Genomic DNA, 110,640 nt, shown 5'->3' with positions numbered 1-110,640 from the left:
AAGGGCAAATACACGATCTTCGTCTCCGGCGCGCGCGAGGGACAGGTCGTCGAGGCCTACATCGACAGCATCAGCGGGACGCTGGCGTTCGGCCGCGTCGCCTGAACCCAGTCGTTCGTCGCGCCCGATAGCTGTTTATTCTGTCACGTCTACTCCCCGACATGGCATCGAACAGCGACGCGCGAGCGCTATCTCTGCTCGCCGTCCTCGCCTGCGTGCTCGGCATGGTCCACGCGGCCTCCGGCGTCATCGCGCTCCTCTCCGCTCTCGGCGTCGGCGCGCTCGTCCTCGGGGGCAGTCAACTCGTCCTCGGCCTGTTGCTCGTTCCCGCGGGCGTCGGCATCGGCTACCGGAAGTCGCGGGGCAGATGGCTCGGGATCGTCTGCTTTGCCGGAATCGCCATCGTGCAGGTACTCCCGTTGCTCTCTGGGAGCGAGCTCGCCGTTCCGCTCGCCGGTGTCCTCCTGTCGGTCGGTAGTTCGCTCTACTTACTGCTGGCCGGCGAGGCCTTCGAGAGCGGTGACGGTGACTCCCGCGTGCTCACGGAGGACACCGACCCGCACGAGTTCGTCCGCTAAGCCGGGCTTATACGCGGAAGCGCACGCTGCGAGCGACGCTACACCTGCACTTCGTCGACGATTTCAGGCGAGTCGTTGCTCGGGCTGTTGACCGCCGTCGAGACGGGGTAGGTCCGCATCGGGCCGTCGTACGGGTCGAGTAGATCAGCCACCTCGTTCGTCTCGCCCGAGAGCCACGTCTCTTCCTCGTCGGGCGCGAGCACGACGGCCATCCGGTGATGGAGGTCCCGCACCGCGTCGTTCGGGTCGGTCGTCACGATGGTGAACGTCTCCACGACGTCGTCTTCGCCGCCCTCGTCGTCCGCCGTATTCGCCCCGTACTCGCCCAGTCCCGACTGCCGCTGCGGCGGTTTCCACCGCTCGTAGAGGCCGGCCATGGCGAACAGGTCGTCTTCGGGCAGACAGACGCGGTAGGGCTGTTTGCCGCCGTCACTGTCTCGCGGCTTCGCCGCTCGACTATCCGCGGAACTCCGTTCCGCGCTCTCCTGCCACTCGTAGAACCCGTCCGCGGGCACCAGACATCTCCGGGATTCGTAGGCGTCGGCGAACGACCGCTTCTCGGCGAGCGTCTCGGCGCGGGCGTTGATGTAGGCGTGGTCCGAGCGGTTCTCGGCCCACGTCGGGACGAGGCCCCACTCCATCCGCTGGATGGTGTCGGGTTCCTCGCTTGCGATGACTGGCAGCGACTGACTCGGCGCGGCGTTGTAGCGCGGCTGGAACTCGAAGTCGAAGGCGGCGTCGAAGCGCTCCTCGATCTCCGCGGGCGGCGCGAACAGGCTATAGCGGCCACACATACCCGAAGGGAGGGTGGCGACGAGGAAAAGTCCTCGCCGCGGGTCGCCTAACAGTTTTGCGCGTCCGGCCCGACCCCCGGATATGGAGACTCGACCGCTCGGCACGACAGGCCACGACAGCACGGTGGCGACGTTCGGGACGATCGCGCTCAACTGGCTCGAACAGGAGGGCGCGAACCAGATGGTCGAACACGTCCTCGACCACGGGGTCAACCACTTCGACGTCGCGCCGACCTACGGCGACGCCGAACTCAAACTCGGCCCGAAGCTCCGTCAGCATCGGGGCGAAATCTTCCTCGGCTGTAAGACCCAGGAGCGGGACTACGACGGCGCGGCCGACAAGATCGACCGCTCGCTCGACAGACTGGGAATCGACACGATCGACCTCTACCAGATTCACGGGCTGGAGTACGAGTCCGAACTGGAGGAGATCACCGGCGACGGAGCGTTAGCGGCGGTTCGGGACGCGATGGACGACGGGAAGATAGACCACCTCGGGCTGACGAGCCACGGCGACCCCGACCTCATTCTCTCGGCCATCGACCGCATCGACGACCTCGAAACCGTGATGTTCCCGCTGAACCCGGTCGTCGTCGCGAAAGACGACAGCGAACACGACTACGAAGCCGTCCTGGAGCGGGCCGAGGAGGAGGACGTCGGCACGCTCGGCATCAAGGCCTTCGCGAAGGGGTCGTGGCCGCCGACCGACGAACTGCCGGAAGCGGACCGGCCGTACGCGAACTGGTACGAACCGGTCGACACGCCCGAGACCGTCCGCGACCGCTTCGATTTCGCGGCCGAACAGGGATTGACGACGGTCGTCTCGCCGGGCGACCCGAAGCTCGTGACGATGGTCATGGACGCCGCCTCGCGCTACGACGGGATGGACGAGGCCGCACAGCGCTCGCTCGTCGAGGAAGCGCGGCACGACGACAGCCCGGTGCCCGAACAGCTCCACCACTGAACCGTGGCGAGCGGGAACGGCGGTACCGGAGAGAACGACAGAGGCGATAGGAGCGGTAGCGCGGGCGTTCCGCGGACTGTCGAGGCGGCGCTGGCCGACAGACCGGTCGCGGGCCGCGTCTGTCTGGAGGCCGGAGCCGGCGTCGGCAACACTACTGCGGGACTGCTTGCGGCGGGTGCGAAGCGCGTCTACGCCGTCACCGACGACGCGGCCCACGCCAGAACGGTGCGCGAGCGGTGCGGAGCGGCGGCCGACCGGCTGGTCGTCGTCCGGGCCGACCTTCGAGAGACGCCGCTTCAGACGGACTCCGTGGACCTCGTCACCGCTCACGGCCTCTGTAACGTCCTCGCGCCCGCGGAACTGGAGTCGGTCGCGGCCGAACTCACCCGCGTCGCGTCGCCGGGCGCGCACCTCGTTCTCGACGACTACGCGCCGCTCCCCGACGCCGCCGCCGTTCGAGAGCTCTTCGCCGTCGAGAACGCCGCCGCGGAACTCGCCGACGGCCGGCCGGCGCTCTCCTTCTACCCGGCGCGGTTCCTCCGCCGCCTGTTCGCCGGTCACGGCTGGGCCTTCGAGCGCGAAGAGACGTTGCTCGACCCGGTGCCGTGGACGGCGAGCCACCTCTCGGCGCACGCCGCGGCGGCCCGCGACGCCGCCGCACGACTCCCGTCGGAACTGGGCGGCCCGCTCGCGAAACGGGCCGACGACCTCGAAGCGGCGATCGGGTCGGAGTCGGTCGGCCGGATGTACAGCCTCGCGCTGACGCTGTCGGAAGGTTCCGAACCGGCATAGTCCGCCCGCGACTTTAAACGGGATGGGGACCTAACGTGTCACCAAGCCGCATGACGACCGAGCCGTCGTTCTCGATTCCCGCCCACCCGAAACGCCGCTACCCCTACGACGAGGGGGTCGAGTACGAGGGCGGCACGGAGTTCGAACTCGTCCCCGGCGAGGAGCGAGCGACGCCGGAACTCGCCGCGACGGTGCGTGACCTCCTCGCCGACGGGCCGTACCGCTACGGCGACTTTCACGATCTCCCGATGCCGCTGTGGCTGGTCCGCGACGAGGAGACGGCCGACGTGTTCCGCGTGGCCGTCCGCGACGGGACCGTCCGCCTGCACGTCCTCCCCACGACCGAATCATCTGGTCTGCGGCGGTTCTACGACCGACTGCGGGCGGTCGACGCCGACTGTCAGTGGACCGTCGAGCGCCGAGTCGACGCGGCGTAGCGCGTCGAGGGATATCGCGGACCCAAAACCGTCTTACCCGATTGCCCCCATTTCCCGCCCATGACCGTCTCTCGTGAGGTGGAGCTGTCGGGCCACATCATCGACTCCGGGATGATGCAGACCTGTTTCGGCATCGTGATGGACATGGGCGGGTCGTTCTCCGTCGAGGAGTTCGACATCGGCCGCCACAAGGAAGACGAGTCCTACGCCCGGCTCCTCGTCGAGGCCGACGACCCCGAACACCTCCAGTCCATCATCCACGAACTGCACCAGAACGGCGCGAACCCCGCCGACCCAAAAGACGCGACGCTCGAACCCGCGCCCGCCGACCAGGTCGTCCCCCACGGGTTCTACTCGACGACGAACCACCCGACGTACGTCCGCTACGACGGCGAGTGGGTCGGCGTGGAGAACATCGAGATGGACTGTGCAGTGGTCGTGGAAGACGGTGCGGAACCGAGAGCGTATACCAAGGTCCTCAACGCCGTCGAGGAGGGCGACCGCATCGTCACCGGCGACACCGGCATCAAGGTCGAACCGCCCGAACGCCCCCGAGACTCCGGCGGCGCGTTCGGCTTCATGCAGGGCGGCGTCTCCTCTGAGCGCCCCTCCGAGTCCACCATCGAGAAGATAGCGAACGCCATCGAGGAGACGAAGAAGGAGGGCGGGAAGGTACTGGCCGTCTGCGGCCCCGCGCTCATCCACTCGGGGGCGCGCGAGGAACTCGCCCGATTGGTCCGCGAGGGGTACGTCGACATGCTCTCGGCCGGCAACGGCTTCGCCGTCCACGACATCGAGCGCGACCTCTACGGCACGTCGCTCGGCGTCGACACCGAGACGCTCGACCACGCCCGCCACGGCCACAAACACCACATCTACACCATCAGCGAAGTCATCCGCGAGGGCTCCATCCCCGAGGCCGTCGAGTCGGGGACCATCGAGTCCGGCGTCATGTACGAGTGCGTCGAGAACGACCGCCCGTTCGTGCTGGCGGGGTCGATCCGGGACGACGGCCCGCTCCCGGACACCATCACCGACGCCGTCGAGGCCCAGAACGCCATCCGCGAACAGGCCCACGAGGCCGACATGGTGCTGATGCTCTCGACGCTCTTGCACTCGGTCGCCGTCGGCAACTGCCTCCCCTCGACCACGCGGGTCGTCTGCGTCGACATCAACCCCGCGACGGTCACGCAACTGCTGGACCGCGGTTCGGCGCAGGCCGTCGGGATGGTCACCGACATCGGCACGTTCGTCCCGATGCTGGCCGAGAAACTGGTCGCTGAAGAAGAGTAACACACCGACCGCGAGCGACGAACGGTTCGGAGCACCGTGAGTCAGCGAGCGGCCTTTTTCGCCCACGTTTTTCGAGTCGAGCGGGACCGAAGGTCCCGCTGACCATGCGAACGGGCGCGAAGCGCCCGTGAGCAGAGAGCGGGTCGCGGGCTGAAGGCACGAAGCGCACCCGAGGACGAAAAAGGTGGATCGCGCAGGTTCGTCCCGATGCTGGCCGAGAAACTGGTCGAGACGGCAGAATAGTCGCAGATCGGACCGCGTCGCCTCAGACGCCTTCGAGGTCCGAGCGGTACTCGTTGATCTTCTCGTCGGCGTCGTCGAGCGTCTCCGAAACGTCTTCGCCGTCCCCGCTGGCGATCTCGTCGAGCGACGACTGGATGCGGGCGAGACGGCCGTGGTCGGGACCGCGGTCGGCCGTCGAGAGGTGTTCCAGCTGGTCGGCGAGCTCCGAGAGACGGTCGCCGGCGTCGTCGCTGTCGGTCTCCTCCGCCGCCGATTCGAGCAGGTCGCTGGCTGTCGCGAGTTCTTCGCGCGTCATAGTCGGCGGTTCTCCCAAGAGGGATAAAACGGTTCGCGTCCGGGATAACGCTGCGCCTGTCCCAGACGGCGAGCGCGGCGACCAGCGGTGATGGCGGCTCGGCCTCACGACCGTACTCGTCGTTTGATACGCTCTCGTCGCGGTCCGCGGCGTCTCGAAGCGGGTGTCCCGCCGCCGCTCACAGAGCGCGTGTGACTCAGCTACCGGCAAAACAGCGAGCTACCGCTCGACGCCGGACGGGAAGTCACACTCAAGTCCTCGCTGCGTGAAACGAAGCTATGGACTCGAAGCGCTTCCTCTTCGTCTCGGCCGACGCCGCGCTGATAACCGACCTCGCGTGGCAGGTTCACCGCGAGGGCCACGACGTGAAGTACTACATCGAAGCCGAATCGGACAAAGAAATCGGCGACGGATTCGTGCCCAAGACGGACGACTGGGAGGCAGAGGTCGAGTGGGCCGACGTGATCGTCTTCGACGACATCTGGGTCGGCTCGGACATCGGTACCGGTGCGCTCGCACAGGAACTCCGCGAGCGAGGGAAAGCGGTCGTCGGCGGCACGCCCAGCACCGACCGGCTCGAAGAGGACCGGGAGTACGCGATGGAGGTCCTCGAAGACCACGGCGTGAACACCGTCGAACACCACGTCTTCGAGGATTTCGACGCCGGCATCCAGCACGTCCGAGAGAACCCCGCCCCGTACGTGATCAAGCCGCTGGGCGAGGTCCAGAACGTCAAACGCCTGCTCTACGTCGGCGACGAGGACGACGGCAGCGACGTGGTGGACGTCCTTCGCGCCTACAAGAAGGCGTGGGGCCACCGCATGAAGGGGTTCCAACTCCAGCGGAAGGTCGAGGGCGTGGAGATCGCCATCTGCGGGTTCTTCGACGGCGAGGAGTTCGTCGACCAGGTCAACTTCAACTTCGAGCACAAGAAATTGTTCCCGGGGAACATCGGGCCGTCGACGGGTGAGATGGGGACATCGATGTTCTGGGGCGGGCGGAATATGCTGTTCGAGGAGACGTTCGGGAAGCTCGAAGGCTGGCTCGCCGAGGAGGGCTACGTCGGCAGCATCGACATCAACTGTATCGTGAACGAGACCGGCATCTACCCGCTGGAGTTCACCCCGCGGTTCGGCTATCCGACGATCGCGCTCCAAGAGGAGTCCTTCGAATCGCCGACCGGCCAGTTCTTCTACGACCTGGCTCACGGAAACGGCCCCGAGCTCGACGTACACAACGGTTACCAGATCGGCGTCCGCGTCGTCCTGCCACCCTTCCCGTTCGACGACGGGAAGACCTACGACGAGAGTTCGCGCAACGCCGCCGTCGTCTTCCGGACCGAGAGCCGCGAGGGGATTCACTTAGAGGACGCGAAGAACGTCGACGGTCAGTGGCGCGCCGCCGGGGAGAACGGGATGCCACTCGTCGTGACGGGGAAAGGCGAGACGATGCAGGCCGCGCGGGAACAGGCCTACGGTCGGATCGACGACATCGTGATGCCGAACATGTACTACCGCGACGACATCGGCGAGCGCTGGCTCGACGGCGACGGCGACCGGTTACTGGCGTGGGGCTACCTCGGCCCGCAGACGTAGGGCATCGACGGCAGACGGTGTCATCGACGACGACGGCCGGGGCGGCCGAACCGCCGACGCTCCGCCTCGACTGCTCAGGGGCTCGGCGCGTAGAGCGCGTAGAGGATGGATATCATCCCCAGCGCGGCGACCACCGCGGCGACGAATCCCGACTCGAAGATGGTGACGCGAAACACCTCGAACAGTACGCCCTCCAGGAGGCCGCTGAGGCCGATCAGTCCGAACCCGAGGCCGACGTAGCGCAGCAACTGCGCTCCGTTTCGCCGGTAGCCGCGGTACGCCTGATACGCGATGACCAGCGCCAGCGCGGTCGTGAACAACTTCGCGATGACGAACAGCGTGTGCTCCATTATCAGTCGCTCCGCATGTCCTGGAAGATAGACGTGAGTCGGTCGGCGGGGTCGGGTCGTCGGTCGATCCGGACGTCGAACCCCTCCGCTCGGAGGAGCACTTCGACGCGTTCGAGGCGTGCCTCGTACTCCCGGTAGTGGCGGCCTCCGGGGTCGACGTGGGTGTACTCTTCGAGAAGTCCCTGTTCGACGAGGGCGTTGACGCGCCGGGAGACCGTCGGCCGGGACATCTCGCACTCCTCGCTGAGTTCCTTCGCGGACAGTCGCTCCGCCTTCGTCGCCACGAGGATATCGCGGGCGTAGTCGTCGTCGAGCGTCGCGAAGAGGTCCGGTGGGCTCGGCTCCGCAGTCACACGCCGCTAGTCCGGGGGGAGGGCCAAATAGCCACCCGATTTTCCGACTCGGAACACCGGCTCACGGTTATATGCTGTCTGTTCCCCTCTATTCAGTCGAAGGTGAACTGAATATGTCTACTATCAACACCGGCGTCAACCAACTCGAGAGCAAGGTCGGCGGACTCACCGTCGGCGGCCGCGTCCACAGCCTCAGCGCGTGGTTCGTCCTCGCGCTCAGACTCATGATGGGCTACGCGTTCGCGTACTCCGGCTTCACGAAGATCGCGGCCGCAGAGCCGTTCTCGGCCGGCGGCTACCTGGCGAACGTCGCGGCGACCAACGGCAACCCGCTGGCCGGCCTGTTCGCGTGGATGGGTTCGACGCCGTGGTTCGTCGAGTTCGCCAACGTCGCCGTCCCGTGGGGTGAACTCCTCATCGGTCTCGGGCTCCTCGTCGGCGCTGTCGTCCGCCTCGCGGCGTTCTTCGGCGCGCTGATGATGCTCATGTTCTACTTCGGGAACTGGGACATCGCCCACGGCCTCATCAACGGCGACTTCGCATACATGCTCGTGTTCCTCGCGGTCGCGGCGTTCGGTGCCGGCCGCATCCTCGGGCTCGACGCGTACATCGAACAGTACGAGATCGGCGGTGCGGCGCTCGTCGAGCGCTTCCCCGTCCTCGAATACGTCCTCGGCTGACCACGCCGATTTGCACACGGAGACGAACCATGCAAAATCCACTTCGAACTCGCGGAACCCGTTCTCTGGCGCTCGTCGTCCTCGGAGCGCTCGCGCTGGCGATCACCGCCGGAAGTTGTCCTAACGCGGGCGACCGTGCCCCCTTCGGAGATACTCTGGCCGGCGCTCGTCGTCGGGCTTTCCATCGCCGTGCTGTACCGGCTGTTCGCCGGTTCACAGGTCGAGAGACCGACCGAGGACGGCGCGCTCGCCGCCCTCCGCGAGCAGTACGCACGCGGCGAGATCGACGACGAGGAGTTCGAACGCCGACGCGCTCGTCTCGCCTCGAACCGGTGACCCGTCTCACCACTCGAAGACCTGTTTTTCGCCGGTATTACGGGGGTCTGAACCGGCGGTCGCCTCCGACTTTGGCACATGCCAGCCGTCCACCTATCCGTGTGTAGCACCTACACACGGTCGCCCGATGAACACTACCTCAGACGCCGACGAACTACACGTCTCGCGTTCCGAACACGGAGACCAGTGGACGGTCGCGGTCGACTTCGGTCCCGCGGCGAGCGACGCCGTGACCGTCGAGATAGTCGGCGACACGGCGATCGTCGCCGTCGACGCCCCCGGGCGGCGGACGGAGTTCGACGTGCCGCTTCCCGACGACGACGGGGACGTCACGGTGAACAACGGCGTCCTCACCGTCGAGAGCGCGGCCTGACGGGGCCGGGACGTCGAGACGGCCAGTCGCCGACAAGCGCGTTTCTCTCCGACTCGGTGGACTCCACAAGGGCTTTCACCGCGTTGGCGGTACGAGGGGACAATGACGACCGCCGACCAGACGACCGAGGAGCTGCCGACGCTCCGTGGTTCCGTCCCCCCGCTGCGCGAGTGGGCCCGCACGTTCCTCATCGGCATCTGCATGGGCAGCGCCGACGCCGTCCCGGGCGTCTCCGGCGGGACCATCGCCCTCATCGCGGGCATCTACGGCCGGCTCATCGCCATGATCACGGCCATCACGCCCGAGCGAATCGTCGACTTCCTCGCGGCCCTGCTGCCGGTCGACGGCGGCGTCTCCGTCCGCAGGGCGCTGGCCATCTGGGAGGAGATCGACGGCTGGTTCGGCCTCGCGCTGGCCGTCGGCGTCTTCACCGCCGTCATCCTCGTCACGCGTATCGTCCACATCGCCAGCGAATCGGTCCCGACGCTGCTGTTCGGCTTCTTCTTCGGCCTCATCGCCATCTCCGCGGTCATCCTGCTGCGCGAGCTCTCGCTCGAAAGCGCCTTTCAGGCCGTCTCGGGCGTCGTCGGCGTCGTCCTCGCCTTCCTACTGGCCGGTCCCGTCGAGTTCCTGGAGGGTGGCGGCCTGCTCCTGATCTTCGTCGCCGGCGCGATCGGCGTCAGCGCGATGATCCTCCCCGGCATCTCCGGGTCGCTCCTGCTGGTCATTCTGGGCCAGTACACCCGGATGTCCGACACGCTCAGCGCCTTTATCGACTCGCTGCTCGCTACGGTCACCGGCGGTCCGCTCGCGCCGGTGATCGAGAACGGGACCGTCGTCGGGACGTTCATGGTCGGCGGCCTCGTCGGCCTGTTCACGATCTCGCGTGTGGTCCGCCGGGCACTCGACCGCAACCGCCGCGCGACGATGGCCTTCCTCGTCGGCCTCGTCGTCGGCGCGCTCCGAGCCCCCGTACAGGAAGTGAGCGCGGAGGTCGGCTTCACGACGGACGTGGCGCTGGCCTTCGCCGGTGCCGCCGTCGTCGGTGCGGCCTTCCTCCTGGTACTGGACTGGTACGCTGTCGACCTCGACCTCGACTCTATCTGAGCCGTTTGAGCTGTTGGTTTTTCGATGGTCGATTTCGAACGCGAACAGCCAGAAAGCCCCGACTGGCTGAACTCGGGGGGCTCGCTGTGCCCTTCACTCACTACGTACGTTCCAGTGCTTGCGTCGCCCGCCTTCGTCCAGCTAGCCGCCCCTTTCAGTCCCACCCTGTGGCTGGCCGGATAGCCGACACGGGAGGGACTGAAAGGGGCCGCCCGAGCGCGTTTACGTGGTCGTCTGCGTGACCTCTATTCGAGCGAGCGACGCGAGCGAGAATATGTCACGCAGCGACCGCGCTCGGGCGGGGGCTTTCTGGCTCTCCACGGTTCCTCTCGCTCGACGACTTACGACTCGTACGAGCCCAAGAACGACAACCCGCGCTAGAAGGCGCGGTGGTACTGGATCGGGGGCTCGACCTCAGCGCCCAACTCGTCGGCGGCGTGGAGCGCGAAGTACGGGTCGCGCAGGTGCTCGCGGCCGACGACGGTGAGGTCGGCTCGGTCGTTGCCGACGATGGCCTCGGCCTGCTGGGCGGTCGTGATGCCGCCGACGGTGCCGACGCCGATGTCGGAATCGGTCTCCTCGCGGATCTGCTCGGCGTATTCGAGCTGGTAGTTCGGGCCGGCGTAGGGCGGCGTGGAGTCGGGGGTGATGGCCCCGCCGCTGACGTCGATGAGGTCCGCGCCGACCTCGTGGAGGTCGTCGGCCAGTCGAACCGAGTCCTCGACGGTCCACGACTCGCGGTCGGGGAGCCAGTCCGTCGCGGAGATGCGGACGAATACCGGCTTATCGTCGGGCCACACGTCCCGGATGGCGGCGGTGACCTCGCGGGCGAGGCGGGTCCGGCCCTCGAAGTCGCCGCCGTAGTCGTCCTCGCGGTGGTTGGTCACGGGCGAGCAGAACTCGTGGAGGAGGTAGCCGTGGGCGGCGTGGACCTCCGCGACCTCGAAACCGGCGTCGAGGGCGCGTTCGGCGGCCGCGCGGAACGAGTCGATCACCGACTCGATACCGTCTTGGTCGAGTTTCTCCGTCGTCGGGGCCTCGCCGCCCTCGTAGGGCCAGGGGTCGTCGCTGGGGGCGACGACGTCCCAGCCGCCCTCGTCGGGGCCGAGCGGGTCGTGGCCCTCCCACGGACGGCTCGTCGAGGCCTTTCGGCCGGCGTGAGCCAGTTGGATGGCGGGCACGGAGCCCTGCTCGCGGACGAACTCGGCGATGGGTTCGAGCGCCGCCGCGTGCTCGTCGCTCCAGATGCCGAGGTCCTCCGGGGTGATTCGGCCCCGCGGTTCGACGGCGGTGGCTTCGGCCATCACGAGACCCGCGCCGCCGACGGCCCGCGACCCGAGGTGGGTGCGGTGCCACGCCGTGGCGAGGCCGTCGCGGTCCTCACAGGAGTACTGGCACATCGGCGAGACCATGATCCGATTCGGTATCGTCGTCTCTCGGAGGTCGAGCGGAGAGAACAGCGCTGTCATCGGCGGCGGTTAGCGGCCGAGTCGGATAACCGCAGGGACGGCAGTGGCTCCTGCCGGAGAATCGCGTCGTTTCGAGTCGTCTTCGAGGCGCCGGTCCAGCAAACGGCGACCGTCACTGGACGGCTCCACCGGAACCGCGACCGGGTCGGTCCGAGAAGACGTCGCAGAGGTCCCGGAGCCACTCCTCGGCGTTTTCGTGGCCGTGATACCGGATTTCGTCCGTCCGATAGTCGTGGTCCAGCCAGCCCGCGTGATCCAGTTTCGGGAGGTGCGTGTGGACGAGTCCTACCGCGAGCTCCTCCTTTCCCTTTTCGGGCATTCGACTCTCGATATGCGAGACGAGTTCGTCGAAAGAGACGGTCCGCGAGTCGGCGTAGTTCTCGAAGAAGTGGACGATTTCACGGCGGATACTGTCGCTCAAGACGTCCAGTAGTTGGCTCACTCGTGGTGCCTTATCCGGGTAGCAGGACTGAGACGACACGGACGTAAACATTGGTACCCATTCACATAAAACATTGCTCCGGTTCACTGTGGACGATACGCCGCTCTCACGGCGAGACTGCCGCGATACTCACCGCCAGACGGCCCGCCCCACGCGCGTCTCCGAGAGGTCGAAGTCGAAGCGGTCGGTCCACAGCAGGCCCGCGCCCAGCAGCGCCGCCAACCCGACCGGCACCCAGTTCGCGTAGAAGAGATTGATGCCGCCCCAGAGGACGACGAAGCTCACCAGATCGTCGAGCATGAACTCGCAGGTTTCGAGGCGGCGACGGAGGCCGCCCCGGTCGAAGCCCCAGTCGAACAGCAGGACGGCGACGGTCCCCGAGAGCACCCACCCCTCGTAGTTCGACCACGGGACGCCGTAGAACTGCCCGACGTCGTACTCCCAGAAGCCGATGGCGACCGCCCCGGGGTCCAGCACGAGGTCCACCAGCAGGACAACGGCGAGCGTCGCCAGCAGCCGCGGGAGCGCGGATTCGGCCCGCCGACCGAGCAGGAGGAGGACGAGCAGATAGGCGTTCAACACCAGCGGGAAGAAGAACACCGGCAGGCCCAGCGGCACCTCGCCGAACAGCATCGGTCCCAGTTCGACGCCGTAGCTGAACTCGCCGTAGGGCCAGCCGGTCCTGACGCCGACCAGTTCGATGCCGTAGGAGTACGCCGTCAGCGCGACCAGCGCAGCCGTTGCACGGCGGTCGAGCAGCGGGAAGACGCCGGCGGCCAGCGGCAGGCGCATCACCATCGTCCCGAAGAGGACGAAGAGCGGGTTGTACGCGAACGGCGGCGGGAGCACCCCCTCGGAACTGGCCAGCAGCGTCAGCGCTCCGACCAGCGGAAAGACGACGGCGATGGTGAATCGGTGTTCCCGGACGAGCGCGTCGAGCCGCGCGGTCGCGGTCTGTCGGTCGGCCGACGAGACCCACGTCGTCCACCGCTCGCACCACTCAGCCATACAGCATCACCCACAGGCCGAGGAGCGTGAACGCCATCCCGACGAGCGTGTTGACCGCCGGATACCACCAGTACGCCGCCTCGACGTCGACGCCGGCGGCGAGGACGCCGAAGACGAGCACCGGGTAGACGAGTAAGAGCGCGCCGAAGGCCCAGTGCGTGAGCGCGAACGCCGCGGCGGCCGCGAGCCAGCACGCCGCGCAGTAGTAGTAGGTCCTCGACGCGCCCAGATACGTCGCCGTCGTCCGGATGCCCGCCTCGCGGTCGGGTTCGATGTCGGGGATCGCCGAGAACGTGTGCATCCCCATCGTCCAGAGCCACGCCCCGGCGACGGCGCTCACCGGGGGCGCGACGCCCGCGACGGCGGCGTAGGCGACGACCCCGGGGAGGATGTAGAGGCCGTTCGAGAGCGAGTCCAGAAACGGCGTCGTCTTGAACCGCAGCGGCGGCGCGGAGTACTCGACGGAGAGGAACGCCCACGCGAGCAGCGCGAGGACGCCGAGCGTCGGGAGCCACGGGAGGAACGCGGCCGCGAGCAGCCCCGAGCCGACGATCGTCCCGAGGACCACCGAGTCGCCCCGATAGCTGACCTCGCGGCCCTCGTCTTTCTTCGGGTTGTGCTCGTCCACGTCCCGGTCGAAGACGTCGTTGACGCCGTAGAGGAAGACGTTCGCCGGGAGCGTGAAGTAGAGGAACAGCGCGACGGCCAGCGGCGAGAACAGTTCGCCGGGACCGGCGGCGGCGTAGGTCACGGCGACGACGACGGGACCGCCCTGATAGAGCCAGAACCGCGGCCGCGAGAGGCGCAGGAGGTAGCCCAGACGCGTCTCGGCGGAGGGGGCGATCGCGGCGAGACGGTCGGTGGCGAGTGTCATTCGTGGTCGCTGATGAGCCGCTCGGCCGTGTTCTGGCCGCTGATGAGACACATCGGCATCCCGATGCCGGGCGTCGTGAAGGAGCCCGTGAAGTAGAGGCCGTCAACGGCCGACGAGCGGTTGTTCGGGCGCAGCAGCGCGGTCTGCCGGAGCGTGTGGGCGAGTCCCAGCGCGGTCCCCTCGGTGGCGTTGTACCGCTCGCCGAAGTCGGAGACGGCGAACTGCTTCTCGTAGACGATGCGGTCCCGGAGGTCCACACCGGTGTTCTCGGCGATGTCGGCGAGGATCTTCTCGCGGTACTCCTCCCGGACGGCGTCGCCGTCGTGGAGGCCGGGTGCGACGGGGACGAGGACGAAGAGATTCGAGTGGCCCTCGGGTGCGACGCTGTCGTCAGTCTTCGAAGGGACACAGAGGTAGTACGCCGGGTCGTCGGGCCAGTCGGCCTCCTCGAAGATGTCGTCGAAGTGCGGTTCCCAGTCGGTCGGCAGGACGAGCGTGTGGTGAGCGAGCGGCTCTACGTCGCCCTCGACGCCCATGTACATGAGGAAGGCGGAGGGCGCGTAGGTCCGGTCGTCCCAGTAGCCGTCGTCGTACTGACGCTCGTGGTCGGGCAGCAGTTCGCGCTCGGCGTGGGCGTAGTCGGCGTTGACGACCACCTCGTCGGGGTTGCGCGTCTCGCCGTGGACCGTCTCGACCAGAAAGCCCTCCTTTCGGCGCGAGATCTCTTCGACTTCTGCGTCCGTCTCGTAGGTGACGCCCAGTCCCTCGCCGAGTTCGACGAGCGCCTCGACCACCGAATTGATCCCGTCCTCCGGGTAGTACACGCCGAGGTTGAAGTCGACGTGACTCATCATGTTGTACAGCGCCGGCGTGTTCTTCGGCGACCCACCGAGGAAGACGAGCGTGTACTGCATGATCTGCTGGAGCTTCGGGTGTTCGAAGTAGTCCTCGACGTGGCCCTGCATCGACCCCAGCAGTTGCAGGCCGATGGGGGCAGCGGTCAGCACGTCCAGGTCGATCCAGTCCCGCAGGCGCGAGCGGTCCTCGTAGACGAACTTCTTCATCGCCGTCTCGTAGTGGCGTTCGCTGGTGGCGAGGTAGTCGTCGAACGCCTCGGCCGCGCCGGGTTCGTACGCCTCGAACTTCCGGCGCATCTCGGCGTTGTTCCCGGTCACGTCCAGTCGGTCGCCGTCCTTGAAGAAGACCCGGTAGTGGGGGTCTAAGCGTTCGAGGTCGTAGAAGTCGCTCGGCTCCCGCCCGAAGTACGCGAAAAAGCGCTCGAACACGTCGGGCATCAGGTACCACGACGGTCCCATGTCGAACTCGAAGCCGTCCGCCTCCAGCCGGGAGGCCCGGCCGCCCAACTGCTCGTTTTTCTCCAGGACTCGTACGTCCGCACCGGCGTCAGCGAGATAACAGGCCGCCGAGAGGCCGCCGAACCCGCCGCCGACGACGACTATCTCCTCACCAGACAGGTCACTCATTACGTACATCTGGAGGCCGGGCCGGCAATAAACCCGCGGCCAAACAGATTGGGTGACAGCGCAGCAGGGGTGACAAACGTCGAGGGGAACGAGGTTCGAGCGGTCCCGGTGCAAACTGAGATGAAGGCGGCCTCCCAAGGCGAAGCCATGAACGACGCGACGGTGGTCGTGACCGGAGCGAGTCGCGGAATCGGGAGAGCGGTCGCACGCGCGGTCGCGGCCGCGGGCGGCCACGCCGTCGTCTGTGCCCGCGACGCCGACGAACTGGACGCGGTGGCCGACGATATCGACGCCGACGGCGGGCAGGTGACCGCGATGCGGGCCGACGTGCGAGACGAGTTCGACGTCGAGCGACTGGTAGAACGGGCGGCGCGAGTCGGCGGGGGAATCGACGGCGTGGTCGCCAACGCGGCCGTCTATCACGGTGACGCGGGGGAGACGCCGCTCCCCGAGGAGTCGTACGCGGCCTTCGACGACCACCTGCGGACGAACGCGCGCGGCGTGTTCGCGACGATACGCGAGGCGGTTCCGCATCTCGCGCCCGACGCGCGCGTCGTCGTGCCGACCGGTGCCGTCGCCGGACGGGGAATGTCCGGCTACGGGTCCTACGCCGTCTCGAAGGCCGCGGCGGAGGCCGTCGCTCGCGGTTTCGCGGCCGACCTCGACACGGTGGTGGGCGCGCTCGACCCCGGCCAGGTGGCGACCGAGCTCTCGGGAGGTAGCGGCCGCGACCCCGCCGCCGTCGCCGAGATGGTCCTGTGGGCGCTCACCGACGCCGCCGAATCGGCCCTCGACGGCGCCGTCATCGACTGGGGCGACTATCGAGACGCGACGCGGTGAGTCGGATCGAGGGTTTTATTAGCAACACTACGTTGTTATCCAGTAATGCCTATTAACGAAGGCGGGAGTTTTAATAATAGTGGTCGCCCCTCGATACTCGGCGTTCTCGGCGTTCTCGGCCTGCTCGTGCTGTCGGCCGTGGCAGTCACCGGCGGGGCGCAGAAGGTGCTCGTCATCTCGTGGGTCGCGTTCGTGGCGATGGCCCTCGGCGCGTGGTTGGGGACCCGCGCCACACAGACGAGTCCCCACCGCCTCGTCTGGGGCTACGGGTTGGCGAGCGGCGCGATGGTCACCTCGGCGGCGATGTTCCTCGTCCCGCAGGCGATGGGACTCGGGACGGCCGCGGGGACGCCGCGCATCGGCGGCATCGGCATCGCGCTCGGCATCGTCGCCGGTTACGGCGCCCATACGATCGGTCACCGGTTGACGCACCTCGACACCGCCTTCGACACGACGACGGCCGCCATCGCCGCGCACGCGCTCTCGGCCGGCCTCGTCATCGGCCTCGTCTACGCCTCGATGCCGACGCTCGGCTTGCTGCTGGGTCTGGCCATCGTCTCGCACAAGGGACCGGCCGGGTACGCCGCCGCGCGCCGGCTCCGCCGCGACGGCAAATCGGCGACGGCGCTGTTGCTCCCGGCGGCCGGCGTCGGACTCACGGCCATCCCGTCGGCCCTGTTGACGCTCCCGGAGACGCCGGTCGTCAGGGCCGTCGTCTTCGGCTTCGCCGCCGGCATCTTCCTCCACGTCGCGATGGACTTCCTCCCCAACTGCGAGGCCGGCAGCGAGATCGACGAGGTCTGCTCGCTCCACGAACGCTCCCACGACCTCCTAGACGAACTCCGCAGCCACGCCGTCGGGTCGACGGTGGCCGGCGCGGCGCTGGTCGTCCTCGCGTGGATCGCGGTCGCGCCGTGAGAACGTCGCTCGTCCGATAGGGCTCGGCGCGCGGACGACGCTCAGACGTGTTCGGAGAAACCTTCCTTTTCGAGTAGCTCTTCGGCCCGCGAGAGGTCACGACGGAGGGCGTCTAGCTCGTCGGTCAGTTCGCTGTATCGGGTCGACTGCCGTAGCGTCGACTCGTCGACGCTCTGCTCGACGTCGCGCTTTTTCGTCACTATCGCTACCAACCGACGCTCCTCGGGGTCGTACGTCGCGCGCCGCTGTAACGTCTCGAAGAGCTCGTGTAACTCCTCGGGACTCGTCAGCGGTTTCATCCGGTACGTGTCGTAGTAGACGTCGAGCAGCTCCTCGTCGGGTTCGAGCGCCGACAGCATGGCGATGCGACAGTCGATGTCTTTCTGCCGAATCGTCTTGGCCACCTCGTCGCCGGAACAACCCGGCATCTGGCGGTCCAGCAGGGCGAGGTCGACTGACTCGTCGAGCAACTCCACCGCTTCTTTGCCGTCATAGGCGACGCGAGTCGAGCACGTATCGCGAATCCACCGCTCGTAGGCGTCGGCGAGCGGCTGTTCGTCGTCGACGACCAGCACCGTCGGTTCGGAGCCTCCGTCCTGTCTCGCGCGGTCTCGAATACAGGATCCACCGTCGGCCACGACTCGACTCATGCCTCCGCTCGTCCGGAGAGGAGATCGACCGTCGTTCGTTTCGGACTCTCGAACACCAGCGGAGAGTGTGTCATCGATAGCTCTCTCAGAGACCGACGTAATAAAAGACTGTAGTCGCTCCCGTCGGTTTCACGCTCCAGAACCCGTCGTCTCGACCGCTACCCCGCATATCCGGCGAAATAGCGCCAACGGAATCCGTCATCTCGTTCGACCGTTGCACCGAGACCAGTCCGTGGAAACGGTCCATTTATACGCCGCATGGACCGTATAACGGGACCGAAACCGTTCGACGCCGGACGCCAGTTCGTTCGGCGCGCTGGGCCACCGGTCCTTGGCTTTCGGGCGCTCTCGTCTGTCCGTGACGCCATCCCAGTCTCGATTCCGGTCACCGATAGCCTCCGCGGCCGGTCGGATCGTCGGCCGCTCGCTCGCGGTTCGATCCGCCGGTCGTCGGCTCGACGAGGGTTTAGGACGTGAATAAGCGAACCGATCGTCGGATAACACTGCGCGACGAGCGCCGGGGTCTTCGCGGCGACGGACGCGTAGACGGCGTAGAAATGCGACAACGGACGCGCTGGTCGCGTGGCCGAGACGACCGCCCCGCGCGACGGCGTCCGTGACCGCTGGTCCGAAGCGGTCGCTGGCTTCTTCTGTTCGCGTCCGGCGTCGACGGTAGTGTCTACGCCGGTACCGCCGAACAGGGACGCGTCTACGCGAATCACGGATTCCGGAGAGCGACAGAAAAACGTCGGCGCGGCCTACACGCTGTCGTCGTTGAGACCGTCGTTCGGGAAGCACTCCCCGAGGTCGTGAATCATGTCGATGGTCTCGGTCATCGTCTCGGCTTCGATGCCTTCGAGGGTCTCGATCTCGTCGAGCGCGCGCCGGAGGAGCGGCAGACTCAGGCGCTGGTCGAGGTGGCAGACGGGGAGGTACAGGTCGTCGAAGTCCTCGGGCGGGATGCCCGACGTCGAGAGGAGGAAGTAGTCGTCGAGGTCGGCGATGTCGTCCGTCGCGAAGTCGGCTTCCTCGTACGGAATGCGAGGTTCCGCCTTCGTCGTCCCACGGATCGTCGGCTCGTGCAGCGTGAATTCTGGCATTACGCTTCGAAGGACGCGACAGAGCCCGATAGAACTGTACCCGGCAAATGAAAGCCGTGGGATCAGCTGTACTCCCGCCAGCGGTGGCCGCACTCCTGGCACTTGAAGAAGCGCGTCGGCGGTTCGTCGGCCGACCCGGTCTGTTTGATGGTGTACCACGCCTCCCCGTGGCCGCACTCGTCGCAGGTCACGTCCCCGGCGGTGGGTTTCCCCTCGAAGTTCGCCCCTTCCTCGGTCTCGATGACGTCGTCGTCGCTCTGTTCGTCCGTGGTGACGAAGTCGGCGGCACGGTCCTCGTCCTTGGCGACGCGCGCGCCGCAGGACTGACAGACCATCTCGCCGCCGTCCGCGTGCATCATCGAACCGCAGTCGTCGCAGAACTGCATAGCCGCTACTGGGCGGTCCCCGCAAAAAGACGTTACTCCTCGTTGCCGAGCCGGCGCTGTTCGGCGACGACCGGGCAGTTCAGCAACCGCACCGTCTCCATGTCGAGAAACTCCACGATCTCGGTGTCCCCGCGCGTACACCGGACTTCCGGCGGGCCGGAGAAGTGCTCGCACCGCTCGCAGTAGCGGTGTTTCGAGACGTCGGCGTGGCGAGTGACGCCGGCGGTCGGTCGCTCGTCGCCGTCCTCGGCGAGCGACGCCCACACCTCGTCGGCGTCGACGGAGCCGACGTCGACCGCCTCGAAGACGCTCTCGCCGGCGCCGAAGGGGTCGCCGCCGCGGTCGGTCATCCCCGAGAACGGGTCGGCTTCCCCCGCCGAGAGCGGGCCGTCGTCCGTGACCGCCTCGAACTCCCCGTCGGGAGCGGGTTCCTCGGCGACGGTAGCATCGTCAGCCGTCCCGATCGACGATTCGTCGGCTTCGTCGGGCGCGTCGAGATGCGCGAACGGGTCGCCGTCGCGGTCCGCCTGCGCGTCGAACTCCTCGAACGGGTCGTCGCGGTCGTCACTCATCGTCCGAACTGGCCTCCAGTTGCGCGGCGGTGACGAGCCGCGCCTTCGTGCGGAAGATACCCCCCTCCGGTCGCACGTCGGAGACGGCCGTCCCGCAGTGGGGACACTGCGGATCGGTCAACAGGGCGATCTCGACCGACTCGCCGCAGTTCTCACAGGTCGCCGTCGAGACGCCCTCCTGCGCCGCGGCGCGCTTGATACGGTCGACGGCCCGCTGGTGACTGTCGCGGCCGCCCCGGTCCTCCCGGAGGTCGCTGACGACCCACGCGACGCGCTTGAGCTTGTCCTCGACGTCGTCGAGCCGGTCCTCGACGGCGGTCGACTCCGCTTCGAGGTCGTCGATGCGGCCCGACTGGTCGGCGACGCGCTCCTCGACGCGTTCTGTATGGTCGACGAGTTCGCGTCGCAGTTCCGTCACCTCGCTCTCGAGTTCGGCGAGCGCGTCGAACTCGGCGTGGTCGTGGTCGGCCGGGGCCTTCCCGTCGGCCTCCCGCTTGACCTGAACGACCCGTTCGCGCACGTCCTCGATCTTGGCTCGGAAGTCGGCTTCGACGGCGTCGACCCGGTCGTCCAGTCGCCCCTCGACGGCGTCGGCGATCGCCGGGAGGTGGTCGCCGACGGCCGACTCCGCCGTCGTCTCGACCTGTCCGTCCAGCGCGTCGGCGACGGCGGCGCTGACCGCGGCATCGAGCTGGTCCTGCATCGCGTCCTCGACGGCCGCCTCGACGTCGACGAGCCCCGATAGCGACCCGTCCTCGAAATCGGCCGCGGCCTGATACGACGCCAGCACCTGTCTGACGACCTCTTCGCGGGGGACGCCGAGCGTCGCCGCTCGCTCGTCGAGCCACTCGTCGAGCCCCGGCGACAACTCGACGGTGACGGCCCCCTCCTCCGTCGACTCACTGGCCATGGAGTACGGTTTGACGAACCTGCTAGTTAAGCGTTTGCCGCCCATTTCAGCGTCCGAGACTGGGACCAGAACGCCCGAGAGGCCCGTTTCAGCGGATCTTGCGCACGTCGCTGATGTCGAAGCCGGCGTCGCCGATCTCGGTCTCGAACTGGACGATGTTCTCCGCCTCTATCTGGGAGAGGACGCCGCGGAACTGCTTGACGACGAGCGTCCGGGCGCGGGTGGACCCCCCCGATTCCCAGGAGAACTCCATCGTCCCGTGGGCGGCGTCGCTCAACTGCCCCTCGCGCACGTCCGAGAGCGTCTCGCTGTTGAGGTGTAAGAGGATGAGCCCGCCCCACTCGTGGGCCGCTCTCTGGAGGCCGGAGACGAGGTACGTGATGTCCGTCCAGTCGATGTCCCGACCGAGTCCGTTGATGAGGTCCGACAGCGAGTCGATGAGGACCAGATTGCCGGGCGCGACGTCGCCGAGCTTCTCGCCCAGCGCCCCCAACAGGTCGTCGCGTTCGTGGCGCGCCCGCAGGTCCTTGATCGTCGGCGTCTCCTCGGCGTACCACTCTCTGGGTACCGGGCTCACGTGGAAGTACCGCTCGGAGAGGTCGTGAAACTCCACTCCCGCGAGGCCGGCCTCCAGCAGCTCCTCGTCCATCGCCAGCCGCATCTCGGCTTCGAGTTGCCCGCCGCTCGCGGTGAAGGAGACGTAGTGGACGGACTCCGGGAGGACGGCATCGGCCGACAGCGACCCGTAGTGGAGGTCGAAGAGGTCGCCGTCTTCCTCGGCCAATCCGTTGATGACCGCGCTCGTGTGCATGAACTCCCGCGTGCCGGCTCCGCCCTCCCCCGAGAGCAAGACGACGCTGCCGGCCGGCGCGCCGCCGTTGACGACGGCGTCCAGTTGCCTGATGCCGAACGGGATTCGCTTCATGAACTCCAGTGGCCCGTGCGGTCGCTTAAACGCTTGGCTCACGCTACCACGATTGGTAACGGGGCGGTGGACTACTCCCCCTCGGCCAACTTCGCGCCCGTGTTCCGCGGGGCGACCAGGTACACGTCACCGTCGACGCCGGCGGCGTCAAGTGCGTCCGCACCGGCCTCTCGCGCCGCCGCCGCGCCGTCGGCGTCCGTCAGTCCCCAGACGGTCGGCCCCCACGAGGACTGGCCCGCGCCGGTCACCGTCGGGGCGTCAGAGAGGGACTCGACGATGGTGCCCGCTGGCGGACGATAGACGCCGCCCTGTTCGTCGGCGTACCACGCGCCGTTAAGTCGGCCGAGTCGAGCGGCGGCCGCGCCGAACCGGCGGCGGTCCCGCGTGGCGATGGCCGGGAGGAGCCGGCGGGTGAGCAGGGTCGAGATCTCGTCGGCGATGCCGGGGTCGGCCCGCTCGATGGCCTGTCGCATGCTCCGGTCCTCCTCGCTCCCGCTCTGTCCGGGGTCGGTGTCCGGGACGACGACGAGGAACCGCCAGTGAGCCGGCACGTCGTGACGGGCCAATATCGGCGGCACGTCCCAGTCGCCCTCGGCTGGCGGTTGGGCGGTAAAGCGCTCGGTCGGGTGGCCGCCGTCGACGACGAACCCGCCGTTTTCGAACGTGGCGACGCCGATCCCGCTGCGCCCGCCCCGTCCGAGTCGCGGTGCGACGGTCCGCGCGTCCGCGGTCAGGTCGTGCGCTCGCGCCACGGCGACGAGGACCGCGAGCGCCAACTGGGTCCCGCTCCCGAGCCCGACGTGGCGGGGAAATCGCTCCTCGACGGCGACCCGCGCCCCGGGCACGTCCAGCGCCTCGACGACGCGGCGGGCGTAGGGTTCGACGGCCGCGTCGTCGCACGCTATCACCTCGGCCGCCTCGGCGGTGACGACGAGCCGCGGCTCGTCGAGTGCGAGCCCGACACCGCCGTAGAGGCGGTCGTGGGCGAGCGAGAGGTTCTGAAAGCCGAAGTGGAGTCGCGCCGCGGTCGTGACCGTCGCCATTGGACGGGGTTCGGGGCGAGCGGGAAAGAAGCTACTGTCAGCGGTGGGATTCGCCACGGACGAGAGTGCGGGACGGTACCACGATTACAGGGCGTTTAAGGCGACCCGGGGTCTGGGTTCGAACATGAGTCAGCAGGAACGCCGCGAGCGTCCGGAGAAGGACCCGGACCTCCGGAGCAACGAAGTCACCGAGGGCGTCGAGAAGGCCCCCCACCGCGCGATGTTCCGCGCGATGGGCTACGACGACGAGGACCTCGCCTCGCCGATGGTCGGCGTCGCAAACCCGGCGGCCGACATCACGCCGTGTAACGTCCACCTGGACGACGTGGCCGACGCCGCCTACGAGGGCATCGACGACGCCGGCGGGATGCCGATCGAGTTCGGCACCATCACCATCTCCGACGCCATCTCGATGGGGACCGAGGGGATGAAAGCCTCGCTTATCTCCCGGGAGGTCATCGCCGACTCCGTCGAACTCGTCTCCTTCGGCGAGCGCATGGACGGGCTGGTCACCATCGGCGGCTGCGACAAGAACATGCCCGGGATGATGATGGCCTCCATCCGCACCGACCTCCCGAGCGTCTTCCTCTACGGCGGGTCCATCATGCCCGGCGAGCACGACGGCCGCGAGATCACCATCCAGAACGTCTTCGAGGGCGTCGGGGCCGTCGCCGACGGCGAGATGAGCGAGGAGGAACTCGACGAGATGGAGCGCCACGCCTGCCCCGGCGCGGGCTCCTGCGGCGGGATGTTCACCGCCAACACGATGGCCTCCATCTCCGAGGCGCTCGGGTTCGCACCCCTCGGAAGCGCCTCCCCGCCCGCGGAACACGAGTCGCGCTACGACGTGGCTCGCGACAGCGGCGAACTCGTCCTGGACGTGGTCGAGAACGACCGCAAACCCTCCGACTTCCTCACGCTGGAGAGCTTCGAGAACGCCATCGCGCTGCAGGTCGCCGTCGGCGGGTCGACCAACGCCGTCCTCCACCTGCTCGCGCTGGCCGCCGAGGCCGGCGTCGACCTCGACATCGAGCAGTTCAACGAGATCAGCGCCCGGACGCCCAAGATCGCCGACCTCCAGCCCGGCGGCAGCCGCGTGATGAACGACCTCCACGAGGTCGGCGGCGTCCCAGTCGTCCTGAAGGCCCTCGCCGACGCCGGTCTGCTCCACGGCGACGCGCTGACGGTGACGGGCAACACCGTCTCCGAGGAACTCGAAGCGCTCGACCCGCCGGCCATCGAGGACCTCGACGCGGACTTCCTGAACACGGTCGAGGACCCCATCCACGAGCGCGGGGCCATCCGCATCCTCTCGGGCAACCTCGCGCCCGACGGCGCGGTCATCAAGATCACCGGCGAGGACCACCTCCACCACGAGGGGCCGGTCCGCGTCTTCGAGGAGGAGTCCGGCGCGATGGAGTACGTCCAGGAGGGCAACGTCGAGAGCGGCGACGCCATCGTCATCCGCAACGAGGGGCCCCGCGGCGGTCCCGGCATGCGCGAGATGCTCGGCGTCACGAGCGCCGTCGCCGGCCAGGGCCACTCCGAGGACGTGGCGCTGCTCACCGACGGCCGCTTCTCCGGTGCGACCCGCGGCTTCTCGATCGGCCACATCGCCCCCGAGGCCTACGTCGGCGGCCCCGTCGCCGCGCTGGAGGACGGCGACACCATCACCATCGACATCGACGACCTCGAACTCTCGGTGGACCTCACCGACGAGGAACTCGAAGAACGACTGGCCGACCGGGACACCCCGGAACCGAACTACGCGAACGGCGTGCTGGCGAAGTACCACCGCGACTTCGGATCGGCGGCCAACGGCGCGGTGACGAACCCCGGCGCGAAGTGGGAGTGACGGGCCGCGCCGGCGGCGGTATCGCGGCCGACGTGTAGCTCGTTCTGAATTTCGTATCGGAAAATCGCCGACGGACGGCGCAACGCCCGAGTAGGAGGAGCCCCAAACGGGGGGTGTGACCGAAACGTACGTCTGTGCCAACTGCGGTGCGACCGCCACGCGCTCCTTCGGCGTCCGGTCGATCATCCGTACCTGTGACGACTGCGGGGAGAACGGTCGGTTTCTCCACCGCTCGCTGGTCGACTCGCTCTCTTCGCTCCCCGACGACGAACTCCCGGAGAACTGGGAGTCGATGGCGCTGGACGATCGCTTCGAAGAAGCGCTGAAACGCGGTCTGATAGAGATAACGCGGAGCTAAACCGTCGTATCTCGGCAGAATATCAACTAGTGTGCACGACGTCTATGTCCGCGAGTTCGAGTAGGGGCGCTTTGTCGAAGTCTCGCTCGTTGTGGGTAACGAACGTCCCGCCTTCCTCGTAGGCCGTCGCCAGATTCAGCAGATCTACGGGATCGAGTGAGACACTCTGCGAAGTGAGGCGTTCGTCGAGATAGGCTGCTTCCAGTGCTGTGTCGTCGGAGAAATCAATGATTCGGTCGAAATCCGACTGCAAGCGCGTCTGTGCCTGCCTCATCTCTTGTCGAGAGTCTTGAGCCTTGTACGATTCCCAAGCAACTAGTGACGGGATAGTCCACTCCTCGGTGCGATACTGTTTCAGGTGTCGAATCACCTCTTGATTCGATTCGACGAGCTTGACGAGTATATCCCGGTCAAGAACAATCATTCTCTACGTCGCTCCAGCGACTCGTTCAGCTCCTCGTGTGCCTCTTTCGTCCGCTCACCGAAGTTCTCCTCACCGAGTTCGCTAAGTGATTCTGCTATCTGTTCGACGTCCTTCTCACTTCGACTGAGGCGGTCCAGTAGGTCGTTAAAACTCTCGTCGTCCCGTTTCAGGTCCCGTAGCCGCTCTTTTACGTCGTCGGTGACTCGTATCGTGCTCATGTGTGTACGTTGTGTACGTCGAATTGGTATCTCTTTCGGCGCTCCGCGCCGTTCCGGGCTATGAACTAATAGGCTCGAATCTCGCCGCTCATCGTCGATTCACGCGGCGCTCGGAGTCGAGCGCCGCGAAAGTAGAATGGGACCGCCGAGGTGGTTCCGTCGCAGTCTGTGTATTTCCATGTAAATCTACTCGAAACTATTGGTGACATCATTGGTTATGAATCGTCGTCTGAATCGGTCGCCGCGCTGTCCAGCTTGTCGAGATGGGATCGCCGAGAAGCGCCTCGAACCAGCTGTTCAGGCTGGTCATAGACGCCCTCAATCAACTCCTCACTCGTATTCGCCTTCTCCGCCAAATCCGGCACCGGCCAGCCCTGGTCTCGATGATGCGTAATCGAACCCGTCCGAATCTTGTGCGGGCTCCGAGAACTCGGACACGTCGAACCATGTCCATGCACGCGGGCCTCGCACTCCTCCGGATCGCGATCGTGCGGACACTCCCCACCGAACTCGCACGGCTGAGTGAAGATGTAAATCCAGTTCCGTATCGCCGAATCCGAGAGCCGACCACTGCCCTTCTGTGAAGACAACAGTGGCTCGCGGCCGTACTCGTCAGTAACATCATCCCGGTTCACACGAATGAAGTCCCGAAGGACGTCCGCGACCCACTCCGCGATGTTGATGATCCGCTCGCCACCCTCCTGATTCTTCAGTGGCGTCTCACTCTCTGGTCGGTGACGCAGATACAAGAACGGAAGCGAAGCTTCAGCGAGGATGCTCTCGATGACATGGTTCGCGTATCCACCCGACTCCAGTTCCTCTCGAAGCCGCTCGCGGTCCGCCTCATCAAGATACACGTCCTCTAAATCCAGCGACCGAATCGTGCCGATACGCGCGGTCGTACGCCAGAGAAGTAGCGTCAGTACGTGGTCACGCGAAGCGTACCGATAGCGGTCCAGATTCTCGATAATCTCCTGCGCTCGGTCGGTGATGAGCTTCTCCGTGTTGACACGCTGTTCCTTCGAAAGGTCGGGAACATCCAGCGCCGTCACAACGTCATCCGAAACCGCGTTCAAATCTCGACAGTAGGTCAGGAACTGCCGGAGCGTCCCGAACTGATTATTCAGCGTGTTGCGCTGAAGGTCCGAATCCCATCGACGGGCCTCGAACTCCTTGATATCCCGCGTCGTCACCTCGTTCAGGTCGTCGATCTCCTTCTCTTCACAGAACTGAAGGAACGGCCGAACGCGGTAGCGATACGACTGAAGAGTCGATTCGGCGGCATCCTGTTGCTGCTGCATCCAGAGATCGAACGCCTTCCGCGGTGCCGTGGAATCGAGATCTGCTTCGTCGTCCAGCATCTCTCGCAGCTCGTCAAGGACATCATCAGCGTCGCGGTCGTCCTCACTCATCGCGTCCTCCCTTCCACTCCACCAGGCGCGACGCCGATATCTTCTGTTGTCTGTGCCAGCGTCGCCTCGAAGTTCCGGTTTGGCTCTCGACGGGCCGAGTCCGTCCGCTCAAAGCCAGCAGGCCAGTCGATTGCCGTCACGCCTGTTCACCTCCAAACCGATCCCCACAGCAACGAAGTGCCGCCGACCGAGAACGGTACCGAGCGCCGCAGACACAGTGGTGCCACTCCTCGATCTCGCGGCCGCCGTCCATAGCGATCGCCACGGGCAAGTCACACAGCTCTGCTAGCTGACGCGCTCGGCGCTGGAGCATACTGACGCCCTCGCCAGTCAGCGTGTAGCTGTTCGTCCGGTCGTCCAGCTCCGTCTTCTCGACCAGTTCCGCCTCGACGAGCGTGTCGAGGTTCGGGTAAATCCGGCCGTGGTTCACGCGGTCGTATCCGAGTTCTTCCAGCTCGGCGCGGAGACCCAGGCCGTAGGGCTCGGAATCGTCGTCGCGTGTCTCGATACGGTTGATAGCCACCAGCAGGTCGCGCTGAAAGCCAGTCAGGTCGGTCCAGTCGGTACTCTCCTCTATCGAAGTGTTGTCGTCGTTACTCATGGGTATCTCCAGTAATCAGCGTCAGCGTCCGCTCAGACACGGAGTGTCCGCACGGACGGACAGTCGTGCGCCGGTCAGCGTCGAGTCCGTCGATGGCCTCGCCGCAGGTCGGGCACGTCCCCTTGTGACACTCGTAAATGCCGTTAGGGGGTTGTTTCTCGGTCGATTCGCTGTCGAACCATAGGGAGGTTTCAAGTCCCCGAATCTCGTGTGCGTGCATGCGGTCCTGCATAGACCGACGCGACGCCCGTGCTGGCACACGGCGTCGCACCCCTTTCTTCGAGGCGCAACATCCCGAGGGAGCATCGCGTCGACCTGTATCACATGGATTAATGAGGCTGTGGTATAAACATTTGCATGAATTCATGAGATATTCCACACCAATTCATTATTCAAATCTGATATGTGTCCGGAGTCTGAACACCAAATATTGTGGCTTCGACTCGGGACCCGAAGGAGTGGATGCAGTTGCCCATTGACGACAGAATTCTGGAGATTTTGTCGGAATCCAGCCTTATACTGTCGCCTGCAGTGATTGCTATTAACATCGACAAATCGCGGGATGAAGTGAATCGAAGACTCTCTGTATTGACAAAGAACGATTATGTCGAGCGTGTGAAACGCGGGTACTACAGGATTAGCTCCGACGGAGAGGGGTATCTTCACGGAGATGGATAGCGAAATTTTATAAAGGAACCCGCAAGATTCCCTCGTAGGTCACTGGCCGACGTCTCTCCCCCCACCTCCGTCGGCCGGCGGCCGGTTTTCGACAGCGCTCATGCGTCGGTCTCCGCGATACCCACGCCGAACAGCACGGTCTCGGCCCACGGTGGTACCTTGGGGAGTACGACCACGTCGTCGGCCTCGATTGTCTTGATGAGGCTCGCCGAACCGTCCTCGACGCCGAAGGTCCAGCGCTCAGCATCATCGTTATGCTGAGCGAATATCGGAGCGTCGTGGTCCGACGCGTCAAGATTGACGTGTTCCTTCGCTTCGTTCTGCGGCCCGAGTACCCCACTCACCGTCCGGCAGTTGCGCAATGCCATAATCCGGCCGACGTGAACGGGTCTAAAAGCGCTGGGGCGTGTGCGTGGGACGAAGTGAAATTACAGCCCGTAACGACGAGAGAATTAGCGATTCAACCCCTTCAAACGCCGACAGACCGTCATGGAACGAAGGTGGGACGAATAGGACGAAGTACCGGTGTCTGGTGGTTTGTAGTGGGATGTAGTTGGGAGATACGTGGGACGGAGTGAATCGCAGCCTCTTATGGGATTACAAACGAATAGGTCTGTTGAAACCCTCCGTAGGTGATAAGTTTCAGCGATCGTGCTGCATACAGAGCGCGTATCGGTCACCGATACATCAGAGAACACGCACTGTTTGTGGTGATGTTTGGTCTCGGGTGGGGGGCAAGCACGATTTGGAACCTCGACGCGAGACTTTGCCTGGTGAATTCCAAACCCGAAAATATTTCAACTTTTTATTATACTATAAAAATAGATTTTTATAAGCATTATCGGCCAGAAGATGTTGGTATGACCGACGAAGTGATAGAGGATTTGACGACCCTGACAACAAAACAACAAGCGATGCTGAAGGTGCTGGCAGATGCCGATGGTGAGGCTCTCTGGGGTGTTGAAATAAGAAAACGACTAAAACAAGACTATAACATCGATCTTACAAGAAATGGTATGAATGGCGTCTTCCGTAGCAATTCAAGATACCCAAAATATATGACTGAAATCAAATGGGTGGACGAGGACGAAATCGATAGCAACACCAAGCACGTATCACACCGACTTAAATCAAAATATATTGACAAGGTTCGAAAGCAACTACAGTAGTTCCATTAGTGTTTGTAGGAACATGCCCACAGCCATCCGCTGGTCGTGAGAACCACCGTCCCAAACGGAATCCGTCCATCAACGACGGGGAGGTCTTCCGTACTCCCCATAGCCCAGTCAGTTCGTTACCGATATCTCCTATTCGAAATCAGTCCCTGAACTCGTGAAATCAAGTTATGTCTGGCGATTCGCCACGACCGTCTGGGTTTAATTTATCAGCAACGGTGGGTCTCAACAGGACCTTTTATTTCCGACCACTCTGATGTATTGTTGTGCCATCCCCAATTGGAGAGAAAATCATCAAGTTCACAGGGAGCGCAAGTGGCGAAAACCAGATTCCTGTTCACGCCCTTGTCAATAATATTACTGATCGAGCGATTACGATCGAGAAAAAAACTCTCAATGCCTTCTTCGAGCGGAACTTCCGGATTCCAGATTACCAGCGAGGTTATCAGTGGGAAGAAGAGCAGTGGGAGGAATTATGGGAAGAAATAGACAAACTATACACAGCGAACGGTAGCTCGGCAGAGCCAACAATTACCGATATTTTCTTCGGTTCGATGTTTTTCGCGGAGCAAGACATCGATAGCATAGAGGAAGATGATATCGAAGAGCTATACGACATCATTGACGGCCAACAGCGGATCACGACCCTCACGGTGCTCTTCAAAATCATCGCAGATCACATGCACCACCATCTAAATGAGGGAGATCTTTATGCAGATCTGGGAGGCGAAGTCACGAATGTCGAAGAATTGGTCTACCGGGATACCGGTGTTGGAACAGAGAAAAACGTCTCACTTATCCCGAATCGCCATCATGAGTCGTTCTTTACTGCAATGTTGACTGGTAAGGAGGAATTGCTAAAATATCTCGTCAAATGTGACCGGGTTCATGGGAACACGAAATATGACGCAATCAGAGTTAGTGAATTCCTGGATGCATTTGATATTGACGCGGAAACGTATCTTCGTGCTGTTGATAATGATGAATTCTACCCTGATGGGGAAACTGGTCGCCCAAATCTAACGAATGCGCAAGCAGGAAGCGTCAATGATAATGGACTGCTCGTAGAGGAAGGCCAAGAAAGTAACGTCGATGAAACGGAAGACGAATCTGGGTCTGAAGCAGACGAGCCACCTGAAATTAATGTAAATGGCGACCTCGCTCGAGAGTTGCTACAGAACAAAGTCGAATTATCCGACGAAAATCAAAACTTTATCGAGTGCTATCTGTACTTTGATAACAAAATTGCTAATCGGCTTGCTGAATACGACAGCGATAAAGAAAAAATATATTCTCTGATTAATGTTACGAACTACATTCTCCACTCTTTCCGCGTCGGATACTTCGAAGTCCAGAATAATCAGCCCCGACTTCTAATGAGGATATTCGAGATTCTAAATGATCGGGGTATGGAACTTAAGAAAGCAGATGTTATGCGTACCCGAATTGTTGCGTGCTTCCGAGGTGATCCTGAACGAGATGCCTACGTAGACAAGTGGGAAAATATTGTCGACGAGTTCGGGAACGACCGTATCATCAAATTCCTCCGTACGTACTTCGTTACAAAGGGTGAGGCTAACTCGCGGGGAGAATTGAGAGACCACCTTCTTGAGGCATTCGTTCAGAATCCCAGCGAGAGTTCTGACGCGAGGCTTGAAAGTCACCTCACGTCAACGCGTGATGCCAAGGACTTTCTTGATGAGTTGAGCCGATATTCGAAGTATTACAACGACATCACAGACATCAATAATGAAGGCATAGACCTAGGTGACAGCGGAAATGAGGCGATCGAGTATGAGGCTGATCGGATCATTGCTAGACTTCAGAAAGCCGATACCAGCATCTGGGAACCATTGGTACTCGGGTTCTATCACGATATCGTTGAAAATGATATTACCGAGCAGCAGCGATTGAAGGACCTTCTTCGGGCCATTGAGTCGATGGCGATACGAAAATTTGCCTCGATGGATACCCACACCAGAGACCGTGCTTACTCATCAGCTATTACGGAGTATCATAAGAGAGGAATTAATGGCGACGTAATCGAGTCACTTACCGATATCGAAACGGATGACCCGAGCGCTGTCGGCGAGTCGCTTGTTGAAGCACTTTACCAGTCCAAATGGCGAAAACAGTGGGGTAAGCAAATACTCCGGAAAATCGTCTCTGAGAATTTCTCCGGGAGTGACTCTGACATGGTCCTGCGTCGATTGAATTTAAACGAAGATATCGTCCACCTCGAACATATCTTCCCACAATCGCCGATACGATCTGGCGCAGACGACGAGTACGTGTGGTTCAAGAAATTCTTCAAAACACATGAAGGCACAGAAGTTGGAGACATGGTCGAGTCGTTCATAGACGATGAGGCTGACGACACGCTGGAAGAAATCGCTGAACATTACCAGAACGATATTGGAAACCTGACACTATTACATTATACTGGGAATCTGAGCATAGGAAACAAACTCTTCGACGAGAAAGCCCGTACCTACAAAGCTACGACCGATTTCTGTGAGATGACCACGAGTACTTACATCTGTGAGAATCTTTTCTTCCCGTATACTGGTTCACTCGAGAACTACCTTCAGTTAGAAGCAGGGCGTAACGAACTGGACGCGCTTAATGAAGCCGATGGAGATGAGCAAGAGGAAGCGGTAGACTGGACAAATATTCGGGATCGCTTTGATAGTGAGGCCGACTCGGCCGACGAACTCTGCGAAGAGATTAATGACAAGTTGGCGGAGCAGAGAAAGGAGATGAGTGACCTAGCAGATGAGTGGACATACGATACTGTCACGAAGAATAGAGCTCACCTCGTCGAAGAGCTATGTGCTCTGATCGCATTCGATGACGATGAGTTCGCGGATGTTGACTTTGAGGATCTGTCCGAGGAGATAACCAAAACTGAAAACGACATCATCACTGCCAACTTCCGAAGACGGATGAGCTGATACCGAGACGCTGTATTTAGCCTACCGCTGCGGATATCGACGATATTTGATAAAAGCACAAATAGTCAGTCCGCACATCTCCGGTATAGTTGAATCCCTAGAAATAGTATATAAGAAAGAAGAAATCCGATATGGAATACAGCGGAGTGTCGCAGCTTACTTGCGGAGTGCATGGTACGTCGAACCACGGCCATCGCCATCAATCTCAACGAGGTCTCGGTACTGAAGATCATTCAGATATCTGTGCCGTGTAGAGCGGCTTTTCGGGTCCTGAGCGCTATCATCGTAGCGGGCGTGAAGCGTTCCGGCGTCAATACTGCCCGCGTTTTCGATGAGACGGAGTAGTAGGCGGTGATGTGATCCAAGCGAGCGGACGTTCCTATCTCGGAGCTCGCCGTCAACGTCGTCCGAGATCGCCTCGACCACGCTGACGTCCAACTGCTCGGTATGACCATCCCCAACATGGACAGCGGCATGACGTAGGGTCGCTATCGCTTTTCGGGCGTTCCCAGCGGCGAGGTCCGCTATGTACTCGACCGCCTCGCTATCAACCCGAGAGGTCCTGAGACCGTGTGAAACGCGGCTATTGAGGATATCGACCAGTTCGTGATGATGGTACTTTTCCAGTCGTACCGTTGCTGCACACTGCATCCGCGACTTCGCCTGTGCGCTGAGCGCCGTGAACCACTCGTCCTGGTCAATCGTGATAGCGACCAGCGAGACATTCGGCACCGTTTCGAGCGCCAGCACAGCACGCTCCTCGACGGAGTAGACCTCGTCAAGCACCGCGACAATCTGGCCGTCGAACTGTTTGAGTCGATCAAGCATCCTTGATGTCGAAACACCTTCGCGGAGGTCGGCCCCGAGTCCGAGATCACGGACGAGTTTGTAAATCGCGCTCGCGGCCGTGTTGTCGGCCATACAGTTGACGTAGCCCCAGCGAATATCCAATATCTCTCGTTCAAGTTCGCGCAGGACGTACTTCGCTATCGTCGTTTTCCCAGCCCCAGAAGGGCCGAAGATACAGACGTCCTCTGCCCATTCAAAGCTCGAGGGGTCGAGTATCGAGGAGATGTGGTCAATCTGTCCATCTCGATGGTACAAATCCTGCGGAACAGCCCCGTGACGGAGAGCTGTAGCATCTTTTATCATCGCTTAGCGGACTGGTTATCAGTCGGAACTATAAATGCAAAGAAACCTGAGTGAAAGTGAAAATAAGAATAGTTCAGATTAGATGGCCATGAAGATCTCTCAATTATTCCTCTACCAGAAATCTGAGTCAGCGTAGAAGGTACGAGTTAGACTGCCCTCCTTAGGAAACCCTATCCCAGAAGATTATAGAAGTGGTGTAGCTTATCTCTGTAAGGGTTTGTGTGAATCGCGATTGCTTAATCCCTCAAAACATGACAAAATAAGGACTGTGCTTGTACGTAAGAAGTGGATAAAAAAGATTAGCTAACGAATCATAATACTAGATATTTTTCACCTCTCGTAGTTTCCCTATCTATTATACACCAATGTCTGGTCGTCCCGAAGAAATAAAATCGTGACTGGTTAAACCGGCTGAGATTGCTGGTCAAGTAGCGTACTTAGCGTGTATGATTCCCTGTGAAACGACTTCTCACTTCTCACCGACCTGAGTTGAGAGCCCGACTTCTATGTTGACACTTGCAGCGCGATCAAACCGTGTAGCGATCTCTTCGCGTTGGTTGTGAGTAAGGTCTGACCGACCGAGTACGTCTTCAATAGCGTCGAGTAACCGAACGGCATCATCACAAGCACAGGCGACGGCGTCACTTCGGTTCCTGTCATAACGACCGGCGGCTCGATCGATGGCGTCAAGGCGATACTCGTTCCCTTCGCCGGTTCGGATTCGGACTGACTGTGGCGCGTTGTCGGCCATGCTCGTGAACACGAGGCAGAAATCCTAGGATTTTGCGGTCACTCAAACCGACGCAGTATATAAACTACCGGAAAATCGGGTATCTCGCTGCGGAGTGAGCGGCGTCGAGGCGACTGCGATGGGTCGTTGGTGAACACACGTAGTATGCGCTCGTGTTCATATTCGGGATTCGGTTCTTGTCGACGTGTGACCGGGGGGAGTCGTGGACAACCTCTCTATGAAGGTCTTCAGGAGGTTCTAGTTAGAATGACTTTGTCCGAACTCTTTCTTCGCGTCATCCACTAACTCAGCCAGCAACCGTATATAATACTCGAGGTCATCTTCAGCGTCAATTCTTTCTTTCGTCTCGCTATCTTTTCGGGTATATACTCCAAAATCCACATACTCGTTATCAAAGTCAACATAATATTTTTCGTTTGGAGTGTCTGAATGCTCAATAGTATATCCACTACCACCATACTGGTCTGCGATAAAAATCCCATCAGCCCATGATGGTTTATTTCTGCCTAGCTCTCCAAGTATCTGACTTCCAGTACCATTTGCCTTTACATAGTTCGTGACACCTTCGTCACCTTCTTTCTCAATTTTATTACGAAGTTCGACCATCCTTTGACAGGCAGGATCTTCTTTCAGGACATCAACTCGTTTGTCGTACCACTCATCAAAACTATCTTCAGTTGAGCTTAGATTTTGGAGGACAAAAGTAACAGACCTACCCATTGTTACGGCGTTTCGAAATCCAATGAATTTCGCTTCTCCATTATTATTTTTAAACGTTTCTAACCCAGCGTATGAGGCTCGTAGTGTTCTTTCTGCACGCTCTAGAATCTCGGAAGTCTCAGACATATTGGCTATCAACTTGTATGTGTTCACTAAGTATAAGATTCCGCATTGTACGGTGTGGATAATGTAGCTGATTGAAAAATCTACTTGAGTGTTTCTTCGTATATTATCGGCCAAATAGAGAAGAACTTACTACTTTTTTCTCAGTCTGAGGTTGTCTTCTTCGAGAATCCGTTCGGCGGCAATACGTCGAATCGTGTCACAGTCGGCTAATTCGGGAATATTTCCATCACACATCCGCACTACGTACACTCGCTCGTCGAGTCGTTCAACTGCGATGTGAGTATCGCTGACCGGATTGCCGCCTTCGTCGAGTAGTCCATCCCGTTCGAGGTCGTTTTTCGGAATCGTCACTACACCTGACCCATCGTGATTTTGCAATTTCTGCATCGTCACACGCTCCGCCCACGGCTTGTGTATTAAACTTTTCTCACGGTGACATATCGTGTACATAGTGTGTTTCTCAGCGGAGAGTATAAAATAAAGGCCATAGACGGGGTTCTAACCCGCGGAAACACCGCGGGCAGCACCCCTACCCATGGACCACGAACTGTCCGGTGAGGAAGAACGTACGGACAGCGCGGACGAGACCGCGCATCGGAACTGGCGAATCGACTACAGAAACATGGACGAGCGCCGCCGCGCGTGCTACCGCCGAGAAGCGGGCGGAGCGAGCCGCGACCTGAGCGCCTCGTTGCTGGCCGGAGGTGGCGCGTGACCGAGCGAGATCGCTTCGTGCATCTCGCCGGCTACACGTCCATCACGGCCGTCCTCGCAACGGCCAACTGGGCTGGCCTGTCGGCTGTCCTGCTGGCGGCTCCGCTCGTGCTCGGCACGCTCTACATCGGCGGCCAGATGCTCGTCTCTCGACTCGTCGAGCGAGCACGTGAGGACGCCGATCTGTCTACGCAGCCCAGCATGACGAACACCGGGAGCGAGGGAGCGGCTCGAACTGACGGCGGCCAGGAGGTCGATGTGTGACTCGAGGTCCTCGAGGATTGGTCGTCAGTAAGGCGTTCGCCCAGTATCTCAAGCAATTTCGGGAGACATGTCCGGTCGAGGAGAGCGAGGAGAACAGCACGGAAATCACGGGTAGCGATCCGGAACCGCTGACATCCTAAGATGATAAACAGACAGACAATTCTATCGTTCGCGCTGGTGGCGCTGGTCCTCGGAGGAGGACTGACGGACGTCGTCAGTGCATCGAACAGCACTATCAACTACGAGGAAGGTCCGGACGCGTACATCTACGAGGAGCGCGTCGACGTCGCCGCTCACAACATGACGGCGATGGACTCGCCCCTGCAGTACTACGGCGATAACGGCGAGCTCCGCTCGCTGAACGCCACTCAGAACAGTTCGCTCAACGAGACGGTGATGGTCCGGTACGACAAGATCGACGACGAGGACCTCCGGAAGTTCCCGCGCTCGGCTGAGAACGGCTCGGCGCTCGACGCGGGCAACTGGACGACCTCGAGCGCGTCGGTCAGCTCGACCAGCACGTCGCTGACCGTCTCGACCTCGGGGATTGCCTCGGGCTCGAGCGGAACGGCGACGTACGACCGAGTCTCGATCGACTCGGACCCGAGCAAGCGAGTTCTGTTCACTGTCTTCAACGTCGACCAGCTCGACAGCGCGGCGGACGTGACGATTCGCGCGGTCGACTCGGACGGCGACTACAAGGCGGCGGAGATCAACAGCTCGGCGTCGACGGACTCGACGCACGTCGCGGCGACTGGACAGGGCAACGGCTACGTCTTCCAGCAGAAGCTTGTTGACCTCCCGACCGAGGGGTCCGGAGACGGCACCTTCGACAACATCGAGAGCGTGGAAATAGTCGTCTCGGACGCTGACGCGTCGGTGACGCTGACCGGACTCGACGTCGAGCGCAAGTCGACGATCGAACTCGGCGAGACATACGAGAACGGCGAGGCGACGAGCTTCACCGAGGTCGACAGTCCCGGCGAGGTCGGACTGACGAGTCTCGACACGCTCCCGTCGATGTTCGACGACGCGACGATCGAGGACCTCGGCGTTCTCGGAATCGAGTACCGAGCGAGCGACCAACCGGCGAGCGACATCTCGGCGAACTACACCAGTGCGGACAACTACGCTGGCTACCCGAGCAAGCTCGACCTCTACCAGCGGATCACGGTGCCGACGGCGATCGACATCTCGCATCACAACCTCGAGCTCCGGACCGAACAGAAGTTCATCAGCGAGCGCTACAAGGTCGCGCGCATGGCTGAGGGGACCGGAGACACGGACTTCGAGAACATCTCGAGCTGGTCGGACCTCTCGTCGACGTACAACGAGAACGGCGCGACGCATGTTCTGGACGCGTCGATTCAGCCGGGTCAGTCCTACGTCGTGAACACGCTCCTCGTTCTGCAAGACGACGAGGTTCGGATGCTTCAGGACACGTCCCCGGCGGGCGGTGCCGCGCCGGTCAGTGACGGCGGTATCTTCGGTTCCATCTGGACGTGGATCACGGGCGCCATAGCGACTCTGTCGCTCGGCTACGTGAAGCTCCGCGGTGGTGAATAATGGCAGACAACAAGTGGATCAACAAACTGAACGATATCGCGTCGACAGAGGGCTCGTCGCTGACGAACGTGGTTCCGAAGGCGATGCTACTGCCGGTGATCGCGTTCTTCACGTCGGCGGCGAACGCGATCGGGGCGGCGTTCAACGTCCCGATAGCGACGTTCGACGGGTTCTCGGCGGGCGTCGGCGAGCTGACCTCCGGACTCCTCGAGGGACCGGGTCAGATTCTCTCAGCCGGTGCAACGGAGTCCGCACAGTCGCTGTCGCAAGGCGTGTGGGCTCAGTTCGGTCCGCTGACGTTCCCGATCGCCGTCGGTGTCGTCGTGCTGGCGGCGATCGTGGTCGCTCGAGCACGGGAGAACCCGGCGACGGGGAACTTCCTGCCGGGCGTCCCGTTCGACGTCCCGTTTATCGGCACCGAGGAGGAGGGCGACTGAGGATGTCGGGCAACGGGAGCGGCCGTCGGCCGTCCGTTGCTCGGAGAGCGCCCGCTGTCGGCGTCGTGGGGGTCGAGTGCGTGTCTCCGGGGGTAACTACATGAGCGGAGACTCGACGCTGTACGACTCGCTGACGACGTCGAACGGGACCGGGATCAACGTCGGTTCGGTGCTGGCGGTAATGGCGGGCATCGTCTCGACGGCGTTCGGGACGGAGTACGCGGAGTTCATCTCCGCTGTGTGGTCGTCTCTGGTAATCGAGCCGTTGTCGCAGTACGTCGAGTTCCTGCGCACGGTGACGGGCATCTACACGCTCCCGGGCTTTTTCTGGTCGGAGGCGTGGGGCGAGACAGCGGAGTTCGTCGAAGCGTTCGACGTGATCGCGTTCCCCGTTGCAACGATCGTGGTCGTGCTCCTCGCGTACGGCGTCGTCAAAGGGTGGTCGCTGTATGGCTGAGGACTGGATTAGCAAGCTCAAACCGCTCGCTAAGGAGGGGCCGGAGACGTTCGTGATGCGCCGAATCGTCCAGTTCGTGATCGGCGCGGCGGTCGGAGTGGCGTTCTCCGTCGCCGACGGGATCGCGTGGATCACCGACCAGTTCCAGGTAGCGATCACGTTCTCGGCGGGACAGTTCGGGGCGGCGCTCCTCCCGGACACCGTCTCACAGTTCCAGCGCCAGCGCGGTCTATCGCTGGCGACCTACGGGGACGCGGTTATCAACTGGATGCGATCGATGATCGCGGCGCTCGTCGAGATACTCGGACCGGCGGCCGGTCCGGTGCTGGTGATCGTGACGGTGGTCCTCCTCGCGCTCGGTGTTCGTGTGGTCCGGGCGCTGGCGGACTCGGTTCCGGTCATATCGGGGATACAAACGCTGTTGGAGGGCAAATGACGCTCTCGGAGTCCCTTCGACATCCGGCGTCGCTGGCGACCGCGGTCGTCGGGGCGGGGATGTCGATCGTGAAGTTCCCGTTGCTCCTCGAGCTCGGGCACTGGCTGGCGACGTCGTCGGGCTCGCTGTTCACAGTGGCGAGCATCTTCGGGTTCACGATCGCGCCGGAGGTTGACGCGATCCCGGCGGAGCTGTTGAAACCCGTCGCGCTGGCGCTCGGCGCGATTTACGCGGCGTCGAAGTTGTATCGCGCGCTCAAGAACCTGTCAGAAACGGTAGACTCATGATAGAACACACTCAGACGGACGAATCGAGAGGTAACGAACGGAGGGGACAGCGGTGTTAGACCTCCTCCTCGAGAACTGGAAGTACATCACGGGATTCCTCGCGCTGTTCCTCGTCGCGTACTGGACGTTCGACGAACGGGACCAGTCGAAGACGGTCGGGGACACGATCGAGTCGGTCGGCGAGCGCGCTCAGTCGGCGACGGGCGGCGTCGTCGGAGCGGGTGGCTCACTGGCGCTGGCAGTAATCGCGGTGATGTCGACGATTGGGCAAGAACTGGTGTTCTCGCTGATGCAAATCGCGGGAATAGCGGGTTCTGACCCGGTGCTCGCGGGCGGTGTCGTGACGGGACTCGTCGGAACTGCCGGGCTCTCGGGAGCGCTCCCGGTGAAAGCGTGGCAGTTCGGGCTGATCGCGGTGTCTATCCTGGCGATCGGCGTCGTGTGGAGGGCAAACGGTGCCGCTAATTAGAGACGATCACGACGTCGACGAGGTCGAGCGACGGCTGTCGTTCCTCGAGGGCTCGCGGTCGTTCGTCGAGACGGTGCGCGAGGACCGCTCGCTACTCGTCTGGTGTCTCGGGAACCTCGGGGCGCTCGGGGTCGGCGGCTGGATCACATACGGCGCGACGGAGTTCGCGCTCGAGGCGTCGTCGATGTCGGCGGTCGACATCGTCGGGACGCTGGTGATCGCGGCGATCGGGATCGGGACGGCGCTATGCGACCAGCGCTCGACGAGCTCGACAGTCGGCAAGAGGAGGCGATCACTCAGCTCGTCGCCGGGCTCGAGGACTCGTCGGCGATCATCGACTGGGGAGAGACGGTCGAGCTGGCGACGCACGGGGAGGTGAACTCGGTCGACAAGCCCGAGTGGGTGTCGGGGACGTCCGAGGGGGACCTTATCACACGCGCCCACACGGAGCCTCAGACGCGGCGTTTGTTGACATCGACGTCTCGAGAGATGCGACCAGCGCGGGAGCTGTTCGCGGCGGTACATCTGGTGCCAGCGATGAATCGGGGAGTGAGAGATATGGCGGGGAGAGCGGGTGAGCTCCCCGACGCGGAACAGACGCGAAGTTCGCCCACAACGCTATGAGCACGATTCAGGATCGACTACGCTCGGTAAGAGGGGAAACGTCGCAAGAACAGCGCGAGGAGGCGCTCTCGAGCTTCCACGCGCCGGTACGGAACACTCAGCAAGCGACCGGGGACACGCGTCGGCATACGGACGCTGACAGCATCCGACGAGAGTTCGGTATCCCGGCGTGGGACCGCTCGAAGTTCGCCTTCGACAAGGTGATCCCGAACTACGTCGAACGGCACTGGCAACCGCCAACGGGCGAGAGCGTCGGCGGGACGGACTTCTTAGCGACCGGGAAACCGGGCTCGGGGAAGTCGACGCTAGGGTGTTACTTCGCCACTCGCGATATCGAGGTCAACAACTCGATGCACGTGTGGCGCGGGACCTCCTCGAGGAGCGAGTGGCTACCGCTCGCTCCGTGGGTGACGCTGTGTCTCCCGAAAGGTGCCGACGTCTCGGTCCGGCTCGAGAGCAAGCTCCCGAGTGAGCCGTCGGTGACGCTCGACGTCGACGACCTCGATCGCATCGTTCGGGAGGTCGTGTACTACGAGGACCCGGTGCATCTGTGTCACGACATCCTCGAGCGGGGCTCGATCCACGTGGTCTATCCCGACCCGACGCTCCGGGGCTGTCAAGCGGTGTACGAGGAGTCTGACGAGAAACAGTACGACGCGCCGTCTCGCGGTCAGCTGTTCCACGAGGAGGACCCGGCAACGCACTGGTGGTTCGGTTTCATCCTGGCTCGCGTCGAGCACGGACCGCTCGACTGGACGACTATCACGCTCGACGAGATCGGCGACATCGTCCCTCAGTCAGTTCAAAAGGACCAGTTCGGTTCGTACCAGAAAGCGGAGATGCTCAAAGATTCGTGGGTAGACGCGCGGAAAACGGGACTGACGCTCAATCTGTACGGACACGACGAGGTCGACATTTGGGACGGCGTTCGTCGAAAGATTCGCTGGCGGATTCAGATGCCAGGGAGAGCGAACCCGACGACAGCGGGCAACCTCGTCGGGTTCGAGAGCGTCCCAATGCACACGGACCAGACGTCGATGATGGACGTCGGTCAGGCGCTGATGTATACGGAGACGAATTTCGAGGCGTTCGCGTGGTCGGACATCCCGACGCCCCACTCTTACAAACTCAAAATCACGGTGAATTAGTCATGTTTTCGATAAAAAACCCCCCTCAGCGAGAAAAAATCGAGCGGACCCGGTCGGCCGCGATCGGCGCGAATTTGCCGACTACGCACGCGCGCGTGTCGGATAAGATCGGTGGGGTCCCCCGGGGGCGCGCGCATCTTGGAGGTGCGCGCAGATGAGCGAACAGACGCGCGGGGTTGCACTTGCCGCGTTGCTGATAGTTTCGGCGCTGGTCGGCGTCGTTCCAGCTGGCGCGATTGGGACAGCGTCGGCACAGTCGGGACTGGTGACGATCCCGAACAGCAACGTGGCTGACCTCACGAACGGCACGGCACCAGTCGGGAAAGACGACCTCGAGGGCTCGGTCATGACGAGCTCTCACGCGGAGACGCTCGAGGTGTCGATCACGACCGGGGATCGCTCGACGGGACCGAACGCGACGCGACTCGGCTCGGGTGAGGATCTAGTACTGGTGTTCGCTGACGACGTCCACTCGGAGGGCCGGACCGTGGCGGTCCCGGCGACAGCGGTGCGCGAGGCGCTCGGCTACCGTCCGGCGGTCGTGTACGGATACAACAGTGACGGCTCGGAGTGGCAAAGTCGGGTCGAGCGACAGGGCGACCTCTATATCTTCGACATCCCGCACTTCTCGAGCAACACTGTCGAGTTCGGCGGGGAGGTCGTCGTGACCGGCGATCCGGCGGCCGACGGGTCGACGTACTCGTACGATATCAACAACGTCGACGCGGTCGACAACTATCGAATCAATCTGACGGGCTCGACGACGTACGAGACGGAGAGTCAGTCGGGCACGGTCGGTTCGGGCGGCTCGGTGCCGGTGTCGATTGCGGGCACCAGTGACCCGCTCGGACCGAACGGTGCGGCCGATCCCGAGCTCGAGGTGACTGGTGTCGAGACGACGACGGCCTGGTCGACGAGCGGGACCGCCAGCGACGGCGGGTCGATCGGAGTGACGCTGTCGGGGAACCAACCGGCACAGAACCCGACGGTGACGTTCACGGGCCGGGAGTCGACGTCGCCGCGGACAGTCTCGGGAACGGGACTCAGCAACGGGGACACGACGTCGTACACGGTCGGCGGGAACGCACCAGCGACGGATGTCTCGGTGACGTTCACGGGTCGGGAGACGACGGCGGCGGGCTCGGGAAGTGGGACCGGGAGCGGCTCGGTCAGCGTCGGCGGGAACCTCGAGCCGACGAGCGAGAGCGTCTCGATCACTGGCCGGGAGTCGTCGTCTTCGGAGACGGCGAGCGGGTCCGTCACGGGATCGGCCTCGGAGACGGTTAGCTATCAGGGCAATATCGGCGCGTCGGGCGGGACCATGACCGTCACGCCTCAGTTCACGACCTCGACGGAGGAAACCTCCGGGTATATCCGTCGCTTAGTGGACAATGGTCAGAATCAGAATCACACATGGACGATAGAGGGACCGCCTCGGGAAGTCCAATCGATCTATACGGAAACCTCGACCTCGGACGGCGATGGGGTGGCAATAGAGGATATGTCAGCGACCGTCGACATATACATGGTCGCGGGGACTGGGGACCCATTCAGCGGGACTAAGGTCGCTTCTGGTGTCTCGTTCAACGAGAATTCGCACCCCGACGATTATCAGACGACGGATATATCTAACTTCGACACGGGTGGCGCGAGTGCGGTTACGGTCGGATTTCACGTCAAATCTATTGATACAACATATGACTCGCCTCGACTTGCGTTTGAAGATTACTCGGACGAGGGTATCCGCTTAGAGCAAAGTTCCGCGACGGTCGATATAACGGACGAGAGTTCGACGAAGACCGTCTCGGCGTTATCGTCCGGGTCGTCGGGATCGACGAGCGTCTCGCTCTCGGGGTCGTCGACGACCTATGATTTCTCGGGGACCTATGAGTCGCTCGATTACTCGCTCGACTACTCGGCTAACTACGCGACAGAAAACCCGAGCGTCGATGTCGACGGGGACGGAACTGATGAAGCGAGCTGGTCGGGTGTCTACCGCTCGGGAGAGACGTCGTCGGGGAAGGCTGTCGACGGGCTCTCGCTCGGGAGTAACAGCGTCTCGACGACGACCTCGCTCGGACCGCAACCGGACTGGTCGATGAGCTGGACGGAGCGAACCGGGACCGAGAACCCGTCGATCGACATCGACAACGACGGGAGCACTGACGCGAGCTACTCGGGCGTGCTGTCCTCGGGCAAGACGGCCTCGGACAGCGCGGGGAGTCTGATGCTGTCCTCGGGGAGTCAGTACGCGAGCGTGTCGACGGCGGCCTCGAGCACAGATGTCGATATCTCGTTTACCGAGCACACGGCGACGGAGTCTCCGTCGATCGACGTCGACGGGGACGGGACCGCTGAGGCGAGTTACTCGGGCGTGATCCGTGGCGGCTCAAGCGTGACCGAGCCGATCGCGGCGGGCTCGCTCTCGTCGGGCTCGTCGACGATCGCGTTCTCGGAGTCCTCGGGTGAGGGCGTCGACTATCTCCTCGAGGCGACAGCCGTCGCGCATACCGAAGACCCGTTTATCGACGTCGACTCGGATGGGACGTACGAGGTCAAACGGTCGGGTATCATCTCGCCGGGGACGACCGAGACGTTCTCCGTCTCCGAGCTGGTGCTGTCCTCGTCGAGTCTCGACGTCCAAACCGATAGCGGGTCGAGCGTCCAGCTCAACACGACGTACCGCGAGCGGACGGAGACGCGGGACGTGACGGTGACGGTGAACGGAAACACGACGTCGTACGGCGGGACGCTCTCGGACGGCGAGACCGCGGCGCTGACGACTGACCCGAGCTGGGTCCGCGAGGGAACAAACGACATCACGGTGTCCGTCGGCGGCGACCTCGCGGCGGACGCGCCGAGCCCGGCGGTCGGGCTCGAGTACCGTCACGACGCGCTCGACGAACAGTCGGTCGATTTCTCGAGCGAGACGTGGTCGGAGCGGTACAACGTCTCGCGGACCTACGCGGACGGTGTGACGAACGCGACGCTGTCGATCCCGTTCTCGGGGAACGTCGTCGACGTGCGCGGGATCGAGACGCGAGTGAACGGCGGAACGTGGTCGTCGGTGCCGGAGTCTGACCGACAGTTCGACGGGACGCGTCTCGTCGCCGAGCTCGGCGATGTCCAGGCTGGCGACACGGTCGAAGTGCGGGCGAACGGGTCGAAGGTGAACGTCGGGAACGGCGAGATTCGCATCGACGAGCCGACGGTGGCGGGGAACTCTCTCGATACGCGCTTTACCGTGGTCGAACAGCGACCGGGGTTCTATATCGAGGTGAGCGAGACGGACGGCGGCTCGTACGTGCATCGAACGGTCAACGAGAGCTGGACCAGCGAGAACGACTATGTCGAGCTGACGGCGTCGGGAGAGCAATACCTGTTTCTCCCGAACGCGGCGAACGGATCGACGGCGCTGGTGAAGACGATCCCCCTCGAGGTCGGGATCGAGTCCGGTGACGTACACGTTCGCGTCGAAGAAGGCGGGGCGTCGCCGACACTCGCCGTCTCGCCGGGCTCGACGCCGAACGACGAGGTGTCGTACGTATGGGGTCAGACGGTCAGCGGGCGCGAGTACGAGCTGTTCTCGGAGTCTGCGGGACTGGTCCGCGACACGGCGACCGCGGAGTCTCCGGTAACGCTGGTCGACGACGACTCCTCGGAGACGCTGGTGATCCGGGAAGTGAACGACTCAACGACGTCGGGCGGGACCGCTGGCGGCGGGATCGGTCCGTCGTCGGTCGGGCCGGTCGACACGCAAGACGGACCGCTCTCGAGTCCGGTCGTGCTGGTAGCGATCGGCGTGCTGTCTGTCGGCGCTGTCGCGTTGCTCCTCCGACGGTTCGTCGATGATCGGATGTTCGTGCTCGGCGGGACGGCGGCCGCGGCGGGCGTCGTGGTCGTTGGGATCGGCGAGTCGTACCAGCCGGGAATCGTGCTCGGACCGCTCGGGGAGAACCTCGCTCAGATAGCGCCAGCGGTCGTGATAACGCTGGTCGGGTTCGGAGTGTACTACGCGTACAAGCGGTTCGTGGTCGGCCAAAAGACGATAATCGAAGTCGACGGAGAGCGGATCAGCCCATGATCGGTGAGCTGTTGCACGCGCTGGGTGTCTCGGGCTCGATAGTGACAGTCGTCTCGGCGGCGGTGATGTTCTATCACGGCCGGGAGGTGCTGTCGGTGCTGACTCGCGTCGGCGCGTGGGTACGTATCGGCGCTGTGTTCGCGTTCGTGGCCGTTGCGTTGAGCTCGGGCTTAGTGCCAGGCGTCGATGTCTCGCTCAACCTCGAAACGCTTTGGTCGTGGCTCTCAGGAGTTGCGTCATCGATTCCAATAAGAGAGATATGGCTCCCTGAAACCCACGGTCATTGATAGTTTATTGAGACTGTGATGAATACAAGGCACATCTCTTACAAATGGGCCTCCCTCGAAATTCGGGTCTATCCTTCAATGTAATAGTTAATCACCTGAGGGAACCATAATGGCAATCGTGAGGAGAAGGGCCGCTTAGAAGACGCATAGCGGAGGAGAGATCGATATACCGAATGAAAAGAGAATCTGGACGATGAAACCTAAGATGAGTAAACTAATCCCAAAAACTCCATCTACAGAACTTTCTACAAGATTATTTTCTATCTGCTGAGAGGAACCCGTGCCTCGACTGCCAACAATGGTGTAAGGGCCCTTCAATAGACTTCTACCTAAGACGACGGATCCAAAGACACTAATCAAAAGTCCGAATATTTGGTTCGGTAAAATCCCACACAAAACGGCATCAATTACTGCCGTAGTACCAATAATAAGTACAAGAATTATAATGTAGGTTAGCAAACGGTCTGCAAACGTATCAAGATACTTGTTCCTGACTCGACTCACACCCGATGGTTCATCAGATTCCTGCGATTCTGTGGGGTAATGTTCTTTTAGATGCTCCTTGACCTCCTTTGACTGGATTTTTCGCTGAATCCATGTTCCGATGCGATCTATGAGAGAGCGAAAATTCATCGGACACTCCTTGATACCTATGTGATTTAACAGAAGTACCATAAGCTTTCATCTGTTGTGTTCGCTCTACTGTATGGATTCGCTATTTTAGCATACTATTCCTCTCAAAATCTGAGTATTTCTAGAGAGTTCAAAATCCTGTTGCATCGTCCATAGATTATCTACCTGAGGAACAAGCATCTCTCTAACCCCCCCACACCGGGGGGTCACATCTCGATTTCAGACGAACTCTCGTTTTGCACACGCTACCGAATTGGTCAGTGTGCAATTTGCGGTCGTCGGGACCGGCGTGGTGACGGTCGTCATCGGTTCGTCGCGGGGACGGCGGAGAATATCACCGCTAATCAGGCGTCGAAGTAGGCGAAAAAACTAGACTTCCGGGGTACGTGTGCAATTCTATGCGACTGCGAATGACCGATCATCGAGAGCGGATGTTCGAGGCACTACTCGGCGCGACCGGCGAGAAAACCAAGAGCAAGGCTATCGACCAAGCGGTCAATCACTACTGTCTTTGTGCTGGGGAGAACGCCGCACATCCGAACGGGACGTACGAGAAACTCATGGAACGAGCTATTGAGCAGGGAAGCGTGACTCCCGAAGAGATCGCGGAGGTGCTGGGGACAGAGGAGTTGCCAGTAGACTACGAGCGAAAGTGGCAGGTGGGATGTCGATAAGTCCTACACATACAGGAGATGAATCAGTAGGAGAGAAGTGTTCGTAAGATTGGAAAACGACATATTTGGTTAGTCGCGGGATAGTTTGAATAGAGATAAGCAATTGAATACTGTCATGACGTCTGAAGAGGGCGAATCGGATGGAACTTGTCCCGATTGTGGAAAGGAGCGTGAGCCACAATGGATTCAGTATTCTGAGGAACCAGACAAAGACGAGCGTATAAAATTCGTATGTGGGGCTTGTAATCTCAGTTGGTTTCCGAAGTGGGGTAATGTGAGGGACGAATTAGAATACCCATATTGGTGATTTAGCTAATTTTAGATTAGATATGAGTGGAGAAGAAACGCCAGACCCTGACGAATTAGTAGTTCGAGCCAGCTATCGACTGCCAATTAATCCTGAAGAAGAGGATCTCTCAGGTATACAGGAGTATCTTCGGTTCTGTCTACAGCAAGATGGATTCATTCATGCTGATATTGACCTTGAGATCTGGGAGCCAGCGCCTCGTTCAATGACTTTCCATGCTGATCTTCCAAATCCAAACCCATCAATATTTGACAAATTGAAGCAAAAGTTCAGTTTATCGAGTGAAAGAGAGTTCAATAACAAATCGCACCTAACAAAACTCAGTAACAGAAGACCAGATTTGCCATATTCGATAATATTTCATTTTGTTCCAGTCCATCTCGAAGATGGACAAGAATTCGAATTGCAAATTGAATCGGAACCCACTGCACTGCAACAATATCGACAAGGCGTATTATCTGAATCGCGAGATTACGATGAGAAAAACGTCGCTCATACCAACAAACGCCAGGTAAGGCAAATCAGCAGCCGCCTTGGATTACAAGCTCTTCGACAACCATATATCGTAGCTGAATTCTTGGAACCTACAATCGCTCCACAGCAGCGTGATGTACTTGAGAAATCAGAATATGGGGCAACTGCCACTCAATATATCGATGAAGCAGACAAGTGTTTCCAGCGACGTGATTTCCGAGCGGCGCTGAACTGCTATATTCTCGCCATTGAATGGCTTATAATATCATATTTTGAAAATGAGGTGGACCGCGATCTGCTTGAGGAAGAAGAACAGCGTCAAGATATACACGGCGGATTCCAGTTATATCATCTTGTAGATTACTTAGACGACGAAAATATTGTCTCAACGACGACTATTGATAAATTGGAATCTTGGGCAGAAACAGAGCGTCATTGGATGGCTCATCACAAATTTGGAGAGATGCCAAGAGAAGATATTTACCCTATCAAAAAGCGAACGGAGGTTCTTTCAAAGGGCCTCTTCCCAGAAATAAAGTCTAGTCAATAGCTCAGAAGGCCTTAGTTGAGACGAACCCTCCACTTCAAGTGCATCGGGTGGAATCGCGGCGCGGAGTGGTGTGTGTTTTTGCGCCCAGCAGGGGGCGTGGCCTTAGCCACGACGATTAATCACATCTGTAACAATTATGGAAATCAGAAAATATTCTGGATGGTGTATACGAGCAGGGAAATCAGAACAAATAGAGATAGAATCATACCCCGGATTAACCATCTTGATGCACTTCTAGTTTGAAGGAAATCAGTCGGCTTTGTCTCAGACCAATAGGCAGTCTTGGTCTCTGGGGTTGTTTTCCTCTGAATCGATGGTGAGTTGAAGTGTTTTTCAATTTCGCGAATAGTCTCAGATTCAACAATCATAAAGTAACGATGCTTGATAAGAGCAACCGTCAATGAACTCGTGAGAAATATCGCCATAAGTAGAAGTGCCGATCGGATCTCCGGTTGATCAACAAGCTGAAATGCAATATACAGAATTCCACTGTTAACAGCAGCAGCCACTGAAGGGGTTTGCCATATTAAGTCATCATGCGTTTGCAGATAGTCGAAAGCTTGCTCATATTGTAGTTTTATAAAATCATCATCTACCTTCTCCGCACTTTGAGAGTCGGGGTCGCTCATTACTCTATGTGACATCCCAATCAACGAAAAGAGTCAGGGTGGGTTCAAGGGGGACGTTGGCTGTGCGGTGGCGGTAGTATTGCGGTTTTGCGGTGCGGTCCAGCCCGACCGAAGGGAGGGGTGGGTATTTAGATTGAGTACCCTTCGGTACACTACCTAAGGGGGCCTTGCCCAACTGGTGCGAAAGCGCCCGCGAAGCCACCGGCTGACGAGTCGAGCGACAGACAAAATTACACGGCTGAGGGGGTTGGAAGGCGATTGGTATATAAACGAAACCGGCCGCTGGATAGTGATGCCTCTCTGCTGGAGCCGCTTACCAGATGGGCCGGTCCACGTTGTGCTTACCGAGGAACCGTTCGTTGTTCACGACGCGACGGTCCTTTCGAACGTCGCCGTCCAGGCCGGTCCAGTCGATGAGCGCGTTCTCGAAGCGGTCCGTCGTGAGCGGTGAGGCTTCGGCAGCTTCGAGCCCCGAGCGGAGTATCTTCAGTATCTCCTGGAGGCTCACCGGCCGCTTCAGTTCCATCTTCAGCGGGTCTGTCGTCGAGTGGACCACGATGCCGTGGCGATTCGCCCAGCGCTCCAGGGCGCTCGGCTCGCCGTCTTCTCGGCGCGAGAACGGCGACGCTCGGTCGGCCACGCGCTTCAGCGAGTCCATGGTCGTATCTTTCGTCGCCTGCCAGCGCTCGGCGATCTCTTCGATTTGATCGCGGACAACGCCGTCGCGGAACCGAACCATGCCGTTGTCGACTTCGATGATATCGGCGAAGCGCTCGGCGGCGCGATAGACCGTCGACGCCGATTTCCCGGCCTCATCGGCGACCTCCTGGTAGTGCCGACCGCCGCCATCGGTCATCGCAACGAGCACGTCCCAGGCACCTTCGCTCGTCTCCGGACCAGCGAGCTGGTCGGCTGCGTCGGCGCGGGTTTGCTGTTCGAGGTCGGGCATCGGGTTCGGTCGCACGTCGATCGCGTCGTCAGCCTGCCCTGGCTCGAAGTACGGATCTTCAATCCAGACGTCCGAGTCGGGCGAGAAATCGACGCCAGCCCAGTGGAGCGCGTTCACGACGGTCTCGCGGAACTCCGCGACGGCCGTATCGTAACCAGTCCACTGAATCGGCGTCTCGCCGCTGGGGTAGTAATCGGCCCAGTACTGACACTCGATTTTGTGGTGGTACAGCGGGTCGTCGCTTGACGTCTTCGAACGGACCCACTTCGGTTGATAGCACTTCAGACCCTTCGCAAGCGTCTGATCGGGCAGTAGTCGTTTCCAGTTGTCGGGAGACAACGCCACAGCCTCGTAGTGTGCCTTGATTTCCTCGTGGTCCCAGTGGTGTTCACCGCGACCGCGCCCGTTCGAGAACTGAGAGAGGTGTTCGAGGACGCCGCCCTTCCCGGCGACCTTCCCTGTCGCAGTATCGCGCTCGATGCGCCCGTACAGTTCTAACGCGTAGATGCGCGACCACTCGTGAGCCTCGACGAAGTAGCCGGCGTCGATAGAGAGGTACGACGCAAGCGACTGGAGTAGTCCGAGCACTTCGAACTGCGAGAGGTTCGTTGACTCCACCTGAACACGGACAGACTCGGGACACTCAGTCGGCATGCCGCTGATGAGGTCGCCGGTCTCGACGTGGCATGCCTTGGGAAAACCGGGTCTGAAGGTAAAGTCAGCGCCCAGTTCGTTGTGTGGGTCGTCAGAAGCGTACACACCGAGCTTGTACTCGTTCATCGCCCCGTCGAACGTCGCCGATGGTGGGGATTCGATTTTCCCCTCCCAGTGATTCGACCGGGTGATTTCGTACTCGACGCCGTCGAAGGTGAACGTCTCCTCTCGCTCGTCGAGGTCCGGCTCGTACTGACTCACCATCGCCCAATACGGAGAAAGACCAGCCTCGTCGAAGATGGTGTGCGCGCCGATACGGTGGGGCTGGAGGTCGATGACGTCCTCGATGCTGGTGACGACACCCGTCACTGCGGCTCACCTCCGTCAGTCGCGTACTGACCGAGCGTCGCGGTCTCGGTTTCCGGTGAGGTCTCGCTCGTGTCGACGCTGTCAGGCGTGTAGCCAGCACTCACCTTCGCACGTTCTTCTTCGTCGCGCTCGCGCAATTCAGCGGCCGTCGGGCCGTCCTCGTTGGCGCAACAGTCACACGGCCGTCGTGGGCCGTGCGGGAGGCGTTCGGGGCGCTCGCCATGGAGGTCGAGCCACTCCTCGCGCTGGTCGAGGCGCTGCATGACCTTCGTCCGCGGCTCACGCTCGTGGCGGGCGGCCAGTCGGCGCTCGGCAGCTCGCCACGCGCGAACTCGCTCGACGCTGTCCATCCCGTCGATGAGCGTCAACACCATCTCCCGACGGAACTCGTGCGACAGCAGATCCCAGTCGAGCCATCGCGCCGGGTCTTCACCGATACGCTTCCGGATACCCTCGCAGTGCAACCGCTCGCGGCGGTCTCCCGCCTGTGACGTCGAGGGCATTAGTCATCTGCCTCCCCGCTGTCTGGACGTGCTCGACCAGCACGGTTTGCGGCCGCCCTGACACGGTTGGCCTGCTGAGGCTGAATCTCGCAGAAGTGACGCCAGATTATCATCCAGCGCCGCTCGCAGGGGACGCACATCTTGCGGGTGACACCGTCGGGCCAGCGAACCTCCGTGGTCCGATCGACGGCACCACAGGACTCACAGACGTCGTTGTGCGAGACCATCTACGCCACCTCCTCGCTGTCCTGCTGACGATCCCACTCGAACTCGTAGTCGGGCTCGAACTCGGGGTCTTCGAGCTTCGCGGCCAGCCCGTTATCACCACTGTTCGGACCGAACATCGAGAAGTCGGTTTCGCCGTCGTAGTCGACGCTTCGGTGGAGCTTCGAGCCGTTCCGGTAGCTGTAGAGGAACGTCTCGATCTCCTCGGTGACGTCGTCCCAGCCGTTCGGGAAGCACTGCTGGCAGAGGTCGAAATTCTCGACGCGACCGGAGTCGACAGCAGTGCGCTGCCAGCAGGTATCTGCGAGACACGGCGTCTCCAGCGTCACGTCGGTCGTCACGTGTCATCACCTCCGTCGGTGGCGATAGACTGTCCTCTCTCGTCGCTCCGAACGGCGTACGCTGAGGAAACGCCAGCAGCGTCGCGCTGGCGGGTCGCCGGGTTCGTACAGTCGGGACAGGCGCGGAGTTTGCCGTCGTTACCCGCTCGAACGCGGTGGTAGTCCGCGGAGACGTGCGCTCCGCAGTTGTCGCAGGACGGCATTAGGGATAGCACCTCCCGTCGTCGAGGGCCGGGCAGCGCTGTTGCGCGTCGGTAATCGGGAACCCGCAGAACTCGCAGACGAGTGGGGTTACCTCCGTCTCGGAGGTGTCGGAACTCACGCCGACCACCTCGCACTTAAAGACGGGTGTTTACTGCACTTGGCAGTAATCAGGAATTTGGTTGCAGTAGCTCTGTGCGTCGCGTAATTTCCATCCGGGTAGAAATTGAGTGGGACCGCCGAGATTCGAACTCAGGTCCGACGCACCCCATGCGCCGAGGATACCGCTACCCCACGGTCCCGCACTCGGGAGGAGGGGGGTGTTTTAATTAAGGGCTTCGCTTCGCCGGCGCCGTGGGCCGGTGTGTCGGGGTCAGACCAGCACGCGTTCGAGGGCGACGACGGTGCCGCTGTCGGCGTCGGGGTCGCCGACCAGCGTGCCGAGACAGACGGCCGCCCCGTCCGGGGTGTAGCAGGCGACGAGCGACTCTCGTTCGAGAGCGGCGTCGCCGATCTCGGCCGGGGACGCGTCGATGACGCCGGGGGCGAACACCGACGCGCCGTCGGCGACTTCGCGGGCGGCGCTGGGGGCGATAGTCACCCGCGGCAGGTGGACGAGCGCGCGTTCGGCGGGCTGGATGGCCTCGCGAAGCGGGGCCGTGTCGCCGTCTTCCTCGGCGAAGGCCAGCGCGTCCACGAGGTCGTGCATCGTCACGAGGTTGCTATCGTCGAAGGTGCCCGTGGCGGTGCGGCGGAGGTCGCCCATGTGCGCGCCGGTGCCGAGCGCCAGCCCGATGTCGTGACAGAGCTTCCGGACGTAGGTGCCCGACGCACAGCGGACGCGCAGGAGCGCGCGGCGGTCCTCCCGTTCGAGGACGTCGAGGGCGTGAATGGTGCGAGTGCGTAGCTGTCGTTTGACGGCGCTCTTCCGGGGCGGTTTCTGGTAGATCTCGCCCTCGAACTCGGCGACGACCGTCTCGAAGTCCGCCGGGGCGTCGCCGTGGAGTTCGAGGACGGCGACGTACTCCTTGACGGCGTCGTCGAAGACGCGGGCCGCCCGCGCGGCGTCGCCCAGCAGGATCGGGAGGCAGCCGGTGACCTTCGGGTCGAGCGTGCCGCCGTGGGCCACGCGGTCCTGTCCGGTGGCGTCGCGGACCCACGCGGCGACCTGGTGGGCGGACGGTCCGGGCGGTTTATCGAGGTTGACGACGCCGAACGACTGGAGGGAATCGGGCTCTCGCTCTCCGGGTGGGCCACGGAGGGGCATGGTCAGAACTCGTACCGGATGTTCTCGATGGGGGCTTTCCCCTCGTCGCCGTCGGCGCGGTAGGAGTCGATGGCGTGGAGCGTCACGCTCAGGACGCCCTGCGGGTCCCAGCGGGCGGTGTTGACCGAGAGGTCGTAGATAGAGAGGTCGTCGAAGTTGATGTCGTAGTAGTCGTTGTACCGTTGGGCCTCGCTCTGGCCGCGCTCTTGGGTCTCGGCGCGGGCCTGTTCGAATGGCTTGTTCTCCCGCTGGGCGATGCGGTCGGCGCGGACGTCTAACGGCGCGGTGAGCCAGAGTTTGATGTCGGCGTACTCACCGGCCATCCAGCCCGCGAGCCGCGATTCGAGCACGAGGTCGTCGCGCTCGGCGGCGATATCACGCAGGCGGCAGTCCAGGTCGCGGTCGATCTGGTCGTCCTCTTCTGCGGCCTTGTTCAGTTCCAGCGGCGTCATCCCCCGCTCCTCGGCCAGCGAGCGGAAGATGTCCCCGCCGCTGACGTGGTCGTAGGAGAGCGCGTCGGCCAGGCTCTTGGCGAGCGTGCTCTTGCCGCTCCCAGCCGGGCCGGAGACGGTGATCAACATGGTCGTTCTCCGAGGGAGGCGATAAAAGGAGTTGTGTCTTCACGCGGCCACGGGCGGTCGCGAAAGCGGCGATTGACCCGGTCGCGGGTTAGCTCGCGGTCGGGCTGGTCTCGACGTTGAGCGCCTTTCGGATGATCTGGGTGAACGAGATGGAACAGAGGAAGTACCAGACGATCCACGCCTGCATCGGTCCGGCGACGCCCTCCTGCCAACTCTGGACTTCGCCGAGAATGGGGAACGTCATGACCGGTGCCTCGACGGTCATCCCGGTGCCGAACACCATCCAGTAGATCCAGAGGAAGACGGGGATGTTGATGAGCATGATCCAGACCATCGGGCGGAACATGGCGAACATCGACCCCATCTGCTCGGTCATTGCCTCCATCTGCTCCTGCTCGATGCGCTCGACGGCCTCGTCGTCGCCGCGTTCCTTGGCGTCTTCGAGGCGGTTCTGGATGTCTTTGATCTGTTCTTGACTGTCCTGCATCCCGTCCATGTCCATCAGCTGGTCCTGCAGAATCGAGGACGTGGTGCCGGTGAAGACCGCCAGGACGAGAATGACGACGTAGAACGGGAGGATTTCGGCGAGTGGTCCCAGTCCGATGTCGATGACGCCGCCGATGGCGTCGCGGACCGAAGTCAGCGAGTAGCCGGCGAACAGGCCGAGCGTCGCGAGCCCGGCGAGTTTGTCCCACGTGCTCCAGCCCCCGTCGTCGTCGTCCTCGGCCGGTTCGGGGTCCGACTCCTCGAGCGCCTCGCGGACGCCCTCGGGGTCGTCGACGACGAACCCCTCGCCGTCGGCGTCGATGAGCAGGCCGGATTCGATGAGTCGGCCCCACTCGCCGCTCGTGAGGTCGTCGCTGACGTCACTCCACGTGACGGTGCCCTTCTCCTCGGCGACCGAGAGGACCGTCGCGAGCGCGTCGGTCATCGCTTCGCCTTCGTCGGCGAGTCGGTCTACCTTCGGCGCGGTGCGTGCCATTGTACTGTGTTCAGCGATGACGGCTTATCAACGTTTATTCTACGCGGGCGTCGACCGCGGTCTCGATGTCGTCCCAGACCTCATCGGGGGGCTGCTCGCCGTCGATGATGACGAAGGACTCGTTGTTCTCGTAGTGGTCGATGACGGGCGCGGTGTTCTCCTCGAAGACGTCCAGTCGGTTGCGCACCGACTCCTCGTTGTCGTCGTCGCGCTGGATGAGCTCGCCGCCGCACTCGTCGCAGACGCCCTCCTCCTCGGGCGGGTTGAACTCGACGTGGTAGTTCGCACCGCAGTCGTCACAGACCCGGCGGCCGGTCAGGCGCTCGACGAGTTCCTCGCGGGGGACTTCCAGCGAGAGAATCACGTCGAGGTCGGTCATCCCTTCGAGTTCCTCGGCCTGATCGAGATTGCGCGGGTAGCCGTCGAGGACGAACCCGTCAGCCTCTGAAAGGGCTTCCTCGACGATGGCGTTGACCACGTCGTCGGGCACCAGGTCGCCGGCTTCCATGTACTCGCGGGGCGTGTCGTACTCCGTGTCCATGTCGCTGATGTCCATGTCCTTGTTGTTCCGGAGCGCGTCGCCGGTCGTGACGTGTTCCACGTCGTACTCCTCGGCGAGGTTCGCGCTCTGGGTCCCCTTACCGGCTCCCGGCGGCCCGAGAATCAGGATTCGTGGGTTCGGCATGCTCGCGAGTTCTGCGGCGCGCGTTAAATGGTTGTCCAAACGCGATTCGGCGGGGCGGTTTCGGTCTCCGGGACCCAAACCGGTAAACTCGACGCGACCCACGCTAGGGCATGCTCGACGCAGGGGACTCGGCTCCCGAAATCAGCGCACAGAATCAGCACGGTGAGACGGTCAGCCCCGACTTCTCGGCCCCGACGGTCGTCTACTTCTACCCGGAGGACTTCACCGGCGGGTGTACCATCCAGGCCCGCGACTTCCAGGAGGTCCTCCCGGAGTTCCGCGAGGGCGGCATCACCGTCTACGGCGTCTCGATGGACGACGTGCCGACCCACGAGGAGTTCGCCGAGGAGGAGGGACTGCTGTTCGACTTGCTCGCGGACCCCGAGGGCACCGTCGCCGAGGCGTTCGGACTGGACACGAGCGAGGGCCGCACCGACCGGCGGACGTTCGTCCTCGCCGACGGCGAGGTGAAGGCGGTGTACGACCCCGAGCTCTCCGACCCGTCGGGACACGCCGAGGAAGTGCTCAACGACGCGCGCAACGAGTACGTCCAGGGCGGCTAGGCGACCGGCTCGACCGACGCTGTCGAGGCCCTCAGAGCCACGGCGTCTCGGGGTCGACCGGGTTCGACGGGGACTCCCCGCGGAGGACGGCCGCGACGTCGCTGGCGACGCCCCGGGAGAGGTCCGAGCGGCTCTCCTCGGAGTACCAGCCGACGTGTGGCGTGAGAACCACGTCCTCTCGGTCGAACAGCGGGTTGTCCGGGGACGGCGGCTCGCTGTCGAGCACGTCGAGCCCCGCTTTCGCTATCTCGCCGTCGTCGAGCGCCGCGACCAGCGCGTCCTCGTCGATGACGGGTCCGCGCGACGTGTTGACGACGACGGCGTCGTCGCGCATGCGTTCGAACTCCTCGGTCGAGAACAGATGGCGGGTCTCCTCGAACAGCGGCGTGTGGACCGAGAGGAAGTCCGAGCGGTCGAGGAGTCCGCCGAAGTCGACCTTCTCGACGCCGTAGTCCTCCATCGTCGCCGCGTCGACGTTCGGGTCCTGCGCGACGACGTCGAGTCGGTACGCGCGGAGCTTCGACGCGAGGCGGCGAGCGATGCGTCCGAACCCGGCGAGACCGAGCGTGCGACCCGACATCCGATGGAGCGGCTGGCCGGTCGACCAGTCCCACGTCCCGCCCTTGACCTCCCGGTCGTAGTGCGGGACCGCTCGGACGCAGGCGAGCAGCAGCGAGAGCGCGTGGGTCGACACCTCGTCGAGGCAGTAGTCGGGGACGTTCACGACGGTAATCCCGTGTTCGGCGGCCGCGTCCACGTCGATGTTGTCGACGCCGATACCCGCCCGTCCGACGACCCGGAGCGTCTCGGTCCCCGCGAGGACCGCTTCGGTGACGGGCGTGCCCGCGTCGACGATGATCCCGTCCGCGCCCCGGACGGCGTCGGCGACCGTCGACTCGGTCTTCTCGTCGAGGAGTTCGATCGTCGCGCCCGCGGCCTCCAGGATCTCCGACTGCGTCGTCGGGTCGACCGTCTTGTTATCGGAGAGAACGACCGTGTAGTCCATGCCGATGCTCCGAGGGGGTACTACAAAGAGCCTGCCCCGACGTGGCCCGTCGAACGGGGGCGGTGCTCGGCAGACGAGCCGAGCGTCGGCAAAACGTGACCGTTCGACTGGTCGGCCATAAGACATATTCCCCCGACTGAGAGAGGAGGGACAATGCGACTCAACTTTCTCCGCCGGCTCAGAGCGGCGTTCTCACGGGATGACCCCGCGTCCGGTCAGTCGTCGAACTCGCCGGACTGGGCGACGACGGCGCTTCGGACCTGCCCGGACTGCGAGAAGACGTTCATCGTCGACGAGATGGACGCGTGTCCGGACTGCGGGACGGCCGTCGAGGTGACGCCGACCGAGCGGGACCTGGGACTGCGATAGCCGGTTCGCCGGACGGTCGGCCGGCGATTCGAATCAGAAAACCCGCGCGCCGCGGCCGATACGGGTCTGGTAGACGCGGGCGTCGATACCGCGGTCGCCGAAGGTGTCGAGCATCGTGCTGGCGATGGCTCGCTGGCGCGTTTCCTCGCAGGCGGCGATGACCGTCGGCCCGGCCCCGGAGATGGTGACGCCGGTCGCGCCGGCCGAGAGCGCCGCCTCTCTGACCTCCTCGTAGCCGTCGATGAGTTTCGCCCGCGAGGGCGTGACCACCGTGTCGTGCATCCCCTCGCCGACGAGTTCGGGGTCGTCGCGGTGCATCCCGGTCGTGAGCGTGGCGGCGTTGCCGACGGTCTCGACCAGCTGCTCGACCCGGGCCGTCTCGGGGACGACCCGGCGGGCGTCCCGCGTCGACACGACGATGTCGGGGAGACAGGCCACCAATGGGATGGACGCGTCGACCTGCCGGACGCCCGCTTCGGTGGCGATGGTGAACCCGCCCATGATCGAGGGGGCGACGTTGTCGTCGTGGGCGTCCCCCGAGACGACGGCCTCGCCCTTCGCGGCGATGGGCACCAGCTCCTCGCGGGAGTGTCCCCGGTCGTACAGTTCGTTGAGGCCGACGGCCGCGGCGGCGGCGCTCGCCGCCGACGAGCCGAGTCCCGACGCCGGCCGGACGCCCTTGTCGATCTCGATGTGCGCGGGCGCGTCGAGCGCGTCGGCGACCGCGCCGACGGTGTTCTTCTCCGGGTCTTCGGGGATGAACTGGCTCCCGGCTCCCGTCACCTCGATGGTCGTCCGGTCGGCCCTCGAGAGGCGGACGACGTCCGCCGGGCGCTCCAGCGCGACGCCGAAGACGTCGAAGCCACTCCCGAGGTTCGCACTGGTGGCCGGCGCCCGGACGGTCAGCATGCCTGCGATTTTCCCCAGTATCATCAAAAAGGTAGCGAACCGCCCCAGCGGCCCGCGAAACAGTCTCAGGATTGAGAACGCCGCCCAAAGCGCTAAGACGCGGAGCGGTGTCCGACAGGCAAAGAGAGCCATGGACGGTAACGTCGCGACGCTGGTCGTCGTCGGGAGCCTCGTCGGTGGCGTCTGTAGCCTCGGTCTCGCCGCCGTCGCGTGGCGGAACCGGTCGGTCTCGGGCGCGGTCCCCTTCGGTTGGCTCATCGTCGCCGCCGGCGGCTGGTGCCTTCTCAATGCCGCCTGGCTACTCACGGCCAACCAGCAGGTTGCGGCCACGCTGTTCTTGCTCATCAGGATCACCTCCGGGGCGATGGTCGGTCTCTGGGTCGTCTTCGCGCTCACGTACACCGGCCGACGGGAGTGGCTTACGCCGGTCCGCGTGGGCGTCCTGTTGCTGCTCCCGTCCGGCTACGCCCTGCTGGTGCTGACCAACTCGCTACACGGGCTCGTCGTCGCCGACGTCACGCTGGTGACGCGGAACGGGCTGTCGCTGTTCGTCGGCCGGACGGGGACGGCGTACGCGATACAGACGGCGGTCTCGTTCGGGCTCATCGGGGCCGGCTACGCCCTGCTCGGCGAGTTCCTGTTGCGCTCTCGGAACCTCTATCGGAAGCAGACCTTCGCGGTGCTCACCGGTGGGGTACTCACCGCCGGCGCACACGCGCTGTTCGTCCTCGGCGCGACGCCGCACCCGGGGATCAATCCCGCGCCGCTCACCTTCGCGCTCAACGGCCTGCTCGTCGGCGTCGCGCTGTTCCGCTACGACTTCCTCACCGTCGCACCGCTCGCCGGCGACCTCCTCGTCGACGAACTGCCCGACCCCGTGCTGGTGCTCGACACCGAGGGGACGGTCATCGACTACAACGCGGCCGCGACCGCCGAACTGGGGGACGACCTCAACGGCGCGCACCTCCCCGACGAGGACCCTCGATTGCTGGCACAGATCGAGCGCGGCGAGTCGTTCGCCGCGCCCGGAACGCAGCGGTACTACGTCCCGCAGACGAGCGAGATAACCGACCAGCACGGGACCGCCCGCGGCCGATTGGTCGTCCTTCGGGACGTGACCGGACAACGCCGCCGACAGGACCGGCTCGAAGCGCTGCAGGCGGCTACCCGCGAGTTCATCGAGGCCGACCAGCGAGAGACGGTCGCGGAGCTGACCGTGGCGTTCGCGACGAGCACGCTCGACCAGAACGCCGCCGGCGTGTTCCTGTGTAACGAGCGTGGACATCTCGAACCGGCGGCTCTCAGCGACGCCGTCGAGGCGCAGGTCGACGACGACCTGCTCTACGTCGACCCGGCGGAGACGCCGGACCGCCACCTCTGGCGGACCTACGAGAGCGGCGAGCGCCGCGTCGCGTCGTTCGTCGACGAAAGCGTCGGCCCCTTAGAGACGTCGCTCATGCTGCCCCTCGGTGACCACGGCGTCGTCGCCGTGGGCTCCGAGGGCGAGACGTACGCCCCGGAGGACCAGCAGTACGCGGAGATCCTCGCGCGGACGACGCAGGTCGCCCTCGAACAGGTCGAACGCGAGCGCGAACTTCGCGAGAGCCGGGCCTCCGTCGAGCGCCGAAACGAGCAGATCGAGTTCTTCAACGGCGTGTTGCGTCACTCGCTCCGAAACGCCATGCTGGTCGTGGGTGGGCGCGCAGAACACCTCCGCGAGCACGTCCCGCCGGACCAGCGCCGTCACGTCGACAGCATCGAGCAGTGGTGCGAGAAGCTCACGGCGATGAGCGAGACCATCCGCGACATCAACGAGACGGTGGCCGCGAGCGAGGGGAAGCGACTCGAGACGGTCGACCTCTCGGCGGCGGTCCGGCGCGTGGTCGAGACGACCGGTGCCGACTACCCGGACGCGACGATCACGCTCGACGTGGGCGAGACGCGGGTGCTGGCGAACGGCCTCGCCGAGGCGGTGCTGGCGAGCGTCGTCGAGAACGCCCTCGAACACAACGCGGGCGACCCGCACGTCGAGATCACCACGCGGGACGCCGGCGACTGGGTACAGGTCCACGTCGCCGACGACGGGCGCGGTATCAGCGACGAGCTGAAGGCGACGGTGTTCCGGCGCTCGCTCACGCCCAACCAGACCGCCGGCGGGTTCGGCCTCTACTTCGTCACCGTGATGATGGACCTCTACGGCGGCAACGTCTGGTTCGAGGACAACCACCCGACCGGGACCGTCGCCGTCCTGGAATTCCAGCGGGCGGGAGACGGCGATTCGGCCGCCGAGTCGTCGGCGGTCGACGGTTCAGCGGCCGACGACTCGGCGGCCGCGACCGAGGAGACGGCGACTGCAGACGTTGGGGTCGAAGCGCAAGGTAAATCTCCGGACGACTGGTAGGGCGGGTATGATTGGTGTCGTCGGCGGCGGTATCGCCGGCCTCTCCGCGGCGTACCGGCTACAGCAGCAGGGCCACGAGGTCCGCGTCTTCGAAGCGAGCGACGACCTCGGCGGGCTGGCCGCGGTGTACGAGACCGCCGGCGACCCCATCGAGAAGTTCTACCACCACCTCTCGAAGTCGGAGGAGACCATCGTCGAACTCGCCGAGGAACTCGGCCTCGGACGAGACGTCGAGTGGCGCATCGGCAAGAACGCCTACTACGTCGACGGCGTCGTCCACCCGATGGACAAGCCCTGGGAGATCCTCGCCTACCCCCACCTCTCGCTGTACGACACGTTCCGGCTGGGGATGCTCGTCCTCGACGTCGATATGCGGGGCGGCGTCCCCTCCTTCGACAGCTACGAGCGACTGGAGGACTACGAGGACGTGCCCATCGAGCAGTTCGTCGTCGAGCACACGACCCGAGGCGTCTACGAGAACTTCTTCGAGCCGCTGCTGGACGCGAAGTTCGGCGACCGGAAGGACGACGTGAGCGCCGCGTGGCTGCTGGGCCGCGTGAAGTTCCGCGGCGAGCGCGACATCCTCAACGGGGAGATTCTCGGCTACCTCGACGGCGGCTTCGGTCGCCTGCTGGACGCGCTCGTCGAGGCCGTCGGCCGCGAGAACATCGAGACGGGCACGCGCGTGACCGGACTCGATACGTCCGGCCGCGAGGTCGCGTCGCTGACCGCCACCGACGGCGAGGCGACGACGACCCACGACGTCGACAGCGTCGTCGTGGCGACGATGCCGGACGTGCTCGAAGACCTCACCGGCTACGCCTGCGAGATCGACTTCCAGGGGACGGTCTGTTCGGTGATCAGCATGGAGGAGTCGCTGTTCGACACCTACTGGCTCAACATCGCCGACGAGGCTCCCTTCGGCGCGCTCATCGAGCACACGAACTTCGTCCCCGCCGAGCGCTACGGCGGCGAACACCTGCTGTACGTCGCCCGGTACGTCCAGTCGCCCGAGGAAGACATCTGGCAACAGGACGACGAGGAAGTCAGAGAGACGTGGCTCTCGGGCATCGAGGACCTCTTTCCGGAGTTCGACCGCGACGCCGTCAACTGGGTCAAAACGGCGCGCAACCCGCGGACCGCGCCCGTGTACGAGCGGGGCTATCTCGACATGGTGATCCCCTACGACCTCGCTGACGAGGTGGCCGAGGGCGTCTACTACGCCGGGATGGCTTCGAAGGCACAGTACCCCGAGCGATCGCTCAACGGCGGTGTGGTGGCTGGATACGAGTGTGCGGATAGAGTTGCTCAACGAGCAACTAAACGAGCGGGGAGCGCAGCGACCCGCGAGTAGGGAGACTCCGAGTGAAACGAGGAGTCTCCGACGACGAGCGGCGTAGCCGCGAGTAGGGTGGCCCGAAGGGCCACCGAGATGTGAGCGGCGTAGCCGCGAGCAGAGTTGCTCAACGAGCAACTAAACGAGCGGGGAGCGCAGCGACCCGCGAGTAGGGAGACTCCGAGTGAAACGAGGAGTCTCCGACGACGAGCGGCGTAGCCGCGAGTAGGGTAGCCCGAAGGGCCACCGAGATGTGAGCGGCGTAGCCGCGAACAGCGCTGCTCGCAGAGCGACGAAACGCGCCGTCACCGAGGTCGGACTTTTACGGGCGGAGACCGAACGGCGAGTCGATGCACCGACGGACGCTTCTCGCCGGGTTCGCGGGGCTCTTCGGTGGCTGTGCGGGACTCGGAGCGAACGCCGGGAGTGCCGCCGACTCGGTGACGCCGGCTCCGGTGCCGTCGGCGACAGAGACGGCGAGACGGGGCCGGGAACGGGATCCGTTCGACGGCCGGACCTGTCCCACGTTCGACGTTCGGACCGACCAGACGGTCTGTTCGCACACGCAGTCGGAGACCGCTCCCCTCGCTCTCACGCCGAGCCGCCCCGTGGTCGCGCTCGCCGACGGCGTCCCCGCGAGCCCGCTCTGGATCACGCTCCAGTGGCGCGGCGCGGGGGACCTCTCGGTGTTCGCCGAGAGCTGGTACCTCCGGCGGCGGACAGGCGACGAGTGGACGCCGGCCGCCGTCACGCCCTCGTCGTCGCGGCTGGTCACCCTCGACCCCGGCGAGCAGTTCGCGTGGGTTCTCGGCGGCGACTCGACGACGCGGGCGGTCACCGTCGACGCGACGCTCGAACCCGGTAGCTACGCGTTCGCGGTACAGACCGTCGGGGCGGAGAGCCGGCTGCACTCCGAGTGTCTCGCGCTGTTCGATGCCGTCGAAGAGCGGGGCTGACCGGTGCGAATCAGTCGCTTCGCGCGCTCTCGTCGTCCGCGCCGGGGGCGTCGGAGACGGAGACGTCGCCGGGCTCGTCCTGTCCGCCGACGATCACCTCGCCGTCGTCGGTCTCGACGTAGACGTCGTCGGCGAACCCGCCCTCGGCGTGGGGGTGTTCGGGGTCGTCGAGTTTCTCCGGCGTCGAGGGGGCCTCTCGGATGCCGTCGCCCGGCCGGAACGCGCCGAGCGGGTCCGCGATGGTGATGCCGTGTCGCTCGAAGAAGCCGGCGTAGCGGTCGTAGTGCTCCTGCAGTTCGTCGCTCGGGAACTCCATCATCTCCGTCCAGCCGTGGTTGTAGAAGTCGAAGTTGGCCTGGACGTGGGTTATCTCGCGGGCCTCGGCCTCCGGGTAGCCGGCGTCGAGCGCCGCGACGTAGGTGTCCATCGTCGCGTCGAAGAAGTCCGCCAGGTGCGGTCGGCGTTCCGTCGCCCGCCCGTCGGCGGACTTCTCGGCGAAGTAGTCCGCGTGGAAGTCGACCAGCCGGTCGTTGACCTTCTGGCCGACCACCGGGAGCGTCAGCGCCTGCTTGGCCGCGAAGTGCTTGACGTTCTGACGGAGTTTCATGGTGTCCGAATTGAGGGCGCGAGCGCCTTCAATGCCCCGATACCGCACCTCTCGCCGGCTCGGTCCGATGCTATCGCAAACGATACGGAGATAGCAATCCACTTTAAGCCCGATTTCCTATCCACCGTACATGAGCACGTCGCACGTGATTATCGGAGACGGCATCGCGGGTGCCTCCGCGGCCGAAACAATTCGGGAGGACGACCCGGACGCAGACGTCACCATCATCACCGACGAGGGCGAGGCCCTCTACAACCGCATCCTGATCAAGGAGTTCGCCAAGGGGAAGCTCCCCGAAGCCCCGATCTCGATCCACGAGCCCGAGTGGTACGAGGAACGCGACATCGACCTCGAACTCAACACGCACGTCACGGACATCGACCCCGACGCTCACGAGGTCAACACCCATAGCGGGACCACCTACCACTACGACAAGCTCCTCCTCGCCACCGGCGGGACACCGGCGCAGCTCCCCGTCGAGAACAGCGACGCGGACGGCGTCCACCACTTCTGGACGTTCCAGGACGCCCGCGGCATCCGGGAGCACGCCGACGAGTCCGACACCGGCATCATCGTCGGGGCCGGCCTGCTCGGCATCGACCTCGCGGCCGTCTGTGCCGCCCAGGAGATCGACGCCAAGTTCCTCATGCGCGGGAACCGCTGGTGGCGCTACGCGCTCTCGGAGGACGGCGCGGAGATCATCCACGACGCCCTGCGCGAGAACGGCGTCGAACCGGTCTTCGAGTCCGGCGTCGACAGGTTCGAAGTCGACGACGACGGCCACGTCACGGGCGCCGTCGACCCCGACGGCAACCACTACGACGGCGAGTGGGCCGGCGTCGCCATCGGCCTCGACTTCAACACGGAGTTCCTCGCCGGCTCCGGGCTCGAACTCGACGACGGCGTCGTCGTCGACGAGTACATGCAGACGAACGTCGAGGACGTCTATGCCGCCGGCGACCTCACGAAGTTCTACGACACCATCCTCGACGCGCAGGCGCAGAACGGCGCGTGGGGGTCGGCCAAGGAACAGGGCTCCGTCGCAGGGTCGAACATGGTCGCCGACGACGAGGCCGAGGCCTTCCGCTGGGTCTCCTCGTACTCCATCACCCACTTCGACTTCCCGTTCCTCTCCTTCGGACACCCGACCCGCGGCGACGACGAGATCGAGCAGAAGTACTCCGACACCGAGTGGCGGCGGCTCGCCTTCGAGAACGGGCAGTTGGTCGGCGGCGTGCTCATCGGCGACCTCTCCCAGCAGTCGAAGTTCAAACAGCTCATCCGCGAGGAGCGACAGGTCGCGGACAAGAAGGAGCTCCTCGTCGAGAAGGAAGTCGACTTGGAGGAAGTGAAGGCTCAGACCGCAGCGCCCGCGGAATAGCCGTCTCCGTCGCGACGTTCTACGCTCCCATCACGACGGCCGCGTGATCGGCACACGCTTTTTTGCTTCCCGCGACCGTCTATTCGAGTATGTTCCGAGCGCTCGCCCGGCGACTCGTCGCGCTCCTGACTCGCGGTGGCGACGCGGGCGACGACGCCGACGAGAGCGAGACCGGTGGATTCGCGGGCTCTCGGCTGGACGCCTCGGTGAACGAGAGCCACGGCGAGAGCGGGCGCGAAGCGGCCCGCGAGATGGCGGACGTGCAACGCCAGGCCGAACTGCTGGGCGCGCAAGACCGCCACCGACGATAGGGAAAACGACGCCCTTTTTTCCGCGGGAAGCGGAGTCACGCGCATGGACGGCGGCAGCGGCGACATGACGCTCGCCTTCGACTTAGACGCGCTGCGGGAACTGGCCTACCCGGACAGCGTGTTCAACGACGCGCGCCAGTGGTCCGAGTACGTCGGCGTGATCTCCGACCAACCCACGTACGTCGTGACGAACTTCACGCGCAAGCATCGCATCCGACAGGACTTCTTCTCCGGTCCGCGCGGCCGCGAGGAGAGCCTCGAAAACGTCAGAGAGCAGTTCGATACCGACCGGCACGTCTTCGTCGGCACCGAGGACGCCGACGCCGACCTGGCCGAGGCCGCCGGCTGGGAATACCTCCCCGTCGAACAGGCCGCCGAGGCCGCCGACTGGGAACTGGGCGAACCCGACGCCCCCGCGGCGACGACCAACGAGGACGACGAGCGCGACGACTGGCCGTAGGCGACGAGTACGTCTCGTCTCGGCGATGGTTTTCGAGCGGGAGCAGTTGGTTTTATTACGAAGTCCGCCGGGAATCCATTTATGTCCCTCAGCATCGGTGCGGCCCTCCGAAACGGTTTCGACGACTTCGCGTCCGAGAAGGGCGCGCTCTTCACCGCGGTGTTCGTCCTCCTCGGCATCGCCAACGCGGTGTTCTCCCAGACGTTCTCGGTGGCGCTGTACGAGCGACTGTTCGATTTCATCCCGACCACGCCGGAGAACCAGGCGCAGCTGGAACAGGCGCGACAGGCAGTCGTGGAGCAAGCGCCGCTGTCGCTCGGGACCTCCCTCGCCGTTGCGCTGTTGGGTCTCTTCGTCCTGTTCCTGATCGCCGAGGTGCTCCGAATCGTCGCCATCCGTGCCTTCGCCGACGACGCGGGCAGTCCGCTCCCCGACGACGCCACGCGAGCGCTCGGCTCGACGGCACTGACCGCGATACTCGCGGCCATCGTGACGGGTATCGTCGTCGCGATCGGGACGGCCCTCTTCGTCATCCCCGGTATCGTCGCCGTCATCCTGTTCGCCTTCGTCCGACAGGAGATCGCGCTGAACGACAGCGGCGTCGTCGAATCCATCCGCAACAGCGTCGGCCTCGTCACCGACGACGCCCTCGCGGTGACGGGACTGCTCGTCGTCCTCGTCCTCCTGGGAATCGTCGTCGGGGTCCCGCTCTCGCTCGTTCCGATTCCGCTCTCGCCGGTCGTGACGCTCGCGGTCAACACGATCGTCGGGCAGTTGGTCGCCGTCTACGGCATCGCCGTCCTCACGGACGCCTACCAGCAGGTCACGACGGAATCCGTCACCGAAGACGAGTTCGCGGTGTAGCGTCGATCGGCGACGATAATCGGACGACGCCGTATCGCGGCCTTTAATCCCGCGACCCGCCTAGACGCGTCAATGGCAGAACCGCGCGTACCCGGCGGACGCGAGTCCGAACTCGAACTCGCCTGTGGCGAGGTCATCGACACGCACGACGACCTCCACATGGGGATTCGGGCGCTCGACTGCGCCTGCGGCGAGACTCACGCCGTCGTCCTCGGCGCGCACCCCCTCTCGCGTTTCGTCCCCGAGTTCCTGGTCGAGATCCTCACCGAGACGGTCGAACCGGCCGACGACCACGACGAGTTCACGACGGCGCACCTGATGGGCGTCGTCATGGAGGAGTTCCCCGAGGAGGTCGCCGTCGCCGACGCCGCCGACGACGGCGCGGTCGGCTTCTCGATGGCGTGGGTCACCGACTTCGACTCCCGCCGGCTCCACGAGATCGTCGTGGAGCTCATCGTCGAACTGATGGAACACGCCGTCAGCCACAGCGAGGACGACGACGTGATGTCGGAGTTCGAGGCGCAGATGCTGGAGTTCGACGTCGAGGCGTTCGTCGACCAGTACCGCGCCGAGCGGAACTTCGACGACCGACACGACTCGGCGGTCTGAGTCGCGTCCGAGGAGACGTTTCCCGGAAGTCCCGCGAGCGAAGCGAGGTCGCTATGCTAACTCGAATGTCGAGCGGGTGACCGCGAGACGAAGCGAGGGCGCTACGCGACCGTCTCCCCACCGCGGCTATTTCTATCTCGCAGTCCAACCGTCGGCAATGCGCCTGCGCCCGGTCGCTCTCGCGGCCCTGTTCGTGCTGGCCGGCTGTAGCGGGTTCGCCGCCAGCGACCGGACGGAAGCGGTGACGCCGGCGCCGGTCCCCGACGCGGAGCCGGGAGCCACCGGCGTTCCGGGGTTGACGAACGACAGCGTGAATCCCGCGATCCTCGCACAAGCCCATCGGAACGCGCTCGATGACCAGTCGTACACGCTGACGGTCCACTGGGACGCGAGCGGCCGGGAGTGGGAGACGCGGCTCGGCGTCGAGGACGAGCGTCGCTATCGCTATCTGAGCACGCAGACGACGGGCGCGTACAGCGATCGGCTCTTCGTCGAGGGCGACGTTCGCTACAGCCGCCACCGGCGGCCGCTGGGCATCCAGTACCGTCGGAATCGGTCGGTCCCCGCGAGCGAGCGTTTCGGCCATCACACTGGGCGACTCGTCGAGACGTATCTCCCGACCGGTCCCGTGGCCGTGCGACAGCTGGGGGGCGGGTATCTGGTCGTCGCCGACCGCGCGCCCGCGACCTTCGACCGCGTGCGCAACTACACCGTCCGCGCTACCGTCGCGTCGAGCGGGTGGGTGCGGACGTTCTCGGTCCGCTATTTCGACCCGTATCAAGACGTCTCCGTGCGCTATCGCTTCGAGTACAGCGCCATCGGCGAGACGACCGTCGAACGGCCGGCGTGGGTCGAAGAGCGCTGGCCCGACGATTTCGGCCGTGAGACGGCGACGCCCGCGATGTCTGACGACGGGTGACGGGCTCGGCCGCTCGCCATCCGGTGATTTGCGCTAAAACGCGGTCTGACGGCTGTCTGACGGTGATATATGGTGTTCGGGGTGTTGTAGTACTACATGGCCATACGCCGTGGCGAGTTCGAGCGCATCCGGTCGGTGCTCGACGAGGCCGACGCCGACGGGCCGTTCACGGCCCGGGAGATTCTGGACCTGTTGGCCGAGCACGACGAGGACTTCGACAGCGCGCACCGCGTCGCGACGGTGCTCGGACGGCGCGCAGGGACGGACGAGGTCGAGGTCATCGAGGGCCGACCGTACCGCTATCGGGTCAGCGAACTCGGCAACTGAGCGGCCCCGCGGCCGCCCGGGCGCGTGAGTGTCTCCCGTGTGACTCTCTCGCATTACGATATTCGAAATCCGGCTTCGAGACTCGTACATTTTCGCCGGGTTTATTACGATGTGTCGGCTCGGGTCGGGTAATGACAGACGAGGAAGACCGCACTATCCTGCTCATCGGGAGTGGCCCGATAAAGATCGGACAGGCCGCCGAGTTCGACTACTCCGGTGCACAGGCCTGCCGGGCGCTCCAGGAAGAGGGCGCGCGCGTGGTCCTGGTCAACTCCAACCCGGCGACCATCATGACCGACCCGGAGATGGCCGATAAGGTGTACCTCGAACCCATCAACACCGAGGCCATCACCGAGATCATCCGCAAGGAGAACCCCGACGGCGTCATCGCCGGGCTGGGCGGCCAGACCGGCCTGAACGTCACGGCCGAACTCGCCGAGGAAGGCGTCTTAGAGGAGTACGACGTGGACGTGATGGGCACGCCGCTCGACACCATCTACGCCACGGAGGACCGCGACCTCTTCCGCCAGCGCATGAAGGACATCGACGAACCGGTGTGTGCGTCGACGACCATCTCGCTCGACGACGACGAGTCCGTAACCGACTTCGACGAGGAGACGTTCCGGCAGAAGGTCCAAGACGCCGTCGACGAGGTCGGCGGCCTGCCGGTCATCTCCCGCACCACCTACACGCTCGGCGGCTCCGGGTCCGGCGTCGTCGACGACTTCGAGGAACTCGTCGAGCGCGTCCGCAAGGGGCTTCGCCTCTCCCGCAACGGCGAAGTCCTGATTACGGAGTCCATCGAGGGCTGGGTCGAACTGGAGTACGAGGTGATGCGCGACGCCGACGACTCGTGTATCATCATCTGCAACATGGAGAACATCGACCCGATGGGCATCCACACCGGCGAGTCCACCGTCGTCACGCCCTCGCAGGTCATCCCCGACGAGGGCCACCAGGAGATGCGCGACTCCGCGCTGAAGGTCATCCGCGAACTCGGTATCGAGGGCGGCTGTAACATCCAGCACGCCTGGCGCGACGACGGCACGCCCGGCGGGGAATACAGGGTGGTCGAGGTGAACCCGCGCGTCTCCCGTTCTTCCGCGCTGGCATCGAAGGCGACGGGGTACCCCATCGCCCGCGTGACCGCGAAGGTCGCCATGGGCAAGCGCCTCCACGAGATCACGAACGAGATCACCGGCGAGACCACGGCGGCGTTCGAACCCGCCATCGACTACGTCGTCACGAAGGTCCCGCGCTGGCCAATCGACAAGTTCCGCGATACGGACTTCGAGCTCTCGACGGCGATGAAGTCGACCGGCGAGGCGATGTCCATCGGCCGGACGTTCCCCGAGAGCCTGTTGAAGGCGCTTCGCTCCTCGGAGTACGACCCCGCCGTGGACTTCGCTGAACTCGACGACGAGGAACTCGAGACGGGATATCTCGTCCGCGCCTCGCCCGACCGCCCGTACGCCATCTTCGAGGCGTTCACGCGCGGTTACACCGTCGAGGAGATCGTCGACCTGACCGACATCGAGGAGTGGTACGTCGAGCGCTTCGAGGAGATCACCGACGCCGCCGAGGCCGCGATGGACGGCGACTACGAGACGGCCGCACAGGCCGGCTTCACCGACCAGGAGATCACGGCGCTCGCCGGCGGCGAGTTCAACGACACCCACGTCTCGTGGCTTCCCGCCAGCCTCGACGCCGACGACGGCGACGAGGCGGAAGTGGAGGCGGCGACAGACGGCTCCGGCGTCACGGTCGACACCGTCGAGAGCGAGACGACCCACCGCGACTACAAGCTCGTCGACACCTGCGCCGGCGAGTTCGAGGCGACGACGCCGTACTACTACTCGACGCGCGACCCGGTCTCGGGCATCGACCGCAATGAGCTCCAGGTCGACCCCGACGTCGAGAGCGTCGTCGTGGTCGGCGGCGGCCCCATCCGCATCGGACAGGGCGTCGAGTTCGACTACTGCTCGGTCCACGCCGTGCGCGCCCTGCGCGAGATGGGCATCGACGCCCACGTCGTCAACAACAACCCCGAGACCGTCTCGACGGACTACGACACCTCCGACGGCCTGTTCTTCGAACCAGTCACCGCGGAGGAGGTCGCCGACGTGGTCGAATCGACCGGTGCCGATGGCGTGATGGTCCAGTTCGGCGGCCAGACCTCCGTCGACATCGGCGAACCGCTGGAGGACGAACTCCAGCGTCGCGGCCTCGACTGCGAGATCCTCGGCACGAGCGTCGAGGCGATGGACCTGGCGGAGGACCGCGACCGCTTCAACCAGCTGATGGGCGATCTCGGCATCGCACAGGCCGAGGGCGGCACCGCCACCAGCAAGGACGAGGCGCTCGACCTGGCCCACGATATCGGCTATCCCGTCCTCGTCCGCCCGTCGTACGTCCTCGGCGGCCGCGCGATGGACGTCGTCTACAACGACGACGACTTGGAGACCTACATCGAGGAAGCAGTTCGCGTCTCGCCCGACAAGCCCATCCTCGTCGACGAGTTCCTCGCCGACGCGGTGGAACTGGACGTCGACGCCGTCGCCGACGAGGAGAGCGTGCTCATCGGCGGCGTGATGGAACACGTCGAGACGGCCGGGGTCCACTCCGGCGACTCGGCGTGTATGATCCCGCCTCGCTCCCAGGAGATCAAGGACGTGATGCCGCGCATCCGCGAGGTCACCGAGCAGATCGCCGACGCGCTCGACACCGTCGGCCTGCTGAACGTCCAGCTGGCCGTGCGCGACGGCGAGGTCTACGTGCTGGAGGCGAACCCGCGCTCTTCGAGAACGGTGCCGTTCATCTCGAAGACGACGGGCGTCCCCATCGCCAAGCTCGCCGCGCAGGTGATGGCCGGCACGTCGCTCGCGGAACTCGACGTGCAGGAGCAGATCCCCGAGCAGGTCTCGGTCAAGGAGGTCGTTCTGCCGTTCGACCGCCTGCCGGGGTCGGACCCGCGCCTCGGCCCGGAGATGAAGTCCACGGGCGAGGTCATGGGCACCGCCGGCTCGTTCGGTAAGGCCTACCAGAAGGCCCAGATGAGCGTCGGCAAGCCGGTCCCGCTCTCGGGCACCGCCATCGTCGACCTGCCCGTCCTCGGCTACGAGGAGCACTTCGACGTGAAGGACTTGGACGACTACGAGGACACCGAGGCCGTCATCGAGGCCATCCAGGGCGGCGAGGTGGACCTCGTCGTCTCCCGCGACCGCGACGTGCTCGAAGCCTGCGTCGAGGAGACGGTGACGTACTTCTCGACCATCGAGAGCGCCGAGGCCGCGCTGGAGGCGATCAACTCCGACGACCAACCGCTCGCGGTGCAGGCCATCGGCGACCGCCCGAAGACCGCCCGCAAGTGGGGCGACGAGTAACGCTCGCGTCGCCGCGCTGATTCCGTCGGTTCGTCGCCCGCTCTCCGTCGCCGGTTTCGGCGTTTGCCTGCCGCACGTTTACGTGGGGCTCCGCCCAACTCCGGGCGTATGTCCGACGACCACGACCGGATCGCGGTCGACTTCGACAACACGCTCAGCGCCGGCGAGCGGGGATACGTCGACGAGGAGCCGGAGGAACCCGACGAGGAGATGGTACAGTGGGTCAACGAGCGGTACGCCGACGGCGACACGATAATCGTCTGGACGGCCCGGCCCTGGGAGGCCGCGGCGAGGACGGTCGCCCGGCTCACCGAGTGGGGCGTCGACTGGCACGGCATCCGCATGGAGAAGGGCAACGCAGACGTCTACGTCGACGACAAGGGCGCGACCCCGAGCGAGGAGCTGCTGGACGACGGATACGACGGCGACGGCGAGGTAGACGGCGACGAACACGAAGACGGCCGACACGACGACGCCAGCGACAGCTGACCGGTCGTTCGGCCGGTAGTGACTCAGACCGAACACCCGTTGAGCCACGGCAGTATCGGTTCGCGGCCAAACAGCTACGGTCCGGCCGGTCGTCGGTATCGAGCATGCGTTTCGCCATCTTCGGGGCCGGCGGCGTCGGCGGCTACCTCGGCGCACGACTGGCCGACGCCGGTCACGAGGTCCACCTGATCGCCCGCGGTGCCCACCTCGATGCGCTACGGACTGACGGCCTCACCGTCGAGAGCGTCGCCGGCGACACCGCGGTCGAACTGCCCGCGACGGACGACCCGGCCGACGTCGGGTCCGTCGACTACGTGCTGCTCTGCGTGAAGGCCCACGACACGCGCGAGGCCGCGGCCGACCTCGCACCGCTCCTCGGAGCGGACACCGCCGTCGTCTCCTTCCAGAACGGCGTCGACAACGAGCGGTGGCTCGCCGACGCGATCGGCGAGGCTCACGTCGTCGGCGGCGTCGCCTACATCTTCTCGACCATCGCCGAGCCGGGCGTCGTCGAACACACCGGCGGGCCGGCCCGGTTCGTCTACGGCGAACTGGACGGCGAGCGCACCGATCGCATCAGGGCGCTCGACGACGCCCTCCGCTCCTGTGCGGGCGTCGAGGCGGTCCTCGCGGACGATATCCGAAGCGAACTGTGGCGGAAGTTCGCGTTCATCTGCGCCCACTCGGGAATGACCGCAGCGACGCGTCTGCCCGTCGGCGACATCCGCGACGCCGAGGAGTCGTGGCGGATGTACCGACGCATCGTCGAGGAGGTGTGTGCGGTCGCCCGCGCGAACGACGTAGCGCTTCCCGACGACACCGCCGCGGAGTGGATCGAGTTCGCCGAGGACCTCGACGCGGACTCGTACTCCTCTCTGCACTACGACCTGACCCACGAGAAGCCGATAGAGCTCGACGCGCTGAACGCGGCCGTCGCTCGTCACGCCGAGGGGACCGACGTCGATGTGCCGATGAACGAGGCCGTCACGGCCGTCCTCCGGCCGTGGGCCGACCGATTCGCGGACGGCTGATTGGCGTTATATCGGGTCGCGCTCCCTGAAGTAGTGCGCCCCTCGCTACTCACGGCTCGCGTTGCTCACCGTTCTGGTTCGCGGTTCTCACTCGCTGTGCTCGCTCCGAACCGCGCTACTGCTCCGCGGTTCCCTTCGGTCACCGCTTCGCTTCGAGGGCCGCTCCTTGCAGTCGCGCCCCTCGCTACTGCTCACGGCTATCGCCGCTCGCATTGAACGAGGCCCCTCCCTTCGGTCGGCGCCTCGCTATTCCCCTGCCATCCCGAGCACGTCGTCGAAGAAGCCGAGCGAGTCGTGCGGGCCGGGGTTGGCCTCGGGGTGGTACTGACGCGTGATGATGTCCAGCTCGTCGTTCTCCAGTCCCTCGGGGGTGTCGTCGTTGACGTTGACCTGCGTCACGTCGAGTTTGTCGCCGGGTTCGGCGACGGTGTAGCCGTGGTTCTGGGTCGTCATCACGACCTTGTTCGTCCGGAGGTCGCGCACCGGCTGGTTGACCCCGCGGTGGCCGAACTCCATCTTCGAGGTCTCGCCGCCCAGCGCGTTGGCGACGACCTGCTGGCCGAGGCAGATGCCCGCGAGCGGCACGTCGCCGACGTAGGTCTCGACGAGCTCGCCGGTCTGTTCGAAGTTCTCGGGGTCGCCGGGGCCGTTCGAGATGAACAGCAGGTCGGGGTCGACGGCCGCCACGTCGTCCTCGCTCGCGTCGTAGGGGAAGACGTGGACGGCGGCGTCGCGTTCGACCAGGGACTCGACGATGGAGCCCTTCGCGCCGCAGTCGACCAGCGCGACGGTCGCGCCGTCGCCGTCGGCGTTGTGTGTCTCGACCTCGTCGACGGAGACCTGCGCGCCGATGTCGGTGTGGTCGGACATGTGCTTGCACTGGCGCAGTTCTTCGAGCGCGTCCTCCTCGGTCGCGTCGGGACCGGCGGCGATGCCGCACTTCATCGCCCCCTCGTCGCGGATCTCGGTGACGATGTCGCGCGTGTCGAGGTGGTCGACGGCGGGCACGCCCTCGCTCTCGAGCCACTCGGCCACGTCGTCGGTGAGCTCGCGGGCGACGGCCCCGCGCGGGTGGACGCGGTCGGACTCGAAGCGCTCCTCGCGGACGCCGTAGTTGCCGATGAGCGGGTACGAGAACGTGAGGATCTGCTCCTCGTAGGACGGGTCGGTCAGACTCTCCTCGTAGCCGGTGTACGCGGTCGTGAACACGATTTCGCCACGCGTCGTGCCCGGCGCGCGGGAGCGGGCTTCGATGACGCGTTCGCCTTCCAGTGCTACGTATGCGTCTGTCATTACGAGATGCGTACAGTATTCCGGTTCATAAGGGTTACTTTCGAAGCCGAGTTACGATTTTCGTAATCCTCAAGTTCGGGAGGTGAGAAGGGTCCAATCTCGATGGACGAACTGGACAGCGAGATACTCTCGATACTCCGACGGGACGCCCGCACGCCCTATACGGAGATCGCGGACCAGATCGGCACGTCCGAGGGGACCGTCCGGAACCGCGTCGAGCGACTCGTCGAGGACGGCGTCATCGAGCGCTTCACCGTCGCTACTCGCACCGGGAACGTCAAGTCGATGGTCGAGGTCGGCGTCGACGTCGACGTCGACACGTCGGCCGTCACCGACCGCATCGCCGAGTGGCCGTCGGTCGACTTCGTCTGGCAGGTCTCCGGTGAGGAGGACATCGTCGTGGTCGTCGACGCCGCCGACACCGGCGCGGTGAACGACCTCATCACGCGGGCGCGGGAGCTAGACGAGGTCGTGAGCACGAAGACGAGGTTAATATTGGACGAGCGAGTCGGGTGAGAAGCGAGGCGCCGACCGAAGGGAGGGGCCTCGGATGGTGAACGGCGAAGCCGTGAACGCCAGTGAATCGACGAGCGAACCGATATTCGCCGAGTGGGGTTAATCCTCGACGAACGCGTCGGCTGATCCGATGGGAAGCGACGCGCGAACCGCACGACGATGACCTCGCCGGCGTTCGGCGACATTCATATGTCCGGCGGCAGTAAGGCGACTATGCAGCTCGCTCCGTTCTCCGGCGATCTCGCCTCGACGTACGCGCAACTCGTCGAGACCGGAGCGGAGTTCGTCATCGTCGCGGTCGTCCTGTACGCCGTCGGGCGACTGCTCGTGGTCCCGGCCATCCGATGGGGACTGGCGCGGTCGCGCATCGACAAGACGCTCGAGAGCGCCCTCGGGAGCCTGTCGCATCTCGTCGTGGTCGTCCTCGCGGTCGTCGTCGCGGCGAGGGTGGCCGGCTTCCAGGGGGCGCTGGCCGGATCGACGCTGGTCGCGGCGGGGGTCACGATCGCCGTCGGGCTGGCCGCACAGGACGTTCTGGGGAACTTCGTCTCGGGGGCGTTCATCGTCACCGACCCGGACCTCAACGTCGGCGACACCATCGAGTGGGCGGGCAAGCAGGGCGTCATCGTCGACATCGACCTGCGGGTGACGCGGGTTCGCACCCCCGACAACGAGGTGGTGGTCGTCCCGAACAACGACCTGGCGACGAGCGCGGTGACGAACCGCACCGCGACCGGGCCGGTCGGCATCTCCTACCAGTTCGGCGTCGACTACACGACCGACCTAGACGAGATAGAGGCGCTCATCGTCAGCGTCGCCCGAGACGTGGACCACGTCGCCGAGAACCCGGAGCCGAACGTCGCCGTCGACGAACTCACGGACGACGCCGTCGTGGTGACCGGCCGTATCTGGATCCCGAACAACCGTCGGAACCGACTGCCGGCGGTCCGATCGGCGTTCATCCGCGGCGTCCACGAGGCCTGTCGGACGGCGGGTATCGACCTCAGTACGACGACTCAACACCAAATCGGCGGCGAACTCGCGGTGAGAGAGCGGGACCCCGGCGACGAGCGAGACGGTAGCGCCGGCCCGTGAGTCGGTTCGGCGGCGTCAGCGACCGGCGTCGCCGGTGAGCCGGTCCAGGAGGTGAATCGCGCCGCCCTTCGAGAGTGGGTCGTTGGCGTTGCCGCAGTGCGGGGACTGGACGCAGGCCGGACAGCCGGTCTCGCAGTCACACGACCGGAGCATCGACAGCGTGGTGTCCATCAGTGAGCCGACGTCGTGGTAACCCGCCCGCGTCAGGCCGATGCCGCCGGGGTAGCCGTCGTAGACGAAGATCGTCGGCGCGTCGGTGTGTGGGTGATGCGGCGTCGAGAGACCGCCGACGTCGCCGCGGTCACAGAGGTACTCGAAGGGGAACATCGAAATCATCGCGTGCTCGGCGGCGTGGATGGCACCGGGGAAGTCGCCCGCCGCGGCCGCCGTCTCACCCCCGCCGTTCGCCCCGACCGCTTCGCCTCCGCCGTCCCCATCGCTCACCGCCGCTCCCTCGTACGCTCCGCGGAGAATCTCGTCTTCGAGGGCCGCCGGAACGGTGTGATACAGCGCCTTCGTCTCCAGGGTCGTCTCCGGCAGATCGAGCGAGCGCTGACCCAGCACCTCGCCCGACGAGCCGTCGCGGCGCTCGTAGCCCGTGATCTGCTTTCGCATCGTCACCGAGGCGAAGCGGACGGGCACGTCCTCGCGGGCCGGCAAAGGGCGCTCCTGTAAGTCGGCCTCGACGGTGATGGTCTTGTCGTGGCGGACGCGCGTGTAGTAGTTCGCCCACGTCCGGTCGAGTTCGGCGACCCCAGTCGCGAGGTCGAGATCGGTCACCTCGTAGCGCCGCCCCTGATGGTGGTAGATAGCGCCCGGATGGGCGTCGCGCAGGGCGTCCTCGAAGGGGAGTTTCGCGATGACGTCGCCCTTCGCCACCAGTTTCACCTCGCGGTCGTCCACCGTCCGAAGGCTCATCTCGTGGTGCGGGCGACCGTTCGAGGTCCAGCGGACGCCTTTGTCCGTATTCCGGCGGTCGAGTTTCCCAGCCGATTCGAGGTCGGCGACCACGTCCGGAAACGTCGCACCGAAGTGTCGGTCGTCGTCGGCCGAGAGCCAGTTCTCGCCGGCGGCCGCCTGCACGTGGTCGGGGAGCAACTGCTCGTTCTCGGGGTTCGTGACGGCGCGTTCGGCTTCTCTCTCGAACAGCGTCGACGGGTTCCGGAGTACGTACTGGTCGAGCTGGTCCTCGCCGCCGACGAGGACGACGAGCGCCGGGTCGGTGCCGCGCCCGGCGCGACCGGCCTGCTGGAACGCCCGCATCCGCGTGCCGGGATAGCCGTCGAGCACGACGGCGTCCAGTCCGCCCACGTCGACGCCGAGTTCCAGCGCGCTGGTCGACCAGACCCCCCGGAGGTCGCCCGATTGGAGGCGGGTTTCGAGGTCGCGGCGCTGGTCGTCGGTGAGCGCCGCCTGATACGCGCCGATCCGGTCTGCGAGGTCGTGGTGACCTCTGTCGCGCAACTCGTCGGCGCTGTCGCTGGCGTAGCGCTCGGCAGTCTGTCGGGACCCGGCGAAGACGACGGTCTGGAGACCACGGGAGACGAGGTCCACGAACAGGCGCTTCGTCTCGACGTGGCTGGATTTCCGGCGGCCGCTCCCCCATCCTTCCCCGCCCTCGTATTCGGGCGGATTCCAGAGCAGCCAGTGCCGCGGGCCGCTGGCGCTCGTGTCTTCGTCCACGAGCGCGAACGACGACTCGGGCTGATTCGTGACCGCCGCCGCGTGCTCGACGGGGTTGCCGATAGTCGCCGAGCAGCAAACCCACTCGGGGTCGCTGTCGAAGCGCTCGGTGATTCGTGCGAGCCGGCGCATGACCAGCGAGACGTGGCCGCCGAAGACGCCGCGGTAGCCGTGGACCTCGTCGATGACGACTGTCTCCAGTCGCTGGAAGAACCAGTCCCAGAGGCGGTGGGCGTGGGGCAGGATGCCGTAGTGGAGCATGTCCGGCGTCGTCAGGAGGACGGTGGGCTGGCGCTCTCGGACGGCCTCCTTCTCGGATTTCGATTGCCGGCCGGTGTACTGGGCCACTGAGACGCCCGAGGCGAACCCGAGGCCCTGTGCCAACTCGGAGAGCGTCTCGGTCTGGTCGTTGATGAGCGCGACCTGCGGGGCGATATAGAGCGTCGTCGCACGCCGGTCCAGCGCCCGCTCGAAGGCGGGGACGGTGTAGGCCAGGCTCTTGCCGCTCGCCGTCTCCGTGGCGAGGACGACGTTCCGCCCGTCCCTGACGGCGTCGATGGCCTTCGTCTGATGGGCGTAGAGGTCCGTGATTCCCTCGTCGGCCAGCACGCCCGCCAGTCGCGAATCGAGGTCGCAGTCGGCGACGGTGGCCTCGCGGCCGGGGACCGTCCGCTCGTCGGCGATCTGGCCCTCGTAGTAGGTCCGGTCCCGAAGCCACGCGATGGTGTCGTCCACGGGCGGACTACGCCGTGAGCGGCTATCGGTCTTGCCGTTCCTGACGCACGCGCTCCGACCGGGACTTCCGCTCATCGTAGTCCGGCAGGGCGGCCACCGCCTCGGGAAGCCCCTCGATGTCGGTGACGGTGGTTCGCCCCGACTCGACGCGCGGGACACCCTCGCCTTCGACGGCGACGAGGCGGCGCGCGGCCGCGACGACGGACTGGTTCGCGTCGCCCGCGTCGCCGGCGAGCACGGCGGCGTCGGCCTCGCGGGCCAGTTCGCTCGCCCGTTCCCGCGAATGCTCGTCCACGCCGGCGAACGGCGGGACGGTGACGGCCTCGCAGTCGAGTTCGGTCGCGCGCTCGGCGGCGGCGTCACCGGCCGGGACGACGCCGACGCTGACCGTGAGACCGGCCGCGACGAGGCGGGCGACGGCCGCCGCCGCCTGCGTCCCGGTGCCGACGACGTGGACGTGTGCGTCCACGGGGTCGCGGTCGGCGAGCGGCGTCACCAGCGGCGCGTCGAACCCGGGTTGGCCGGTGACGAGCGTCTCGGCGTCGAAGGCGTCGCCGAGCGTCTCCGTCGTGAGTACGTCCCGGGGAGCGCCCGCCGCCCGCACCTCGCCGTCCGCGAGCAAGACGAGTTCGTCGCAGTACCGCGCGGCGAGGTTCAGGTCGTGGATGGCGGCGACGGCCGTCTTCCCCTCGGCGACGAGCGACGACGCCAGTTCGAGGGTGCGGACGGCGTGGTTGATGTCGAGGTTCGCCGTCGGCTCGTCGAGCAGGAGCACCGGCGTCGCCTGTGCGAGGGCGCGCGCGAGCAGGACGCGCTGGCGCTCGCCGCCCGACAGCGATGTGACCGCCCGGTCGGCGAACCGCGCGACTTCGGCCCGCTCCATCGCCGCCTGCACCGCTTCGCGGTCGGCCTCGTCCGCGCGGTCGAACCGCCCGAGATGGGGCGTCCGCCCCATCTCGACGGCCTGCTCGACGGTGAACTCGAAGGAGAGCGTCGTCGTCTGGGGCGTGCTGGCGACCAACTGGCTCACCGCCCGCGCCGAGAGGTCGGCGAGCCGTTCGCCGGCGACGCGCACCGCGCCCTCGTCGGGGGTGAGCGTCGCGCGCAGGGTCCGCAACACCGTCGTCTTGCCCGCGCCGTTCGGCCCGACGAGGCCGACGAGCGAGCCGCAGTCGACGGCGAGGTCGACGCCCGAGAGGATCCGCTGACCGCCGAGCTCGACCGACAGGCCGGAGGCGTCGATCATGGGGTCCGCGCTCTCGTCGCCCGCGTCGCCCGCGAAGGAGTGAGCGAAGTCGTCGGTCACAGCTCGTGCACCTCCCGCTTCCGGAGCAAGTAGAGGAAGAAGGGCGCGCCGAGCGCGGCGGTGAGGATGCCCACGGGCACCTCGGCGGCCCCCGAGCGAGCGACGGTGTCGGTGGCGACGAGGAACGACGCGCCCGCGAGCGCCGCCGTCGGGAGCAGGATGCGGTGGTCCGGGCCGACCACGAGTCGCATGACGTGGGGGACGATGAGGCCGACGAAGCCGATGACGCCCGTGACGGCGACGCCCGCGGCCGTGACGAGCGAGGAGAAGGCCAGCAGCAGGCGCTTGGTCCGCTCGACGTCGATACCGAGGCTCTGTGCGTCCTCCTCGCCGAGCAGGAGGACGTTCAGGTCCCGCGCGTAGGCGAGCAGGCCGACGAAGGGGAGCGCGACCAGCAGGAGGGTCGTCCACACCTCCGGCCACGTCGCGCCCTTGAGGTGGCCCATGAGCCAGAACAGCGCCCGGCGGATGCTCTCGCCGCTGTGGAGCAGGAGGAAGGAGACGACCGCGCCGAGGAACGTCTGGACGGCGACCCCAGCCAAGAGAAGCGTCGCCACGGGCGTGCGGCCGTTCTGCGTGGCAATGAGGTAGACGCCAAAGGCCGCGACCAGCGCGCCCGCGAAGGCCGCCCCGCGCAGGCCGAGGCCGAACGGGAACGCCATCGGCGCGACGATGAACCCCACCGCGCCGACCGCCGCGCCCGAGGAGACGCCGATGATGGAGGGGTCGGCCATCGGATTCCGGAAGATGCCCTGCATGATGGTGCCCGCCGCCGCGAGCGAGAAGCCGACGACGGCCCCTAAGAGGATACGGGGGAGCCGGACCTGCAACACGATCTGGCGCTGTAAGTCCTCGACGGGGAACCGAAACAGAGGACGGGTGGTCACGTCGAGCGTCGTCCCCGAGACGTCGACGGCCGTCGGGACGACGATCGCCTCTAAGAGGACCTTCGCCACCGCCGCCGGCGGAATCCACACCGGGCCGATGCCGGCGCTCACGGTGACGACGAGCGCCAGCAGCGCCGCGAGCGCGAGCGACCACGAGACGACGCGTCCCCCTGTACGCATGGCTGCAAGGTCACTTGCAGTAGGTAAATATTTATTGTTCCTCCTCCCGGGACCAGACGATGCGACGATTCGCCACGCTGTTCGTTGGATTGCTGTTGCTCGTCTCGACCGCGGGCGTCGCGCCGGCGACCGCCGCGAGTGCGCAGACGACGGACGTACAGTGCACGTTCCCGGTGACGCTGACCGACGCGACGGGGACCGAGATAACCATTGAGGAACGCCCCGAGCGGGTGGTGACGACCAATCCCTCGGCCGCCCAGACCATGTGGGAGATCGGCGGCCGCGACCAGGTGGTCGGCCTCACGCAGTACGCCTCCTATCTGGAGGGTGCCGATAGCCGGACCAACGTCTCGGCCGGCTTCGGCGTGAACGTCGAGAAAGTCGTCGGCGCGAACCCCGATCTCGTCATCGCGCCGAACGCCAGCGCGGGCGACGTGCAGGCGCTCCGGGACGCGGGGCTGACTGTGTATCACCTGCCCGCGGCGACCAGTATCGAGGACATCAGCGAGAAGACGACGACCGTCGGCCGACTGACCGGCAACTGCGAGGGCGCGGCCGAGGCCAACGCGTGGATGAACGCCAACGTCGACGCCGTCGAGAACGTCTCGGCCGAAGTGGAGGAACGTCCGAAAGTGCTGTACGCGATGGGTGGCGGTTACGTCGCCGCGAACGGGACGTTCATCGACGCGTTGTTCGAGACAGTTGGGGCCGACAACGTCGCCGCGCGCGACTACACCGACTATCTGAAACTGAGCGACGAGGTGCTGTTACAACTCGACCCCGAGGTGCTCGTCGTCACCGAGGAGATGACGGGCCTCGTGAATCAGGAGCCGTACGCCAGCACGACCGCGGGCGAGACGAACAGCACCGTCGTCTTACAGACGCGCGACCTAAATCAGCCGGCCCCGCGGAGCGTCGTCAACGCCGTCCACAACCTGTCGAGCCAGCTCTACCCCGAGCGGTACGACGAGGGTAGCTACGTTCCGCGGTCGGCCGTGACGACGGGGACCGACGACTCGACGGCGAGTTCGACGGAGACGGGGGCGTCGCCATCGACGAGTGCGGTGGACTCCGGCACGAACTCGCCGGCGTCAACGACGGGCGGAGACGGATCCGGGTTTACCGCGGTCGCGGCGCTCCTCGCGGTCGTCGCCGCAGCGGCGATGGCCCGCGGCCGAGCGTGATCATATATTGATTAGACGAGGAGGAATAAAATTTTACTACTATAGCTCGAACCGATATTAGAATCCCACGTATATCCCGGTTTCCTGTCCATAACTGCTGACTCGTCAGGGTCCCTCGCGGTAACTACAGCGTAAATTTGCGCAAAATTTTTTGTTTAGCACCATATCCATCACGATAGACCATTTGTGATCTCGCATGACTGACACCAACCGAACGCTCTCCGACGTCCTGTCCCGCCGCAACCTGATGCAAACCGTCGCCGGTCTCGGTGCCGCCTCCGTAGCCGGCTGTTCCGGCCTCACCGGCGGTGACGGCGGTGACGGCGGCGACGGCGGGTCCGTAGACCCGGTACAGGAACGCGAAACCGTCGAACCGGGTGACATCAAGGAAGGCGGGACGTTCAAGACGGCTATCGGAGAGAACCCCGACACCTTCGACTACGTCGAGAGCACGTCCGCGTCGGCCACCATACTGCACAACCTCCTCTACGAGGGGATGGTGACGACCGACGCCGCCGGGAAGTTGTACCCGTGGCTGGCGGAGTCCTACGAGCAGGTCGCGGTCAACGACGTCACGGCCGCCGACTACACGTCGTACATGTCGTCGGCGCAGTACGCCGAGACCGACGACGGAGCCGTCTACATCGACACGGACGCGCAGGTCATCATCGAGAGCCCCGACAACCCCAACAGCCCCTCCGCCGGCGACGAGGCGCAAGTCTTGACTCCGAAGGAGGCCACACAGGCTGTCTCCGACGGGACCTTCGGGATGCACTACACGTTCCAGCTCCACGAGGGCATCAAGTTCCACGACGGCGAGGAACTGACCGCACCGAACGTCGTCGCCTCCTACGAGCGCGTCCAGAACTCCGGCCTCTCGGGGCAGATCTACGACTCCCTGTTGGACATCCAGGCCAACGGCGACTACACCGTCGAGCTGTACATGCAGCTCCCGGACGCCGCCGCCATCCGCGAACTCGGCGGGCTCCCGGTGTACCCGACGAAGATGACCGACCTCGAACTCGGACAGATGGACCCGCGACAGGGCAACACCCCGCTCGGGACTGGGATGTTCAAGCTGAAGGAGTTCAACAACGAGGAGTACGTCCTCTTCGAGAAGAACGAGAACTACTGGTTCGACACGGGGATGAAAGACTGGTTCGAGGGCCCCTCGGAGTTCCCGAACGGCCCGGTCGTCGACGAGGTCGACGTGGCCATCATCGGGTCGGACTCCCAGCGCGCGGCCGCCCTCGAGAGCGGCGAGATCGACATGAGCTACGGGCTGACCGCGAGCACGCTCACGAACTACCAGCAGGCCGAGGACTACCGCACCGCGCCGACCAACGGGGCCGGCTACACGTTCCTGCAGTTCCCGGTCAGACAGGAACCCTGGACCAACGCGAAGATCCGCCGGGCCGCGAACAAGCTCATCCCGCGCCAGAGCATCTCGGAGAACATCTTCCAGGGCTGGGAGGAACCCGCGTGGGTCCCGCTCCCGCCGCTGGCGGCCAGGACCGGCTCGACCGACTACGAGGCGATGGTCGAGAACCTCAAGAGCTACAACACCTACGAGCCGGAGGCCGCCGCCGAATTGGCCGAGGAGGCCGCGGGCGAGGCCGACGTCGAGTTCCCCATCGAGGTGACCTTAGAGACCAACTCCGACAACGACGACCGCGTTCGGACCGTCGAACTCATCGCCGAGTCGATGAGCCAGGAGATAGACGGCACGCAGTACTTCGACGTGAGCGTCAACACGAAGGAGTTCCTCACCTTCATCAGTCAGCTCCTCTCGACGGACTACTGGAAGCAGGGGAAACTGGCGTTCATCGGTCTCTCCGGCGGGTTCAACCCGCACGGCTACGCCAAGTCGGTCCACAGCCCGCAGAACTTCGCGCAGTGCTGTAACTTCCAGAACATCGACATCGAGGAGCTCAACCAGGCGATGGAGCAGGCCCGATACGGCCCCGAGGTCGCACAGGACCCCGAGCTCCGACGCGAGCGCTACGAGAAGGTCTGGAAGATGATCTTAGAGGAGAACGCCAACTCCTACGGGACCCACAGCACGCTCGTCGGCGTCGTGAACAACGACGTCAAGGGGTTCAACACCTATCCGAGCACGCAGGACATCATCGGCTACGCGATGTACAACCCGGCCGACCAGCAGATAACGTACCTCGACCGGTAATCGCAGTCCACGAACCATGAGTCTGCGACGTTTCATCGCCAAACGCGTTCTGCTCATCTTCCCCATACTGTTCGGTGTCTCGGTCATCACGTTCGCGCTCGTCCAGATCACGCCGGGCGATCCCATCGACGTGGTGGTGGCGCTGAACCCCGACATCTCGCCCGCCGAGGAGGCGCGGCTCCGGGCCAGATACGGCCTGAACGACCCGATATGGGTGCAGTACTTCGAGTGGCTCGGCGGCGTCCTGCAGGGGGACTTCGGCCGGGTCATCAGCACCGACCGCGCCGTCAGCACGGTCATCGTGAACCGCCTCCCCGAGACCGTCGCCCTTGGCCTGTTCGGCTGGGTGTTCGCCGTCGTCATCGCCGTCCCGACCGGCATCTACGCCGCGGTGCGGAAGGACGAACTGGGCGACCACGTCAGCCGCTTCGTCGCGCTGTCGGGCATCTCGATCCCGAACTTCTGGCTGGGGCTGATGCTGATCCTCATCGGCGCGCTGACGCTGAACCTCTGGCCCGTGCTCGCCCCGCGAAAGCCGCTGTACGCTCCGGAGATGCTCTGGTATCTCCTGCTTCCGGGCATCACCATCGGCACCGCCTCGGCGTCGACGCTGATGCGCATCATGCGCTCGTCGATGGCCGAAGAGATGAACAAGGAGTACGTCACCGCCGCGCGAGCGAAGGGGCTGCCCGAGCGGACGGTCGTCCTGAAACACGTCCTGCGGAACTCGCTCATCTCGGTGACCACCGTCGCCGCCTTCCTGACCGCGAGCATCGTCTCGGGGTCGGTCGTCGTCGAGACGGTGTTCGGCTGGCCGGGACTGGGACGCTCGCTCATCAGCGCCGTCTCGAACCGAGAGATCGACCTCATCCTGGGGATCACCCTGTTCATCGGGGTCGCCATCATCCTGGCGAACCTGGTGGCCGATATCCTCTATGCGGTACTGGACCCGCGGATACGATACGACTAACTATGTCTACAGAACGAGGACGCATCCGAGTCTCCGGATTCGACACCGACCGAGTGACCGAACGAGCGGAGCTATCAGACTGGTCCGAAGCGACGACCGGCGGGACGGAGAGCCGCTGGCGGAGAGCGTTGCGACGCTTCAGACAGAATCGGGTCGCCATGCTCGGCGTCTACGTCGTCGTGGCGATGTCCCTGCTGTCGCTGTTCGCGCGACCCGTCGTCGTCGCGGGTATTCCCGTCCAGCCGTTCTCGCTGGCTCCCTACGACCCGGGACAGATCCTGTATCTCGAACCCGGCTCGACCGTCGGCCGGTACGACCCGCCGACGCTCGCGCACCCGATGGGGACCGACGCCTCGGGTCGGGACCTGTTCTCGCGGGTGCTGGTCGGCGGTCGGTACAGCCTCTCCATCGGCTTCGTCGTCGTCGGCATCACGGCCACCATCGGCATGATCTACGGGGCCGTCGCCGGCTACTACGGCGGCTGGGTGGACGAGATACTGATGCGGTTCGTCGACGTCATCTTCGCGTTCCCCGGCCTCGTGCTGGCGCTGGTCATCGTCGCCCTGCTCGGCGGCGGCTACTGGCAGCTGGTCATCGCCTTCGTCGTCCCCGGCTGGGCCGGCTACGCCCGCCTCATCCGCGGGGAGATACTCTCCGTGAAGGAGAACGAGTACGTCTTGGCCGCGCGGGCGCTGGGCGCGCGCGACCGCTCGGTCATCTTCAGGCACATCGTCCCGAACGCCATCGCGCCGCTCATCGTGCAGGCGTCGCTCTCCATCGGGACCGTCGTCATCGGCGTGGCGGCGCTGGGCTTCCTCGGGTTGGGCTTCGAACCGGGCACCCCCGAGTGGGGGACGATGCTCGACCAGACCCGAGAGACCCTCGTGCAGGGTCCCGGCGGCTCCATCCCGTGGTGGGCGACGGTGTTCCCCGGCGGGGCCATCTTCCTGTTCGTGATGGCGATGAACATGATCGGCGACGGCGTCAACGACGCGCTGGACGCCCAGGAAGTCGACAGCGTTCAACAGGGAGGCGGCGGATGACCCTGCTGGAGGTCAACGACCTCACGGTGAACTTCTACACCGAGGAAGGAGTCGTGACCGCCGTCGACGACCTCTCCTACCGCATCGAGAGCGGGGAGACGTTCGGCGTCGTCGGCGAGAGCGGGGCCGGGAAGTCGGTCACCGCCCTCTCGCTGATGCGCCTCATCGAGAGCCCGGGCCGCATCGAGAGCGGCGAGATCATCTTCCAGGGCGAGGACCTCTTGGAGATGAGCGACTCGGAGATCCGGGACGTGCGCGGCAACAAGATCGCCATGATATTCCAGGACGCACAGACCGCGCTCAACCCGGTCTACAGCGTCGGCGACCAGATCGCGGAGGCGATCCGTCACCACCTCGACTACGGCGACGGCGAGGCCCGCGAACGGACCGTGCAACTGCTGGACCGCGTCGGCATCCCCGACGCCGAGAGCCGCTACGACGACTACCCTCACGAGTTCTCCGGTGGGATGCAACAGCGGGCGGTCATCGCGATGGCGCTGTCCTGCGACCCGGACCTGCTCATCGCGGACGAGCCGACGACGGCGCTGGACGTCACGACGGAGGCGAAGATACTCGACGAGATACAGGACCTCGCCGAGGAGTTCGACGCCGCCATCCAGCTCATCACCCACGACCTCGGCGTCGTGGCGAAGATCTGCGAGCGCGTGATGGTGATGTATGCGGGCCGGCCGGTCGAGAAGGCGGGCGTCGAGGACCTCTACTACGACCCGAAACACCCCTACACGGTCGGCCTGATGAGCTCGATTCCGCGCATCGGCGACGAGCGCGACCGACTCCAGACCATCCCCGGGACGATGCCGGACCTCGTGGACGTGCCGCCGGGGTGTTCGTTCCACCCGCGGTGTCCCTACGCCGAGGAGTCCTGTACCCGGAAGGAGCCGCCGCTGGTGGACCCCGAGACGGGCGACCCGGCGACGATAGCGGACGAGCGGGCCGCCGCGTGTCTCGCCTACACCGGCGACTTAGACGGCGAACTCGACTACGAGGTGACCGTCGAGGGCGAAGACCTCGACCGCATCGAGGGGGGACGGGATGTCCAGTAACGACCCCATCCTCCGCGTCGAGGGACTGAAGAAGTACTACGACTCCAGCAGCGGCTTCATCGACTCCTTGCTCGGGGGCGAACAGAAGGTCAAGGCCGTCGACGGCGTCGACCTCGAACTCCGCGAGGGGGAGACCCTCGGCGTCGTCGGCGAGAGCGGCTGCGGGAAGACGACGCTCGGCCGCGCGATCCTGCGGCTGACCGAACCCACGGACGGGTCCGTGTACTACCGCGGCGACGACCTGACCGAGATGGGGTCGGGGAAGCTTCGGGACCTCCGGAAGGACTTACAGTACATCTTCCAGGACCCGTTCGCCAGCCTCAACCCGCGACTGACCGTCGGCGACATCATCGGCGAACCGCTCGACATCCACGACATCGCCGAGGGCGAGGCGCGCGAACAGCGCATCTACGACTTACTGGAGACGGTCGGACTGAACTCCAGTCACTCCCATCGCTACCCCCACGAGTTCTCCGGCGGCCAGCGCCAGCGCATCGGCATCGCCCGGGCGCTGGCCGTGGACCCGGAGGTCATCATCTGCGACGAGCCCGTCTCGGCGCTGGACGTCTCCGTCCAGGCCCAGATCCTCAACCTCCTCGAAGAGCTACAGGACGAGTACGGCCTCTCGTACGTCTTCATCGCCCACGACCTGAGCGTCGTCGAACACATCTCCGACCGCATCGCGGTGATGTACCTGGGCGAGCTCGCGGAAGTCGGGACGACCAGGGAGATATTCGACCCGCCGTACCACCCCTATACGGAGGCGCTGCTGTCGGCGGTGCCGGAACCGGACCCGCTCTGGGAGGGCGAGCAGATATTCCTCCCCGGGACGGTCCCGTCGCCGCTGGATCCGCCGTCGGGCTGCCGGTTTCACACCCGCTGTCCGAAGGTCATCCAACCGGCTGAGTACAACCTCGAACAGGACGTGTGGCGCTCGGTGATGGACCTGAAACTGCGGGCGGCCGACGCCGACGACGTCGACTCGGTGACGGCCGTGACGGAGGGCGACGAGGCCGACGATCCGACGCGGGCCTCGCGGGCCGAACTCGGTCGGCTGGTCCGCGAGGAGTTCGGCCTGCCGGAGCGACTGGCCGACCCCGACGCCGAGGAGGCGGTCTCCGCCGGCATCGACAGGCTCCACGACGACGGCGTCGAGGCCGCGGCCGACCACCTCGACGCGGCGTTCACCTCGCCCTGCGAGACGACCCATCCCGACCAGATCCCAACCGGCGACGGCGACAGCCACCGAATCGCCTGCCTGCTGTACGACGACGAGTACCGCGACCGCGGCGAGGACGGTGCGGCCGGCGGCGCGTACGCCGACGACTGACCGGTGAAGGCTTTCACCGGACGGTACCTATCGATACCAATGCGACGCATCTACGACTCCCACGCGCTCAAGCGCGACGACGACGATTCGTTCGCCCCGCGCGAGCGCCGCGGCGACGACGCGACGCCGGCGGCGATGCGGTCGGTCCCTGGCGAGACGCTGAGCCGCCTGCTCGTCCCCGAGTGGCTCCGCGACCGCGCGCTCTCCGTCGCCGTCGAGACGCCGCGGGACACCTACCAATCGGGCACGGACGTCCCCGTTCGCGTGACGCTGAAGAACGCGTTTCCGATTCCGATCACCGTTCGGACGCCCACGCCCCGCCTGTGGACATGGGACGTAGATGGCCACCCCGAAGCGTCGAAGGTGCCCGCCGACCTGCCCGAGGAAGAGCGCGTCTTCTCGTTCGACCGCGGCGAGCGAAAGCGGTTCACCCGTCGCTGGTCGCAGTCGTTCAAAGTCAGCGAGACGGAGTGGGAACCGGTCGGTCCCGGCGAGTACGCCATCGGCGCGTCGCTCTCCGTCCCCGACGCGGCCGAGAAAGGGTTAGCCGCCGAGACGACGGTCCGAATCGAGGAACCATGACGGCGCAAGATGTCCTCCGCCGCGCCGAGAGGAGCACCCATGTCTGAGGGACCGTCGCCGCTTTCGCGGCTCCGCGATCCCGAGCACACCGGCGAGAACCGCTGTCTCCCCTGTACCGCCGTCAACCTCGTCATCGCCGCCGCGCTGTCGGGGCTGGCGGCGCTGGTCGCGGTCGAGCTCGCCGCCGCCGTCGCCGTCGCCGCCGTCGCGGCCATCGCCCTGCGAGGGTACCTCGTGCCGGGAACGCCGCGGCTCACGAAGCGGTACCTCCCCGGGCGCGCCCTCCGAGCGTTCGGGAAAGACGCTCCGCCCGCCGAACCCGACGACTTCGACACGTTGGAGAAGGTCAGGAACCACCGGGAGAACGCCGTCGACGCCGACGCGTTTCTGGCCGAGGAGGGAGTCGTCACCGGCGACGGTGAGGCCCGCGAACTCACCGACGGGTTCGCCGCCGCCGTCGGCGACCGACTGGACGCTCACGCGGGGGGTGCCAACCTGCGCGACCCGCTCGCGAGCGTGTTCGAAGTCGAACCCGACGAGGTGACGATCGAGCGCGGCGACCACCCGTCCGTGACCGTCGGCAAGCGCATCCGCGAGTGGCCCTCTCAGAGCGCCCTCCGGGTCGACGTGGCCGCACACGAGGCGTTGACCGAGTGGACCGACCGCTGGCTGGACGTGCCGCTCGAACAGCGCGTGAACATGCTGGAGACGATCCGTTCTCGCTGGCCGGTGTGCCCGGCCTGCGGCGGGCGAGTCGAGAGTGCCAGCGAGGTGCAGACCTCCTGCTGTGGCGTCCACGAGGTGCTCGCCGTCGCCTGCGTCGACTGCGGAGAACGGCTCGCGGAACTCGATCCGACGACCCATGCCGGTCGGCTCGTGAGTTAACGGCGCGGCGCTTCGCGCGGCCGGATTCCGTCCACTTTTCAGAGCACCTACCGACATCAGCCTCCGGCGCTCGGCTTCGGAGCCGTCCGCCACTCGTGACCGTCGCGCTTTCGGCGTCGGACCTTGCGGAACCACGGGGCCGTTTGTACCCCTAATCGGGAGCGGGAGACGAGGCGTACATGTTAATGGGTAGCACTTTTCATACAACGTACTACAACTTGCTTGCAGTTTCAGCCACAATCAGTATCGACCACGGCGGGAACCAGTTAGTGCGGTACTGCGGGCCAACTGCTATGACTAATGGAAACCAGGACCGGACGCCCGAACAGGGCGACGGGCACGACAGTGGAATCACGGGCGACCAGAACCGACGTTCGGTGCTCAAGACGCTCACCGCCGCCGGACTCGCGGGAGCCGGTATCACAGGTGCCACCGGCTCGGCCGCCGCGAACAACGGCAAGGGTCGCGGTAACGGGCCACCTGAGGGAGTCGGTGAGGCGCTCGAAGAGATAGAGATAGACACCACCGTCTACGCCGAGGAAGACGGCGCCAACTTCGACGCGGGCGACGAACTGGGGACGTTCTCTGGCGTCCTCGAAGTCAGCGAGGCGGAGGTCGTCGACCCCGTCGACCTCGCCGGGAGCGACGGCGACGCCCTGACAGCGGTCGACCTCACCGAGGGAGAACTGGAAGGGACGTTCGACTCGTCCGTCGCCGGTCTCCCGAGCGGCGAGGTCGAGCGGTCGTGGTCCGGGTCACCGCTGCTGCAGATTCTGGACATCCTCAGCCCGGACGACGCCGGCGAGTGCCCCGTCTTGGATCTCGAACTCGGGCCGCTGTTCCTCGACCTCCTCGGTCTGGAAGTGTCGCTCTCCGAGATCACGCTCGACCTCACCGCCGTGGCCGGTTCCGGAAACCTGCTCGGGAACCTGCTCTGTGCGGTCGCGGGGCTTCTGGACCCGTAGTCGGCCGACCGACCCCCATTTTTTGACGGCGACGAGATGCTCTCGCGGACCTCGACCGACCCGTCAGCGGCTCGCTCTATATCGACGCGCGCGCGACGCATGACTGGGGAGTAGCCAAACTTTCAAGCCGATAGCCGCTGCCGAAAGCGTATGGCAAAGCGTATTCTCGTCCCCGTGGACGGGTCCGATCAGGCCAGCGCGGCCGCGACGTTCGTCGCCGAGAACTACCCGGACGCGGCCGTCGTCTTCCTCCACGTCATCAACCCGGCCGAGGCGGGCTACAGCGCGCAGGCCTCTGTCCCCTCTTTCTCCGAGGAGTGGTACCAACAGAAGAAGTCGGCGGCCGAGACGCTGTTCGACGACCTCGAAGCCGAAGCCCGCGAGAACGGCGTCGAGGCGGTAGAGCGCGTCCTGGAGGTCGGCCGTCCGACCAAGACCATCGTCGAGTACGCCGAGGACCACGACGTCGACCAGATCGTGATGGGGAGTCACGGCCGGTCGGGCGTCTCGCGGATTCTGCTCGGAAGCGTCGCCGAGACGGTCGTCCGGCGGGCGTCGGTCCCCGTGACCGTCATCCGCTGACGGCAGAGCGAGCGCGAGGACTGTCGCGATTACGCGTGAGAAATCACGGCTGTATTGCCGCGGTTACGCGTGAGAAATCACGGCTGCCCTGCCGTGATTACGCGTGCCGCACGATGTGCACGTCGTACTGCGGGTCCTCCGAGACCGGTGCGCCGACGCTCGACACGGGACTGGAGACGCGACCCGCGTTCTCGCTGCCGACGAACACGATGGAGGCCTCCACCTCGTTCGCCACCGAGCGGATCGTCCGGACCACGTCCGTCGTGACCGACGCCATCTCGCTGACGGCCTCGGGGACTTCGTAGCGGAACTCGGCGTCGGGAGCTACCTCTGCGACCCGGTCGCGGAGTCGGTCGGCGATAGTTTCGGGGTCGAAGGGGTCGTCGGCACTGAGCCAGCCGCGCTCTAACGCGTAGTCCGGTTCGTCGGGGACGACCGCGAGTGCCAGTACGTCCTCGCCGGTGTACCCCGCGAACTCCGTCGCGCGTTCGAGGGCCGCTTCCGAGAGGTCCGAACCGTCGTAAGGGACGAGCAACGTCATGTCCGGTGTTTCGCCGGAGAGTGTTAAAAAAGATAGTCCCTGCTCGCCGTCGCCCGCTTGGGGCCTCGTCGACTACCCCTCTCCGGACCCATAATTATCACTAATGTTTCTTTGAGGGCTCTTCCCTGCCGCTATGGCACCCATCTACATGCCGAATCGAGTTCACAGAGCAGATGACACGTCGTAAACCGGGAAGAGACGATAGTTACTGAATCGAATATCCCGCACTATCTATAGTAATACGATATCAACCCTGATAATCGATGCTCAACTCATATCTGTGCAGAATCTGAGTATCCGAGTATGTATCGGGGAAGAGGCGATGCGACCATCCCGTCGGCTATCTATGCAGGGGGCATTCTCCTGCTGTCTTGGTCGATCGTCGAGCCTGTAGCACTCCTCTTGACGGGGTCTCCCGACGTGTTCAGACACCGGTATCTGATCGGATACGTCACTATCGTCCCCGCCTGTCTCACCTTGATCTGGGGCGGGCGATGGCTTCCGCGGAGCGATATTCCGGCGAAGTACGACGCCACGATCGCGATGTTCTCGGTAGCGGCCGGTGCCGGGTTCCTTCTCTTTAACCTGTTTCTCATGTTATTCTTCCCGACCGGTTCCACGTGGATCGTCACGAACTGGGTGCGATGGGCGCTGTCCCTGGGACTGTGCGTCGGTTTCGTCATCGGGACGCTGTACTCGCGCGGCTTATCGGGCGGAATCGCCGCGGAACGCCAGTCGCTGCGGGCAGAGCACATGCGGAAAAAGCGGGAGCTGATTCATCACATGAACAGTATCTTGCGGCACGAAGTCCTCAACTCGGCGCAAGTGATACAGGGCAACGCCGAGTCGTTGCGACAGTCCGACGACGCGATCGACCCGAGTGACGAGCGGATTAGCCGTATCTACCGGCAGGGGACCGACCTGACGGAAGTGACTCGGGAAGTTCGGGCTCTGCTCAACGTCGTCGAGGGGGACCGGCAGTTACAGCCGGTGAATCTCACCGAGACGCTTCGAGACGAGGTGGAGAGGATCAGGTTGAACCACCCGGACGTCGATATCGACCTCTCGGTTCCGGCGGGGATAGTCGTCGAGGGCGACGACCTGCTCGGCCGAGTGTTCGGGAATCTGCTCCGAAACGCCGTCGAACACAACGCTCCCGGCTCGCTTCGGATAGCCGTCGAGGTAGAAACGGTCGACGAGGCGGCAGCGGTCGCGATCAGGGACAACGGCGACGGGATCCCTGAGCGATGTCTGGACACGCTGTTCGACAGGCCACAGGTAGGGACCCACGGACTAGGCCTACACATCGTGAGGGAACTCGTGAACAGCTACTCCGGGACGGTCGAGTTGGTAGATACCGGGACCGGGGGGACGACTTTCGAAGTGACGGTCCCGCTCGCGAGAGCGCGAGCGGCGGGGCCCGCCGAAGCGAAGAACCCCGTAGATAGAGCCGAGACACCCGAGATCTAAATCCGGCGGTCTCAGAAGATGTTCGCCTGCTGGTAGACGCTGATGCCGTCCATCGTGATCTCGTAGGGCTTGGTCTCCCGAGAGTGGTTGGCGTTGCGTATCTTCTGGATCTCGACGGCCAGTCGCGTCTCTCTCGTCTCCGAGCGGACGTACTGGAGGACGAAGACCGCGTCGGTGAGGTACTCGATGATACCGTGTCGGGAAGCGTAGGGGTTGTCCTCGCTGGCCTCTGAGGTGAGCATCGTCGTCACGCCGGCCGCCTTCAGCGAGCGGGTGAAGTCGAACACCTCGGTGCGGCGCTTCGCGGGGCTGTCGTACATCATCTCCAGCAGCGAGACGGAGTCGAGCACCAGTCGGTCGGCGTCGAAGTCCTCGACGAGGTTCGGAAGCTCCCCGCGGATGTTATCGAGACTGTTGGCCATCTCGACGGGGTCCAAATCGACCACTGCCAACTGGTCGCTCGCCTCGTACTCGTCGAAGTCCCACCCGCGGTCGTTGGCGGTGTCCATGATGGCCGAGTGAGACTGTTCGAGCGTGATGAACACGCAGTTCTCGCCCCGTTCGAGGCCGTGATGGAGGAACTGCAACCCGAAGGTGGTCTTGCCGGTCCCCGCCGAGCCGACGGTGACGATCAGATGGCGCTCGGGAATCCCGCCCTGTATCATCCGGTCGAGCCCGTCGATGCCGACGTCGATGCGCGGGATATCGGAGTCGAAGTCCTCGTCCTCGAACTCGCCGTCGCTGCCGCCGCCGTCCGGGCCGGACGCCGACTCGAACGCGCTGGCGAAGTCGTCGTCGAACAGGCCGCCGCTATCGTCGCCGGACGCGCCGAACGGGTCGTCGCCGCCATCGTCGAACAGGCTGCTTTCTCCGTCGCCGAACGGGCTGTCTCTCTCGTCTTCGGCCGGACTTTCGGCACTCGCGGTGTCGCTGTCGGCGTCGGGTTCGGACGACTCGGTCCCGGTATCCCCCTCGAAGGCGCTCTCGAACCAGTCGTCGTCCCCCTCCTCGTCGCTCATCGCGCCGACCACCGGCCACGGGCGCAGGCCATGAAATCCGACTTATTCCCGGACGAATATAACCTTGCCGTCGTGGAGGGTTTATACCTGCCCGGCGGAAACCCACGGGTAATGACCGTCGGTATCGTCGCCCAGCGGGACAACGACCGGGCGATGTCGCTTGCGAGTGAGTTGGCCGACCGCCTCGCGGACGTGGACGCCTCGGTGGCCGTAGACGAGACGACGGGCGAGGCGCTCGTCGACCACGACGCGTGGCGGGCGGCCCGACCGGCCAGCAGACCGGTCGATGCGATGTGCGACTGCGACCTCGTCGTCAGTATCGGCGGCGACGGGACGTTCCTCTACGCCGCCCGCGGCGCGGGATCGACGCCGCTGATGGGCGTCAACCTCGGCGAGGTCGGCTTCCTGAACGCCCTGGCTCCCGAGGAGGCCGTCGAGACGGTCGTCGCGGAGGTCGAACACATCCAGAAGACCGGGAGCGCTCGCACCCGAGCGATGCCGCGCCTGCGGGCCAGCGGTCCCGACTGGGAGCTCTCGCCGGCGCTCAACGAGGTCGTCGTCCAGGGGACCCACCGCGGGAGCGGCGGCGGCGGCGAGTTCGAGGTGCGCGTCGACGGGGCGCTGTACACCAGCGGACACGCGGACGGGGTGCTCGTGGCGACGCCGACGGGCTCGACGGCGTACAACCTGAGCGAGGGCGGCCCCCTCGTCCACCCCGACGTTCCCGCCCTCGTCGTCACGGGGATGGCCCCGGACGACGGGATGCCGCCGCTGACGGTGAGCGCCGACAGCGACGTCTCGGTGGAACTGACGGACGCCGAAAGCGGCGTCGTCGTGAGCGACGGGCGAGTGCGCCAAGAGATCTCGCCGCCGGAGCGGGTGTCGCTGACGCGAGCGAGCGAACCCATCCGACTGGCCGGGCCACCGCTCGATTTCTTCACCGCGCTGGGAAAGTTGGCCTAGCGGCGGCCGACGGCGTACAGCACCGGCGCGAGCGCCAGCAGGACGATGCCGACGATCTTGTACTGGAACGCCGTTCCCAGGAAGCTGCCGGCGTTGGGCTCTAACATCGCCGCGGGGACGATGAGCAACAGCGCGCCGATACTGATGGTGTGGACGCCGAGCACGCGGAGCGACCGCATGGGCAAGATGCCGAGGATGCCGACGACGAATCCCAAGAGCAGCACGTCACCGACGGTGTAGTTAAGCAGGAAACTGTCGACGAGTTGCAGCGGTGGCGCGAGCATTCCTATTCCGAATCTCGCCGTGACGCAATCTTTAAAGTTCCGTTACGTCACCGCTCCCGGTGTGTTCGCTGAGTCGTCTCCGGCCGAGTAGCGGTTCCGAACGGCCACTAGCACTTATATGAGGGGGGACGGCAATAGGCAGTACCGTGTCAGAGTCCACTGCGGACGCGACCGTCCTCGTCGTCGACGACGAAGCGGAGGTCGCAGACGTCTACGCGTTGCGGCTCCGCAACCGCTATCAGACGGAGACCGCGTACGGGGGGCAGGCGGCGCTCGACCGCATCGACGACGATATCGACGTCGTGCTGTTAGACCGACGGATGCCGGACGTCGCCGGCGACGAGGTGCTCGCGGAGCTCCGCGAGCGGGACGTCTCGGCTCGCGTCATCATGATAACCGCGGTCGACCCGGACTTCGACATCATCGATCTGCCGTTCGACGACTATCTCTGTAAACCCGTCGAGAAGGAGGCGCTCGTCGCCGCTATCGACCAGCAGTTGGCCGCCCGTCGGTACGACGACCGACTCGCGGAGTACCTCGAACTCACGTCGAAACTCACGCTCCTGGAAGGGGAGAAACAGCCCCAGGCGCTCGAAGCGGACGAGCGCGTCGACGCGCTCCAGCGTCGCGTCAACCGGCTGAAAGCGGAGATGGACGACGCGCTCGTGGAGTTCGAGGACACCGGTGCCGCGTTCGAACAGACCGGACGGGGCTCGGAGTGAGGAGCGCCGGCGCGACAGTGACTACGCGTCGACGGGCGTGAAGACGAGGTAGCCGCTGCTCGCGCTGTCGACCGTGCGCAGCCGAAACGAGACGGGGCCGCTCGGCGTCTCGGCGGTGACGACGGTGTCTACGCCCCCCGCGAGGACGGTCTCGGCGTCGAGCGTCTCGATGGCCGCGACCGGCAGGACCTCGGAGAGCGGCGTCCCTGCCAGTCGGTCGGGCGGCACGTCGAAGCGGTCGCCGAAGGCGGGGTTCGCGGCGCGGACGACGAGCCCGTGGCCCGTTGCGGCGTAGTACAGCACCGGGTCGGGGTGGCCGTCGAAGAGGTCGGCCGGTTCCGGTTCGTCGGACACGGACGGGGAGACGTCGACCGTCATCGTCTCGTCGGCTGTCTCCAAGTCGTCCGCGGACTGCAGCAGGTGGGCGACCCCGCCGAGGCCGCCGCCCAGCGCGACGCCCAGGCCGAGTGCGACCTCCCGGCTCACCGGAAGGTCGACGAAGCCGTCCGCGACCAGCATGAGCGCCGCGAGCGCGACGGCCCCGGCGGCGATCCAGACGACGATGCCGCCGACGCTACGCAGCCGTCCCGTACCCGCCGCCTCGTCGTCCGCTCCCTCGATCATCGTCTTCGCTCTCGTCGGGCGACGGGTTAACGTTTTTCGAGAGCGGTCGCGACTCCGAACGTGACGGCGAACCGGAGTTCGGTCCCGGCTTACTCGGCCAAGAGCGTGTTCTCGATGTAGTCGTCGATGGCGTCGTACATCGCCGACTGCGGGCTGTCGTTGCGCGTCGAGTTCTGGAGGATGACGCCGTCGAGGGTGCTCATGAGGAACTGTGCCGTGCGGTCCGGGTCCGTCTCCGCGAAGACGCCTCGCTCGATCCCCATCTCGATGAGCGCCGAGATGCGCTCGGTAAACGCCTCATCGGTCTCGGTGAACTTCGCCCGGTACTCGGCGTTTCGAACCGCCTGTGCCCGGAGTTCGACGTACGCCTCTAAGAACTCTTCCACCGCCGGAATCTCTTCGCAGAAATCGTACTGGCCGAGGACGATCGCGAAGAACGTTCGGAGGTCTGCCGCGGGGTCGTCGGACGTCTCTAACTGGAAGACGCGGTCGAACTCTTCGAGGATGAACTCCAGAAAGGACAGCAGCAGGTCGTCTTTCCCGTCGAAGTGGTGGTAGAACGTCGACTTGCTGAGGTCGGCCTCGTCGGCGATGCGCTGGATGGAAAGGCCGGCGTATCCGTGTTCCTGTAGCGCGTAAAACGTCGCACGCATGATCGCCTCGTGCGAGTCCACCGGCTCGCCGGTGAACGGCATCTCGTCGGTCATCCCGACCGAATATTCGGTCGGCCATCAAAAACCCTTCGTACCAGTTGGGGACCGGAACGTTGATGTTTGACCGAACGTTCGTTCGACACGAGATGACCGACTGGATCTACGGGTCTACCGAGCGCCGCGAGCCGAGGCCCGTATCGGCCGCGGAGACGCCTTCTGACATCACTTCTTCCAACGCATGAACACTCGAACGCCACTGACGCTGACTGTCGTTGCACTGTTACTGGCCGCCGGTACCGCCGCCGCCGCGGTGACCGGGAGTCCGAGCATCGACGCGACGCTCGAAGACAACACCGTCTCGCCCGGCGAGGAGACCACGCTCGGCGTCGTCCTCGTCAACAGCGGCGAAATCACCACCGGCTCGGCGCGGAATCCGAGTCTGAGCAGCGAAGTGACGACCGCTCGCGCGCTCAAAGTCGACGTTCAGAGCGGCGACGCGCCGATAAACGTCGTCACGTCCAGGCAGTCGCTCGGGACGCTCGCGACGGGCCCGACGGCGACGGTGCCGTTCGAGATCAGCGTCGACGAGGACGCCGATCCCGGCCGCTATCGGGTACCGGTCGAACTCGACTACGAGTACACGAGCTACCTCTCCGAGGAAGACGGCAGCCGAACGGAGTCCGAGGCGTCCGAGACCGCCTACGTGACCCTTCGCGTCTCCGACGACGCCACCTTCGACGTGACGAACGTCGAGTCCGACGCCCGGGTCGGCTCGACGGGGACCGTGGCCGTCACCGTCGAGAACACCGGGCAGTCGGCCGCCCGCGACGCTTCCGTGACCCTCCAGAGCCAGAACCAGGACCTCGGCGTCGGCGGCGGCACGGCCAGTTCACGCTACGTCGACGAGTGGGAGTCCGGCGAGGATCGGACCTTCCGGTACAGCGTCTCCGCCGCCGAGAGCGCGGAACCCGAACCGTATCAGTTCAACCTCTCGGTCGGCTTCGACAACGAGAACGGCGTCCGCAAGCAGTCCGTGGGCACCTCGGTCGGGATCGCGCCTGACCCCCAGCAGGCGTTCTCGGTGGTCAGCACCGAGAACGACGTCGCCGTCGACGACACCGGGTCGTACTCGCTGACGCTCCGCAACGAGGGGCCGGTGACCGTCAGCGACTCGACGGTGACCGTCGCCTCGCAGAGCCCCGACATTACCTTCGGCGAGGCGTCCTCGACGACCCAGTACGTCGGCGAGTGGGAGCCCGGCGAGACCCGCACCGTCACCGTCGACGCCACGGCCGGGCCGAACGCCGAGAACCGCAACTACGCGCTCACCACGTCGATCAACTACGAGGACCCCGAGGGCGACGCGGGCGTCGAGGAGGGGCTCTCGGTCGGCCTCCGGCCGGGTCCCGAACAGGACTTCTCCCTCTCTGACGTCGACGCGACGCTGCAGGCCGGTGAGGACGGTCGGCTCGAAGCGACGCTGACCAACGAGGGCCAGCAGGCCGTCGAGAACGTCGTGCTGAAGTGGAACAGCGACCACAGCAACCTCTCGCCCCAGGAGACCCAGTACGCCGTCGGCGACCTCGGCGCGGGCGAGTCCGCCACCGTGAGCTTCGGCGTCGACGTCTCCGACAGCGCCGACGCGGGGCCGCGACAGTTCGACTTCGTCGCTCAGTATCAGGGCAACAGCGGCGACACGAAAGAGGTCGACGGGCTGCAGGTCCGCGCCGACGTCGCGGCCAGCCAGGACGAGTTCGTCGTCGAGTCGGCCAACACGACGGTCAGTCCCGGCGGCTCCGAGGTCATCGAACTCACCGTCACGAACAACGAGGACGTGCCGCTGACTGACATCTCGGCGAAACTGTTCGCCGACTCGCCCATCTCGGTGACCGACGACGAGGCCTACGTCGACCGCCTCGGCCCCGGCAACTCCACGACGCTTCGCTTCGGCATCAGCGCCAGCGGCGGGGCGATGGAGAAGGCCTACCCCGTCTCGCTGGACTTCCAGTACACCGAGCCCGACGGCGATTCGCCGGTCTCCGATACCTACCGCGTCGCCATCGACGTGAACGCCGAGAGCGACGGCGGCGGCTTCCCGCTCATCGGCATCGCGGCCGTCGTCCTGCTCGTGAGCGTGCTGGCGATCGGCGGCTACGCAAGGTACCAATAGATGGACCACCAGCGCTACGTCGACTGGGCGGACGACCGCATCGTCGGCGACTCGCGGAAGGTCGTCCTGGCGTTCCTCGTCGTGACGCTCCTCTTTAGCGCTGGCCTCGGCAACGTCTCGACGAACGCCGGGACCTCGCAGTTCACGACCGGCCTCCCCGCCGAGGAGGCGTTCTCACAGGTCAACGACGAGTTCTCGCCGACCTTCTCTGCGGATACGGGCAACACGCAGCTCATCCAGAAGGGCAACAACGTCCTCTCGAAGGGGTCGATGCTGCGGATGCTCAGGGCCCAGAAGTGGTTACAGGAGAAAGAGGGGCTCCGCGTGACCTCCACGTCCAGCGCCGCGAGCATCGTCGCCACGCAACTCGATCCGACGGCGACGACGCCCGAAGGGCAGATTCGCGCCGTCGAGTCCGCCACTACGACCGAGATCGACGCCGCGGTGCGGCGAGCGGCCTCCCAGAGTCCGCAGTTCAACAGCCTCGTCAGCAGCGACTTCAACCGCGGGTCCGCCTCTGCCTCGGCGACGCTCGGCCTCGTCGTCCACGAGGTCCCCGCCGGCATCTCCTCGGGGTCGGGACAGGGCGGTTCGAGTCCCCTGACGGGCATCCAGCAACAGGCCCAGTTCACAGTCGGGGCGGCCGGCCACGGGAGCATCGTCGTCTTCGGCTCGGGCATCCTCGCCGCGGAGTTCTCGAACGTCGTCGTGGACTCGCTGATACTCACCGTCCCCGCGGCCATCATCTTCATCCTCTTCTTCCTGATCATCGCCTACCGCGACCTCGCGGACATGGTGCTCGGCCTGATAGCGCTGTTCATGGCCATCGTCTGGACGTTCGGGTTCATGGGGCTGGCCGGCATCCCGTTCTCGCAGATGCTCATCGCGGTGCCGCCGCTGTTGCTCGCGGTCGGGATCGACTTCGGCATCCACGCTATCAACCGCTACCGGGAGGAGCGCGTCGAGGGGGTCGGCATCGACAGGTCGATGCGCATCACGACCGACCAGTTGCTCGTGGCGTTCTTCATCGTCACCGGGACGACGGTCATCGGCTTCGCGGCGAACCTCACCAGTTCGCTCCCGCCGATTCAGGACTTCGGGTTCGTCGCCGCCATCGGCATCACGTTCACCTTCCTCATCTTCGGCGTGTTCCTGCCCGCCGCGAAGGTGGAGTTAGACGAACTTAGACAGCGGTATCCGATCCCGACGTTCGCCCAGACGCCGCTGGGCTCCGAGGGGTCGCGGCTGGGCGGCGTGCTCCGTGGCGGCGTCGCCATCGCCGAGCGAGCGCCCGTGGTCTTCCTGCTCCTGACGCTGGTGCTCACGGCGAGCGCCGGCGTCTACGCGACGGGCGTCTCCACGTCGTTCTCGCAGGACGACTTCCTCCCGCCGGAGGACAACCCCGACTGGATCATGTCCCTGCCCGAGCCGTTCGCGCCGAGCGACTACACCGTGACCCAGCGGACGAACTTCCTCGAAGACAACTTCGACACGACCCAGAGCGGGCAGGCGACCATCTACGTCGAGGGGCCGATGCGACAGGACTCCACGCTCGAACGGATCTATCGCGCCGGCGACGACCCGCCGGACTCGTTCGTCCGCGAGAACGGCCGAGCCGCCTCGACGTCCATCGTCACGGTCATCCAGGACCGGGCCGCCCGCGACCCCGAGTTCCGACGGCTGGTCCAGCGCAACGACCGGAACGACAACGGCGTCCCCGACGATAACCTCGGGGAGATCTACGAGTACCTGCTGGACTCGTCCTCGCGGGACCGGGCGCTGAACTACCTCGGCGAGGACTACCGGAGCGCGCGCGTCGTCTACACCGTCGAGTCGAGCGCGAGCGACGCCGAGGTGACAGAGGACGCCCGCGCGGTCGCCGACGACTTCCCGCACTCGGCGACGGCGACCGGGTCGATCGTCGTCTTCCAGGCCGTCACGGACGTCATCCTCGAATCGGCCATCCAGTCGCTGGCTATCGCGCTGGCCGGTGCGACGGCGTTCCTCGTCCTCATCTATCACGTCCTGGAGGGCCGCCCCTCGCTCGGGATCGCCAACATGGTGCCGGTCGTCGTCACCGTCGCCCTGCTGGCGGCGACGATGCGCCTGCTCGACATCCCCTTCAACGCCATCACGGCGACGATGCTCGCCATCACCATCGGGCTGGGCGTGGACTACTCCGTCCACGTCACCCACCGCTTCGCCGACGAGATGCACGAACACGACCTCGTGACGGCGCTCGATCGAACCGTCCGCGGGACCGGCGGCGCGCTGTTCAGCAGCATGCTCACCACCGTCTTCGGCATCGGCGTGCTGGCGCTCGCGGTGTTCCCCGCCATCGGGCAGTTCGGCATCCTGACGGCGATGTCCATCGCCTACGCGTTCCTCACGTCGCTGCTGGTCCTCCCGTCGGTGCTCGTGGTCTGGGACCGGCTGACCAACCAGCGCCGGCCGCTCCGGTCGCTGTTCGACCTCGACTGGTCGCGGCCGGCTCAGACGACGGAGAGCGACGACTAGCGAATCGCGGCGCTCCCGTCTCGCCGCTCCGTCGCTCCGTCTCGTCCTCTCTCGGACCGCGTCTGTCCGCTCGGCGCACGCCACTGAAGCCTTTATCCGGGGGCACCGCTAGCCTCCGATATGACTCACGTCGTCATCATCGGCGCGTACGGGAGCGCCGGCGCGGCCGTCGCCGGCGAACTCGTCGACGAGGAAGACATCGAACTGACTCTCATCGACAACGGCGACCCGGGCGGGGGCCTCTGCATCCTCGAAGGCTGCATGCCGTCGAAAGAGGTGCTCTCGGCCGGGGCACACCGCTTTCAGGCCCGCCACGACCACCGACTGGTCGGCGACGTCCCCGACGTGGACCTCGAAGCGGTGGTCGAACAGAAGAACGACCACACCCGCGGGTGGGCGGGTCACCGCCGGGACTCCATCCACTCGATGGCCGAGCGGGACCACGTCGAGTTCATCCACGACACGGCGACGCTCGTCGACGACCACACCGTCCGGGTCGGCGACGAGGAGTACGAGGCCGATTACGTCGTCATCGCCACCGGATCGTCGGTCAACGTCCCCGACCTCCCCGGCATCGACGACGTGGATTTCATGACGAGCAAAGACGTCCTCCACGCAACCGAGTTCCCGGACTCGGGCATCGTGATGGGCTTCGGCTACATCGGCATGGAGATGGTGCCGTATCTGGCCGAGGCGGGCGGGATGGAACTCACCGTTATCGAGCACGACGAGCGACCCATCGACGAGGCCGACCCGGCCTTCGGCGACGAGGCGCTCTCGATCTACGAGGACAACTGGGATATCGAGATCCCGACGAACTGCCACGAGAAACGCCTCGAAACGACCGAGGACGGCGGCGTCCGCCTGCACGTCGAGTTCGGCGACGGGACCGAGGACGCCTACGAGGCCGACGAGCTGTTCCTCTTCACCGGCCGGCGGCCCACCCTCGACGGGCTCGGGCTGGAGAACACGTCGATCTCCCCGGAGGGCGAGTGGGTCCGGGGGACGATGCAGACGACCGACGCCGACCACGTCTACGCCGTCGGCGACGTCAACGAGAAGGAGCCGATCCTCCACGTCGCCAAGGAACAGGGGTTCACCGCCGCCGAGAACATCCTCAGACAGGAGGCGGGCGGCGAGCCGCAGAAATACGAGAACGTCCACCACCACGTCATCTTCTCCGGACTGGGCGTCTATCCCTTCGCCCGCGTCGGCCACAACGAGCAGAGCGCGAAAGAGGCGGGCTACGACGTCGTCACCGCCACCAGACAGGCCAGCGACGACGGCGTGTTCAAGTCCAAGGACGTGCCCGAGGGGCTCTCGAAGCTCGTCGTCGACGCCGAAGACGGGACCGTCCTCGGCTGGCAGGGCCTCCACTACCACGCTGACAGCTTCGCGAAGATGCTCCAGATCGTCGTCGAGATGGGACTCGACGTGCGTGAACTGCCCGACAGGGCGTACCACCCGACGCTCCCCGAGAACTTCGACGGCCTCATCCGGGACTGCGTGGCCGAACTGGACGACTGAGGCTCATCCCGACGACGGGTAGTTCTGAATCTCGACGAACTCGGTGCCGCCGCAGGCCGCGCACTCCTCGGGCGGCGCGTAACTGTGGTCCGGCGGGTCACCGTGAGCCGTGCCGGCGATGACGGTGTGACACCCCTCGCAGACGTACTCCTGTGGACGCTCGGGCTGGTGTGCCATGTAGTATCATTCGGACTACACGTACATAAGCGTGTGTCCGGAGCGCCGACGGCGGTCGCCCGGACGCGGTCTGCTCACTCGGTCTCGGGCGCACGAGCGGCCAGTACGGGCATCTCCGCGATTCGCTCGGCGGAGAGCGCCCCCCAGTCCACGCCGGTCGGACGGTCGTACGGCGTCCCCGTCTCGACGGTCCGCTCGGGCGTCACGACGTAGTCCATCGGCACGTCGTGGGCGTCGACGGGGACATCGCTCTCGACGACGCCCTCGGGGCCGCCGACGACCTGCAGTTCGTGGACCGTCGTGACGACTGCCGTCGCGTCGGTGACGAGTCCCAGTTCGGCGAGCACCGCGTATTCGAGGTCGCTGAACCCCTCGCCTTTCCCGATGCGCGCGCCGTCCTCGGTGACCGCGACCGACCCCGAGACGACGAGGTCGACGCTCTCGACGGCCTCGGGACCGACCTGCTCGGCGTGGTCGGCGACGTTCGAAACGGCGGGCGCGGCCTCGATGTCCTCCAGTCGATCGGGGTCGAGTTCGTAGAAACACTTCTCGTCCCGAAGCCGCGGAACGGCCATGTAGACGGTCTTGCCCGCCCGAAGCGCCGCCCGACGGACCGGGAGCTGCGGCGAGTCGGGGTTGGCCTTCACCGTCTCGGCAGCGTCCCAGACGGCCGTCTCGGTCAGCCGGTCGGCCGCCCGCTCGGCCCCCTCGAAGTTCGGGATCCGGTCGTGGGGCGGAAACGGGAAGCGCGCGACCCCCTCCGCTTCGAGGGCGTCCCACACCGCCGCTCGTATCGCCTGCTTGTCCATGCGGGCCGGTCACCCACGTTCGCAAAAAGCGTTTAGTCCGGTCGCGTTCCAGACGAGAGCCATGACGGCCGAGCGCGTCTCCCGATGGGCCCGCCGTCACGTCGCCGTCGGCGCGCTCTTCCTCGTCGCGTGGCAGCTGGCGGCGCTGTTCGGAGCCCCGCGTCGGACCGCCGTCGCGCTCGGCCTCTACGGGTTCGTCTTGCACACGGTCGTCGGGAAGGGATACGCGCTCGTCCCGGCGTACTTCGACCGCTCGCTCGCCCTCCCCCGCGCGCCCGCGGCCACCCTCCCGCTCCTGACGCTCGGAGCCGTCGGACTGGCGGCCGCGCCGACGGCACCGCTCCCCCGCGCGGCCGCCGTCGCCGGTGCGGTCTGCTGGGCGCTCGGGGCGGCCGGGTTCGTCGCGACGCTGGGTTGGACGGTCCGCGACAACCCCTCAGGGGCCGAGACGGGGACCGGCGAGGCGAACGCTGAGCGGCGGCGGATCGACCGCCTCGCCAACGCGTTCGTCCCGGTGGTCCTCGCGTACCTCCTCGCGGGCGCGTACGAGACCGTGGCCGTTACCACCGGACTGCCGACGCTGGCCGGTCGCGGCGCGGCCGGTGCCAGCCACCTCCTCGCGGCGGGGGTCGGCGCGCTGCTGGTCTTCGCGGTCGGGTTCCGCCTCCTGCCGCGCTTCCTCGTCGCGTCGCCGCCCGCCCCCCTCGTCGCCGTCGTCCTCCCCGCGGGCGCGGTCGGTCCCGCCCTCGTCGCCGCCAGTCTCTGGGGCGGCGTCTGGTTCCGCGTCGGTGCCGTCGCCGAGAGCGTCGCCGTCCTCGGGTTCGCGCTCGCCTTCCTCGCCCTCTTCCGGCGCTCGCCCCGACGCCGCGTCGGGTTCTACGGCCCGCTGCTCGGCGTCCTCGCGGGCGTCGCCGGCGTCGCGCTCGGTCTCCACTTCGCCTTCGCCGGTTCGGTCGCGGGCGGGCCGCTCGCGCACTATCGGCTGAACCTCCTGGGATTCCTCGGACTGACAGTCGTCGGCGTGGCCTACCAGTTCTACCCGCCCGCCGTCGGGACGTTCCCCGGTGCCGGCGACCGGACGGCGCTCGTCTCGCTCGGCTGTCTCGCCGCCGGCCTCGGCGTCGAGGCCGCCGCGTTACTGGTCGGGGTCGCGCCGCTCGTCGCGGTCGGCCGACTGGTCGCGCTCGTCGGCGCGAGTCTGTACGCGTACCTGTTGCTCGGCCTCTTTCGAGAGCGGTACGGCACTCGCTGACGGACCCGGCGTCGCGCGTCCGCTCAGAACTCGTAGTGGGCGATCTCGGTCGACCCACACGCGGGACAGCGACCGTCGGCTTCCTCCACGTCGGTGCCACACCGTCGACACTCGTGCAGGGACTCCGTGCGCTCGGTGACCGAGCGCCGCAACTGGTCGAACATATCTCTGTCCAAGGACGGGAGGGGTATATACACCAGCCATGCGGCGTGAAAGTGAAAACCGACAGACGAAGTGGGGATTGGACGACCATCGTCAGACGTTCGTCAGACAATCGGTCGGTGTCTATACGAGAAGGGGAGCGCTCAGTCGCCGGTCGAGTGACGCTGGCCGACGACGGCACAGACGACGTTCAAGAGGAGGAGACCGACGACCAGTAGCGGGGCCGAGGCGGCGGTGCCGGTCACCAGCGTCCCCGCGATGACGAGCGGCAGCGGGATGGTCGCCCAGAAGGCGATCCCCCGGACCGCGGCGACGAGCGACTGACGGAGGGTGGAGAGCAGGGAGCGGGCGGTTGCGAGGGCGGACGGGCGCGGGAGGGACGATTCTGCGGTGGACATGACTGGGTTCTCTACTCGAAGCCACGACCCCCACCCCCATATAACGGAGATATGATTGGCATGAATTCACCGTATGGTCGTCGTTTTAGGACGTTTTATAATCCTTTTGCGGCGGCTGAAAGCGCCGAAAATGGCCGAATTTGGGTTCGGAGAACCGGAGCGCTACTCACCACTCGGCAGGTGCCGATTTCGGCGGGTCGTCGGCCGCGCCGGCCGCTCCTCGATCCGACTGCGCGGGCCACGCCCCGGACAGACGTCCCGCGAGTCTGACGGCAAACGGCGGCTACACCGGGCGTCGAACGGAGTAGGTCGGCGATAACAAAGCCCGCGTTCCGTGAGTCCCCGTCCAATGGGTACTGAGACAGACGTCGAGGGAGCGACAGAGCACTGCAACACCGTCCTCGATGCGGTGTCGCGGGCGGTCATCGCCGACGAATCGACGCTCGAAACGGTCCTCTCGGGATTTCTCTCCCGGGGCCACGTTCTATTGGAGGACGTTCCGGGAACGGGGAAGACCCTCACCGCGCGCTCGCTCGCGTCGGCGCTCGGCCTCTCGTTCTCGCGCATCCAGTTCACGCCGGACCTCCTGCCGGCCGACATCACCGGCACGTACGTCTTCAACGAGCAGACGCAGGCCTTCGACTTCCGCGAGGGGCCGATCTTCGGCAACGTCGTGCTGGCCGACGAGATCAACCGCGCGTCGCCGAAGACCCAGGCCGCGCTGCTCGAAGCGATGGGCGAGGGGCAGGTCACCATCGACGGGGAGACCCACGCGCTGCCCGACCCCTTCTTCGTCATCGCGACGCAGAACCCCATCGAACAGGACGGCACGTTCCCGCTGCCGGAGGCACAGGTCGACCGCTTCGTCGTGAAGACGAGCCTGGGATACCCCGACGAGGCCGGCGAGCGCGAACTCATCGATCGGCGGGCCGCCCGAACCGACCGGACGCCCACGGTCGGGACCAGCGCGGCCATCGACCCCGCGGCGCTCCGGCGAGCGCCCGAATCCGTCCACATGGAGGACGAGGTGCGCGCGTACGTCGTCAGTCTCGCGCGCGCGAGCCGCGAGGACAGCCGCGTCGCCACGGGCGTCTCCCCGCGGGCGACACAGCGCCTCTTCGAGGTCGCCAGGGCGCTCGCCGTCGTTCGCGGGCGGACCTACGTCACGCCGGACCACGTCGCCCGCATCGCGCCCGACGTGCTGGCCCACCGCCTCGTCCTGACGCCGGACGCCCGCGTCGACGACGTGGACAAGCGCGCCGTCGTCGACGACCTGCTGGATTCGGTGCCGGTGCCGACAGTCAGTTACGCGGACGGTCGAAAATAGCGCTCGCCCCGCTTTTTCCGTAGCTACCGGTACAGCGCGGCCATCAGCGCGATCGCGCCGACCAGCAGCGCCACCAACGTCGCCAGCGGGAGCCCCGTCGCGCCGTTTTCGAAGAGCAGCAGCGTCGCGACGACCAGGGCGGCACCGTAGGCCGTCGAGACGCCGGCGTGGACCAGTTCGACCGAGCGGGTGTCGGCGTCGGTCCGCAGTTGCTCGCCGAGGCTGACGCCGTGCTCCCCGACGTCCCACGCGACGATGGCGGCCGCGACGGCCGCGAGCAGCGCGAGCGGTCCCGCCCGCTCGAAGATGCCGCTCAGCGCGACGGCGACGACGAGGGCGGCGAGCCCGGCCGAGAGGAACCGACGGGCGAAGCGCTGGCGGACCGGACGGACGCCCAGTCCGACGAGGACGACGCCGACCAGTCCGGGGAACAGCTCCAGGCGCGCGCCGGACGTCGAGGGCGAGGTGAGCGCCAGCGCGAACGCGGCGAGGACGACGAGCGCGCCGACGGCCGTCCCGAGATACCGGACTGGGCGGTCCAGCGCCATCCCGTCGGGGTAGCGACCGCTGACGAGGAGGATCGCCGCGCCGAGGAGCGTGAGCGCGACGGCGCGGTGCTGTGCGGCCGAGCGGACGAGGATCGCCGTCGCCCCGGTCGCGAAGAGGACGGCCAGTCCGCTCGCGACCGGCGTCGGCCGGTGGGCGATCGATTCGCTCACGCCGACCACCCCCGCCGTTGCTCGTCGAGCAGAACCGCGCCGAGCGACGCGGTCGGTCCCCAATCCACGACCGGGACCCCGGCCCCCCGAAGCGAGTGGAGGCGGTTCGTCCGCTCGACCCGCGCGAGTTCCCGCCCGAGCGTGCCGTCGGCCGTCACGTCCGGGCTGACCACCGTCGTCGCGTGGCCGTCGGCCTCCAGCGTACGCACCGCCTCGACGATCGCCTCGTCGGCCAGCGGCGAGAACACGACTATCTGCGTGTCCCGACCGAGGCGCTTGCGCAGTTGCTCGGTCTGGCGCTTCAGGTCGCCGTCCTCGTCGGCGGTCGGCGGTCGGGCGGACAGCGTCGGGTGGGTCTGAAGCAGTTGCCTGAGACGACTCTGGTGGTCCGGGCCGACCCCGGGCGCGTGCCAACAGAACTCCCGACCGAACGCCGCCAGGCCGACGAAGTCGCGGGTGTCCGCGAGCGCCGAGAGCAGTTGCTCGACGCCGGCCAGCCCGTGGGCGACGGCGTTGGGTTCGTCGTCGCTCTGCGAGCGGTAGGCCGGTTCGCGGGCGTCGAGCAGGAGCAGTATCGAGGCCCGGCGCTCCTCGCGGAAGTCGATGGTGGTGAGTTCGCCCGTGCGCGCCCAGCGCTTCGAGTCGATGCGCCCCATCGGGTCGCCGGGGCGGTACTCGCGGACGGTGTGGAACTCGATGCCGCTCCCCCCGTCGTCGGTCACCAGCCGCCCCGCGTGGCCGTTGGTCTGCTGGCGGAGCGGGACCGCGGGGACGGCCTCGGCGCAGTCGATCTCCGTCCCGGCGGCCACCGTCGTCTCGACCTCGTGTGCGCCCGTCGGGTCGCGGACGACGACGGTGGCGGGGTCGA

Annotated in this window: 119 protein-coding genes and 1 tRNA gene (2 of these 120 running past the window's edge); 67 read left to right on the top strand and 53 right to left on the bottom strand. The window is 65.0% G+C overall.

Annotated elements, in window-relative coordinates:
* On the top strand, positions 1-105 hold the 3' portion of the coding sequence (locus GO488_RS11175) for a translation initiation factor IF-2 subunit beta (RefSeq protein WP_162317904.1). Its footprint begins 507 nt before the window's first position; 105 of the gene's 612 nt are visible here — the last part of the coding sequence; the start codon falls outside the window, past its left edge; it ends in the stop codon at positions 103-105.
* A 56-nt stretch (positions 106-161) separates the two neighbouring features.
* Positions 162-578, top strand: coding sequence for a hypothetical protein (locus GO488_RS11170; protein WP_162317903.1), 417 nt, complete (start codon positions 162-164; stop codon positions 576-578).
* Positions 579-616: 38 nt separating this feature from the next.
* Here the strand turns inward: GO488_RS11170 and GO488_RS11165 are convergent, their stop codons facing one another.
* Entirely contained in the window at positions 617-1,372 is a 756-nt protein-coding gene (locus tag GO488_RS11165) for an SOS response-associated peptidase (protein WP_162317902.1), read from the bottom strand.
* Between the two features lie 82 nt (positions 1,373-1,454).
* On the opposite strand from GO488_RS11165, the gene GO488_RS11160 reads away from it, so the two are divergent.
* The 4 genes from GO488_RS11160 to GO488_RS11145 all read left to right on the top strand — a co-directional run bounded on the left by GO488_RS11160 (position 1,455) and on the right by GO488_RS11145 (position 4,858).
* A complete protein-coding gene (locus GO488_RS11160) occupies positions 1,455-2,336 on the top strand; it encodes an aldo/keto reductase (RefSeq protein ID WP_162317901.1) in 882 nt (293 codons plus the stop codon).
* 90 nt (positions 2,337-2,426) lie between these two features.
* Complete coding sequence (locus tag GO488_RS11155) at positions 2,427-3,128, top strand: class I SAM-dependent methyltransferase (protein WP_241692949.1); 702 nt, start codon at positions 2,427-2,429, stop codon at positions 3,126-3,128.
* 50 nt (positions 3,129-3,178) lie between these two features.
* The gene (locus tag GO488_RS11150; protein WP_162317899.1) at positions 3,179-3,565 is read left to right on the top strand and encodes a hypothetical protein; all 387 of its coding nucleotides are present in this window, start codon (positions 3,179-3,181) and stop codon (positions 3,563-3,565) included.
* A 60-nt stretch (positions 3,566-3,625) separates the two neighbouring features.
* Positions 3,626-4,858 (top strand): ornithine cyclodeaminase, nickel-pincer nucleotide-dependent, encoded by a 1,233-nt coding sequence (locus GO488_RS11145; protein WP_162317898.1) that lies wholly within the window; start codon positions 3,626-3,628, stop codon positions 4,856-4,858.
* A 265-nt stretch (positions 4,859-5,123) separates the two neighbouring features.
* On the opposite strand, the gene GO488_RS11140 is transcribed toward GO488_RS11145, so the two are convergent.
* Positions 5,124-5,396, bottom strand: coding sequence for a DUF7553 family protein (locus GO488_RS11140; protein WP_162317897.1), 273 nt, complete (start codon positions 5,394-5,396; stop codon positions 5,124-5,126).
* A 278-nt stretch (positions 5,397-5,674) separates the two neighbouring features.
* On the opposite strand from GO488_RS11140, the gene GO488_RS11135 reads away from it, so the two are divergent.
* Positions 5,675-6,991, top strand: coding sequence for a phosphoribosylamine--glycine ligase (locus GO488_RS11135; protein WP_162317896.1), 1,317 nt, complete (start codon positions 5,675-5,677; stop codon positions 6,989-6,991).
* Positions 6,992-7,065: 74 nt separating this feature from the next.
* Here GO488_RS11135 and GO488_RS11130 read toward each other — a convergent pair whose 3' ends face one another.
* Positions 7,066-7,341: a DUF7521 family protein gene (locus GO488_RS11130; protein WP_162317895.1), complete on the bottom strand. Its 276-nt coding sequence runs from the start codon at positions 7,339-7,341 to the stop codon at positions 7,066-7,068.
* A gap of 2 nt (positions 7,342-7,343) precedes the next feature.
* Positions 7,344-7,694: an ArsR/SmtB family transcription factor gene (locus GO488_RS11125; protein ID WP_162317894.1), complete on the bottom strand. Its 351-nt coding sequence runs from the start codon at positions 7,692-7,694 to the stop codon at positions 7,344-7,346.
* Positions 7,695-7,807: 113 nt separating this feature from the next.
* Between GO488_RS11125 and GO488_RS11120 the strand changes: the two genes are divergently transcribed.
* The 4 genes from GO488_RS11120 to GO488_RS11105 all read left to right on the top strand — a co-directional run bounded on the left by GO488_RS11120 (position 7,808) and on the right by GO488_RS11105 (position 10,190).
* Positions 7,808-8,374, top strand: a complete 567-nt coding sequence (locus GO488_RS11120; protein ID WP_162317893.1) for a DoxX family membrane protein — start codon at positions 7,808-7,810, stop codon at positions 8,372-8,374.
* 135 nt (positions 8,375-8,509) lie between these two features.
* The gene (locus GO488_RS11115) at positions 8,510-8,710 is read left to right on the top strand and encodes an SHOCT domain-containing protein (RefSeq protein ID WP_162317892.1); all 201 of its coding nucleotides are present in this window, start codon (positions 8,510-8,512) and stop codon (positions 8,708-8,710) included.
* A gap of 127 nt (positions 8,711-8,837) precedes the next feature.
* The gene (locus tag GO488_RS11110) at positions 8,838-9,083 is read left to right on the top strand and encodes a DUF7127 family protein (protein WP_162317891.1); all 246 of its coding nucleotides are present in this window, start codon (positions 8,838-8,840) and stop codon (positions 9,081-9,083) included.
* 102 nt (positions 9,084-9,185) lie between these two features.
* Positions 9,186-10,190, top strand: coding sequence for a DUF368 domain-containing protein (locus GO488_RS11105; RefSeq protein WP_162317890.1), 1,005 nt, complete (start codon positions 9,186-9,188; stop codon positions 10,188-10,190).
* A gap of 377 nt (positions 10,191-10,567) precedes the next feature.
* Here the strand turns inward: GO488_RS11105 and GO488_RS11100 are convergent, their stop codons facing one another.
* From GO488_RS11100 to crtD, 5 genes are all read right to left on the bottom strand, one after another.
* Positions 10,568-11,659 (bottom strand): NADH:flavin oxidoreductase/NADH oxidase, encoded by a 1,092-nt coding sequence (locus tag GO488_RS11100; RefSeq protein ID WP_162317889.1) that lies wholly within the window; start codon positions 11,657-11,659, stop codon positions 10,568-10,570.
* Between the two features lie 112 nt (positions 11,660-11,771).
* Entirely contained in the window at positions 11,772-12,101 is a 330-nt protein-coding gene (locus GO488_RS11095) for a DUF7344 domain-containing protein (protein WP_162317888.1), read from the bottom strand.
* Between the two features lie 129 nt (positions 12,102-12,230).
* The gene (gene cruF / locus GO488_RS11090; protein WP_162317887.1) at positions 12,231-13,109 is read right to left on the bottom strand and encodes a bisanhydrobacterioruberin hydratase; all 879 of its coding nucleotides are present in this window, start codon (positions 13,107-13,109) and stop codon (positions 12,231-12,233) included.
* A complete protein-coding gene (locus tag GO488_RS11085) occupies positions 13,102-13,983 on the bottom strand; it encodes a prenyltransferase (protein ID WP_162317886.1) in 882 nt (293 codons plus the stop codon). The genes cruF and GO488_RS11085 overlap by 8 nt, the downstream gene beginning before the upstream one ends.
* The gene (crtD, locus tag GO488_RS11080; RefSeq protein WP_162317885.1) at positions 13,980-15,467 is read right to left on the bottom strand and encodes a carotenoid 3,4-desaturase; all 1,488 of its coding nucleotides are present in this window, start codon (positions 15,465-15,467) and stop codon (positions 13,980-13,982) included. Before crtD ends, GO488_RS11085 begins: the two co-directional genes overlap by 4 nt.
* Before the next feature lie 147 nt (positions 15,468-15,614).
* Here crtD and GO488_RS11075 point away from each other — a divergent pair, with 147 nt between their 5' ends.
* On the top strand, positions 15,615-16,307 hold the full coding sequence (locus GO488_RS11075; protein WP_162317884.1) for an SDR family NAD(P)-dependent oxidoreductase: 693 nt from the start codon (positions 15,615-15,617) through the stop codon (positions 16,305-16,307).
* Between the two features lie 45 nt (positions 16,308-16,352).
* Positions 16,353-17,225: a ZIP family metal transporter gene (locus GO488_RS11070; protein WP_162317883.1), complete on the top strand. Its 873-nt coding sequence runs from the start codon at positions 16,353-16,355 to the stop codon at positions 17,223-17,225.
* Positions 17,226-17,266: 41 nt separating this feature from the next.
* Here GO488_RS11070 and GO488_RS11065 read toward each other — a convergent pair whose 3' ends face one another.
* From GO488_RS11065 to GO488_RS11035, 7 genes are all read right to left on the bottom strand, one after another.
* Entirely contained in the window at positions 17,267-17,875 is a 609-nt protein-coding gene (locus GO488_RS11065; RefSeq protein ID WP_162317882.1) for a response regulator, read from the bottom strand.
* 758 nt (positions 17,876-18,633) lie between these two features.
* A complete protein-coding gene (locus GO488_RS11060) occupies positions 18,634-18,975 on the bottom strand; it encodes a hypothetical protein (protein WP_162317881.1) in 342 nt (113 codons plus the stop codon).
* A gap of 62 nt (positions 18,976-19,037) precedes the next feature.
* Positions 19,038-19,361: a transcription factor S gene (locus GO488_RS11055; RefSeq protein ID WP_162317880.1), complete on the bottom strand. Its 324-nt coding sequence runs from the start codon at positions 19,359-19,361 to the stop codon at positions 19,038-19,040.
* Between the two features lie 32 nt (positions 19,362-19,393).
* Complete coding sequence (locus GO488_RS11050; protein ID WP_162317879.1) at positions 19,394-19,933, bottom strand: DUF8135 domain-containing protein; 540 nt, start codon at positions 19,931-19,933, stop codon at positions 19,394-19,396.
* Entirely contained in the window at positions 19,926-20,843 is a 918-nt protein-coding gene (locus tag GO488_RS11045) for a hypothetical protein (RefSeq protein ID WP_162317878.1), read from the bottom strand. Before GO488_RS11045 ends, GO488_RS11050 begins: the two co-directional genes overlap by 8 nt.
* 88 nt (positions 20,844-20,931) lie before the next feature.
* Entirely contained in the window at positions 20,932-21,768 is an 837-nt protein-coding gene (locus tag GO488_RS11040) for an RAD55 family ATPase (RefSeq protein ID WP_162317877.1), read from the bottom strand.
* A 71-nt stretch (positions 21,769-21,839) separates the two neighbouring features.
* Positions 21,840-22,811, bottom strand: a complete 972-nt coding sequence (locus GO488_RS11035; RefSeq protein ID WP_162317876.1) for a beta-ribofuranosylaminobenzene 5'-phosphate synthase family protein — start codon at positions 22,809-22,811, stop codon at positions 21,840-21,842.
* Between the two features lie 124 nt (positions 22,812-22,935).
* On the opposite strand from GO488_RS11035, the gene ilvD reads away from it, so the two are divergent.
* Positions 22,936-24,666 (top strand): dihydroxy-acid dehydratase, encoded by a 1,731-nt coding sequence (gene ilvD / locus GO488_RS11030; protein ID WP_162317875.1) that lies wholly within the window; start codon positions 22,936-22,938, stop codon positions 24,664-24,666.
* 115 nt (positions 24,667-24,781) lie between these two features.
* The gene (locus GO488_RS11025; RefSeq protein ID WP_162317874.1) at positions 24,782-25,024 is read left to right on the top strand and encodes a hypothetical protein; all 243 of its coding nucleotides are present in this window, start codon (positions 24,782-24,784) and stop codon (positions 25,022-25,024) included.
* 22 nt (positions 25,025-25,046) lie between these two features.
* Here GO488_RS11025 and GO488_RS11020 read toward each other — a convergent pair whose 3' ends face one another.
* The 4 genes from GO488_RS11020 to GO488_RS11005 all read right to left on the bottom strand — a co-directional run bounded on the left by GO488_RS11020 (position 25,047) and on the right by GO488_RS11005 (position 27,679).
* Positions 25,047-25,448, bottom strand: a complete 402-nt coding sequence (locus GO488_RS11020) for a type II toxin-antitoxin system VapC family toxin (protein ID WP_162317873.1) — start codon at positions 25,446-25,448, stop codon at positions 25,047-25,049.
* Positions 25,445-25,666: a DUF7557 family protein gene (locus GO488_RS11015; RefSeq protein WP_162317872.1), complete on the bottom strand. Its 222-nt coding sequence runs from the start codon at positions 25,664-25,666 to the stop codon at positions 25,445-25,447. Before GO488_RS11015 ends, GO488_RS11020 begins: the two co-directional genes overlap by 4 nt.
* A 215-nt stretch (positions 25,667-25,881) precedes the next feature.
* Positions 25,882-27,078, bottom strand: coding sequence for a tyrosine-type recombinase/integrase (locus tag GO488_RS11010; protein WP_162317871.1), 1,197 nt, complete (start codon positions 27,076-27,078; stop codon positions 25,882-25,884).
* A gap of 136 nt (positions 27,079-27,214) precedes the next feature.
* On the bottom strand, positions 27,215-27,679 hold the full coding sequence (locus tag GO488_RS11005; RefSeq protein WP_162317870.1) for a helix-turn-helix transcriptional regulator: 465 nt from the start codon (positions 27,677-27,679) through the stop codon (positions 27,215-27,217).
* Positions 27,680-28,141: 462 nt separating this feature from the next.
* On the opposite strand from GO488_RS11005, the gene GO488_RS20215 reads away from it, so the two are divergent.
* Complete coding sequence (locus GO488_RS20215) at positions 28,142-28,357, top strand: transcriptional regulator (protein ID WP_367398184.1); 216 nt, start codon at positions 28,142-28,144, stop codon at positions 28,355-28,357.
* A gap of 98 nt (positions 28,358-28,455) precedes the next feature.
* Here the strand turns inward: GO488_RS20215 and GO488_RS11000 are convergent, their stop codons facing one another.
* Positions 28,456-28,725, bottom strand: coding sequence for a hypothetical protein (locus tag GO488_RS11000; protein WP_241692931.1), 270 nt, complete (start codon positions 28,723-28,725; stop codon positions 28,456-28,458).
* A 492-nt stretch (positions 28,726-29,217) separates the two neighbouring features.
* On the opposite strand from GO488_RS11000, the gene GO488_RS10995 reads away from it, so the two are divergent.
* Positions 29,218-29,526, top strand: a complete 309-nt coding sequence (locus tag GO488_RS10995; protein ID WP_162317869.1) for a hypothetical protein — start codon at positions 29,218-29,220, stop codon at positions 29,524-29,526.
* Positions 29,527-29,798: 272 nt separating this feature from the next.
* Positions 29,799-32,486 (top strand): DUF262 domain-containing protein, encoded by a 2,688-nt coding sequence (locus GO488_RS10990; protein ID WP_162317868.1) that lies wholly within the window; start codon positions 29,799-29,801, stop codon positions 32,484-32,486.
* Positions 32,487-32,642: 156 nt separating this feature from the next.
* Here the strand turns inward: GO488_RS10990 and GO488_RS10985 are convergent, their stop codons facing one another.
* The 4 genes from GO488_RS10985 to GO488_RS10975 form a co-directional block, all read right to left on the bottom strand.
* On the bottom strand, positions 32,643-33,638 hold the full coding sequence (locus GO488_RS10985) for a Cdc6/Cdc18 family protein (protein ID WP_162317867.1): 996 nt from the start codon (positions 33,636-33,638) through the stop codon (positions 32,643-32,645).
* 469 nt (positions 33,639-34,107) lie between these two features.
* Positions 34,108-34,389 carry a DUF7692 domain-containing protein gene (locus tag GO488_RS20210; RefSeq protein WP_422111218.1) on the bottom strand — a complete coding sequence of 94 codons (282 nt, stop codon included), beginning with the start codon at positions 34,387-34,389 and terminating at the stop codon, positions 34,108-34,110.
* A gap of 237 nt (positions 34,390-34,626) precedes the next feature.
* Complete coding sequence (locus tag GO488_RS10980; RefSeq protein WP_162317866.1) at positions 34,627-35,235, bottom strand: hypothetical protein; 609 nt, start codon at positions 35,233-35,235, stop codon at positions 34,627-34,629.
* A 129-nt stretch (positions 35,236-35,364) separates the two neighbouring features.
* The gene (locus tag GO488_RS10975) at positions 35,365-35,622 is read right to left on the bottom strand and encodes a DUF8053 family protein (protein ID WP_162318635.1); all 258 of its coding nucleotides are present in this window, start codon (positions 35,620-35,622) and stop codon (positions 35,365-35,367) included.
* A gap of 148 nt (positions 35,623-35,770) precedes the next feature.
* On the opposite strand from GO488_RS10975, the gene GO488_RS10970 reads away from it, so the two are divergent.
* From GO488_RS10970 to GO488_RS10905, 14 genes are all read left to right on the top strand, one after another.
* Positions 35,771-35,950: a hypothetical protein gene (locus tag GO488_RS10970; RefSeq protein ID WP_162317865.1), complete on the top strand. Its 180-nt coding sequence runs from the start codon at positions 35,771-35,773 to the stop codon at positions 35,948-35,950.
* A complete protein-coding gene (locus GO488_RS10965; RefSeq protein WP_162317864.1) occupies positions 35,947-36,213 on the top strand; it encodes a hypothetical protein in 267 nt (88 codons plus the stop codon). The genes GO488_RS10970 and GO488_RS10965 overlap by 4 nt, the downstream gene beginning before the upstream one ends.
* 141 nt (positions 36,214-36,354) lie before the next feature.
* Complete coding sequence (locus tag GO488_RS10960; RefSeq protein ID WP_162317863.1) at positions 36,355-37,779, top strand: hypothetical protein; 1,425 nt, start codon at positions 36,355-36,357, stop codon at positions 37,777-37,779.
* Positions 37,779-38,216 carry a hypothetical protein gene (locus tag GO488_RS10955; protein ID WP_162317862.1) on the top strand — a complete coding sequence of 146 codons (438 nt, stop codon included), beginning with the start codon at positions 37,779-37,781 and terminating at the stop codon, positions 38,214-38,216. Before GO488_RS10960 ends, GO488_RS10955 begins: the two co-directional genes overlap by 1 nt.
* A gap of 100 nt (positions 38,217-38,316) precedes the next feature.
* Positions 38,317-38,673: a hypothetical protein gene (locus GO488_RS10950; RefSeq protein WP_162317861.1), complete on the top strand. Its 357-nt coding sequence runs from the start codon at positions 38,317-38,319 to the stop codon at positions 38,671-38,673.
* Positions 38,666-39,109: a hypothetical protein gene (locus GO488_RS10945; protein ID WP_162317860.1), complete on the top strand. Its 444-nt coding sequence runs from the start codon at positions 38,666-38,668 to the stop codon at positions 39,107-39,109. Before GO488_RS10950 ends, GO488_RS10945 begins: the two co-directional genes overlap by 8 nt.
* Complete coding sequence (locus GO488_RS10940; protein ID WP_162317859.1) at positions 39,106-39,396, top strand: hypothetical protein; 291 nt, start codon at positions 39,106-39,108, stop codon at positions 39,394-39,396. Before GO488_RS10945 ends, GO488_RS10940 begins: the two co-directional genes overlap by 4 nt.
* A 52-nt stretch (positions 39,397-39,448) precedes the next feature.
* Positions 39,449-39,865 (top strand): hypothetical protein, encoded by a 417-nt coding sequence (locus GO488_RS10935; RefSeq protein WP_162317858.1) that lies wholly within the window; start codon positions 39,449-39,451, stop codon positions 39,863-39,865.
* A complete protein-coding gene (locus GO488_RS10930) occupies positions 39,852-40,244 on the top strand; it encodes a hypothetical protein (protein ID WP_162317857.1) in 393 nt (130 codons plus the stop codon). The genes GO488_RS10935 and GO488_RS10930 overlap by 14 nt, the downstream gene beginning before the upstream one ends.
* 241 nt (positions 40,245-40,485) lie before the next feature.
* Positions 40,486-41,637, top strand: coding sequence for an ATP-binding protein (locus GO488_RS10925; protein WP_206674407.1), 1,152 nt, complete (start codon positions 40,486-40,488; stop codon positions 41,635-41,637).
* A 154-nt stretch (positions 41,638-41,791) separates the two neighbouring features.
* On the top strand, positions 41,792-45,721 hold the full coding sequence (locus GO488_RS10920; RefSeq protein ID WP_162317856.1) for a hypothetical protein: 3,930 nt from the start codon (positions 41,792-41,794) through the stop codon (positions 45,719-45,721).
* The gene (locus tag GO488_RS10915; RefSeq protein ID WP_162317855.1) at positions 45,718-46,008 is read left to right on the top strand and encodes a hypothetical protein; all 291 of its coding nucleotides are present in this window, start codon (positions 45,718-45,720) and stop codon (positions 46,006-46,008) included. Before GO488_RS10920 ends, GO488_RS10915 begins: the two co-directional genes overlap by 4 nt.
* 1,064 nt (positions 46,009-47,072) lie before the next feature.
* Positions 47,073-47,315, top strand: a complete 243-nt coding sequence (locus GO488_RS10910) for a hypothetical protein (protein ID WP_241692930.1) — start codon at positions 47,073-47,075, stop codon at positions 47,313-47,315.
* Between the two features lie 329 nt (positions 47,316-47,644).
* Positions 47,645-48,646, top strand: a complete 1,002-nt coding sequence (locus tag GO488_RS10905; RefSeq protein ID WP_162317853.1) for a hypothetical protein — start codon at positions 47,645-47,647, stop codon at positions 48,644-48,646.
* 143 nt (positions 48,647-48,789) lie between these two features.
* On the opposite strand, the gene GO488_RS10900 is transcribed toward GO488_RS10905, so the two are convergent.
* The 10 genes from GO488_RS10900 to GO488_RS10855 form a co-directional block, all read right to left on the bottom strand.
* Complete coding sequence (locus GO488_RS10900) at positions 48,790-49,275, bottom strand: hypothetical protein (protein WP_162317852.1); 486 nt, start codon at positions 49,273-49,275, stop codon at positions 48,790-48,792.
* A gap of 313 nt (positions 49,276-49,588) precedes the next feature.
* Complete coding sequence (locus GO488_RS10895) at positions 49,589-51,247, bottom strand: DUF7845 domain-containing protein (protein ID WP_162317851.1); 1,659 nt, start codon at positions 51,245-51,247, stop codon at positions 49,589-49,591.
* The gene (locus GO488_RS10890) at positions 51,244-51,750 is read right to left on the bottom strand and encodes a hypothetical protein (protein ID WP_162317850.1); all 507 of its coding nucleotides are present in this window, start codon (positions 51,748-51,750) and stop codon (positions 51,244-51,246) included. The genes GO488_RS10895 and GO488_RS10890 overlap by 4 nt, the downstream gene beginning before the upstream one ends.
* A 227-nt stretch (positions 51,751-51,977) precedes the next feature.
* Positions 51,978-52,316: a hypothetical protein gene (locus GO488_RS10885; RefSeq protein WP_162317849.1), complete on the bottom strand. Its 339-nt coding sequence runs from the start codon at positions 52,314-52,316 to the stop codon at positions 51,978-51,980.
* Positions 52,313-52,519, bottom strand: a complete 207-nt coding sequence (locus GO488_RS10880) for a DUF7563 family protein (RefSeq protein WP_162317585.1) — start codon at positions 52,517-52,519, stop codon at positions 52,313-52,315. Before GO488_RS10880 ends, GO488_RS10885 begins: the two co-directional genes overlap by 4 nt.
* A gap of 229 nt (positions 52,520-52,748) precedes the next feature.
* Positions 52,749-52,819 (bottom strand) — tRNA-Pro (locus GO488_RS10875).
* Between the two features lie 71 nt (positions 52,820-52,890).
* On the bottom strand, positions 52,891-53,784 hold the full coding sequence (locus tag GO488_RS10870; RefSeq protein WP_162317848.1) for an RNA-guided pseudouridylation complex pseudouridine synthase subunit Cbf5: 894 nt from the start codon (positions 53,782-53,784) through the stop codon (positions 52,891-52,893).
* Between the two features lie 2 nt (positions 53,785-53,786).
* Positions 53,787-54,365, bottom strand: coding sequence for a (d)CMP kinase (gene cmk / locus GO488_RS10865; RefSeq protein ID WP_162317847.1), 579 nt, complete (start codon positions 54,363-54,365; stop codon positions 53,787-53,789).
* An 88-nt stretch (positions 54,366-54,453) separates the two neighbouring features.
* Positions 54,454-55,347 carry a DUF106 domain-containing protein gene (locus tag GO488_RS10860; protein ID WP_162317846.1) on the bottom strand — a complete coding sequence of 298 codons (894 nt, stop codon included), beginning with the start codon at positions 55,345-55,347 and terminating at the stop codon, positions 54,454-54,456.
* Positions 55,348-55,381: 34 nt separating this feature from the next.
* The gene (locus tag GO488_RS10855; RefSeq protein WP_162317845.1) at positions 55,382-56,032 is read right to left on the bottom strand and encodes an adenylate kinase; all 651 of its coding nucleotides are present in this window, start codon (positions 56,030-56,032) and stop codon (positions 55,382-55,384) included.
* Between the two features lie 110 nt (positions 56,033-56,142).
* On the opposite strand from GO488_RS10855, the gene GO488_RS10850 reads away from it, so the two are divergent.
* Positions 56,143-56,595, top strand: coding sequence for a peroxiredoxin (locus GO488_RS10850; RefSeq protein ID WP_162317844.1), 453 nt, complete (start codon positions 56,143-56,145; stop codon positions 56,593-56,595).
* 31 nt (positions 56,596-56,626) lie between these two features.
* Here GO488_RS10850 and GO488_RS10845 read toward each other — a convergent pair whose 3' ends face one another.
* Positions 56,627-57,601: a C-terminal binding protein gene (locus GO488_RS10845; protein ID WP_162317843.1), complete on the bottom strand. Its 975-nt coding sequence runs from the start codon at positions 57,599-57,601 to the stop codon at positions 56,627-56,629.
* A gap of 153 nt (positions 57,602-57,754) precedes the next feature.
* Between GO488_RS10845 and GO488_RS10840 the strand changes: the two genes are divergently transcribed.
* Positions 57,755-57,970 (top strand): hydrogenase maturation nickel metallochaperone HypA, encoded by a 216-nt coding sequence (locus GO488_RS10840; protein WP_162317842.1) that lies wholly within the window; start codon positions 57,755-57,757, stop codon positions 57,968-57,970.
* Positions 57,971-58,003: 33 nt separating this feature from the next.
* Here GO488_RS10840 and GO488_RS10835 read toward each other — a convergent pair whose 3' ends face one another.
* Positions 58,004-58,879: a homoserine kinase gene (locus tag GO488_RS10835; protein WP_162317841.1), complete on the bottom strand. Its 876-nt coding sequence runs from the start codon at positions 58,877-58,879 to the stop codon at positions 58,004-58,006.
* Positions 58,880-59,009: 130 nt separating this feature from the next.
* Here GO488_RS10835 and GO488_RS10830 point away from each other — a divergent pair, with 130 nt between their 5' ends.
* The 3 genes from GO488_RS10830 to GO488_RS10820 all read left to right on the top strand — a co-directional run bounded on the left by GO488_RS10830 (position 59,010) and on the right by GO488_RS10820 (position 63,572).
* Positions 59,010-61,280: a sensor histidine kinase gene (locus GO488_RS10830; RefSeq protein ID WP_162317840.1), complete on the top strand. Its 2,271-nt coding sequence runs from the start codon at positions 59,010-59,012 to the stop codon at positions 61,278-61,280.
* 7 nt (positions 61,281-61,287) lie between these two features.
* Positions 61,288-62,634 (top strand): NAD(P)/FAD-dependent oxidoreductase, encoded by a 1,347-nt coding sequence (locus tag GO488_RS10825; protein WP_162317839.1) that lies wholly within the window; start codon positions 61,288-61,290, stop codon positions 62,632-62,634.
* Positions 62,635-62,966: 332 nt separating this feature from the next.
* On the top strand, positions 62,967-63,572 hold the full coding sequence (locus tag GO488_RS10820) for a hypothetical protein (protein WP_162317838.1): 606 nt from the start codon (positions 62,967-62,969) through the stop codon (positions 63,570-63,572).
* Between the two features lie 10 nt (positions 63,573-63,582).
* Here the strand turns inward: GO488_RS10820 and GO488_RS10815 are convergent, their stop codons facing one another.
* A complete protein-coding gene (locus tag GO488_RS10815; RefSeq protein WP_162317837.1) occupies positions 63,583-64,179 on the bottom strand; it encodes a DUF6149 family protein in 597 nt (198 codons plus the stop codon).
* A 130-nt stretch (positions 64,180-64,309) separates the two neighbouring features.
* On the opposite strand from GO488_RS10815, the gene GO488_RS10810 reads away from it, so the two are divergent.
* From GO488_RS10810 to GO488_RS10765, 10 genes are all read left to right on the top strand, one after another.
* Complete coding sequence (locus tag GO488_RS10810) at positions 64,310-65,560, top strand: NAD(P)/FAD-dependent oxidoreductase (protein ID WP_162317836.1); 1,251 nt, start codon at positions 64,310-64,312, stop codon at positions 65,558-65,560.
* 89 nt (positions 65,561-65,649) lie between these two features.
* Positions 65,650-65,871 carry a hypothetical protein gene (locus GO488_RS10805; RefSeq protein WP_162317835.1) on the top strand — a complete coding sequence of 74 codons (222 nt, stop codon included), beginning with the start codon at positions 65,650-65,652 and terminating at the stop codon, positions 65,869-65,871.
* Between the two features lie 43 nt (positions 65,872-65,914).
* Positions 65,915-66,331, top strand: a complete 417-nt coding sequence (locus GO488_RS10800) for a DUF7124 domain-containing protein (protein ID WP_162317834.1) — start codon at positions 65,915-65,917, stop codon at positions 66,329-66,331.
* 81 nt (positions 66,332-66,412) lie between these two features.
* Positions 66,413-67,195: a DUF7847 domain-containing protein gene (locus GO488_RS10795; RefSeq protein ID WP_162317833.1), complete on the top strand. Its 783-nt coding sequence runs from the start codon at positions 66,413-66,415 to the stop codon at positions 67,193-67,195.
* A gap of 72 nt (positions 67,196-67,267) precedes the next feature.
* The gene (locus GO488_RS10790) at positions 67,268-67,804 is read left to right on the top strand and encodes a DUF5815 family protein (protein ID WP_162317832.1); all 537 of its coding nucleotides are present in this window, start codon (positions 67,268-67,270) and stop codon (positions 67,802-67,804) included.
* Positions 67,805-67,961: 157 nt separating this feature from the next.
* Complete coding sequence (locus GO488_RS10785) at positions 67,962-68,723, top strand: hypothetical protein (RefSeq protein ID WP_162317831.1); 762 nt, start codon at positions 67,962-67,964, stop codon at positions 68,721-68,723.
* A 96-nt stretch (positions 68,724-68,819) separates the two neighbouring features.
* Entirely contained in the window at positions 68,820-69,050 is a 231-nt protein-coding gene (locus GO488_RS10780) for a hypothetical protein (protein ID WP_162317830.1), read from the top strand.
* A 131-nt stretch (positions 69,051-69,181) separates the two neighbouring features.
* Positions 69,182-72,433 carry a carbamoyl-phosphate synthase large subunit gene (gene carB, locus GO488_RS10775; protein WP_162317829.1) on the top strand — a complete coding sequence of 1,084 codons (3,252 nt, stop codon included), beginning with the start codon at positions 69,182-69,184 and terminating at the stop codon, positions 72,431-72,433.
* A gap of 108 nt (positions 72,434-72,541) precedes the next feature.
* Positions 72,542-72,922, top strand: coding sequence for a hypothetical protein (locus tag GO488_RS10770; RefSeq protein ID WP_162317828.1), 381 nt, complete (start codon positions 72,542-72,544; stop codon positions 72,920-72,922).
* A 104-nt stretch (positions 72,923-73,026) separates the two neighbouring features.
* Entirely contained in the window at positions 73,027-73,953 is a 927-nt protein-coding gene (locus GO488_RS10765) for a 2-dehydropantoate 2-reductase (RefSeq protein ID WP_162317827.1), read from the top strand.
* 246 nt (positions 73,954-74,199) lie between these two features.
* Here GO488_RS10765 and carA read toward each other — a convergent pair whose 3' ends face one another.
* Entirely contained in the window at positions 74,200-75,246 is a 1,047-nt protein-coding gene (gene carA, locus GO488_RS10760; protein ID WP_162317826.1) for a glutamine-hydrolyzing carbamoyl-phosphate synthase small subunit, read from the bottom strand.
* Between the two features lie 102 nt (positions 75,247-75,348).
* Here carA and GO488_RS10755 point away from each other — a divergent pair, with 102 nt between their 5' ends.
* Both GO488_RS10755 and GO488_RS10750 read left to right on the top strand, forming a co-directional pair.
* Complete coding sequence (locus tag GO488_RS10755) at positions 75,349-75,762, top strand: Lrp/AsnC family transcriptional regulator (protein WP_162317825.1); 414 nt, start codon at positions 75,349-75,351, stop codon at positions 75,760-75,762.
* A 213-nt stretch (positions 75,763-75,975) separates the two neighbouring features.
* On the top strand, positions 75,976-76,857 hold the full coding sequence (locus GO488_RS10750; RefSeq protein WP_162317824.1) for a mechanosensitive ion channel family protein: 882 nt from the start codon (positions 75,976-75,978) through the stop codon (positions 76,855-76,857).
* A gap of 15 nt (positions 76,858-76,872) precedes the next feature.
* Here the strand turns inward: GO488_RS10750 and GO488_RS10745 are convergent, their stop codons facing one another.
* Genes GO488_RS10745 through btuC form a run of 3 tightly spaced genes read right to left on the bottom strand, consistent with a single transcriptional unit; the run spans position 76,873 to position 81,648 of the window.
* The gene (locus tag GO488_RS10745; RefSeq protein ID WP_162317823.1) at positions 76,873-79,275 is read right to left on the bottom strand and encodes a DEAD/DEAH box helicase; all 2,403 of its coding nucleotides are present in this window, start codon (positions 79,273-79,275) and stop codon (positions 76,873-76,875) included.
* 22 nt (positions 79,276-79,297) lie between these two features.
* Complete coding sequence (locus GO488_RS10740; protein WP_162318633.1) at positions 79,298-80,521, bottom strand: heme ABC transporter ATP-binding protein; 1,224 nt, start codon at positions 80,519-80,521, stop codon at positions 79,298-79,300.
* Between the two features lie 56 nt (positions 80,522-80,577).
* On the bottom strand, positions 80,578-81,648 hold the full coding sequence (gene btuC, locus GO488_RS10735) for a vitamin B12 ABC transporter permease BtuC (protein ID WP_162317822.1): 1,071 nt from the start codon (positions 81,646-81,648) through the stop codon (positions 80,578-80,580).
* A gap of 59 nt (positions 81,649-81,707) precedes the next feature.
* Here btuC and GO488_RS10730 point away from each other — a divergent pair, with 59 nt between their 5' ends.
* The 10 genes from GO488_RS10730 to GO488_RS10685 all read left to right on the top strand — a co-directional run bounded on the left by GO488_RS10730 (position 81,708) and on the right by GO488_RS10685 (position 92,438).
* Positions 81,708-82,832 (top strand): PGF-CTERM-anchored ABC transporter substrate-binding protein, encoded by a 1,125-nt coding sequence (locus tag GO488_RS10730; RefSeq protein ID WP_162317821.1) that lies wholly within the window; start codon positions 81,708-81,710, stop codon positions 82,830-82,832.
* A 196-nt stretch (positions 82,833-83,028) separates the two neighbouring features.
* Positions 83,029-85,017 carry an ABC transporter substrate-binding protein gene (locus tag GO488_RS10725; protein ID WP_241692928.1) on the top strand — a complete coding sequence of 663 codons (1,989 nt, stop codon included), beginning with the start codon at positions 83,029-83,031 and terminating at the stop codon, positions 85,015-85,017.
* Between the two features lie 16 nt (positions 85,018-85,033).
* Positions 85,034-85,987 (top strand): ABC transporter permease, encoded by a 954-nt coding sequence (locus tag GO488_RS10720; RefSeq protein WP_162317820.1) that lies wholly within the window; start codon positions 85,034-85,036, stop codon positions 85,985-85,987.
* 2 nt (positions 85,988-85,989) lie between these two features.
* Positions 85,990-87,030, top strand: a complete 1,041-nt coding sequence (locus GO488_RS10715) for an ABC transporter permease (protein WP_162317819.1) — start codon at positions 85,990-85,992, stop codon at positions 87,028-87,030.
* Positions 87,027-88,094, top strand: a complete 1,068-nt coding sequence (locus GO488_RS10710) for an ABC transporter ATP-binding protein (protein WP_162317818.1) — start codon at positions 87,027-87,029, stop codon at positions 88,092-88,094. Before GO488_RS10715 ends, GO488_RS10710 begins: the two co-directional genes overlap by 4 nt.
* A complete protein-coding gene (locus tag GO488_RS10705; RefSeq protein WP_162317817.1) occupies positions 88,084-89,424 on the top strand; it encodes an ABC transporter ATP-binding protein in 1,341 nt (446 codons plus the stop codon). The genes GO488_RS10710 and GO488_RS10705 overlap by 11 nt, the downstream gene beginning before the upstream one ends.
* 39 nt (positions 89,425-89,463) lie before the next feature.
* A complete protein-coding gene (locus tag GO488_RS10700) occupies positions 89,464-90,006 on the top strand; it encodes a DUF7974 family protein (protein ID WP_162317816.1) in 543 nt (180 codons plus the stop codon).
* 39 nt (positions 90,007-90,045) lie between these two features.
* Positions 90,046-90,891 (top strand): DUF8054 domain-containing protein, encoded by an 846-nt coding sequence (locus GO488_RS10695; RefSeq protein WP_162317815.1) that lies wholly within the window; start codon positions 90,046-90,048, stop codon positions 90,889-90,891.
* Positions 90,892-91,184: 293 nt separating this feature from the next.
* Positions 91,185-91,856 carry a hypothetical protein gene (locus tag GO488_RS10690; protein WP_162317814.1) on the top strand — a complete coding sequence of 224 codons (672 nt, stop codon included), beginning with the start codon at positions 91,185-91,187 and terminating at the stop codon, positions 91,854-91,856.
* Positions 91,857-92,006: 150 nt separating this feature from the next.
* A complete protein-coding gene (locus GO488_RS10685; protein WP_162317813.1) occupies positions 92,007-92,438 on the top strand; it encodes a universal stress protein in 432 nt (143 codons plus the stop codon).
* A gap of 97 nt (positions 92,439-92,535) precedes the next feature.
* Here the strand turns inward: GO488_RS10685 and GO488_RS10680 are convergent, their stop codons facing one another.
* On the bottom strand, positions 92,536-92,979 hold the full coding sequence (locus GO488_RS10680) for a universal stress protein (RefSeq protein WP_162317812.1): 444 nt from the start codon (positions 92,977-92,979) through the stop codon (positions 92,536-92,538).
* A 303-nt stretch (positions 92,980-93,282) separates the two neighbouring features.
* On the opposite strand from GO488_RS10680, the gene GO488_RS10675 reads away from it, so the two are divergent.
* A complete protein-coding gene (locus GO488_RS10675) occupies positions 93,283-94,449 on the top strand; it encodes a sensor histidine kinase (protein WP_162317811.1) in 1,167 nt (388 codons plus the stop codon).
* 11 nt (positions 94,450-94,460) lie between these two features.
* On the opposite strand, the gene GO488_RS10670 is transcribed toward GO488_RS10675, so the two are convergent.
* Positions 94,461-95,468: a KaiC domain-containing protein gene (locus GO488_RS10670; RefSeq protein WP_162317810.1), complete on the bottom strand. Its 1,008-nt coding sequence runs from the start codon at positions 95,466-95,468 to the stop codon at positions 94,461-94,463.
* 111 nt (positions 95,469-95,579) lie between these two features.
* Between GO488_RS10670 and GO488_RS10665 the strand changes: the two genes are divergently transcribed.
* Positions 95,580-96,431 (top strand): NAD(+)/NADH kinase, encoded by an 852-nt coding sequence (locus tag GO488_RS10665; RefSeq protein ID WP_162317809.1) that lies wholly within the window; start codon positions 95,580-95,582, stop codon positions 96,429-96,431.
* Here GO488_RS10665 and GO488_RS10660 read toward each other — a convergent pair.
* Positions 96,428-96,715 carry a DUF8006 family protein gene (locus tag GO488_RS10660; RefSeq protein WP_162317808.1) on the bottom strand — a complete coding sequence of 96 codons (288 nt, stop codon included), beginning with the start codon at positions 96,713-96,715 and terminating at the stop codon, positions 96,428-96,430. The two genes, GO488_RS10665 and GO488_RS10660, sit on opposite strands and share 4 nt — an antisense overlap.
* A 146-nt stretch (positions 96,716-96,861) precedes the next feature.
* Between GO488_RS10660 and GO488_RS10655 the strand changes: the two genes are divergently transcribed.
* Entirely contained in the window at positions 96,862-97,437 is a 576-nt protein-coding gene (locus GO488_RS10655) for a response regulator (protein WP_162317807.1), read from the top strand.
* A gap of 21 nt (positions 97,438-97,458) precedes the next feature.
* Here GO488_RS10655 and GO488_RS10650 read toward each other — a convergent pair whose 3' ends face one another.
* Both GO488_RS10650 and GO488_RS10645 read right to left on the bottom strand, forming a co-directional pair.
* Entirely contained in the window at positions 97,459-98,061 is a 603-nt protein-coding gene (locus GO488_RS10650) for a PAS domain-containing protein (RefSeq protein ID WP_164509640.1), read from the bottom strand.
* An 89-nt stretch (positions 98,062-98,150) separates the two neighbouring features.
* Positions 98,151-98,768 (bottom strand): TetR/AcrR family transcriptional regulator, encoded by a 618-nt coding sequence (locus tag GO488_RS10645; RefSeq protein ID WP_162317806.1) that lies wholly within the window; start codon positions 98,766-98,768, stop codon positions 98,151-98,153.
* A gap of 184 nt (positions 98,769-98,952) precedes the next feature.
* Between GO488_RS10645 and GO488_RS10640 the strand changes: the two genes are divergently transcribed.
* From GO488_RS10640 to GO488_RS10630, 3 genes are all read left to right on the top strand, one after another.
* Positions 98,953-100,884, top strand: coding sequence for a COG1361 S-layer family protein (locus GO488_RS10640; RefSeq protein ID WP_162317805.1), 1,932 nt, complete (start codon positions 98,953-98,955; stop codon positions 100,882-100,884).
* Positions 100,885-103,401 (top strand): efflux RND transporter permease subunit, encoded by a 2,517-nt coding sequence (locus tag GO488_RS10635; RefSeq protein ID WP_162317804.1) that lies wholly within the window; start codon positions 100,885-100,887, stop codon positions 103,399-103,401.
* Between the two features lie 120 nt (positions 103,402-103,521).
* Complete coding sequence (locus GO488_RS10630) at positions 103,522-104,928, top strand: dihydrolipoyl dehydrogenase family protein (protein WP_162317803.1); 1,407 nt, start codon at positions 103,522-103,524, stop codon at positions 104,926-104,928.
* A gap of 3 nt (positions 104,929-104,931) precedes the next feature.
* Here the strand turns inward: GO488_RS10630 and GO488_RS19675 are convergent, their stop codons facing one another.
* Both GO488_RS19675 and GO488_RS10625 read right to left on the bottom strand, forming a co-directional pair.
* Positions 104,932-105,105: a hypothetical protein gene (locus GO488_RS19675; protein WP_164509639.1), complete on the bottom strand. Its 174-nt coding sequence runs from the start codon at positions 105,103-105,105 to the stop codon at positions 104,932-104,934.
* A gap of 74 nt (positions 105,106-105,179) precedes the next feature.
* Positions 105,180-105,914, bottom strand: coding sequence for a 5-formyltetrahydrofolate cyclo-ligase (locus tag GO488_RS10625; protein ID WP_162317802.1), 735 nt, complete (start codon positions 105,912-105,914; stop codon positions 105,180-105,182).
* A 61-nt stretch (positions 105,915-105,975) separates the two neighbouring features.
* On the opposite strand from GO488_RS10625, the gene GO488_RS10620 reads away from it, so the two are divergent.
* Entirely contained in the window at positions 105,976-107,166 is a 1,191-nt protein-coding gene (locus tag GO488_RS10620; RefSeq protein ID WP_162317801.1) for a hypothetical protein, read from the top strand.
* Positions 107,167-107,189: 23 nt separating this feature from the next.
* Here GO488_RS10620 and GO488_RS19670 read toward each other — a convergent pair whose 3' ends face one another.
* Positions 107,190-107,330, bottom strand: coding sequence for a hypothetical protein (locus GO488_RS19670; RefSeq protein WP_164509638.1), 141 nt, complete (start codon positions 107,328-107,330; stop codon positions 107,190-107,192).
* Between the two features lie 141 nt (positions 107,331-107,471).
* Entirely contained in the window at positions 107,472-107,726 is a 255-nt protein-coding gene (locus GO488_RS10615) for a DUF8028 family protein (RefSeq protein ID WP_162317800.1), read from the bottom strand.
* Between the two features lie 349 nt (positions 107,727-108,075).
* Here GO488_RS10615 and GO488_RS10610 point away from each other — a divergent pair, with 349 nt between their 5' ends.
* Positions 108,076-109,053 (top strand): AAA family ATPase, encoded by a 978-nt coding sequence (locus GO488_RS10610; protein ID WP_162317799.1) that lies wholly within the window; start codon positions 108,076-108,078, stop codon positions 109,051-109,053.
* A 23-nt stretch (positions 109,054-109,076) separates the two neighbouring features.
* Here the strand turns inward: GO488_RS10610 and GO488_RS10605 are convergent, their stop codons facing one another.
* Both GO488_RS10605 and GO488_RS10600 read right to left on the bottom strand, forming a co-directional pair.
* Positions 109,077-109,772, bottom strand: coding sequence for a DUF7519 family protein (locus GO488_RS10605; protein WP_162317798.1), 696 nt, complete (start codon positions 109,770-109,772; stop codon positions 109,077-109,079).
* Positions 109,769-110,640 carry the 3' portion of a DUF58 domain-containing protein gene (locus GO488_RS10600; RefSeq protein WP_162317797.1) on the bottom strand. The gene runs 400 nt beyond the window's last position, so only the last 872 of its 1,272 coding nucleotides appear in the window; its start codon lies off the right edge, out of view — the gene reads right to left on this strand; it ends in the stop codon at positions 109,769-109,771. Before GO488_RS10600 ends, GO488_RS10605 begins: the two co-directional genes overlap by 4 nt.

Origin of the sequence: Haloarcula limicola (assembly GCF_010119205.1) — an archaeon.
Taxonomy (GTDB): domain Archaea; phylum Halobacteriota; class Halobacteria; order Halobacteriales; family Haloarculaceae; genus Haloarcula; species Haloarcula limicola.
The sequence above is the reverse complement of the archived record's forward strand: the minus strand, read 5'-3'. Positions and strand labels throughout refer to the sequence as shown.

Excerpts from the sequence above, each read along its gene's own strand:
- GO488_RS10675 (WP_162317811.1), top strand. The coding sequence starts at position 93,283 with ATGTATCGGGGAAGAGGCGATGCGACCATCCCGTCGGCTATCTATGCA.
- GO488_RS10955 (WP_162317862.1), top strand. The coding sequence starts at position 37,779 with ATGGCAGACAACAAGTGGATCAACAAACTGAACGATATCGCGTCGACA.
- GO488_RS10890 (WP_162317850.1), bottom strand. The coding sequence starts at position 51,750 with ATGCCCTCGACGTCACAGGCGGGAGACCGCCGCGAGCGGTTGCACTGC.
- GO488_RS11140 (WP_162317897.1), bottom strand. The coding sequence starts at position 5,396 with ATGACGCGCGAAGAACTCGCGACAGCCAGCGACCTGCTCGAATCGGCG.
- GO488_RS11170 (WP_162317903.1), top strand. The coding sequence starts at position 162 with ATGGCATCGAACAGCGACGCGCGAGCGCTATCTCTGCTCGCCGTCCTC.
- GO488_RS11085 (WP_162317886.1), bottom strand. The coding sequence starts at position 13,983 with ATGACACTCGCCACCGACCGTCTCGCCGCGATCGCCCCCTCCGCCGAG.
- GO488_RS10910 (WP_241692930.1), top strand. The coding sequence starts at position 47,073 with ATGTTCGAGGCACTACTCGGCGCGACCGGCGAGAAAACCAAGAGCAAG.
- GO488_RS10950 (WP_162317861.1), top strand. The coding sequence starts at position 38,317 with ATGAGCGGAGACTCGACGCTGTACGACTCGCTGACGACGTCGAACGGG.
- GO488_RS11015 (WP_162317872.1), bottom strand. The coding sequence starts at position 25,666 with ATGAGCACGATACGAGTCACCGACGACGTAAAAGAGCGGCTACGGGAC.
- GO488_RS10665 (WP_162317809.1), top strand. The coding sequence starts at position 95,580 with ATGACCGTCGGTATCGTCGCCCAGCGGGACAACGACCGGGCGATGTCG.
- GO488_RS10840 (WP_162317842.1), top strand. The coding sequence starts at position 57,755 with ATGCGACTCAACTTTCTCCGCCGGCTCAGAGCGGCGTTCTCACGGGAT.
- GO488_RS10810 (WP_162317836.1), top strand. The coding sequence starts at position 64,310 with ATGAGCACGTCGCACGTGATTATCGGAGACGGCATCGCGGGTGCCTCC.
- GO488_RS19670 (WP_164509638.1), bottom strand. The coding sequence starts at position 107,330 with ATGTTCGACCAGTTGCGGCGCTCGGTCACCGAGCGCACGGAGTCCCTG.
- GO488_RS11040 (WP_162317877.1), bottom strand. The coding sequence starts at position 21,768 with ATGAAGCGAATCCCGTTCGGCATCAGGCAACTGGACGCCGTCGTCAAC.
- GO488_RS10765 (WP_162317827.1), top strand. The coding sequence starts at position 73,027 with ATGCGTTTCGCCATCTTCGGGGCCGGCGGCGTCGGCGGCTACCTCGGC.
- GO488_RS10975 (WP_162318635.1), bottom strand. The coding sequence starts at position 35,622 with ATGCAGAAATTGCAAAATCACGATGGGTCAGGTGTAGTGACGATTCCG.
- GO488_RS10680 (WP_162317812.1), bottom strand. The coding sequence starts at position 92,979 with ATGACGTTGCTCGTCCCTTACGACGGTTCGGACCTCTCGGAAGCGGCC.
- GO488_RS10800 (WP_162317834.1), top strand. The coding sequence starts at position 65,915 with ATGGACGGCGGCAGCGGCGACATGACGCTCGCCTTCGACTTAGACGCG.
- GO488_RS10610 (WP_162317799.1), top strand. The coding sequence starts at position 108,076 with ATGGGTACTGAGACAGACGTCGAGGGAGCGACAGAGCACTGCAACACC.
- ilvD (WP_162317875.1), top strand. The coding sequence starts at position 22,936 with ATGAGTCAGCAGGAACGCCGCGAGCGTCCGGAGAAGGACCCGGACCTC.
- GO488_RS10780 (WP_162317830.1), top strand. The coding sequence starts at position 68,820 with ATGGCCATACGCCGTGGCGAGTTCGAGCGCATCCGGTCGGTGCTCGAC.
- GO488_RS11110 (WP_162317891.1), top strand. The coding sequence starts at position 8,838 with ATGAACACTACCTCAGACGCCGACGAACTACACGTCTCGCGTTCCGAA.
- carA (WP_162317826.1), bottom strand. The coding sequence starts at position 75,246 with ATGACAGACGCATACGTAGCACTGGAAGGCGAACGCGTCATCGAAGCC.
- GO488_RS10925 (WP_206674407.1), top strand. The coding sequence starts at position 40,486 with ATGAGCACGATTCAGGATCGACTACGCTCGGTAAGAGGGGAAACGTCG.
- GO488_RS10815 (WP_162317837.1), bottom strand. The coding sequence starts at position 64,179 with ATGAAACTCCGTCAGAACGTCAAGCACTTCGCGGCCAAGCAGGCGCTG.
- GO488_RS11035 (WP_162317876.1), bottom strand. The coding sequence starts at position 22,811 with ATGGCGACGGTCACGACCGCGGCGCGACTCCACTTCGGCTTTCAGAAC.
- GO488_RS10905 (WP_162317853.1), top strand. The coding sequence starts at position 47,645 with ATGAGTGGAGAAGAAACGCCAGACCCTGACGAATTAGTAGTTCGAGCC.
- GO488_RS10940 (WP_162317859.1), top strand. The coding sequence starts at position 39,106 with ATGACGCTCTCGGAGTCCCTTCGACATCCGGCGTCGCTGGCGACCGCG.
- GO488_RS10830 (WP_162317840.1), top strand. The coding sequence starts at position 59,010 with ATGGACGGTAACGTCGCGACGCTGGTCGTCGTCGGGAGCCTCGTCGGT.
- GO488_RS10945 (WP_162317860.1), top strand. The coding sequence starts at position 38,666 with ATGGCTGAGGACTGGATTAGCAAGCTCAAACCGCTCGCTAAGGAGGGG.
- GO488_RS11045 (WP_162317878.1), bottom strand. The coding sequence starts at position 20,843 with ATGGCCAGTGAGTCGACGGAGGAGGGGGCCGTCACCGTCGAGTTGTCG.
- GO488_RS11055 (WP_162317880.1), bottom strand. The coding sequence starts at position 19,361 with ATGCAGTTCTGCGACGACTGCGGTTCGATGATGCACGCGGACGGCGGC.
- GO488_RS10740 (WP_162318633.1), bottom strand. The coding sequence starts at position 80,521 with ATGATCGACGCCTCCGGCCTGTCGGTCGAGCTCGGCGGTCAGCGGATC.
- carB (WP_162317829.1), top strand. The coding sequence starts at position 69,182 with ATGACAGACGAGGAAGACCGCACTATCCTGCTCATCGGGAGTGGCCCG.
- cmk (WP_162317847.1), bottom strand. The coding sequence starts at position 54,365 with ATGTTGATCACCGTCTCCGGCCCGGCTGGGAGCGGCAAGAGCACGCTC.
- GO488_RS10715 (WP_162317819.1), top strand. The coding sequence starts at position 85,990 with ATGTCTACAGAACGAGGACGCATCCGAGTCTCCGGATTCGACACCGAC.
- GO488_RS10705 (WP_162317817.1), top strand. The coding sequence starts at position 88,084 with ATGTCCAGTAACGACCCCATCCTCCGCGTCGAGGGACTGAAGAAGTAC.
- GO488_RS10870 (WP_162317848.1), bottom strand. The coding sequence starts at position 53,784 with ATGCCCCTCCGTGGCCCACCCGGAGAGCGAGAGCCCGATTCCCTCCAG.
- GO488_RS11065 (WP_162317882.1), bottom strand. The coding sequence starts at position 17,875 with ATGAGTCGAGTCGTGGCCGACGGTGGATCCTGTATTCGAGACCGCGCG.
- GO488_RS10845 (WP_162317843.1), bottom strand. The coding sequence starts at position 57,601 with ATGGACTACACGGTCGTTCTCTCCGATAACAAGACGGTCGACCCGACG.
- GO488_RS10860 (WP_162317846.1), bottom strand. The coding sequence starts at position 55,347 with ATGGCACGCACCGCGCCGAAGGTAGACCGACTCGCCGACGAAGGCGAA.
- GO488_RS11000 (WP_241692931.1), bottom strand. The coding sequence starts at position 28,725 with ATGGCATTGCGCAACTGCCGGACGGTGAGTGGGGTACTCGGGCCGCAG.
- GO488_RS10690 (WP_162317814.1), top strand. The coding sequence starts at position 91,185 with ATGACTAATGGAAACCAGGACCGGACGCCCGAACAGGGCGACGGGCAC.
- GO488_RS10770 (WP_162317828.1), top strand. The coding sequence starts at position 72,542 with ATGTCCGACGACCACGACCGGATCGCGGTCGACTTCGACAACACGCTC.
- GO488_RS11150 (WP_162317899.1), top strand. The coding sequence starts at position 3,179 with ATGACGACCGAGCCGTCGTTCTCGATTCCCGCCCACCCGAAACGCCGC.
- cruF (WP_162317887.1), bottom strand. The coding sequence starts at position 13,109 with ATGGCTGAGTGGTGCGAGCGGTGGACGACGTGGGTCTCGTCGGCCGAC.
- GO488_RS10880 (WP_162317585.1), bottom strand. The coding sequence starts at position 52,519 with ATGCCGTCCTGCGACAACTGCGGAGCGCACGTCTCCGCGGACTACCAC.
- GO488_RS11070 (WP_162317883.1), top strand. The coding sequence starts at position 16,353 with ATGCCTATTAACGAAGGCGGGAGTTTTAATAATAGTGGTCGCCCCTCG.
- GO488_RS10660 (WP_162317808.1), bottom strand. The coding sequence starts at position 96,715 with ATGCTCGCGCCACCGCTGCAACTCGTCGACAGTTTCCTGCTTAACTAC.
- GO488_RS10615 (WP_162317800.1), bottom strand. The coding sequence starts at position 107,726 with ATGTCCACCGCAGAATCGTCCCTCCCGCGCCCGTCCGCCCTCGCAACC.
- GO488_RS10700 (WP_162317816.1), top strand. The coding sequence starts at position 89,464 with ATGCGACGCATCTACGACTCCCACGCGCTCAAGCGCGACGACGACGAT.
- GO488_RS10920 (WP_162317856.1), top strand. The coding sequence starts at position 41,792 with ATGAGCGAACAGACGCGCGGGGTTGCACTTGCCGCGTTGCTGATAGTT.
- crtD (WP_162317885.1), bottom strand. The coding sequence starts at position 15,467 with ATGAGTGACCTGTCTGGTGAGGAGATAGTCGTCGTCGGCGGCGGGTTC.
- GO488_RS20210 (WP_422111218.1), bottom strand. The coding sequence starts at position 34,389 with ATGGCCGACAACGCGCCACAGTCAGTCCGAATCCGAACCGGCGAAGGG.
- GO488_RS10725 (WP_241692928.1), top strand. The coding sequence starts at position 83,029 with ATGACTGACACCAACCGAACGCTCTCCGACGTCCTGTCCCGCCGCAAC.
- GO488_RS10820 (WP_162317838.1), top strand. The coding sequence starts at position 62,967 with ATGCACCGACGGACGCTTCTCGCCGGGTTCGCGGGGCTCTTCGGTGGC.
- GO488_RS10915 (WP_162317855.1), top strand. The coding sequence starts at position 45,718 with ATGATCGGTGAGCTGTTGCACGCGCTGGGTGTCTCGGGCTCGATAGTG.
- GO488_RS10755 (WP_162317825.1), top strand. The coding sequence starts at position 75,349 with ATGGACGAACTGGACAGCGAGATACTCTCGATACTCCGACGGGACGCC.
- GO488_RS10795 (WP_162317833.1), top strand. The coding sequence starts at position 66,413 with ATGTCCCTCAGCATCGGTGCGGCCCTCCGAAACGGTTTCGACGACTTC.
- GO488_RS11060 (WP_162317881.1), bottom strand. The coding sequence starts at position 18,975 with ATGCCAGAATTCACGCTGCACGAGCCGACGATCCGTGGGACGACGAAG.
- GO488_RS10620 (WP_162317801.1), top strand. The coding sequence starts at position 105,976 with ATGACGGCCGAGCGCGTCTCCCGATGGGCCCGCCGTCACGTCGCCGTC.
- GO488_RS10790 (WP_162317832.1), top strand. The coding sequence starts at position 67,268 with ATGGCAGAACCGCGCGTACCCGGCGGACGCGAGTCCGAACTCGAACTC.
- GO488_RS10730 (WP_162317821.1), top strand. The coding sequence starts at position 81,708 with ATGCGACGATTCGCCACGCTGTTCGTTGGATTGCTGTTGCTCGTCTCG.
- GO488_RS11005 (WP_162317870.1), bottom strand. The coding sequence starts at position 27,679 with ATGAGTAACGACGACAACACTTCGATAGAGGAGAGTACCGACTGGACC.
- GO488_RS10785 (WP_162317831.1), top strand. The coding sequence starts at position 67,962 with ATGCGCCTGCGCCCGGTCGCTCTCGCGGCCCTGTTCGTGCTGGCCGGC.
- GO488_RS10670 (WP_162317810.1), bottom strand. The coding sequence starts at position 95,468 with ATGAGCGACGAGGAGGGGGACGACGACTGGTTCGAGAGCGCCTTCGAG.
- GO488_RS10900 (WP_162317852.1), bottom strand. The coding sequence starts at position 49,275 with ATGAGCGACCCCGACTCTCAAAGTGCGGAGAAGGTAGATGATGATTTT.
- GO488_RS11020 (WP_162317873.1), bottom strand. The coding sequence starts at position 25,448 with ATGATTGTTCTTGACCGGGATATACTCGTCAAGCTCGTCGAATCGAAT.
- GO488_RS10980 (WP_162317866.1), bottom strand. The coding sequence starts at position 35,235 with ATGTCTGAGACTTCCGAGATTCTAGAGCGTGCAGAAAGAACACTACGA.
- GO488_RS11165 (WP_162317902.1), bottom strand. The coding sequence starts at position 1,372 with ATGTGTGGCCGCTATAGCCTGTTCGCGCCGCCCGCGGAGATCGAGGAG.
- GO488_RS10685 (WP_162317813.1), top strand. The coding sequence starts at position 92,007 with ATGGCAAAGCGTATTCTCGTCCCCGTGGACGGGTCCGATCAGGCCAGC.
- GO488_RS10970 (WP_162317865.1), top strand. The coding sequence starts at position 35,771 with ATGGACCACGAACTGTCCGGTGAGGAAGAACGTACGGACAGCGCGGAC.
- btuC (WP_162317822.1), bottom strand. The coding sequence starts at position 81,648 with ATGCGTACAGGGGGACGCGTCGTCTCGTGGTCGCTCGCGCTCGCGGCG.
- GO488_RS10960 (WP_162317863.1), top strand. The coding sequence starts at position 36,355 with ATGATAAACAGACAGACAATTCTATCGTTCGCGCTGGTGGCGCTGGTC.
- GO488_RS11050 (WP_162317879.1), bottom strand. The coding sequence starts at position 19,933 with ATGAGTGACGACCGCGACGACCCGTTCGAGGAGTTCGACGCGCAGGCG.
- GO488_RS10625 (WP_162317802.1), bottom strand. The coding sequence starts at position 105,914 with ATGGACAAGCAGGCGATACGAGCGGCGGTGTGGGACGCCCTCGAAGCG.
- GO488_RS10850 (WP_162317844.1), top strand. The coding sequence starts at position 56,143 with ATGCTCGACGCAGGGGACTCGGCTCCCGAAATCAGCGCACAGAATCAG.
- GO488_RS10695 (WP_162317815.1), top strand. The coding sequence starts at position 90,046 with ATGTCTGAGGGACCGTCGCCGCTTTCGCGGCTCCGCGATCCCGAGCAC.
- GO488_RS11100 (WP_162317889.1), bottom strand. The coding sequence starts at position 11,659 with ATGACAGCGCTGTTCTCTCCGCTCGACCTCCGAGAGACGACGATACCG.
- GO488_RS11075 (WP_162317884.1), top strand. The coding sequence starts at position 15,615 with ATGAACGACGCGACGGTGGTCGTGACCGGAGCGAGTCGCGGAATCGGG.
- GO488_RS10855 (WP_162317845.1), bottom strand. The coding sequence starts at position 56,032 with ATGCCGAACCCACGAATCCTGATTCTCGGGCCGCCGGGAGCCGGTAAG.
- GO488_RS10710 (WP_162317818.1), top strand. The coding sequence starts at position 87,027 with ATGACCCTGCTGGAGGTCAACGACCTCACGGTGAACTTCTACACCGAG.
- GO488_RS11130 (WP_162317895.1), bottom strand. The coding sequence starts at position 7,341 with ATGGAGCACACGCTGTTCGTCATCGCGAAGTTGTTCACGACCGCGCTG.
- GO488_RS10630 (WP_162317803.1), top strand. The coding sequence starts at position 103,522 with ATGACTCACGTCGTCATCATCGGCGCGTACGGGAGCGCCGGCGCGGCC.
- GO488_RS10645 (WP_162317806.1), bottom strand. The coding sequence starts at position 98,768 with ATGACCGACGAGATGCCGTTCACCGGCGAGCCGGTGGACTCGCACGAG.
- GO488_RS11145 (WP_162317898.1), top strand. The coding sequence starts at position 3,626 with ATGACCGTCTCTCGTGAGGTGGAGCTGTCGGGCCACATCATCGACTCC.
- GO488_RS10640 (WP_162317805.1), top strand. The coding sequence starts at position 98,953 with ATGAACACTCGAACGCCACTGACGCTGACTGTCGTTGCACTGTTACTG.
- GO488_RS10635 (WP_162317804.1), top strand. The coding sequence starts at position 100,885 with ATGGACCACCAGCGCTACGTCGACTGGGCGGACGACCGCATCGTCGGC.
- GO488_RS11160 (WP_162317901.1), top strand. The coding sequence starts at position 1,455 with ATGGAGACTCGACCGCTCGGCACGACAGGCCACGACAGCACGGTGGCG.
- GO488_RS19675 (WP_164509639.1), bottom strand. The coding sequence starts at position 105,105 with ATGGCACACCAGCCCGAGCGTCCACAGGAGTACGTCTGCGAGGGGTGT.
- GO488_RS10835 (WP_162317841.1), bottom strand. The coding sequence starts at position 58,879 with ATGCTGACCGTCCGGGCGCCGGCCACCAGTGCGAACCTCGGGAGTGGC.
- GO488_RS10750 (WP_162317824.1), top strand. The coding sequence starts at position 75,976 with ATGCAGCTCGCTCCGTTCTCCGGCGATCTCGCCTCGACGTACGCGCAA.
- GO488_RS10720 (WP_162317820.1), top strand. The coding sequence starts at position 85,034 with ATGAGTCTGCGACGTTTCATCGCCAAACGCGTTCTGCTCATCTTCCCC.
- GO488_RS11120 (WP_162317893.1), top strand. The coding sequence starts at position 7,808 with ATGTCTACTATCAACACCGGCGTCAACCAACTCGAGAGCAAGGTCGGC.
- GO488_RS10805 (WP_162317835.1), top strand. The coding sequence starts at position 65,650 with ATGTTCCGAGCGCTCGCCCGGCGACTCGTCGCGCTCCTGACTCGCGGT.
- GO488_RS11105 (WP_162317890.1), top strand. The coding sequence starts at position 9,186 with ATGACGACCGCCGACCAGACGACCGAGGAGCTGCCGACGCTCCGTGGT.
- GO488_RS11010 (WP_162317871.1), bottom strand. The coding sequence starts at position 27,078 with ATGAGTGAGGACGACCGCGACGCTGATGATGTCCTTGACGAGCTGCGA.
- GO488_RS11135 (WP_162317896.1), top strand. The coding sequence starts at position 5,675 with ATGGACTCGAAGCGCTTCCTCTTCGTCTCGGCCGACGCCGCGCTGATA.
- GO488_RS10985 (WP_162317867.1), bottom strand. The coding sequence starts at position 33,638 with ATGATAAAAGATGCTACAGCTCTCCGTCACGGGGCTGTTCCGCAGGAT.
- GO488_RS10825 (WP_162317839.1), top strand. The coding sequence starts at position 61,288 with ATGATTGGTGTCGTCGGCGGCGGTATCGCCGGCCTCTCCGCGGCGTAC.
- GO488_RS10995 (WP_162317869.1), top strand. The coding sequence starts at position 29,218 with ATGACCGACGAAGTGATAGAGGATTTGACGACCCTGACAACAAAACAA.
- GO488_RS10650 (WP_164509640.1), bottom strand. The coding sequence starts at position 98,061 with ATGATCGAGGGAGCGGACGACGAGGCGGCGGGTACGGGACGGCTGCGT.
- GO488_RS20215 (WP_367398184.1), top strand. The coding sequence starts at position 28,142 with ATGCAGTTGCCCATTGACGACAGAATTCTGGAGATTTTGTCGGAATCC.